The following is a 115,343-nucleotide window of genomic DNA, read 5'->3' on the forward strand; positions in this document are numbered from 1 at the left end:
CCGCCGAGCTGCGCGCCGTCGCACCGGTGGCGCCGGCCGGACGGCGCTCCGGACCAGATGGGAAGCCCTCCGGCTCGACGGGGAAGCCGGCGGCAGGCGACACCGGCCGAGAGTGAGACCGCCGTCATCACCACGGCCGGCGCCACCGCCGAGTCCCCGCCGCCGGGGCCGGCCGGCGGGAGACGGCGGCGCCGAGGGCGAACCGGCTGAACCCGAGGACCGTGATGACGGCGCCGGTGGCCTCGCGTACCTCGGCCATCGCCGGGGCGGCGGCGTTGCCCATGACGCCCTGCCGGCCACGCTGCCGGTCAGGGGCGGACGAGCACCTTGAGGCTCTCCCGGGCGGCCATCCGGCGGTAGCCGTCGGGGACCCCGGCCAGATCGGTGGTGACATCGAAGACCCGGCCGGGGTCGACCGCGCCGGAGAGGACGTCGGGCAGCAGGTCGGCGATGTAGGCGCGGGTGGGGGCGGCGCCTCCGGTCAGGCGGACGTTACGGAAGAACAGACTGCCGACGCCGACGGGGGCGTCCTCGTACTGCGGGACGCCGACCCGGCTGATCGTGCCCCCGCTACGGACGACACCGACGGCCTGGTCGTAGGCGGGGCGGGTGCCGACGGCTTCGATGACGACCGCGGTCCCGTGTCCGGCGGTGAGTTCGCGGACCGCCGTGATCCCCTCGTCGCCACGTGCCGCGACCACGTCGGTGGCCCCGAACTCGCGGCCGATTTCGGTGCGGGCCCGGTGGCGTCCCATCAGCACGATCCGCTCGGCTCCGAGCCGTTTGGCGGCCAGCACGGCCAGCAGCCCGACGGCGCCGTCGCCGATCACCGTGACGGTCGAGCCGGCGGTGACGCCGCCGCGGACGGCGGCGTGGTGGCCGGTGCCGAACACGTCGGAGAGGGTGAGCAGCCCGGGGATCAACGCGGAGTCGGCGGCGACGGGCAGCCTGACCAGGGTGCCGTCGGCGTACGGCACACGGACGGCCTCCGCCTGCGCCCCGTCGGCGTCGCCGTAGCCCCAGATGCCGCCGTGGGCGCAGGAAGTGGTCAGGCCCTCGCGGCAGTAGTCGCAGGTGCCGTCGCTGAACACCCACGGGGCCACGACCAGGTCGCCCTTGCGAACGCTGGTCACGTCGGCGCCGATCTCCTCGACCACACCGATGAACTCGTGGCCCATCCGGGCGGGAGCGCCACCGGCCGGTCCGGTGGCGAACGGCCACAGGTCGGAGCCGCAGATGCAGGCGGCGGTGATCCGGACCACGGCATCGGCGGGGTGCACGAGCCGCGGATCGGGAACGTCCTCGACTCGGACGTCGCCGGCGCCGTACAGCAGGGTTGCATGCATTTCGGTTCTGCTCCTCGAAAATGGGATCCGGTGGCACCCATGCAAGACCCGCCCCGGCGGCCGTTCCAGGCTCGGCTCATCGGGGGTAGAAACGCCACCCCCCTTGCCGGGCGGTCGCCGACGTACCGTGGGCGGCGTGAACAACCGCGTCGCCGTCCGTGAGTTCCTGATCAGCCGCCGAGCCCGCATCACCCCGGCCCAGGCCGGGCTGCCCGGTGGCACCCGGCGCCGGGTGCCGGGGCTGCGGCGCGAAGAGGTCGCGGTTCTCGCCGGGGTCAGCACCGAGTGGTATACGCGGCTCGAGAAGGGCCACATCCGTGACGTGTCGTATGACGTCCTGGAGGCCGTGGCACGGGCGCTGCGCCTCGATGACGAAGAGCGGATCTACCTGTTCGACATGGCCCGGGCCGCCCGGGCCGAGACGCCAGGCAGCTCCATGCGGGACTGCCGGGCCGAGGCTGCCGCGGTGGCGGAGCTGCCGGCGAGCGTGCAGTGGCTGCTGGACAGCATGACGCTCTCCGCCGCCTGGGTGACCAGCAGGCACCTGGACGTGCTGGCGGTCAACCCACTCGGCCGCGCGCTGTACTCGCCACTGCTCGAGAGCCCGCACAGTTTCGGGCCGGGCGCCGCAGGTGTGCACCCCAACATGGCCCGCTACCACTTCCTCTCCCCCGGGGCGCGGGACTTCCACGGCAAGTGGGAGGCGACGGCCGATGTTCTGGTCGGTCTGCTGCGCACCGAGGTCGGCCGGGCCCACTGCGATCAGGCGCTGCACGATCTCGTCGCAGAGTTGTCCGAGGCCAGCGGGGAGTTCCGCGCTCGCTGGCAGGCTCACCACATCGTGATCAACTACCGTGGGCCGAAGGTGTTCCGGCATCCGTTCGCCGGGCCGTTGACACTGGCCTACCACGCGATGCATCTGCCGATCTCGGTGCAGGAGGGGCAGATGATGAACGTGTGCACCGCCGAGCCCGGGTCCGCCGATGAGGAACGTCTGCGGCTGCTGGCCAGTTGGGTGGCGCCGTCGTCCGCCGGTCAACTGCGGTAAGACGTTCACGCCGGGGGTGGCGTCGTGTCGGGCGCCGTCGCGGAGCACGACTCCGGCGGTGCAGCCGATATCAGCGATCACCGAGATCGTGTCACGGCCGACACCGAGCGGCCCTCTCACGGTTTGACTCCAGGACGAGGCCGACACCGAGCGGCCCTCTCACGGTTTGACTCCAGGACGAGGCCGACACCGAGCGGCCCTCTCACGGTTTGACTCCAGGACGAGGCCGACACCGAGCGGCCCTCTCACGGTTTGACTCCAGGGCGAGGCCGGCATCGGGCGGCCCGCCCCCGGGTCGCGGCCGACGCCGAGGGCCGTAACGGCTGGCCCGGCACCTCCTCGCCCCGGCCGACCCGGCGCTTCGTCGCCCTCCTGGCCAACCTCAGAAGGCTCTTGATCGTCAGGGATGCGAAGAACCCTGCGAACGGAGCGTAATGAGATCACGGGCGTACCTGTGGATAATCCTTGCCGCAGTCGTGACCGCGGCGACGACCCTCGCCGTGTTCGGCACCGTTCCCCGGCCGCTGTTCCGGGAGGCCCCGTCCCCACCGGCCGCGGCCGCATCCAAGCCGGCGTCCGTGCCGCAGCCCCGGGCCAGGGCCGCCACCCCGGATCGCATCACCTACCCGGCCGAGGGGCAGGGAACCTGGGTCGAGGCGGCACGGCAGAAGGACGCCCCGGCCGGAAGCGAGGGCCTGGTCATGCGGTATCGCGTCGCTGTCGAACGTGGCATCGAAGGGGTGACCGCGGACACCTTCGCCGAGAAGGTGACCACCACACTGGAGGATCCGCGAAGCTGGACGGCCGGCGAACAGTACCGTTTCCGCAGGGTCGGGCCGGGCCAGAGCGCCGATTTCGTCGTTCGCCTCGCCACCCCCGGGACCAGGGACGCGCTCTGCGACGGCGCCGACGGATACACGTCCTGCCGCAACGGCGCCAACGTCGTGATCAATGTGGCCCGGTGGGTCAAAGGCGTTCCACGGTACGGTGCGCCGCTGACGGTCTACCAGCAGTACGTGATCAACCACGAGGTCGGTCATCGGCTCGGCGAGTCGCATCAACGGTGCCCGCGCCGTGGCGGGCCGGCGCCGGTGATGCAGCAGCAGACCCTCGGTCTGCACGGGTGCACGGCGAACCCGTGGCCGTACCCGGACGGCAAACTGCACCAGGGACCGCTCGGCTCGTACAACGACCCGACCCCACCACGCGACCGAGGCCGGCGGTGACCCACCCGATCGCCACGCCGACTCTCCCGCTGGGGCCGCTCGACTCCCCTACCCCGCCATTTCGGCCTCGCTGCGCAGGATGCAGAACTCATTGCCCTCCGGATCGCCGAGGACGACCCAGCCGGTGCCGTCCGGCTTGCGGAGGTCGGAGATCTCCGTGGCACCGAGCGAGATCAACCGGGCGAGCTCGCTGTCGCGGGTGCCGTCAGCCGGCCGCAGGTCGAAGTGAATACGGTTCTTGACCTGCTTGGTGTCCGGAACCTCGATGAACAGCACCCGGTGATGGCCGTCCCGCGAGGAGATCAGGCACTCCTCGTGGCCGGGCTCGTTCGGGTCGTCGGGATCCTCGGTGTAGTCGAGAACAGTCTGCCACCACCGGGACAGGGCGAACGCGTTGGCGCAGTCGACGGTGGTGTGAGAGATGTAGGCGGTCACCTCCGGATCATTCCAGTATCGGCCGCTCCGGATGCCGGTAGGCCCGGTCACGGATATCGTCGGCGTTGGCCTTGATTGAGGTGATGCTCGTGAGCGGACTGCTCGCACAACAGTGGACCTCCGTGGACGGTTTCGTCGCCGGTGTCAACGGCGAAGCTGACGTGCTGGCCGCGGTCTCCGACTTCACCGGCTCGGAGACTCACAACGCCGCGCTGCTCGCCGACATCGACGAGGTGCTGCTGGGCCGGCGAACCTATGAGGCGTTCGCCGAATTCTGGCCGACCGCTGTCGACGAGCCGATGGCCGAACTGGTGAACGCCTGCCCAAGACGGTCTGCTCGACAACGCTGACAGCGGCGACGTGGGGTGAGCACGCGCCGGCACGGGTGGTGCCCGATCCGGTCGATCACGTCCGGGCGCAGCGGGCCGCCGGCGCCCGGATCATCGTCTGGGGCAGCGTCAGCGTGATGCGTGCCCTGCTCGCCGCCGGCGAAGTGGACGAGCTGGAACTGTTCGTCGCGCCGATCGCGCTCGGTGCCGGCACTCCCCTGCTGGCACCGGGCGCGGCTCCACTGCCGCTGCGGCTCACCTCCTCGGAGTCGTGGGCGGGTGGCGTGGTCCGGCTCCGCTACGCGATCGGCTGACCCGCCCCCACGAAACAACGTCGAGTGGCACGATCCGGCCCCGCCACCCCGTCAGCTGAACCGAGACCACCCGGCGCGGCACGATCCGGCTCCGCTACGCGATCGGCTGACCCGCCCCCACGAAACAACGTCGAGTGGCACGTTCCGGCCCTGCCACCCCGTCAGCTGAACCGAGACCACCCGGCGCGGCATCATCCGACCCCGCCACCCCGTCGACTGAACCGAGACCCACCCAGCGCGGCACGATCCGCCCCCGCCACCCCGTCGACTGAACCGGGCGCACGCGACGGTGCTGGATGGTGGGGAGCGGCGCTCACCCATAGCCGCAAGGGACGTTTGTTGGGGTTTCAACGCTGGCATCAGCGGTGGTCATTCGGCGACCGCCACGATGATCTTGCCAGCGACCCAGCCGCGGTCGAGACGGTCCAGGGCGGCGGGGGCCTCGTCGAGCCGGTAGATGTCGTCGATGACCGGGCGGATCCGGCCGGTGGCGACCATGGCCGCCAGCTCGGAGAGATCCTGGGGGTTCGGGCGGACGGTGAGCGGGCGCACCTGGCTGCGGCCGGTGATCAGGGCTTTCACCATGCGGCGGGCCGGACCGAGCCATCGGCCGCCGGTGCCGACCGAGAGCAGCAGTGTGCCGCCGGGGTCGAGGACTCGCCGAAGTGCGGCCACCGGATAGTTGCCGGCCAGGTCGAGGATCACGTCGAACCGCTCCCCCGCCGAGCCCAGGTCGCGGCCCTCGGTCTTCTGATAGTCGATGATGTGCTCGGCGCCGAGCTTGCGGACCAGCGCGGCGTTGCGCTCGGCGCAGACTCCGGTGACGATCGCTCCTGTGGCGACGGCGAGTTGCACGGCGAAGGTGCCGATGCCGCCCGACGCGCCTGTGACGAGGAACCGCTGCCCGCCTGCGACACGGCGGACACCGGCCAGCGCGGTGCTGCCCGCGATCGGAAGCGCGGCGGCCTCGGCGAAGGTGACGCCGACCGGTTTTCGCGCGGCCAGGCCGGCCGGGACGACGGCATACTCCCCGATGGCGCTGGTGGCCTCGGCCAGCACCTCGTCGCCGGGCGTGAAGTCGCGGACGTCGTCGCCGACCGCTTCGACCCGCCCGGCGAGGGCCCGGCCGACGATGAATCCGGGCCGCGGTCTTCGGAGGCCGCCGGCCAGGGCGCGGATGGCGAACGGCTCGCCGCGCAGCAGGAACCGGTCGGCGGCATTGAGGCCCGCCGCCTGCACCCGGACCAGGAGCTCGTCACGACTTGGCACCGGCTGGGGCACCTCGCGCAGGGCGACTCCGCCCGGTGACCCATACCTGCTCTGCACCAGCGCTTTCATGATCTCCCGCCTCCCGCTTACGACGTAAGCTTACGCTGTAAGCAAGTTTGCGGTATGGTCGGGCCGTCCCGCAACTCACCGGAGAACCGAAAAGATGCCAACCTCACGAGCACCGCTCAGCACGCGGCGCGTGCTGCAGGCCGCCCTCTCGCTGGCCGATTCCGGCGGCACCGATGCGCTGACGATGCGCCACCTGGGTCGGCACCTCGGCGTGGAGGCCATGTCGCTCTACCGGCACGTCGCCAATAAGGACGCCGTCCTCGACGGGATTCTCGACATGGTCGTCAGCGAGATCGATCTGCCCGAGCGACCGGGCGACTGGAAAGCAGCGATGCGCCACCGTGGCGTGGCCGCGTTCCGCGTGTTCAGCCTCCACCCATGGGCTCCGCCGCTGCTGATGTCCCGCACCAACACGGGCCCGTCGATGCTGCGCTACATCGATTTCACCCTGGGAGCGCTTCGCGGCGCCGGATTCTCCTGGAGACTCGCCGACTACGCCTGGAACACCATGGACAGTTATGTGTACGGCTACACCCTGCGCCGCCTGGCCTTCCCGATAGCGCCCGCCGACTACGCGGAGACCGCCTCCGCCCACCAGCACCTGCTGGCCGGCGACCGCTACCCACACATGGCCGAGCTGACCCGGCAGGTCGCCGAGGGCCACCACCCCGGCGACCCCGACATCACGTTCGGCCTCGACCTGATCCTCGACGGCCTCGAACGCCTCAGAGACACCGAGCCGACCGACCTGACCCCACCGTGAAACCCGGCGGTCAGCGTTTGTTAGCTTATGCAGGCAGGTCCGGGTGGCGGAATGGCAGACGCGCTAGCTTGAGGTGCTAGTGCCCTTTATCGGGCGTGGGGGTTCAAGTCCCCCCTCGGACACGTTAGCCCCCACCAGAGTCATCCACTCAAGTGATGATTGTGGTGGGGGCTACCTGTTTTCGAGGTCAAGCGATTACATGACGACGGTCCCGACGTGATTGAGCAGATCTCCGGCCCGGCACCATGTTCCGGACCGCCAGCGGCACGGTGCCCGGGCGGCGATGCGGGAATTCCTTCGCGACGGCGATCTGGCCTTGTTCCACCAGGACGCCCGTCAGGGGTGGAGGTGCGGGACGGCCACTGCGCGGCCCCGGGTCAGGCCTCCCACCCGGCGACGGCGGCGCGGACCACGCCCTGTTCGGAGTCGGTCAGCAGTTCGGGCTCGGCGAGCAGGTGCGGGGCCGCTGCGGCGCGCTCGTGCTCCAGGCCGGGGCGGTCGAGCATGGTGAGGGCGGCGCGGCGGGCGGCCACTCGTACCACCGGGTTGGGGTGTTCGAAGTTTGCGGCGACCGCCGGATAGAAGGACGGGATCGCCTCGCGGACGGCGTCGGCGTCCGGCTCGTTGTCGAACTCCTCGAACTCGATGGCGCTGCCGGCAAGCACGTTCAGCCAGCTCAGCATGGCCGCCTTGCCCGCTTTGGTGCGCGGATCGGTCAGGACTGCGACGACGTACCGCGCCGCCGGCAGCGTGGCCGAGTAGAGGTTGCCCTGGTGGGTCAGGTTCCAGGTCAGGGTGTGCATGGCCGCGGCGAAGCCGGCCGTCTCCCCGTTGAGGAGCGGCTGCAACAGGCCGGGCAGGTCCTCCGCGGAACCGTAGGCGTCTTCCAGATCCCCCCAGGCGGTGGTGGCGAGGATGTCTTCCGGTGTGGTCACGGAGACGCATGCTAATCGTTTTGATCTTGAGTGCCACATCTTGCGCAAAGAATGACCGTCGGTGAGCGGGCGCACGCAGCCAGGCACCGATTGATCGCGCTGGTACGTTGCGGCACAGATATGACCACATCGGCATGTTGACGGCCGCAGATGCATCGATGAATGTGAATCGGTAGCGGTCGGTGCTCGGTGACACCGGCCATCCCACGACCGAGGTGCCGATGACCAGGTTCCCGTACTTCCGGCGATCACGGGCGCGCCGGCCGGCGGCCGCAGTGACGACCACGATGCTCCTGCTGATCTCTGCGGGGCTCATGACGCCCGGCAGCGCGACCGCGGCCGGGCCGGACACCGGCGAACCGGGCTACTGGGTGGTGGCCTCGCCCACCATCGCCGTGGGTGAGCTGGCCGACGACCTCAGCAAGCGTGGCTACGACGTCATGGAGGGACTGTCGCGAGACGGGGCGCCGATCCTGGCGACCGCGGCTCAAGCCCAGCGGCTACGGCGCGACGGCCTGAGCGTGCGGTACACCGGACCGCTCTACCAGCCGGTTCCGGTGTCGGTGCAGGCCGCGGCCGGCACCTACTACGGCGGCTATCACACCGCGGCCGCGCACGAGACCCACAACCAGCAGGTCGCGACGGCCCACCCGGAGCTGGCAGTCCTGAAGACCATCGGCCAGTCATGGCTGAAGACCCAGAACCGGGGCGGTCACGACATCCAGGCCCTGTGCATCACGAAGATCACCACCGGTGACTGCGCGTTGAACACCACCGGGTCGAAACCGAAGTTCACGCTGATGGCCCAGATGCACGCGCGCGAACTGGCCACCGGCGAGCTCGCGTACATGTGGATCGACTACCTGGTGGGCAACTACGGCAAGGTCGGTGCCGTGACGACGCTCATGGACACGACCGAGCTGTGGGTCATCCCGATCGCCAACCCGGACGGCGTCGACATCGTCTCGTCGAACGCGACGCGGCCCGTCTCCCAACGCAAGAACGCCCACGACAACGGGTGCTCCGGCACCGGGCTGGGAGTCGACCTCAACCGGAACTCGAGTTACCACTGGGACGTCAACCAGGGCACCAAGTGCACCGAGACCTATCCCGGCGCGAGTGCGGCCAGCGAGCCGGAGACGCGGGCGATTCAAAGCCTCCTGGCGAGCATCTACCGCGACACCAAGCCGGCCGCCGACTTCTCGGCGGCGACGACCGCCACCACCGGCACCTTCCTCACACTGCACAGTTACGCCGAGTTGAACATCTACCCCTACGGCTGGACGAACTCGCTCGCGCCGAACAACGCCGACCTCAAGACGATCGCCACGAACATGGCGAAGTCCAACAGGTACACGGTCGTGCACGGCGACGGCGGTCTGAACTACTTCGCGCCCGGTGCCACCGACGACTGGATCTACGGCACGCTGGGGGTGCCCGGATACACCATCGAGGTCGGCCCCAGCGGCTCCTCGTGCAGTGGGTTCTTCCCCGCGTACAGCTGCATGGCGTCTTTCTGGAGTCTCAACCTGCCCGCCTTCATGACCCTGGGGACAGCGGCTGCCAAGCCGTACCCGACCGGGAGCTGACACCGCCACCGGGCACCCGCGCGGGCACGGGTTTAGGGTGGCAGAAATGGCGGACAACAGACTTGGCCTGCGCGGGGACCGCGGTGCGGTGCTGGGCGCGATGATGCTCGCGACCGGGCTCATCGCGATCGACTCGACGATCATCGCGACCGCGGTGCCGTCGGTGGTTCGTGACATCGGCGGTTTCCACGAGTTTCCCTGGCTCTTCTCGATCTACCTGCTGGCCCAGGCCGTGTCGGTGCCGGTGTACGGGAAGCTCAACGACCTGTTCGGCCGCAAACCGGTGATCCTGTTCGGCATCGCGCTGTTCCTGCTCGGTTCGGTCTTCTGCGGCGCGGCGTGGAACATGTGGGTGCTCATCGCGTTCCGCGTCGTGCAGGGCCTGGGTGCCGGGGCGATCCAGCCGACCACCATCACGATCGTCGGTGATCTCTACTCGGTCGAGGAGCGCGCCCAGGTCCAGGGCTACATCGCGAGCGTCTGGGGCGTCTCCTCGGTCGTCGGCCCGACCCTGGGCGGCGTCTTCAGCGAGTACGTGAGCTGGCGCTGGATCTTCTTCGTGAACATCCCGCTGTGCCTGCTGGCCGCCTGGATGATCATGCGTAAGTTCCACGAGCAGCGCGACCGCGGGCGCCCGGTGATCGACTACAGGGGCTCGGTCCTGCTCACCGTCGGGCTGACGCTGCTCGTGCTCGGTGTCCTGGAAGGCGGCCAGGCCTGGAGCTGGTCCTCTCCGATCAGCGTCGCGATCCTCGGGCTCGGCGCGTCGATGCTTGTCGCGTTCGGTTTCGTGGAGCGCACCGCGGCCGAGCCGGTCCTGCCGCTCTGGATGTTCCGCCGCCGTCTGCTGGTGACGAGCGGGCAGCTCTCGGTGGGTATCGGCGCCATCCTGATGGCCCTCAGCTCGTATGTGCCGACCTTCGCACAGGGGGTGCTCGGCGCCGGGCCGCTCGTCGCCGGGCTGGCGCTCGCCGCGCTCACCCTGGGCTGGCCGGTGTCGGCAAGTCAGGCCGGCCGGATCTACCTGCGCTTCGGCTTCCGGGTGTGCGCGCTCGTCGGCACCGCGCTGGTGTTGCTCGGGTCCGCGCTGCTGCTCCTGCTCGGGCGGGACTCCAGCGTCCTCGCGGTGGCGGCCTTCTGCCTGATCATCGGCTTGGGCATGGGTCTCACGGCGTCGCCGACGCTGATCGCGGCGCAGTCCAGCGTCGGCTGGGCGGAACGCGGTGTGGTCACCGCGAACAACATCTTCCTGCGCTCCCTCGGCAGCGCTCTCGGCGTGGCGATCTTCGGGGCGGTCGCGAACGCGGTGCTCGGCTCGGGGGCGCCGACGGCGGCGGGGCTGACGACAGCCGTACATCGCATCTTCGTCGGCATCGTGATCGTGGCGGCCGTGATGGTGGCGCTGGCCGCGTTGCTGCCCGGTGGATCCCGCGTCGCGTCGGCTGACGACCGCCGGACGGCAGCGGCCTGACCGGGCGAAAGACGCCGTCACCCGGTGCGGACGGCGCCTTTCGGCCCAGGTCAGTGATTGACGCGGACCTTGCGGATCTCGGTACGCAGAGCCGGCGTCCCGTCGACCGGCGCCGGGTCGTCCGTGGTCGGTTCGATGCCCCCGGCCGCGACCTTGTCGAGCGTCGTCAAGCCGGGCGCGGTCACCTGCCCGAAGATCGAGTAGTTGGGGCGCAGCGCGGAATCGCCGTACACCAGGAAGAACTGGCTGCCGTTCGTGTCGGGGCCCGCGTTCGCCATCGCCAGCACCCCGCGGGCGTAGAGCCGGCGCACACCGGTCGGGTCGGTCGGCGCCGGTGGGAGGTCGGTGGGCAACTCGTCGCGGTAGCGGTATCCGGGGCCGCCCTCGCCGGTGCCGCTCGGGTCCCCGCACTGCAGGACCTTCAGGGTGGGGTACGCGGTGAGCCGGTGACAGACGGTCCGGTCGTAGAACCGGTGCCGCGCCAGGTGCAGGAAGCTCTGGACCGTGCACGGCGCGGCGGCCCGGTCGAGGACCAGGGGGATCTGCCCCAGGTTCGTGCGCAGCACCACGCGGACGGTGCCCCGATCGGGCGTTCGGCGTGGGTCGCCCGGCAACGGCACCGGTCGCGCGGCCGGCTCGTCGGGCGTGGGTGTGTACTGACATGGGCCGGTGGTCGGGCCCGGTTCGTGAGCCGAGGCGGGCGTCGCCACCGCGGCCAGGGCAATCGTGGTGGCGACGACGAGCGTCAGTGATCGCACATTACCTCCGTAGATCGACGTACGACAATCTATACGACTCGCTGACGCCTCAGCCGTCGTGGTCGAGGATGCGCAGGTCGGGTGGCACGAGGGTGGTGCTCTCCATCAGTTCGCGGATGAGGTTGTGGTTCAGCGTGTTCCCGATGGGCTCGCCGACCTCCTTCCGGGTCAGGCCGGCGACACCGTTGCCGCTCAGCCGGTTGCGCACCTCGGTGACGACGCGCTCGACCTTCTTGTGGTTCCAGTCGTCGTCCGGCCGGATCTCGTTGAGGTGTTCCGCGACCTGGCGCCAGGACAGCGGGATGGGGTGGCGTTCGTGCAGGAGGTACCGCTGGGCGAGCACGACGACCACGCGCTTCTCCACCGAGGTCAGATGCCACGTACGCGGAGGTCTGGTCGGCGCGTCGTGGTCGGCCGGTGGCCGGCTGCCGTCCCTGGGTTGCACGTGGACTTCGAGCAGGTGCAGTCGCTCGTGTGAGCCGCGGACGAACAGCGGGGTGTACCCCGTCGGCAACGGGATCGGCTCGTCCTGCCGGAACAACAGGCGCGAGCCGGGCAGCCGAAGCGGAAGGTGACCCAGCGTGCTGATCCACCAGCGGTCACCGCGACAGGTGAGCGCCCCGTGCGTCCTGCTGATGCGCAGGTCGTCCTCGCCGACGCACACGTGCACATCCGGCCGGCTCCGCCCGAAGAGGACGGTCCGCCCCTCCTTGGATCCGGCGGTCGTGCCACCGGTCGCCGCCAGCACGTGCAGTATGCCGGGCGCAACGGCGGCGGGGACTCCGAGGGCGAGGCTGTGGTGGTTCGCCGGGAGCGCGTTCGGCCGTTCCTGTCGCATGTCCGTCTCCTGGCACGTCGTGTGTGCAGCGTGTCCGTCAGCCTGCCCGGGATCCGCGGGAGGGTTCCCGCGTCACCGTGGCGGGAAGAAGGCGGTGGCGAGCCGGGTCGCGAGCAGGCACCGCTCCTCCGGCGACAGGTTCCTGCCGACGACAGTGGCTTCCAACACCTCGTCCTTGTCGAAGCCGTACGCGTCCACGTAGGTGAAGTTGTGCGCCTCGACCTCACACGTGTCGTCGCCGGGCGCGTCTCCGGGATAACCGATCACGGAATACCGCCCGTCGATCGTCATCCTCGTCGCGCCGGACGTGACCAACGGCTTGGCCCGGGTGAAGCGCAGCCGGTAGAGGATCCCGTCGGCGGGATCGGTCCAGGTGCACTTCCACCGCCCGAAGCCGACCTCCGGGTTCTCCCGGTCGATCCCGGGCCGGTCGGGGAACGACGGCGAGTCCTTGGCCCGGCAGGCGTCCGCCCTGCTGAAGGAGTCCGGCCGCAACGTCGGGTTGCCGGGTCGGCGCTCCGGAACCGGTCCTCTGGTGATCACCTCGTCGGCGCTCCGGACGGCGGCGTCGGTCATGGCGCACGCGTCGGCGCCGATCAGGTGTGCCCTGGTCACCTCGATCCGGATCTCGTAGCGTTCGGGCAACAGCATCCGGCGCGCGCAGGATCCCTCACCCGCCGGTTCGTCCACGAGCCGGTACCGCCCCCTGTCCTGCGCCCGCACGGGCGACTGCTCGCCGGGAGTACGGTCGATCAACGCCAGGAGGTTCGCCTCTTTCCGGTCCTTCTTGACGATCACGTTGCACTGGTTGAACCCGGAATCGTCGGAGACCAGGTTGGGATCGCCGAACGGTTCCAGAGCAGCGTCACGGATCAGCGAGCAGGGATCGGCGGTACGCTGATCGGCGCCCAGCACAGGCCCCGTGGGCACAGGCCCCGTCGGTGTCCCGGACTCGTCGATGAACACGATGCCGCTCGCCGCCGCCGCGACGGTGACCAGCACCCCGGCGGTCACGAGAAGCCTGCGGCGCCCCGCGAACCTCGGGTGTGGCTCGTGCCGGGCCGGCCGCACGCCGGCGATGTCCGCGAGGATCTCGTGTGCCTCGGCCGCGGTGGGACGCTGTCCGGCGTCGACCCGGAGCATGCGCTCCAGCACCGGCGTGAGCTCGCCGCTCCGGCGCGGCGAGGCGATGGCGCCGTTGGCGGCCCGCCGAAGGCGCAGCCGCATACCGTCGGTCGCCGACCCGACCGGCGACTCCCCCTCGACGACGGCGAACAGCGTGGATGCCAGCGAGAACACGTCGGACGCCGCCGTCGGCGCGGCGCCGTTGGCCACCTCCGGCGCCACGTACCCTGGTGACCCGGTGAGCAGACCCGGGCAGGTCACGGTCGTGTCACCCGCGGCGTCGCGGGAGATGCCGAAGTCGGCGAGCTTCACCTCGTCGTCGGAGATCATGAGGACGTTTCCGGGCTTGATGTCGCGATGCAGGATCCCCTTCGCGTGCACCGCCGCGAGCGCATCGGCGATCTGCGCGCCCAGCTTCGCCGCCTGCCGGGGTGCGACGACGTCCAACTCGGCCATGCTCCGTGCCGGCACGTACTCCATGACCAGCCAGCACTCACCGTTGTCGTCCAGCACGTCGTGGATCGTCACGACGTGCCGGTGGTTCAACTGGGCGAGCAGCTTCGCCTCGCGTTCCAGCTGCCGGAACCGCTGCGGGTCCCCGTCCCCCGACAGGGCTCGCTTCAGCGCGACCGGCCTGCCGAGGCGTTCGTCGACGGCCCGCCACACGACTCCGCCGCCGCCGGAGCCGATCTGTTCCTCCAGCCGGTACCTGTTGGCGACAAGTCGCTCCGTCTGCACGATTCGCTCTCCCCGCGTGGGCCTCATCACATCGTAACCAGTCGATATGATGTTCAGGCCTCCGCCAGGACGATCCCGCAGCACCGATCAGAAGCGATGGGTGGCGGCACGACGCTGTCGCCCACCCTCCGCCTCGGGCGCGAAGTCTCCGTCAGACCCGGTACGCAACACCCGCCTGCGCGGGTGCGCCGGCACGCGACGCACCCGCGACACCGGCTGTTCAGCAAAGCCTGCCCGTGTAGTAGGCGTTGCTCACCACGCTGTTCGGGCCGAGCCCGACCGTGCCGGGCCGGACACAGATGAGGGAGCCGGGGCCGCTCCTGGTCACGACTTTCACCTGCACGATCGTGTACACGCTGCCCGTGCAGTGGGTGTAGAACGCCCACCCCTGCGCGTTGACCCAGAAGCCGCACGCACTGATCTGCACGTCCGCCGGAGCGGCTGCCGACGCCGCGGCCGGAACGGCGGCTCCGCCGACGAGGCCGGCGACGACCGCCGCGCCGACGACGGCCTTCCTGAGACTGTTCCTGCCTGTCATGGAAATCCCTCCGATTCTGCTGACCGGCCACAACGGATCCGGTTCGTGACGACCGGAGGAATGTATGGCCGACCCGCCGGGAGGGTTCCCGGTACGACTTTCCGAGATCGCGCGAAGGCGGCTCACCCCGTCGGCGACGAGGCGGGGTCGGCCAGGTCGGCGGCGGCCTCGGCTTCGGGGCCGTCCTGGTACGGCCGGACGGCGTGGTCGCCTGGGCCGGCGGACCCGATCCGGATCCGGAGTCGCTGGAGGCGGCCGCCGCTCGCTGGTTCCGGTAGCACCCGTCGCGCTGCCGGTCACCTCGGCGGGGGCGTCGCCGGCGGCCCGGGGTCGGGTCGCCGGGTCAGCAGGCGCAGGAGCGCGGCCAGCAGCAGGGCCCCCACGACGTAGCGGGAGGTGTGCAGGGTGACGCGGTCCATCAGGTCTCCTCGCTCGCGGACAGGTAGGCGAGCCAGCCGCCGTGGGCGGTGATGTCCGGGGCGCCCGCGGCGGCGACGGGCTCGCAGAGGAAGCCGGTGACCGACGTGCCGCCGGCCAGCCGTACCGGGCCGAGGGTCATCGGCGCGGGCAGGGCGGCGAGGAAGCGGCCGAGCGCCGCCGGTGGCAGCTCCCAGAGCTCGCCGTCGACGGTGGCGCCGCCCTCGGCGACGCGGACCAGGCCCGGTTTGGGCGGCCGGGTGGGCAGCGCGTGCAGCCGGTATTCGGCCGCGGTCCGCGCCGGCCCGATCAGGCGGCCACCGGCCGAGGTGAGCTGGTGGTTGAGGGGCTGCCCGGTCAGGTGGGCGCCGACCACGAGCAGCCGCAGCCCGGAGGCGGCCGGGGCCGGCGCCGGTGTGGCGGTGAGCATCGCGGCGACCCCGGCGGCGACCGCGTCGGCGTGGCCGCGGGCGATCACCTGCACGCCGAGCGGGCCGGCGGGCACGGCCACGGCGGCCAGGCCGAACAGGTTGGCGAAGTTGGTGTACGTGCCGACGCGCGCGTTCACGCCGATCGGGTCGGCCTCGACCTCGGCGATCGTCGGATGGATCGGCGCGGTGGGCAGCAGCAGCGCGTCGGCGTCGCCCCACTCGGCCATCGCCTCGGCGCGCAGCCGGTCGAGGCGTTCGGTGTCGGTGACCAGCCGGTGTGCGGGGATGTCGCGGGCGGCGCCGATGATCGCGGCGACCGCCGGGTCGGCGCCGTCGGGGTGGTCGTCGAGGAAAGCGCCGACCGCGGCGTAGCGTTCGGCGACGAATCCGCCGTCGTAGAGCAGCTTCGCGGCGGTCAGGAACGGGTCGAGCCGGATCGGCCGCAGGATCGCTCCGGCGGTCTCCAGCGTCTTCGCGGCCTGCTCGAAGGCGTCGCGCCACTCGTCGGACATGCCGGTGAGCTGGTCCCGGCCGGGTACGGCGACGACCGGGTACGGGGGCGCGGCCAGCGGCGCGTCGGCCGGCCAGTCCGCGTCGCTCATGACCGTCATGGCTCGCTGGGCGGTGGCGAGGTCGCGGGCGAAGACGGTGACGCAGTCGAAGCTGCGGCAGGCCGGGACGACACCCGTGGTCGGCACCCGGCCCGGTGTCGGCTTGATCCCGACGATGCCCTGGAACGCGGCAGGCACCCGGCCGGAGCCTGCGGTGTCGGTGCCCAGCGCCAGGTCGGCGATGCCCAGGGCGACGGCCACCGCCGATCCGGAGCTGGAACCCCCGGCGACCAGGTCCGGGTCACCGGCGGCACGGACCACGCCGTACGGGCTGCGCGTGCCGACCAGACCGGTGGCGAACTGGTCCAGGTTGGTCTTGCCGAGCACCACCGCCCCCGCGTCGATCAACCGCTGCACTGCCGGAGCGTTACGGGACGGACGGTAGGCGTACCCCGGATGTCCCGCTGTCGTCGGCAGCCCGGCCACGTCGATGTTGTCCTTGACCGCCAGCAACGAGCCCGCCAGCGGCAGATGGGGGGCGACGGCCGCCGCGTCGGCCAGCACGTCGGCCTCGTCGCGCAACGTGATCCACGCTTCGGGGCGTTCGCCGCGGGCCAGACGGGCGTAGGCGGCACGGACACGGTCCTGCGGGGTCATGCGGTGGCCTTTCCGAGGACGAGCAGCGGGCTGCCGGGAGCGACCTGGCTGCCCGGGGTGACGAGGACGTCGGTGACCTGGGCGTCGCGGGGCGCGGTGAGCACGGTCTCGAGTTTCATGGCCTCCAGCGCCAGCAGGGGCTGACCGGCGGTGACCCGGTCGCCGGGGCGTACGTCGACACGCCACACGCCGGCGACGAACGGCGCCTCGACCAGGACGCCGCCGTCGGGCACGGTGACGGCGCCGGACACCGGTGGGGCGGGCGGCTCGGGCCGCGGGTCGAACTCACCGGCGGCCGCCCAGGCGTCGCGTTCCCGGCCGAAGGCGGCCGCCTGGGTGTCGCGGAACGCGGCGATGGAGCCGGCGTTCGCGGCGAGGAAGTCCTCGTGGTCGGCGAGGCGGAAGGCGCCGTCCTCGATGCGCAGCCGGTGCCGTCCGGCGGCGACGTCGGCGCGCAGGTCGAGCAACTCCTCGGCGCCGACCGGGTACCAGGAGATCCGGTCGAAGTGGCGCAGCAGCCACGGGTCGCCGGGCTCGCGCCGCCAGCGGCTCCACACCTGGACGGTACGGCCGACGAACTGGTAGCCGCCGGGTCCTTCCATGCCGTAGATGCAGAGGTAGGCGCCACCGATGCCGACCGCGTTCTCCGGTGTCCAGGTGCGTGCCGGGTTGTACTTGGTGGTGACCAGCCGGTGCCGTGGATCGAGCGGGGTGGCGACCGGCGCGCCCAGGTAGACGTCGCCGAGACCGAGGACCAGATAGCTGGCGTCGTAGACGGTGCGGTGCACGTCGTCGACGCTGTCCAGGCCGTTGACCCGGCGGATGAACTCGATGTTCCACGGGCACCAGGGGGCGTCGTCGCGGACCCCGGCGGTGTAGCGGGCGATCGCCTCGCGGGTGGCCGGGTCGTCCCAGGACAGCGGCAGGTGCACCACCCGGCTCGGCACCTGCAGGTCGCGGGTGGCGGGCAGCTGCTCGTCGATCTCCCGGACCAGGCCGAGCAGGCGGGGTACGGGCAGCCGGTCCGGGTCGACGTGGATCTGCAGGGAGCGGATGCCGGGAGTCAGGTCGAGCACGCCGTCCAGGTTCTCCGCGCGCAGCCGCTGCATCAGGGCGTGCCCGCGCATCCGCAGGCCCAGGTCGAGGGTCATCGGCCCGTACTCGACGAGCAGGTTGTCGTCGCCGCTGCGGCGGTAGGTGACGGCCGGGGCGCCGTCGGTGGGTTCACGGCGGCCCAGGACACCGTCGTCGCCGGTGAGCAGCGGGGTCACCGGGGCGAGCGGCCTGGCCCGCAGGTCGCGGGCGGTGTCGTCGGAGACGGGTACGAACCGGACGGTGTCGCCGGGGGTGAGCTGGCCGAGTTTCCAGCGCTCGGCGGTGACCACGGTGGCCGGGCAGACGAAGCCGCCGAGGCTGGGGCCGTCCGGTCCGAGCAGGATCGGGACGTCACCGGTGAAGTCGACGGCGCCGACCGCGTACGGGGTGTCGTGGATGTTCGACGGGTGCAGGCCGGCCTCGCCGCCGTCGGCGCGTGCCCAGCGGGGTTTCGGGCCGATCAGGCGTACGCCGGTGCGGGCCGAGTTGAAGTGCACCTCCCACGAGGCGGCGTAGAACTCCTCGATGTCGTCGCGGGTGAAGAACTCCGGGGCGGCGTGCGGGCCCTCGGTGACGGCGATGCGCCAGTCGCGGGCGATGACCGGCCGTTCGTGGGGCGGCACCGGCCCGCCGGCCGTCCCGGCGGCCGCCGCGCGGGGGCGCAGCACGTCGCCGAGGCGCAGCGCCCGCCCGCCGTGGCCGCCGAACTGCCCGAGGGTGAAGGTGGACGCGCTGCCCAGGTGGCGGGGCACGTCGAGGCCACCGGCGACCAGCAGGTAGACCCGCAGACCGCCGTCGGCGGCCCGGCCGATGTCGAGAACCGCGCCGGCCGGCACGTCGACCGGCTCCCACATCGGGGCCGGGGCGCCGTCGACGGTGACCGGCACGGTGGCGCCGGTGACGCAGACGGTCGTCGCGGCGGTGAACCGCAGCGCCGGTCCGTCGACGGTGCACTCCAGGCCGGGCGCGCCGGCCGGGTTGCCGAGCGCCCGGTTGCCGAGCCGGAACGACAGGTCGTCCATCGGCCCGGACGGCGGCACACCCACCTCCCACAGTCCGGTACGGCCGGGCCAGTCCTGGACGGCGGTCAGCGTGCCGGGGCGTTCGACGACGATGCGGGGCTCGTGGTCGTGCACACCGGCGAGGGTCGCTGTGGAGTGCCGTACGGCCAGGACGTCCGCGTCGACGGCGGCGGCCCGCAGCAGTCCGAGGTTGGTCTCGATGCCGTCGATCCGGGTCGCGTCGAGCGCCCGGCGCAGGGCCGCGAAGGCGGCGGGCCGGTCCGGGCCGGTGGCGACGACCTTGGCCAGCATCGGGTCGTAGGCGGTGGTGACCTCGGTGCCGGCCTCGACCCAGCCGTCGACGCGCACCCCGTCGGGGAAGGTGACCGCGGTGACCAGGCCCGCGCTGGGCCGGTGGCCCTGGGCCGGGTCCTCGGCGTAGACCCGGGCCTCGACGGCCGCCCCGGCCGGGCGGGGCGGGTCCAGGTCGAGGGCGCCCTGGGCGAGCCGGAGCATCCACTCGACCAGGTCGACGCCGTGGATGGCCTCGGTGACCGGGTGCTCGACCTGGAGCCGGGCGTTGACCTCGAGGAACGACGCCTGTTCGCGTGCGGCGTCGTAGACGAACTCGACGGTGCCGGCCGACCGGTAGCCGACCGACCGGCACAGCGCCACCGCCGAGGAGTGCAGTTCGGCGCGGACCGTGTCCGGCAGGCCCGGCGCGGGCGCTTCCTCGATGACCTTCTGGTTACGGCGCTGCAGGCTGCAGTCGCGGTCGCCGAGCGCCACCACCCGGCCCCGCCCGTCGCCGAAGATCTGCACCTCGATGTGCCGGGCGCGCTGCACGAACCGTTCCAGGAACACGCCGCCGCTGCCGAAGCTGGCGACCGCCATCCGCTCGACGGTGCCGTAGGCGGCGGCGAGTTCCTGCGGGGTGAAGCAGGCCCGCATGCCGATGCCGCCGCCACCGCCGGTGGCCTTGACCATCACCGGGTAGCCGATCCGCTGTGCCGCGGCGAGCGCCTCGTCGAGGCCGGACAGCAGGCCGGTGCCCTCGATCATCGGCACCCCGGCGGCCCGGGCCAGGTCGCGGGCCGTGTGTTTGGCGCCGAACGCGGTCAGCTGCGCCGGAGTCGGCCCGACGAACACGAGTCCGGCGTCCTCGACGGCGCCGGCGAATCCGGCGTCCTCGGAGAGGAACCCGTACCCGGGGTGCACGGCTCCGGCGCCGGTGGACAGCGCCGCGTCCAGGACCCGGTCCAGGCGCAGATAGCTGTCCCGGGCCGGGGCCGGGCCGAGGCGTACCGCCAGATCCGCCATCCGCACGTGCGGCGCGGACCGGTCCGGGTCGGAGAAGACCGCGACGGTCTTGAGGCCGATCCGGGCCGCGGTCCGGATGATGCGGCAGGCGATCTCACCGCGGTTGGCGACCAGCAGGGTGTCGAACACGCGTCACTCCCCCGTGATGATCATGCGAACCGGAGTCGGGTCGAACCCGTTGCACGGGTTGTTGATCTGCGGGCAGTTCGACACCAGGACCAGCACGTCGATCTCGGCGCGCAGGGCCACACGCAGGCCGGGCGCGGAGATGCCGTCGACGATGCCGAGGCTGCCGTCCGGGTCGACGGGCACGTTCATGTACCAGTTGATGTTGCTGACCAGGTCCCGTTTGCCGAGCCCCCACCGCGCGCCCTCGATCAGGAAGTTCTCCACACAGGCATGCTGGTGCTTGGTGTGGTGGCCGTATCGCAGCGTGTTGGACTCGCGGCTGCAGGCGCCGCCGACGGTGTCGTGCCGGCCCACCTCGTCGGCCACCACGGTCATCAGCGGCCGGGCCTCGCTGGAGCGCAGCACACTGCCGGTGGTCAGGAAGATCCCGCCCTGCGCGGCCAGCGTGTCCGGCGCCGAGTACCGCTCGGCGGTGTCGGCGGCGTTGTAGAGCAGGCAGTCGACGGCCTGGTTGCCGTGCAGGTCGACGATGGTCAGCGTCTGTCCCCGGCGGACGATCGCCGACCAGGGCGCCCGTGCCGCGACGGTCTCGTCGAGGACGATCGGGCCGGTCACCAGGGCCGGCGGGGTGCTCGTGGCGGCGGTCATCCGATCCCCCTGGCGGTCAGGTAGTCGGCGGTGTTGAGAAGGGCACGCTCGCCTTCCGGCGAGCGCGACCAGAGAGGGTCACCGGGTGCGGCCGGTGACGACTTCCAAGCCCGCAGTTGTACGGCGGAACTCGTGTACGCCGGGCGCGGATCCAGCGGGTGCGGGACGTTGACGAGCAGCACGATCAGCGGCATCTCGGCGCGCAGCTCGACACCGGCGCCGGCCCCGGCCGAACCGAGCCAGCGGAACCGGCCGTCGTCGTCCACGCGTACCCCTTGGAAGAACGAGATGCTCGGCGGCAGGTCGCGGCGGGTCAGGCCGTGTTTCGCCGCGGCCAGGGTGAACAGTTCCCGCCCGGCCGGGGTCGGGCCGTGCGGGCTGCCGTCGCCGTACCGGTCGGTGTTGGCCTTGCGGGTGGAGGTGCCGCAGAAGGCGTCGGACCGGCCGGGCGCCCCGGCGGTGACCGAGGCGAGCGCGCGGCCCTGGTCGGAGAGCAGCAGGTGGCCCTCACCGATGTAGGCCTGCCAGAGCACCTTCACCGTGTCGGCGACGTTGAGGCGTTCCCACGGTTCGTCGGCGTTGAACAGCAGCACCGAGACGCAGGCGTCGCCGTACAGGTCGGTCAGGCGCAGCGTGACGCCCCGGGCCAGCCGTCTGCTCGCGTAGCCGCCGCCGGGAACGGTCTCGGCCCAGATCAGGCCGTCGCCGAGCCGGTCGGCCGGAACCGTCGGCATGCACTCGACGACGGTGGTCCCCTGGGCGCGGGCGTGCTCGCGGGCGCCCGCGGTGGTGGCGGTGCTCATGCGGGCTCCCCCGGCGCGACGACCGGCAGGGTCAGGTGCAGGCTGCGGGTACGGGCCCGGTAGCGCGAGTACACCAGGGCGCCGGCCAGGATCGCGCCGCCGACGAACAGCAGCGAGAAGTAGTGCAGGTACCAGTGGGCGCCGGCCGGGTCGTACACCTCCTGGCGTGGCCAGCCGAGGTTGAGGATCATGCCGATGCCGTAGACCACGGCCAGGACGTTGACGGCGATCCCGAACCGGCCGAGGGTGAACAGCCGGCCGCCGCGCTCGGTGCTCACCCCCTCCTCGCCGCCCGGCCAGCCCTTCAGCCGGCGGGCCAGCAGCGGGACCGTCACCAGCGCGTAGGCGATGTAGAGCATGACGATGCAGACGCTGGTGATGGCCGTGAACAGGGCGGCCTGTCCGATGTTGACCAGCAGCACGGCGATCGCGCCGGCGCCGACGACGATCGCCGGGAGCACCGGTGTGCCGGTCCGGGCCGGAACCCTGGCCAGGGCCGCGGAGAACGGCAGGACACCGTCGCGGGCCATCGAGAAGATCATCCGGCTGCCGGCGGTCTGGATGGCGAGCGTGCAGACCGCCACCGCGATGGCCACGTCGACCAGCAGGATCCGCCCGCCCGTCTCGCCGAGCCGGCTGGTCAGCACGTACGGCAGGCCCTCGGTGGCGAGCCGGCCGTCGGTGAGGCTGGGCGCCGCCATCAGAGCCACCAGCAGCATCAGGCCGCCGCCGATGCCGGCCGCGGCCAGCGCCCGCAGGATGGTGCGGGGCGCGGTGTGCCGGGGATCACGGGTCTCCTCGCTGAGTTCGCCGGCGCTGTCGAAACCGACCACGACGTACGCCGCCATCAGCGCCGAGACCAGGAACGGGCCGACGTAGGCGAGCCCGGTGCCGGTGCCGCCGGTGTCGAACACGACGCCGGGGCCACGTTCGGCGTGGAAGAGCAGCAGGCCGATCACCGCGACCACGCCGATGATCTCCAGGGTGACGCCGGTGCTGTTGACGATGGCCATCAGGCGTACGCCGATGACGTTGATGATCGTGGTGATCGTGATCAGGATCGAGCCGAGGAGGACGGCGTTGGTGGCGCCGCTGGTCGAGGTCAGTGACGGGTCGCCGCCGACCAGCTGGAACCCGGACCAGATCTGTGGGAGCACCACCTGCAGGGCGATCGCGGCAGCGGCGACGGTGGCGATCTGCGCGATGATCATCACCCAGCCGGCGAACCAGCCGACCGTGGCGCCGGCCAGACGCCGGGACCACTGGTAGATGCAGCCGGAGAGCGGATAGCGGGCGGCGAGCTCGGCGAAGGTGAGGGCCACCATGAACTGGCCGGCGAAGACCAGGGGCCAGGTCCAGAAGAAGGCCGGGCCCCCGAAGGAGAAACCGAACGCGAACAGCTGGAAGACCGTGGTGAGGATGGACACGAAGGAGAAGCCCGCGGCGAACGACGCATAGCTGCCGATGCCGCGGCGCAGTTCCGGCTCGTAGCCGAATTCACGCAGGTCAGCGGCGTCGGCCTGGTCGGTGGCGGGCGCGGGCAGGGTGGGGGTGGTGGACAAGACCGCCTCCTCGGGGCCGGAATACCTGTCAGTTGACAGATTTACGGCCCCACCCTCGGCGGGGGTTTCTGCTCGGTAAATCCTGGGTTGCCGCACGTGTCGCCGGCGTTACACCGCCGACGGTCCGGAAGTGACATCACCACATGCGACGATGCAGGCGTGAGCGCCACGCCCCCCACCGCCGGCCGCCCCCGATCCGGAGCCCGGCGGATGCCCGACGCCACGGCCCGCGAGGAGATCCTCGACGCCGCGGCCGAACTGTTCGCCCAGCGTGGCTACGCCGCCACGTCGACCCGGCTGATCGCCGAGACGGTCGGGATCCGGCAGGCGTCGCTCTACTACCACTTCCCCAACAAGGAACAGATCCTCGCCGAGCTGCTCGAGGCCACCGTGCGGCCCTCGCTCACCTACGCCGAGGAGCTGTCGGCCAAGGACCTGCCGCCGGCCACCGCGCTGCGCGACCTGGTCGAGTACGACGTCGGCGTGCTGGTCGGCGCCCGCTGGAACATCGGCATCCTGTATGCCCTGCCGGAGATCGCCACCGAGCCCTTCGCCCGTTTCCGGCGCGAACGTGACCAGCTGCGCCTGGCCTACCGCGCGCTGGTCGAGGCGGCCGGCCCGGAGACCGCGGGCATCACCGGCGACCTGGTGTTCGGCCTGGTCGAGAGCGTCATCGGGATGCGCCGTGACCTTCCCGGCCTGCCGGCCCCCGAGCAGTTGCAGGAAGCGATCGGCGCCGCGGCGATCCGGCTGCTCGGTCCGGGGCCGGGGTGAGCGGTCGACCGGACGGCCGGTGAGGTGGGCGGGACGCAGGCGCGGCGGGGTGGCGTGGGCGTCAGCCGCCGGTCGGGTGGAACTCGCGGCTGGAGGTGTTCCCGGCGGGCTCGACCGGGACGCTCTGCAGGCCGGCGATGAGCGTGTCGATCAGGAATCGGTAGCTGCGGTCCACCTCGCGGGGCAGGCCGAACCCGCCCGCCGCCTCCACCGTCACGAATCCGTGCAGGCTGGAACGCAGCACGCGGGCGGCGTCGACGGCATGCGTGCCGCGCAGCTCGAAGCCGGCCAGGACGTCGTACATGATCTGCATGACCTCGTTGTTCAACCGCCGGTGCTCCTCGTCCTCGTCACCGGCTCCGGGCGCCCGGACCGCGGACGCGTAGCGGCCCGGATGGGCGACGGACCATCGGCGGTAGGCGTCGGCGAACGCGCGCACCGCATCGGGTCCGGCCCGGCCGACGGCCACCCGTGACACCGCGTCCCGGAAGTCGCGCATCGCCTGCAGCGTGATCCCGTGGCGCAGCGCCTCGAGGGAGTCGACGTGTTTGTAGAGCGACGGGGTGCGCACGCCGAGGCGGTCCGCCAGCAGGCCCATGGTCAGTCTCTCGAAGCCGATCTCGTCGGCGAGCGCGGCCCCGGCCTCGATCACCGCGGCCGGGGCCAGTCCGGCCCTAGGCACGAGCGTTCGCCTGCAGGAAGGTCAGCATCAGGGCCACCGTTTCGTCGGGGAACTGGGCGTGCGGGTAGTGACCGGCGCCGTCGATCATCTCAAGCCGCGCGGTCCCGGCGGGCATCGCGGCCACGATCGCCTCGCCTTCGGCCCGGGGGTCGACCCAGTCGGGGTCGAGCGTGCCCTCCACGATCAGGGCCGGGCAGCGCACGTTGCCGAGCTGGGCGCCGGCGTCGGCGGGCGAGACCTGGGTCATCTTCTGCAGGGCCTTCATCCGGCCCGGCTCGCGCAGCATCGTCTCGGTCGCGGCGAGGTCGGCGCTCCAGTCGGCGGGCTTGCGCCCCGGGTAGGCGAGGTCGAGGTAGCCCTTCCACGACGAGAGGCTGCCCATCATCGTGCCGGCCAGCTTGACCGCGCCCTGCCGATACCGGCTGTTGCCGAGGTCGCCGAAGCGGAACGACTGGGCGCGGGTGAACGGCGCCAGCTCGACGATGCCGCTGACCAGCTCGGGCGCCTGGGCGGCGGCGATGGTGACGGCGCCACCGGAGATCGAGTGCCCGACCAGGACGGCCGGACCGCCGAGGTGGCGCACGAGGGCGAGGATGTCGCCGGCGATGTCCGTACGCGAATAGGACGGCCACTGCGCACTGGACTCGCCCGCGCCGCGCAGGTCCATCGTGGCGACGCGGTAGCCGGCGCCGACGAGCCGGGGCGTGACGAACCGGTAGGCGCCGCGGCTGTTGCCGATGCCGGGGACGAGGACGACGAGCGGCCCGTCGCCGGTCACGTCGTAGGCGATCGTGCCGCCGTCGATGGTCAGGTGCTGCGTCATGGCGTGTTCTCCCCAGGCTGGCTTTCGCTGTTAGCCATAAAGCTAATGCAATTAGCCTGACATCGTCAAGGTCCGCCGTAGCACCGCGTGCGCTCACGCGTAGATCAGGTGCAGGGTCATGCCCGCGTCGGCGTGCGGCAGGTTGTGGCAGTGGTTGGCCCACATCCCCGGGTTGTCCGCCCGGAACGCGACCTCCCACACCTCCCCGGGCCGTACGTCGAAGGAGTCCAGCCACAACGGGCTGCCGGTCGCCGGCCGTCCGTCGCGGGACAGCACCAGCACGTGATGACCGTGCAGGTGCCACGGGTGCACCACCAGCGATCGGTTGACGATCCGCAGCTCGACGATCTCGCCCGGCCGTACGACCTGCGACGGGATGTCCGGGTCGGCGGCGCCGTTGACGGTGTGCGCGTAGCGCGGGAGCAGTCCGCGCAGGTCGACGCCGCGATCGAGCACCAGGGTGAACTCGCGGTCGTACCGGGACCACGGCAGCGGTTCCGCGGTGCCGTAGGTGAGCGGGTCCAGCACCGGCCATCCGCCGGTCGCCGCGGACACCGGGCCGCTCGACCAGGCCATCCGGCCGTCGACGTACAGCGCCACCGGAGTGCCGGGCGCGGCGAACGCGAGATCGTAGCGCCCGCCGGCCGGGATCAGCACGGCCGTCTCCGACAGCGGCGCCGGACCGCGCAGGTCGGAGCCGTCTATTGCGGCGACCCGGAAAGGGGCGCCCGCCAGGGCGTACCGATGGGTGGTGTCGTCGGTGTTGATCAGCCGCAGGCGGACCGGATCACCGGCGGCGACCGGTTGCACGACCGGCTCCGGCAGCGGAACGCCGGCCAGAGTGTGCACCGGCACGGTGACGTCGACACCGATCACGGGCTTCGGATGGATCACGAGGACGCCGTAGAGGCCCATCCGGACGCCCACGTCGGAGGCGGCATGCGTGTGGTACCAGTAGGTGCCCGCCCGGTCGGCACGGAAGCGGTAGACGAACTCCTGCCCCGGCAGCACCACGTCCTGGGTCACACCCGGCACGCCGTCCTGGCTGTTCGGCACGTCGTAGCCGTGCCAGTGCAGGGTGACGCCGCGCCCGATGTCCCGGTTGCGCAGCGTCACCTCCAGCACGTCCCCGGCAGTCGCCGTGAGCTGCGGCCCGGGCACCTGCCCGTTGAACGCCCAGGCGGCGACATCACGGTCGCCGGCCGGCACGACGGCCGTTCCGGCCGTCAGGGTGAAACGCTGGGTCGGTTCACCCACCGGGAGCACATCCCGATGTTGATGGGCATGGGGTACGCCGGGAACGGCGCCCGCCGTGGCGGCAGCCCCGGTTCCCGCCACCAACGCGGCCACCGCCACCACGACGGCCGTCCGGGGCACCGGCCCGGACCCGAGGAACCGCCACGTCACCGCGGTCGCCCCGGCCACACCCGCCACCGCGAGCAGCCCGGCGCCCGCCGACACCGGATACCCGTGCAGAACCGTGACGAGCAGACCGGCGGTGAGCGCATATCCGGCGAAGAGGAACGGAACCGGCGCCGGCCGCAGCAGCCGCGGCCCGGCGACGAGCACGGCCGCCAGCAGCAGCGGCCCGGCGATCACGACCTTCTCCGCCGCGAACCACCATCCGGCACGAGCCAGCAGGATCGTGGTGGCGGCACGGGCGAGGGTGGCGGCCAGCGCGGCGGCACCCACGGCCGTCGCGGCCCGGCGCCGTCCGGCGACCGCCGTGGCCCCGGCACCGAGCCACCCGGCGGCCGCGACGATCGCCGCGAGCAGGTCGAACGCGAGTACCGAGCCGGTGGTCACCGCTGCGCCACCTGGACGGTGGGCGCGGGCGCGGCAAGCTCCTGGGCGGCCCGCAGCACGCCGACCACGACGTGCACCACGATGATCGCGTTGACCGCGTGCAACCCGCCGACGACCAGGCCGGCCGTGGTGCTGGCCCCGGACGCGTCGGTGAAGGCGCGCGCCAGCATCGCGATCAGCGCCTGCAGGACGACCAGGCCGAGCGGCAGGACCGTCATCGCGAGGACCCGGCCCGGCGCCCGCGCCAGCACCGCGCAGACGATGGTGAGCAGGCACAGCCCCGGGATCACCGCCATCCCGGTGATGCTGTGCAGCGTGTACGAGCCGTCGCCGCCAGGTCTGGTGAACGCACCCACCGCGGCGAACACGAACTGCAGCGCGAAAACGGCCAGCAGCATGCCGGTGACGATCACGAAGGCTTTGCGCATGGTGGTCTCCTATCGGTGAGCCGGATCGAGTGACAGGGCCACGTGACCGGTGGCGGTGATCGCGCCGTACGCGACGAGCCGGACCAGATCGGCGTCCGCGGGGTGCGACAACCGCCACAGACCGACGTCGCCCGCGGTGATGGCGGCGGGCGCGAACGCCGCGAGCAGCGCGATCCGGGCACCGACCCGGTCGGTTCCGGGCAGGTCGCGGACCAGGTCGGCAGCCCACTCGGCCGGATCGGCCGGGTGCCGCCCGTCCTCCCAGCTCACCGTCGCGGTGACGGTCCGGCGTGCGATCTCGCTCAGCAGTTCACCGCCGCGCGCGGCGGTGTCGGTCAGAGCCGCGTACGCCACACCGACCGGGCTGTCCGCGGCCCACACCGGCGCGGGCCGGCTCCCGGCCTCGAGCAGCAGCAGGCCACGACCCGGTTCCCGCGGATCACGGACGGTTCGGGCGTACCGTCTGCCGCCGACGGACCGTACCGCCGGCAGACGTTGCAGGCCGCCGGGCAGCAGGTCCGGGGCGAGCAGTGCCGACACGATCCGGTTGATGAAGTGGAACACCAGCAGGGTGCCGGTGAGCTGTGGGCCGTACGGGCTGGTCCACCCGGTGGCACGCGGGTTGCGGCTCGCGGCGGCCCAGTGGGCGAGACCGGCGTAGGGCTGCGGCGGCGTGCCACCGTCGGCGACTACCGCGGCCACCTCGTGCTCCCCGAGCGCGTGCAGCAGCGTGGCGTGGGCGTCGACGCAGAACCGGCAGCGGTTGGCCCGCGACACCGCGGCCGCCACGATCTCGCGTTCCACCCGGCTCGTCCCGCCGGCGAGCAGGGACTCACGCATGAGGACCCAGGTGGCGGTCATGATGTCCGGGACGGCCGAGAGCGCCTGGAAGGCCGGCGCCGGCCCGATGAAGTCCTCCCGCATCTGCTGGTGGACCTCGGCGGTGCGGCCGGTCGCGGCGGTGACCGGCGCGGGTTTGACGAAGCGGTATGTCATGCGACCGATGCTTGTCCCGGCGGGCTCCGGAGACGTCCCGCCACTGCAGACTCTTCGCAGGGCCCCCGTACCGCGCCCGCGGTACGCCCGATCTACCGCGGGCGCGGGATGTCCGGCGAGGAGCGGCCGTCCTACAGTGCGCTCATGCGTGCCGATCTGCCTTTCGCCCTCGCCGGCGTCGCTCTCGGCGCCCTCCTGCTCGGCAACACGGCTCTGGCCTCGGACGCCGGCCCGGTGGGCGTACTCGACGTCACCCTGATCGTGGTCATGGCCGCGGCCGTCACGGTGTGCCGGCGTCATCCGGTGCCGGCGCTGGCGGTGGTGACCGCGGCCATGCTGATCCTGCATGTGCGGGTGCATGCCGGGGTGTCGGCGGCGTTCCCGGTGCTCGGCGTCACCTACCACGCCGCGTCGCGGGGGCATCGGGCGGCCGCCGGGCTGGCCAGCCTGATCTTTCTCAGCGGGTTCCTGGCCTTCGACATCTCCACCGCGCCGGCCGGCCTGGCCGGACAGCAGATGCTGGAACGCACCAGCCTCATGCTGGGCTGGTTCGTCGCCGCCAACGCGATGGCTCTCGTCACGCTGCAGCACCGGGCCTACCTGCGAGAGGTCGAGCATCGGGCGAGCGAAGCGGAACGCACCCGCGAGGAGATGGCGTTGCGCCGCGCCGGTGAGGAACGCCTGCGCATCGCCCGCGACCTGCACGACTCGCTGACCCACAGCATCTCGGTGATCAAGGTGCAGGCCGGGATCGCCGTGCACCTGGCCCGCAGGCAGGGTGAGCAGCCGCCGGCCGCGCTGCTGGCGATCCAGGAGGCCGGCGCCGCGGCGATGAGCGAGCTGCGGGCGACGCTCGCCGTGCTGCGCTCCCCCGACGACGCCGGGCACCCCGGGCTGGCCCAGGTGGAGGAGCTGGCCCAGCGCACCCGGGCGGCCGGGGTTCCGGTGCGGGTCACGGTCTCGGGGCCGCTCCCGGACCTGCCCGCCGCGGTCGATCAGGCCGGGTTCCGCGTGGTGCAGGAGGCGCTGACGAACATCGCCCGGCACGCCGGCCCGGCCGCCGCCGAGGTCTGTGTCGAGTGCTCCCCCACGCTGCTGACGGTGGCGGTGACCGACGACGGCCGGATCCCGGGGAACGAGCCGGTGACACCGGGAACGGGTCTGCGCGGCATGCGGGAACGGGTCACCGGGCTCGGCGGGACATTGCACGCGGCCCGCCGCGACGGGGGCGGATTCAGCGTACGGGCGACCTTCCCACTGGGCCCGGCGGCATGATCCGGATCCTGCTGGCCGACGACCAGGCACTGATGCGCGCCGGCTTCCGGGCGCTGCTCGATGCCGAGGACGATGTCGAGGTGGTCGGTGAGGCCACCGACGGCGCCGCCGCCGTTCAGCTGTCGCGGCAGCTGCGCCCGGACGTCGTCCTGATGGATGTGCAGATGCCGGGAGTCGACGGCATCGAGGCCACCCGGCGCATCGGCGCCGACCCGGACCTCGCCGCGGTCCGGGTGCTCATCCTCACCAACTACGAGCTGGACGCGTACGTCTTCGCCGCCCTGCACGCCGGCGCCAGCGGCTTCCTGCTCAAGGACGCCGACCCGGCCGACCTGCTGCAGGCGATCGCCGTGGTGGCCCGCGGCGACGCCCTTCTCGCCCCGACCGTGACCCGTACGCTGATCAGCGAGTTCGTGACCGCCGCACCACCGGGCGACCCGACGGCCGGACGCGACGTGCTGACCGCGCGGGAGCGGGAGATCGTCGAACTGGTGGCCCGCGGGCTCAGCAACGACGAAATCGCCGCACGCATGGTGATCAGTCCGCTGACCGCCAAGACACACGTCAACCGGGCGATGATGAAGCTGCACTGCCGTGATCGGGCCCAACTGGTCGTGTGGGCGTACGAATCAGGTCTGATCGCGCCACGCCGCCGCTGACCCCGGTGTCCGCACGGCGATCCGGCTCGCTTCCCGAAGCGCATGACGACTCCTCGGCATGTAGAGCCGCTACCGTCCTCGTCCCTCGTGCGAGGGACAGCGAAGTGTCCACTGCGTGGTGACGTTTTCTCTCATCGATCTCTCTAGCGTCGTCAGCATGAAAGATCACGCATGTCGGTCATGGTCGTGACGACGGTGGCGGGCGTCGCGGCGAGTGAACGGAGAACACCATGCACACGATGGTCATGACCGGCGCGACCCGGGGAATCGGACGCTTCACCGCTGCCACCCTGCTGCAGGACGACCCGGAGCTCCGGCTCGTCGTCCTCGCACGTGAGTCGACCAGCGCCGAGGCGGTGCGTCAGCTACGGGCCGACGACCGGGTCACGGTCGTGAACACCGAACTGGCGAGCATCGACAGCGTCGAGTCGGCCGGCCGAGCCGTGGGCGCTCTGCTCGACGCGGGAGAACTGCCGCCGCTGCGAGGGTTCGTCGGCAACGCGGGCGTCCAGTTCACCGATGCCCTGCACACCACACCGGACGGCCTCGAGACCACGTTCGCCGTGAACGTGCTCGCCAACCATCTGCTGCTACGGGCACTCGAATCCCGGCTCGTCAGCCCGGCCCGGATCGTGATCACGAACAGCGGCACACATTTCGGGGACCTGCGGCACACGTACGGACTGACCCCCGCGCCACGCTGGGCCGACCCGAGCGTCCTTGCCCGGCCGGGCGCCTTCCCGTCGCCGGCGACCGTCGCGGCGGGGTACACCGCGTACGCGACGAGCCGGCTCGCGGCGATGTACCTGGTGCACGAGTGGGCGAGGCGCCTGCCCGACGGCGTGAACATCGTCGCGCACAGCCCCGGCCTGGTTCCCGCCACCGGGCACGGCCGGCACGCCAAGCCCTTCGCACGCTTCCTCAACGACCGGGTCGTGCCGTTGCTCACGCTGACACCGGCCATCGACAACGCCGCGACGGCCGGGCGACGGCTCGCCGACACCGTCACCGGGCGTACGCCCGCACCGTCCGGCTCGTACGTCGACCGCAGCCGCGTGACGCCGTCGTCGAACGAGTCCTACGACGTCGAGCGCGAGCGCGCCCTGTGGGACCATCTCGAAGCCGTGCGCCTGCACAGGGTGATCGGTTGATCCGTGCGCCGGGCTTGTCGATGCCGGCCTCGGCGGCCTCGTCGGTCAGGGCCACGGCGCGGGCGTCGGTCAGCACGCTGATCAAGTGCCTTTCGTGCGACTCCGCGGCGGACCAGGAGGCCAGCGCGTCGTGGCGTGGCCGACGTGCTCGTGCGCCGGATGGTGCCCGCTCGTGGCGGCGAGCGGTCACTCGTACCTCTCCAGCCGGCGAGCCCCGGCGGCGACGATCGTCGCGAACTCGGCGTCGGTGACGAAGTTCGGTTCGTTGCGCGGGTGTTCGGTGGTGAAGGTCGCGATCAGGTCGCCGCGGGCCACCACGGCGGTCAGGTCGCGGGACCAGTTGAGGCCGCCCTCCGCCATGGTGACGCTCCAGGATTCGGCCATGGCGGCCGCGTCGGGCCCGGCGCCCGGCAGCGGCACGGCGGTGACGTGGTAGTCGACCTCCGACATGGCGTCGCTGTATTCCGGGCACATCGCCGGCTGCTCGGTGACATCCCGGACTGTCGCGTGGATCCACGTGTCACCGGGCTCGCCGACCGACATGGTGACGGCCCTCCCGTCGCGGACGAACGTCCGGCTCAGCGCATACCCCGAGAACGACTGGTCGACGGGGTCGAGGCGGCGGAACCCGCAGTAGTCGGAGTAGCCGTACCGCTGTTGCGCCACGACGGGGTCGTCGCCCTCGGCGACGGCGAATCCGGCCGGCATCTCCGCCGTGGTGAGCAGAGCCGCCTCCAGATGGCCGAGGTCAGGCGGGCCGGTCACGGTCATGACCACGGACACGAGCAGAGCCACGGCGAGGGTACTCGGCATTCCTTCGACGATAGGCCGCCCCCGGAGGCCCAGGGCTGATTCGGGAGAGGTTCCGCCGACCCGGCCGGGCGGGTTGCGCGAACCGGTGTTCCCGCCGAAAGCGCCGGTCCGATCGCCGGCAGCGCCGTAGCGTCACCAGAGTGCCCGAGTCCGGTCTGTCGCGAGCCGTCGTCCTGACGGCGCTGATGTCGGTGATGGCCGCGATGATCGCCGTCCCGGTGAGAGCGGCTCCGGCGGCGGGAGCCGCGATCTGGTCGGACGTGGCCGCCGGGAGTTACCACACCTGCGCGATCCGGGACGACCGGTCGGCCTGGTGCTGGGGGTCCAACGACGACGGCGAGCTCGGCGACGGCACGACAGTGGGGCGTACCCGTCCGGTCCGGGTCGACGGCGGCGGCGCCTGGGCGTCAGTGTCGCCCGGCTACGACCACACCTGCGGGATCCGTACGGACGGCACGTTGTGGTGCTGGGGCGGCAATTCGTCAGGCCAGCTGGGAACCGGGGCGGAAGGCAGCGGGCACACCACGCCGGCGAGGGTAGGCACGGGGACCACCTGGGTCTCGGTGCACGCCGGCGACACCCACACCTGCGCCATCCGAGCCGACGGCGGGCTGTGGTGCTGGGGCGGCAACGTCAACGGCCAGCTCGGCGACGGCACGATGCAGAACCGGCCCGCCCCGGTCCGGGTGGGCACCGGCGCCGATTGGACCGCCGTGACGGCGGGCGAGATCACGTGCGGTCTGCGTACGGGTGGCGCGCTCTGGTGCTGGGGCAAGGTCACGCAGAACGGCAATCGCCCGTCACCGGCCCGGGTCGGCGCCACGTCCTGGCGTTCGGTCAGCGGGTCGTTCTCCCACGTGTGTGCCGTGGACGCCGGTGGGGCGCTGTGGTGCTGGGGGAAGTACCCGGGCGGCTCCGTGGTCCCGGTGCCCTTCCGCATCGGCACGGCGGCGTCGTGGTCCACGGTGAGCGCCGGCGACGGCCATGACTGCGCGCTGACCGCCGGCGGCGCGATGTCGTGCTGGGGCGGCAACTACTACGGCGAGCTCGGCGACGGCACGCGATCCGACGCGAGCGGGCCGACCCCGGTCAACACCGATCTCACCTGGACGAAGATCGCCGCCGGACGCGACCACACCTGCGCTCTGACCACCACCGGCGGGCTGTGGTGCTGGGGATACAACAACGGCGGGCAACTCGGCGACGGTACGACCGGGGACGCTACGTACAGCCTCACCGCACTGCGCGTCGGCGGCGACACACCGTGGTCGTCGGTCGATGCGGGAGAAAAGCACACCTGCGCTCTGCGTACCGACGACACGCTGTGGTGCTGGGGCGACGACAGCGACGGGGCGCTCGGCGACGGTCCCGGCGTCACCCGCGCCGGTCCGGTACCGGTGGCCGGCGGTGGAACGTGGAGGACCTTCGACGCCGGCGGCTCCGACACGTGCGGCATCCGTTCGGACTCGACGCTGTGGTGCTGGGGAGAAAACCTCGGCGGCTCGCGGCGGGCCTTCACGCCGCACCGGATCGGCGATGCCGCCGGCTGGGCCGGAGTCAGCGTCGACGGCGGGCACGCGTGCGCGGTGCGTACCGATGCCACCCTCTGGTGCTGGGGGGTGTTCGTCGGCAGCATCGTCGACACGACCGACGCGGCATCGGACGAGCCCGTCAGAGCACGCACCGATCTGCGGGAGAGGTGGGCGGAGGTGGCCACCGGGAACGACCACGCCTGCGCCCTCAGCATCGAGCGGCGGCTGTGGTGCTGGGGTGGGAACGCCTACGGCCAGCTGGGCACCACGCGTCCGGACTCACCGGTTCGCCTGTCCGACGGCGCGACCACCGCCACGCCCGCGCTGATCCGGTCCGAGGCGAACACCACCTGCGCCATCGACACGGAGAAGGGACTCTGGTGCTGGGGCGAGAACGCCCACGGACGGCCCGCTGACGGCTCGCCGCCGACGGGCACCGGCACCACCGCCCGGATCGGCGACGCGAAGGACTGGCTCGCCGTGTCCGCCAACTACTACCACGTCTGCGGCGTACGGGCCGGTGGCAGCCTGTGGTGCTGGGGTGCCGGCGGCAACGGGCAACTCGGCGACGGCGGCCTGACCAACCGCACCGAACCGGCCGAGGTGACCGCCGGCGGCCCCTGGCTCTCCGTCTCGGCCGGCGCCGCGCACACCTGCGCCCTCCGCACCGATCACCGTCTGTGGTGCTGGGGCAACAGCGACCACCAGCAGCTCGGCCACCCCGTACCCGTCCGGCATCCGGTAGCGGTCCCCTCCACCTGACCGAGTGTTGCGGACGCCTCGCTGGTCAGTGAAGGACGGCCGGGGAGACCGTCGTGGCGGGGCGGGCCGAGGGCAGCCGGACGCGCTCCACGAACGGGGAGATCCTCGGCCGGCGCCGGGCGGCCACGTCCTCCACCCAGCCGAGCGCCAGCACCGCGACCGCCAGCAGGACCATCGCGATGCTGAAGTCGGTCAGGTACTCCAGACCCTGCGTCGGGATCTTCCACAGCTGCAGCGGGTCGAACAGGTACACCGCGATCGTGACGGCCACGTTGTGCCACAGGTAGATGGTCACCGCGCGGTTGTTCACCATGGAGACGAAACCGTCGAGCGGTCTGGCGCGCGCCAGCCAGCCCATCGGCGGCGACCAGCGCATCAGCACCAGGACGAACCCGATCGCGTAGATCGAGTACGCCACCGGAAAAGCGGTCAGGTCCATGTGGTCCTCGATCGGATGGTTCCAGGCCCAGGCCAGCGCACCGCCGACACACGTCGCGGCCAGGCCGACCACCACGGCCGGGTGCAGCTTGGCGAGGTCACCCTCACGATGGGCCATACCGAGGATCCAGCACGACGCGTACGCCAGCACGTTCTGCGCCACCCAGCCGGCCGTCTCGCCGAACACGGCCGGGCTCATCGTCAGCGCCACCAGACCGGCCAGCGGCAACAGCACGGTCGCCAGATGCGCCCGCCGATAAAGAGCGAGAAGCAACGGCGAGAGCAACACCAGCCAGAGGTACGTCACCAAATACCACAACACACCCGCGGCCGAATACCCGAACTCACTCGACGGCGGGTCGGCGATCGGCACGATCCACAGCAGCAGCCGTGGCCACGACGGGCGCTCCGGCCAGCCGTAGTGCAGCATCAGCGGAATCAGGATCAGGCCCATCGCCCACAGCGACGGCAGCAGCCGCCGCAGCCGGTTACGGACCGCGCCCACCGCGTCACGGTCCAGCGACTTCACCATCAGCGAGCCACCGAGCGCGAACATCACGCCCATCGACGGGAAGATCAGCTCCAGCCAGGCGAAGGGGAACGCGTGGAAGAGGACCACCCGGATGATCGCCAGCGCCCTGAGGCCGTCGAAATACCTGTCCCTGTTCGGCTGCACCCGTCCTCCACCCCTTCTGACCAGGGCAGATAACCCACCGCGGCGAACCACACCGTAGTAGCCGGGAGCCGCCGTGTCGTACGCCGAACGGCCGATGATCTTCGCTGATCACCCGAGACGGCTCGCGGCGACGGTGCGGTCGAGGCCTCCGGGGAACGACCCCGGACCGGCCGTAGCCGAAGTCGTCGAAGGCCGGGACCACCGCCCCGGAGGTGTTCGCCCGGCCCAGCGCGGCGTCGATGGCGGCGGCGCCGAAACCGACGATGCCGGCGGGCCCCGGCCGAGCGTCCGCCCGATCCACAGTGCGCCTCATGGGCGGGGCCAGAAATCGGGGGCGACGGTCTAGAGTGGACGCGTGCTGGGAGTCGTCGCGGCCGCGCTTGGCGGGCCTGAGGTGTTGCAGGTGACCGAGCTGCCCGAGCCCGAGGCCGGGCCCGGGCAGGTGGTGGTCCGGATCCGGGCGGTCTGTGTGCACCCGGCCGACGTCGCGGCCACGACCGGCGAGATCCCTCGGGGGCCGGTTCCGCCGCCGTTCTCGCCCGGGTGGGACATCGCCGGCGAGGTGGCCTCGGTCGGTCCCGGCACGGCGGAGTTCGGGGTGGGCGATCGTGTCGTCGGGATGATTCCGTGGTATCTGACGCGGGGCAACCCCGGTGGCTATGCCGAGTTCGTGGCCGCCGACACGGACTGGCTGGTCCGGCTGCCGGACGAGCTCGACTTCGTGTCCGCCTCCACGGTGCCCCTCAATGCCCAGACCGCACATCAGGGCCTGTCCCTGGTGTCGCTGGCCATGCTGCCGACCGGCAGCAGCATCCTGGTCACCGGCGCCGGTGGTGGTGTCGGCGGGTTCGCCGCCCAGCTCGCCCTTCAGAGCGGCTACCGGGTCGTCGCCCAGGCAAGCGACGGCGACGAGGAATGGGTGCGCGGTCTCGGCGTCCACGAGGTGGTCTCCCGATCCGTCGATCTGGCCACGGTGGGGCCGGTGGGCGCGGTGTTCGACGCGGTCCCCGTCGGCGAGGCGGCGGCCGCCGCCGTCGAGGACAGGGGGATCGTGGTCGCGACCCGGCCCACACCGGCCATCGTCCCGGCACGTGGCGTGCGCCAGGAGCTGCAGCTCATCCGGCACGACCGCGACCTGCTGGCCGACCTGGTCGGTCAGGTGGCGGCCGGGCGGCTGCTCACCCGGGTGGCCGTCACGATGCCGTTGGCCGAAGCGGCGGACGCACACCGGCGGGTGCTGGCCGGCGGGCTGCACGGAAAGCTCGTGCTGACCGTCCCCTGACGGGGACGCTGCCCATAGGCCCACGGCAGCCGCCCACCGCAGGCAGACGAAGTCGCTGCTGAAAACCCACGGGACCCGCGCACCGAAGGCCCACGAAGTGACTGCCCCAAAACCCACGCCAGCCGCCCGCCGGCGGGGTTTCTCACCGTGGGCTGACGGGTGCCGCTGACCGGAGGGCGGCGGCGACCGGGTCCGCCGCGCCGGTGTCCGTCAGGTCGCCGTGATCACGTCTGGGCCGGAGGACTTCCGGTCCAGGTACGGATCGGCATCGGCCCGGGCGGTGAGACAGCTCGTCGGGATCGTGTCGACCATCGTGCCGGGCCCGCTGTGGCCCCGGTAGCGGACCAGCGCCGCCCACTCGCAGGCGCCCTCGACCACTCCCGCCCGGCGGGCGCCGCTGCGGTGCACCCAGACCGGGTCGCCGGCCCGGAACGTGGCCGCGGATCCGGGGTCCGCCGGGCCGGGCGAGGGCGCGGATCCCGGGTTCGTCGAGCCGAGCGAGGGCGCGAGGACGCTGGCCGCCGAGCCGGGCGAGGGCGCGGATCCGGGGTCCACCGGGCCGGGCGAGGGCGCGGATCCCGGGTCCGCCGAGCCGAGCGAGGGCGCGGGGACGGTGGCCGCCGAGCCGGGCGGGCGCGCGGGGACGGTGGCCGGATCGTAGGTCTCGGTGTGGTCGCCGGTCTCGGTGGCCACGACCCAGGTTACGCCGGCCCGGCCGGTGGACTTGGCGTGCCGTTTGGCGCCGAACATGGCCTGATCGGCGCGGCGCAGCAGGTCGGGAAGGTCGCGGGAGCGCCCGGCCGGCACGACGCCGATCGAGGCGGTGACCGACAGGGTGTGGCCCAGCACGTGCATCGGGGACGCGATCACCGCGCTCAGCGAACCGGCCACCTTGTGCCACCACGTCTCCGGGACGTCTGCGCGCGGGGTGCGGGACAGGGCGGCGAACTCGTCGCCGCCGAACCGGGCCACCAGATGGTCGCCGAGGCAGTCGACGATGCGCCGGGCGACGACACGCAGGACCTCGTCACCGGCGTCGTGCCCGTAGGTGTCGTTGATCGGCTTGAAGCCGTTGAGGTCGAGGATCAGGACGGCCGACGAGCAGTCGTCGCTCAGCAGTTTCGGGGCGAGCGTGTGGAAGAGGCGGCGGTTGGCGAGGCCGGTGAGGTCGTCGTGGCCGGCCATCCATCGCAGCGAGGCGCGCTCCTGCTCGAGCTGCTGGACGTGCGCCGCGAGCTGGTCGATGCGGGCCTGCAGGCGGGCCGATTCGGGATCGGTGCGCGACGGAGTGTCTTCCGACGGTACGCCGCCCGTGTCGGCGGCGGCAGGATCGAGGATCCGCATCGGCCGTCCTCTCAAACTCTGCCGGGCCAGCGGGAGCTGTCGATTCGACGGCGATGAATCGCCGGGCGCCACAGGGGAATCATCGCAGCCGTCCCGGGCGCGTGCAAGATTTCACGTCGACGACTGTCACCGTGACGTGATGCGTCGAAGGCGGGTTTCGGCTACTCTTTGTGCGTGCTCTTTCGTGGTGAAAGAACGGCTCGGGGGCTTGAAATCCTGATTCTGCACGTCGGGCAGGCATTGGGGGTCACTTCCGGTCACTCTGAGAGTGGCAGGAACATTACCCACAGTGACGATCCCCGGAGGGGGGATACTGATGAGTAGCGAAACCGGCTGGATCATCTCCAGCAGGTCGACAGGCAACGGAGGCAGTTGCGTCGAGGCCCGCCGTCAGGACGGCCGTATCGAGGTGCGCAACAGCAAGGCACGCGAGGCCGGCACGGTGGTGTTCACCGTCGAGGAGTGGGACTCGTTCCTGTTCGGCGCCAAGCGTGGCGAGTTCGACCAGCTCCTGACCGACTGATCAGCCGGCTGCCGGGCGGCGGCACGCGGTGCGGGCGAGGCTCGTCAGCGGAACTCGCCGACCGGCACGGAATCCTTGGTGATGAGATCGAAGATCCGCCGATACTCGTCGACCTCGACCTGCTCCTCCAGATAGAGCGCGCCGACGTGGGACTCGAGGTAGACCACATCGGGATCGTCCGGATCGTCGAACTCCAGGATCCGGAAGGCGCCGGCCATCGCCGCATGCGCCCCGACCGAGAACGGCAGCACCCGGATGTCGACAGTCTCCTCACGGGACAGCCGTCGCAGATGCTCGATCTGGCCTTTCATCACCGTCTCGCCGCCGACCGGCCGGGTCAGCGCCCCCTCGCCGAGCACCGTCACGAGACGGATCGGTGGGTTGCGGGCGAAGAGCGTCCGCTGCCGCTGCATGCGGAGGTTGATGTGGCGCTCGGCGATCTCCACGTCGGCCGGCTGCTCGGCGCCGAAGACGGCCCGGGCGTACTCCGGCGTCTGCAGCTCGCCCGGAACGACCTCGCCGTCATACCCGAACATCCGGGACGCGGACGCCTCCAGCCCCACATACAGCTTGAACCACTCGGGGATCACCGGGCTGGCATCCCACCACTCCTGCTGTGAGGTGCCCAGCGCCAGGTCGGCAAGCGCGTCGGTGATGCTCTGGTCGGCGCCGTAGAGCCAGCAGAGCGCGCGCACGTTGGCCCCGGTCACCGGAACCTTGCCCGTCTCGATGCGGTGCAGCGTCGGCTCCGAGATGCCCAGCCGCGACTCGACCACATCCCGCCGGCTCATCCCCGACGCGATACGCAGCCGCGTCAATCGCCGCCCCAACGCCCGCCGCACGACCCGTTGGCCTGTGACCGGCACGAATAACCTCCGCCTTGCCAACCCCTGTGGACGGTGACGCCGACTACCGTACCCGCAACGCCGCGTTGCCAACAGCCAACCCGGCGTTGCACAACCGGCGTTTCTCCGGCGACGCGCCGGGGTCCGCGGTGATCCGACGCGGACACCGGGTCGCGATGGTTGACACGGCGCGGTGACGTCCTCCAGGCTGAGTCCACTAGTCAACTAGTGGATTGGCTGATTTCTTGATCTTCCGGATCGATCGGCGGACCGGGGTCTCCGTGCATGTCCAGCTGGTCCAGCAGGTCCGCCAGGCGATCCGGATGGGCCGGCTGACCTCCGGCGATCAGCTGCCGACGGCTCGCGAGGTCTCCGAGAGCACCGGAATCAATCCCAACACGGTGCTCAAGGCGTATCGCGAGCTGGAGACGGCCGGGCTGGTGGAGGCGCGGCAGGGGGCCGGCACGTTCGTCCGTCGCGGCCTGGCGCCACCGGCGGACGACGAGGCGTTGCGGCGCGAACTGGCGGACTGGGTCGCCCGCGCCCGGGAAGCGGGCCTGGATCTCGCGGACATGCAGGCCCTCGTCGCCGACGTGACGGCGGGAACGGCACCGACCAGGGAGGAGGCACGCCGTGCCGACTGACCGTACGGTCCCGGCACTGGACTTCGCCGGGGTCACCCACCGCTTCGGCCGGCTCACCGCGCTGGACGGCTGCTCGTTCACGGTGCCGATCGGTGCGGTCACCGCGCTGATCGGCCGGAACGGCGCGGGCAAGAGCACACTGCTGCGTGCCGCGAGCGGACTGCTCCGGCCGGAGGCCGGCGAGGTGCGGGTGTTCGGCGAGGCGGCCGGTGACGGTCCGCTGCCCAGGATCGGGTACGTGGCACAGCAGGCCCCGTTGTACCCGATGCTGACGGTGGCGCAGACGCTGACCCTGGGCGGCCGGCTCAATCCCCGCTGGGACACGGCGTACGCACGGAAGCTCGCGGACGACGCGGCGCTGCCCGGCGCCGCCCGGGTGGGCGCCCTGGCCCCGGGGCTCCGCACCCGGCTGGCGCTGGTGATGGCGCTGGCCAAGCGGCCCGATCTGCTGTTGCTGGACGAGCCGCTGGCCCCGCTCGACCCGGTCGCCCGCACCGAGGTCGCCGGGGCGCTGATGGCCGATGTCGCCGAGCGCGGCACGACGGTGGTGCTGTCGTCGCAGGTGGTGGCCGACGTCGACGGCGTGTGCGACCACGTGACGGTGCTCGCGGAGGGCCGGGTCCGCCTCGCCGGCGAGGTCGAGGCGGTGCTCGCTGATCACCTGGTCGCGGTGGGGGCCGGCAGCGGGCTCGGCGCGCTCGACGGCATGGAGATCATCGAGGTCCGTACCGCGGGCCGCGACGCCACCGCCCTGATCCGGACCACCGGCCCCACCCCGGCCGGCAACCTGGCCTGGCACCGGCCCTCGTTGGAGGAGCTGCTGCTCGGCTACCTGCGCGCGGCCGGCCCGGCGCCCCGACGAAAGGTTCCCGCCGCATGAACTGGCTCGCCCTGCGCCTGCTGCGCCCGTATCTGATCGTCGCCGCCGGGCTGAGCGTGGCGTCGACGGCGCTCGTCCTGATCGGCGCCCGCGTCATCGACCGGCAGCTGGACGTGCACGGCATCACCGTCGAGGAGTACGCGCCCGACCGTACCGGCCTGTGCGAGACGGCCGTCAGCTGCCTGCCGGCCGGGGTGGCGAACGATCTGGCGCAGGTCATCGCCCTGGTCGCCGCGTTCACCCCGCTGCTGATCGGGCTGATCCTCGGTGTGCCGCTGTTCGCCCGGGAGAGGGAGGAGGGCACCGACACCTTCGTGCTCACCCAGTCGGTGCCCCGGCGGCGCTGGCTGACCACGAAACTGCTCTGGGCCCAGGCCGCCGGCGCGCTCGGCACGGCCGCGGTGGCCGTCAGCTTCCGCCTGGCGGCCGCACGGTTCACGCTGGTCCTGGACGATCCCGGCTACGCGCTGCTGCGGGAGGCGCACAAGAACAGCATTCCGTTCATGGTGATGCAGGCGGTGTTCGTCACCACGCTGGCCGGCGTCGTCGGGCTGGCCGGCGGGCGCACGTTGCGTACCGTCGTGGTGTCCGTCCTGGCCTGGCCGGTGACGCTGGTCGTCGCGCAGATCGGCGGTCTGCTCCTGGCCATGCTCGCCCTGCTCCTGACCTCCTGGTCGGCGACGCTGTCCACGATGGCCGGGACGCTCGGCGAGGACGAGGCCGCCACCTTCGCGGCGCTCGCCCTCGCGGCGTACACGGTGGTCGCCCTGCTCATCGGCAGACGCGCCCTCGCCGCCCGCCGAGCCTGACCACCGAAAGGGGATTCAGGCGATCGGGGCCAAGCCGATGTCGACGACGGCCTCGCCGGCGTCGGTCACCTCCACCACGGCGCTCCAGCCCCGGTTGTAGTAGTCACCGGTGCTGCCGATGATGTCCGAGTCGGTGGTGTCGTCGCCGACGTCCGGCACGGTGAACTCGTACGGCGCGCCGCCCATCGGGTACGCGTTCGCCACGTAGCGGCCCGGCTTCAGCCGTACGGAGTAGGCGCCGCTCTCGTCAAGGTGGCCGCGGGGCACGTCCCAGTCCGGCTCGGTGCCCTCCAGCACGAACTCGATCTTGCCGATCCGGCCGTACGCGGTGGGCTCGTCCGCGTCCCGCCGGCCGTCGCGGTCGTTGTCCAGCCAGGCGCGGCCGCTCATCGTACCCTCGGCGTAGTAGATCGTGCCGCCGTCGGCGGCGTTGTTGCCGGTGCTCTCCTCCGGGCTGGACGTGTCGGCGGTGGCGGTGAAGGTCAGCGGCCCGTCCGGTGCGCCCGGCCCGGCGACGAGCGTGAGACTCAGCAGGTTGTACAGCTGGGACACGTCGTACGCGCTGTCGCGGGCGCACACGATCGCCGGCTCGGCGTCCGTCCCGGTGAGCGCGCAACTCCACCCGGGATATCCGGGGTCGAGCGACACCGCCCGCACGGCGGGCGGCAGCGGGACCCGCACCGTCACGTCGTGAGCCGGGCTCCCGCCGATGTTGTCCAGCTCGATCCGGACCTCGAACCGCTCGTTCGCCTTGACCCGCTGCGCGGGGACGACGGAGACACTGTTGACCGTGATGTCGGCGGGACGCGGCACGACATACCGGAAGGTGGTCGCACCGCTGTTGTTCCTCAGCGTGCGCTCGGGCGTGGCGGTGGACGCCGACCCGCGCATCGTGACCGTGTCCCCCACCGTCCCGGCCGGAAGCAGGACCGTCAGATTCAGGGCCTCGAACTCGCCGGGCCCGACAGTACGCCCGTTGGTGCAGGCCCACGCGGCGGCCGAGGTGTCGCAGGTCCAGCCGAACTGCTCGTTCTCCGCCGGATCCATCGTGCTGCCCGCCGGCGGGGTGAAGTGGAACGTCACCCGGGCCGCGGCTCGCGTGCCGACATTGGTGGCGACCGCCTGCACATACGCCCGTGCGCCCATGCCGCCCAGGTAGGACACCTCGGTGGACTCGGGACGCCACTCGAACTCCAGGTCCGCCCGGGCGGGGGCGGCCGCCGCGGGCGCCGCGAGGACCGCCACCGCCAGGCCGGGCAGAAACGCCGATAAGGTACGCGCGAATGTCGATGTGATGACCATGATCTCCCCCGTTGAGATGGCCCGCCGGAACACCGGCGATCACCGCATCGTAGGCCTTCGATGTGTCCCGTCGGGGCCGACTCCGCGGCGAGTGATCATGTGCGCGCAGTCCGCCGGCCCGTGCCGCACGGACGAGCCGTTCCGGTCCGGCGTCGTCGCCGAGCCACCTCCGTCAACGGCTGATCCGGGCGCCGGCGAACTGTGACCAGTCCGCCAGCAGTTCCGTCACCACCGCGGCCAGGGACGGCAGATGGGTGGCCGGATAGAAGTGGCCGCCCGGCATCGCCTGGCACACGAACGGGCCGGACGTGTACCGCGACCAGGCCCACGCGTCGTCCGGAGTGACCCGGGGGTCGTGCTCCCCGGCGAGCGCCGCGATCGGGGAACGCAGGATCACGCCGGACGCCGGCCAGGTCTCCAGGGCACGGTAGTCGTTGCGGATCACCGGTAGGGCGGACCGGACCAGCTCGGCCTGCACCGGATCGGTGGTGGGCGCGCCGTTGAGGATCTCCACCTCCGCCAGCAGGGCCGCATCCCCGAGCCGGTGCACACCGGCGCCGGCGGTACGGGACGGTGGCCGGGCCGCGGAGGCGATCAGGCCCAGCGGCGGCCGGCCGGCGCGTTCCAGCCGGGCCGCCAGCGCGAGGCCGACGGTGGCGCCCATGCTGTGGCCGAGCAGCGCCACCGGCCGGTGCGACCACGGCAACGCCTGGTCGATGTGGCTCGCCAGGGTTCCGAGGTCGTCGACGAGCGGTTCGGCCAGCCGGTCCTGGCGGCCCGGGTACTGCACCGCCAGCACCTCGACGCCCGGCGCCAGAGCCCGGGCCAGAGCGAAGAAGCTGGACGCCGAGCCGCCGGCGTGTGGCAGGCAGATCAGCACCGGGGCATCCGGCAAGGTAGGAGTGAACCGTCGTATCCATCGCTCGTTCGTCATGCCGCTCCCCCGTCGGCCGGCGCCGGGAACCATCCCCGGTCGATGAAGAACTCGACGTGCCGCCGGAAGAACTCGCGGGTCACCGGTGGGCACGAGATGCCGCTGCCGGCCAGTGCGGCGACCGTCTCCCGGTCGTCGACCGGCGGGTAGAAACGGTCCGGGGCGGCCGCCATCACGTCGAAGGCGTCGAGCAGCGGCAGCAGCGCGTTGGCCGGGTCGCCGGTGATGGCGGCCCGCCAGTCGCCGGTGGGCAGTTCGGCCAGCGGGTAGCCCGTACGCCGAAGCTCGTCGATCATCTCCTCGAGGGCGATGTCACCGTGCCCGGCGACGTGGAAGGTGCCGCCGGCGGTCTGCTCCCGGCGGGAGATGTGCAGGATGGCGGCGCTCGTGTAGTCCACCGGCATCAGCCGGAACCGGACCGGCACGGGCTCCGGGACGGCGCTGCTCTGCACCATGCCCTTGAGCGTCAGCCACACGTAGTCGCGGCTCTGGCAGGCGCCGGACCCGCTGTCGCCGGCGATCAGGTCGATCCGGTAGACCGAGACCGGCAGCCCCCGTCCGCGGGCGATGTCGATGATCTGCTCGGCGACCCATTTGCTCTGCGTGTATCCGGTGGGCAGCCGCTCGCCGGGCCCGGCCGGGTCGCCGACGCGCAGCCCGGCGCCCGCGGTGTCGCGGCCGACGTAGACGCCGAGGGTGGACACGTAGTGCACCGGCACGGTCCGGAAGCGGGCGGCCAGCCGCAGGATCTCGGCGGTGCCGCCGACGTTCGCGGCACGCACCGTCGCGTACGGCTGCACCCAGTTGACGGCCGCGCCCGCGTGGTAGACGGCGTCGACGGTGCGGGCCAGGGTGTCGTAGTCGTCGCCGGTCAGGCCGAGCCGTGGCGCGGCCAGGTCCCCGGGGACGACGATCAGCCGGTCCGGGTCGATCTGGCCGGTCAGGCCGTACCAGTCGAGGTTGTCCAGCAGCCGCTGCCGCGCCTCGTCCGGCCCCGCGCCGCGGATCAGGCAGTGCACCCGGGCCCGGGTCTGACGCATCAGGTCGCGCAGCAGGTAGGCGCCGAGGAACCCGGTCGCGCCGGTGAGCAGCACCTCCCGCGGATCGGCGGCGAACCGGTGCACCTCGTCGGCGGGCCGGATGTCGTCGTCGAGGGTGAGGTCGGCGGCGAAGTCGGGTCCGGCGGGCCGGTCGTACCCGTCGCCGCCGGGCCGCCCGTGCTCGTCACCGCCGAGCCGCCCGGCGAGGTGGCCGGCCGCGTCGAGCAGTGTCGGATGGTCGAAGACGAACGTGGGCGGCAGCCGCAGCCCGGCGAGCATGCCGAGCCGGTTGCGGAACTCGACGCCGGTCAGCGAGTCGAAGCCGAGGTCGGACAGCCGCTGGTCGACGGGTATCCCACCGGGGTCGGCATGGCCGAGGACGGCGGCCGCCTCCGCCCGGACCAGGTCGACCAGCCGGTCGCGGCGTTCCCCGGCGGGCAGCGCGGCGAGCTCCTCGATCAGCCCGGCCCGGGCGGCGTCGTTGCCGGCGGCCTCGCGCCGGATCAGCCGCAGCACCGTGTCGAGCATCGGCGGCACCTGGTCGGGCCGGGCGCGCAGGGCCTCCGGGTCCAGGGGCGCGACCACGACGCCGGGCTCGCCGCAAGCGAGCGCCGCGTCGAACAGGGCCGTCCCGGCGCCAGTCGCGATCGGTGGGTAGCCGGCGCGGGCGATCCGATCGATGTCGGCGGCGCTGAGCTCGCCGCCCGCGCCGCTGATCGCCCAGACGCCCCAGGCGATCGAGGTGGCCGGCAGGCCGAGCCCCCGGCGGTGGGTGGCGAGCGCGTCCAGGAACGTGTTCGCGGCGGCGTAGCTGGACTGGCCCGCGCCACCGATCACGCCGGCCAGCGAGGAGAACAACACGAACCCGGCGAGCGGCAGGTCGCGGGTCAGCTCGTGCAGGTGCCACGCGCCGTCGGCCTTGGGACGGAGCACGGCGTCCAGCCGGTCGGCGGTGGCGGAGGTGATCAGCCCGTCGTCGATGACACCGGCGGCGTGGACGATCCCGGTCAGCGGGTGCTGTGCCGGTATGTCGTCGAGCACCCGGCGCAGGGCGTCGCGGTCGCCGGTGTCGCAGGCCACGATCCGCACCCGGGCGCCGAGTCCGGCCAGCTCGGCGGCCAGCCGGTCGGCGCCGGGCGCGGCCGGCCCGCGGCGGCTGGTGAGCACCAGGTCGGCGACGCCGTGCGCGGCTACCAGGTGCTTGGCGAACAGGGCGCCCAGCGCGCCGGTGCCGCCGGTGACCAGCACCGTGCCGCCGGGGGCCCACGGTGGCACGGACGGGGTGGCGCCGATCCGCCGCAGACGCGGGATGAGGAGGACGCCGGAGCGGACGGCCGCCTGCGCGACACCGCTCGCGACGAGCCTCGACAGCATCGGGTACGGGTCGCCGTCACCGTCGATGTCGGCCAGGAGGAACCGCCCCGGGTTCTCCGACTGCGCCGCACGGATCTGCCCCCACACCGCGGCCGCTGCGGGATCGGTCACCGGGCCGCCGGCCGGGACCGCGCCACCGGTGGTGATCACCAGGGGAATACCGGTGAGCCGGTCGTCGGCCAGCCACGCCCGGACCAGGGTGAGGACCCGGCGGGTGTGCACGTGCGCCCGCCCGGCAGAGGCCGAGTCGGTGTGCGCGCCGCCGCAGTCGTACCGGACGGCGGTGGCCGCGGCGGCCCGGTCCAGGGCGGCACGCAGCCGATCCGGGTGGTCCGGGTCTGCGGCCACCAACACGGCCCAGTCGTGGTCCGGGTGGGGTCCGGTCACCTCGGCGGGCACCCACCGCACCGCGAGCATCGCGTCCGGCGCGGGCTCGCGGACCGGGTCGTCCGGCCCGCGTTCGACGGCGCCGAGGGTGGCGACGATCCGGCCGGCACGGTCGGCGAGGACCGCGCTGAACCCGTCGCCGGCCGGGGTGATCCGGGCGCGGACGGTGGTGGCGCCGGTGGCGTGGACCTGCCAGTCCCGCCAGGCCCGGACCGGCCCGTCACCCGGGGCCGTCGCCAGCAGCCTGTCGAGCAGGGCCGGGTGCAGCACGTACCGGCCGGCGTCCCCGGCCTGGCTCTCCGGGAGGGTGACCTCGGTGTACCGGTGTGGCGAGCCGCCGGCCGGGCCGGACTCGGACGGCCAGTTCGTGATCGGCTCCGGCGCCGCGGCGATGGCGACGCCGAGCGTGCCGTCGGCGTGCCGGGTCCACGGGCCGTCGCTGTGGGCGGGCCGGGCGTGGACGGTGACCGGGCGCAGGCCGCGGTCGCCGGGCGCGCCGACCCGCACCTGGACCTGCAGGCCGCCGCGGGCCGGCAGGGTCAGCGGGATGACGGTGCGCAGCTCGCGGACGGTCGTGCAGCCGGTCTCGTCACCGGCGCGGGACACCATCTCCAGCACTGTCGCCCCGGTGACAGCCGGGGTGCCGGGGATCGGCAACCGGGTGGTGAACACCGTCTCGTCGCCGCCGGCCAGCGACACGGCCGCGCCGAGCAGCGGGTGGGCGGTGTCGCGCAGGCCCAGCCCACCGGCGTCGCCCGAGCGGCCGGAACCGAGGTGCCAGTAGCGGGTGTGCTCGAACGCGTACGTCGGCAGTGGCGTCACCCGCGGGTTGAGCCCGGCGAACGGGTGCTCACGATCGGTGGCCACGCCGTGGGTGGCGACGTGGGCCACGGCGAGCTGAAAGGTCTGTACGGCATCGGTGTCGCGCCGTAGCGTGCCTCCGGCGAGCCCTTCGGCGCCGAGGTTGTCGCGGAGCGAGGCGAGCAGCACCGGGTGTGCGCTGACCTCGATGAACGTATCGTGCCCGGCGTCGGCGAGGGCGCGCACGGTGGCAGCGAACTCGACCGGCCGGCGCATGTTGGCGTACCAGTACGAGGCGTCCATCCCGGTGGTGTCCAGGCGTCCGCCGGTGACCGTCGAGTACAGCGGCACGGCCGCCGCGCGAGGCCGGACCTCGCGGAGGGCGTCGAGCATCTCCCGCTCCACGACGGCGACCTGCGGCGAGTGGGACGGGAAGTCGGCCGGGAACCGTTTGGTCCGGGCGCCGGCCGCGGCACACTCGGCGACGAGCTCGTCGAGGTCCGCCCGCTCACCGGCGACCAGCACCGACGCGGGGCCGTTCTCGACGGCCAGGGTGAGCCGGCCGTCGAAGCGGGCCAGGCGCCGCTCGACGTCGGCGCGGGGCAGGCCGATCGCGGCCATCCCGCCGAGCCCTTCGAGGCGGCGGGCGAGCCGGCTGCGGACAGCGATGACGCGGGCGCCGTCGGCGAGCGAGATCGCGCCGGCGACGACGGCCGCGGCGATCTCGCCCTGCGAGTGCCCGGTGACGGCGTCGGGCCGGACCCCGGCCGCCTCCCACATGGCGGCCAGGGCCACGTGAACGGCGAACAGGGCCGGCTGCACCACCTCGACACGGTCCAGGGACGGCGCGCCGGGAAGGCCGCGCAGCACGTCGTCCAGCGACCAGTCCAGGTGCGGTTCGAACGCCTTCACGCACTCGGCGATCCGGCCGGCGAACACGTCGGAGGAGGCCAGCAGCGCGGTCGCCATGCCCGGCCACTGGCTGCCCTGGCCGGGGAAGACGAACACGGTCCGGCCCCGGTCGGTGGCCGTGCCGGTGACCAGGTGCTCGGCGGTCGCGCCGGTGGCGAGGGCGTCCAGGCCGGCCAGTACGGCGTCCCGGTCGGTGGCCACCACGACCGCCCGGTGCGGGAACGCGGTACGGGTTGTGGCCAGCGAGTAGGCCAGGTCCCGCAGGACGCCGGGGCGGTCACCGGCCGGGAGGGAGCGTACGTGCGCCGCGAGCCGGGCGGCCTGGCCCCGCAACGCGGCCGGGGTCTTCGCCGACACCGCCCACGGCAGTGGCCCGGCGGCCACCGGCTCCTCGTCGGACGGCTCCTCGGCCGGGGCCTGTTCGAGCAGCAGGTGGGCGTTGGTGCCGCTGGCGCCGAACGCGGAGACCGCACCGCGGCGGGGCCGGTCGACGGCCGGCCACGGGCGGGTGGTGGTGAGCAGCTCGACGTCGCCGGCCGACCAGTCCACGAACGGTGACGGCTCGTCCAGGTGCAGCGTGCGCGGCAGCACCCCGTGCCGGAGGGCCTGCACCATCTTGACGATGCCACCGATCCCGGCGGCCGCCTGGGCGTGCCCCACGTTCGACTTGAGCGAGCCGACCAGCACCGGACGGCCCTCGGGACGGCCGGTGCCGTACGTGGCGAGCAGCGCACCGGCCTCGATCGGGTCGCCGAGCCGGGTTCCGGTGCCGTGCGCCTCGACCGCGTCCACGTCGGCGGTGGTCAGCCCGGCGTCGGCGAGCGCCTGCCGGATGACGCGTTCCTGCGCGAGCCCGTTCGGCGCGGTGAGCCCGTTGGACGCGCCGTCGGAGTTGACCGCGCTGCCACGGACCACGGCCAGCACCCGGTGACCGTTGCGGCGGGCGTCGGCCAGCCGTTCCAGCACGATGACGCCGGCGCCCTCGGACCAGCCGATCCCGTCGGCGGCGGCAGAGAACGGCTTGCACCGGCCGTCCGGGGCGAGACCCCTCTGCCGGGATCCGTCCAGGTAGCCGCCAGGGTGCGCGGCGACGTAGGCGGCGCCGGCCAGGGCCAGTGTCGACTCGCCGCGGCGCAGCGACTGCGCGGCCAGGTGGACGGCCACCAGCGCCGACGAGCATGCGGTGTCGATCGACACGGCCGGACCCTGCAGCCCCAGCGCGTACGAGATCCGCCCGGACGCCATGCTGCTGAGCTTGCTGGTCATCTGGTAGCCCTCGAACTCCGGCGGCGGGTCGAGGTCCAGGTAGCTCTGCTCGACCAGCCCGGCGAACACGCCCGTACGGGAGCCGGTGAGGGTCTCCGGGTCGATGCCGGCGTGCTCGAGGGCCTCCCACGCCGACTCCAGCAGGAGCCGCTGCTGCGGGTCCATGGCCAGCGCCTCACGCGGGGAGATGCCGAAGAAGCCGGCGTCGAACAGTCCCGCGGTGGCCACGAATCCGGCCTCGCGGATGTAGATGTGACCGGGCTTGGCCGGGTCGGGGTCGTAGAGCGCGTCCAGGTCCCAGCCACGGTCGGTCGGGAACGGGGTGATCTCGTCGCGTTCCTCCACCGCCACCCGCCACAGCTCGTCCGGGTTCTGCGCGCCCGGGAACCGGCAGGACATCCCGACGACGGCGACCGGGTCGCGCTGCGGGTCCTCCAGCTCGGCGATGCGGGCACGGGCCTGCTGCAGGTCGGCGGTGACCCACTTGAGGTAGTCGACCAGCTTCTCTTCGTTGGACATGTCCGGTCCCGTCTTGGCGTCAGCCGGCCCGGCGGCCGAGCTCGGTGTCGATCAGGTGGAAGATCTCGTCGGCGCTGGCGCCGGAGAGGTCGGCGACCGGGGCGGGACCGGTGCCGAGCCGATCCAGGACGGCGCGCAACCGTGCCCCGGCCGATGCCAGAGCGGGGTCGTCCGGCGCCCGGCCGGTGACGGCCGCTTCGAGCCGGTCGAGCAGGTCCGGGAGGTCCGGCAGGTCCGGCAGGCCGGTCTCCGGCACTCCGGCCGGGAGCAGGGTGAGCAGGTGCCGGGCCAGCGCGGCCGGGCTCGGGTGCTCGAAGACCACGGTGGCGGCCAGCTCCAGGCCGGTGACGGCGCGGAGCCGGTCCCGCAGCTGGACGGCGGTCATCGAGTCCATCCCGGTCTCCTGGAACGGCCGGTCGGCGGGGATCGCCGTGTCACCGGGATGGCCGAGCGCCTCGGCGCAGTGCCGCAGCACCAGGTCCCGCACGGCCCGTTCCCGGTCCGCGGGGTCCAGGCCGGCCAGCGTGGCGGCGAGGGCCGGCCCCGGCAGCGGTTGCGGGGCCTCGGGCAACGGCGACGTGGTACGGACGACGCCGGCGGCCAGCCAGTAGCCGCGGTCGTGGTCGAACGCGTAGCGCGGCAGGTCGATGCGGGTGGCGCCGCTCCCGGCGAAGTAGGCGGGCCAGTCCACGGCCACGCCCCGCGACCACACCGCGCCGGCCGCGTCGAGCAGTGTCGTCACCTCGTCGCGGCCACGCCGGGCCGTCGGCACCGCGCCGTCGACCAGCGTGGCGAGCACCGCGTCCGGTCCCACTTCGAGGAACGTGCCGATGCCCTGCTGCCGCAGCGTGCGCACGGCGTCGCAGAACCGGACCGTGGCCCGGATCTGCCGGGTCCAGTAGTCCGGATCGTTCCACTCGCCGTCCACCGCGGCGCCGGTCACCGTCGACACCGCCGGGATCGTCGCCTCGGCGTACCCGATCATCTCGGCCTGCTTGCGGAACTCCGGCTGCATCGGCTCCATCAGCGCCGAGTGGAAGGCGTGCGACACGGTGAGCCGCCGGGTACGCCGCCCGCGCGCCGCCCACCTCTCCATCACCGCCGCCACGGTCCGCTCGTCGCCGGAGATCACCACCGAGTCGTCGGCGTTGACCGCGGCGATGTCGGCCTCGTCGCCGATCTCCGCCTCGCTCGCCTGCACCGCCGCCATCGCCCCGCCCGCCGGCAGCGCCTGCATGAGACCGCCCCGGGCGGCCACCAGCACACACGCGTCGGGCAGCGACAGCACCCCGGCCACGTGCGCGGCGACCAGTTCGCCGATCGAGTGGCCGGCGAGCGCGTCCGGGCGTACCCCCCAGGTCTCCAGAAGGCGGAACAACGCGACCTCGAACGCGAACAGGGCGGGCTGGGTCAGCCCGGTGTCGTCGAGGCCGTCGCCGCTGTCGACGGCGGCACTCAGCGATGTCGGGAGCAGACGGTCGAAGATCTGGCAGATCTCGTCGTACGCGGCACGGAAGGCGGGGAACGCGGCCCCCAGCCCGGCGCCCATCCCGGCCCGCTGCGCGCCCTGCCCGGTGAAGAGGATCGCCAGTCCCCCGGTACCGGCGGTGACCGGCAGCGCGCTGTCGAGATCGGCGCCGGTGATCACCGCGCGGACCGGGAGCGCCGCACGCGTGGCGAGGGTGTAGCCGACGTCGGCCGGGTCGGTGTCCGGATGCCCGCTCAGGTACTCCCGCAACCGCAGCACCTGACGCCGCAGCCCCGCCTCGTCCCGAGCCGACAACACCCACGGCACCACAGGCAGAACCCGCTTCGATGTCTGCTCCGGTTCCGGGCCCTGCTCCAGAATGACGTGCGCATTGGTGCCACTGATCCCGAACGACGACACCGCCGCCCGCCGCGCCCGGCCCTCCACCGGCCACGGCCGCGCCCGCGACAACAACCGGACACCCGAGGCATCCCAATCCACCTGCGACGACGCAACCTCACCATGCAACGACCGCGGCATCAACCCGTACCGCATCGCCTGCACCATCTTGATCACACCACCCACACCCGCCGCAGCCTGGGCATGCCCGATGTTCGACTTCAACGACCCCAGCCACACCGGCCGGCCCGCCCGCCCATACGTGGCCTGCAACGCCCGCACCTCGATCGGATCACCCAGACGCGTACCCGTCCCATGACCCTCGACCACATCCACATCAGCCGCAGACAGACCGGCCACCGCCAGCGCCCGCCTGATCACCCGCTCCTGCGCCGGACCACTCGGCGCCGTCAACCCATTCGACGCACCGTCCTGATTCACCGCCGAACCCCGCACCACCGCCAACACCCGACGACCCGACGCCACCGCCTCCGACAACCGCTGCACCAACACCAACCCGACACCCTCGGACCAGCCCGTGCCCCGCGCATCATCGGCATACGAACGACACCGGCCATCCACCGCCAAACCACGCTGACGCGAGAACTCCACAAACGTGTTCGGCGACGACATCACCGTCACCCCACCCGCCACCGCCAGATCACACTCACCCCGCCGCAACGCCGCCACCGCCCAGTGCAACGCCACCAACGACGACGAACACGCCGTATCCACCGTCACCGCCGGACCCTCAAGACCGAACGTGTACGCCACCCGCCCCGACACGACGCTGCTCGCACTGCCTCCGGCGAGGTAGCCCTCCAGCTCCGGCGGCACCTCGCGGACCCGGGAGCCGTAGTCGCTGTACATGGCGCCGGTGAAGACACCGGTGTTCGAGCCGCGCAATGTCGCCGGATCGACGCCGGCGTCCTCGAACAGCTCCCACGTGGTCTCCAGCACGAGCCGCTGCTGCGGGTCGGTGGCCAGGGCCTCCTTCGGGGGCAGCCGGAAGAACTCGGCGTCGAACCGGTCGGCGTCGTACAGGAACCCGCCGTGCCGGGTGATCGACGTCCCGGGATGATCCGGATCCGGGTCGTACAGACCGGCCACGTCCCAGCCCCGGTTCACCGGGAACTCCCCGACCGCATCGACCTCCTCGGTCACCAACCGCCACAGGTCCTCCGGCGACCCCACCCCACCCGGGAAACGACACGCCATCCCCACGATCGCGATCGGCTCGTCGGTGGCCTCGACGACCGCCGGAACGACCGGGGCGGGCTCGTCGGCGCCGCCGAGGCGGGTGGTGAGGTACGCGGTGAGCCGCTCGGCCGTGGGATTGTCGAAGGCGAGAGTGGCGGGCAGGCGCAGGCCGGTCGCCTCGCCGAGCCGGTTGCGCAGCTCGACGGCGGTCAGCGAGTCGAGACCCAGCTCCTGCAGCGGGCGATCGGCGGGGATCGCTGTCGCGTCGGTGTGCCCGAGCACCGCGGCGAGGGTGGTACGGACCAGGTCGGCGACGACACGTTCCGGTGTTGCGGGAGCCGCCGCACCCGGCGTGGCGGGAGCCGCCGCTACCGATCTGGTGGGGGCCGCCGCCTGACGGCGGGGCGGGGCGAGATCCCGCAGCAGCGGCGGGATGCTCCCGGTGCCCGGCGTGGTCCGGTCCAGGCGGGTCGCCGCGTACACCGCCTCGCCGCCGGTCACCGCCCGGTCAAACAGGGCCGCTCCGGCCTCGACGGACAGCGGGCGCAGACCGAGCCGGGTCAGCCGGACGCGATCGGCGCCGGACAGGTGGTCGGTCAGTGTGCTGCCGGCGTCCCACAGGCCCCACGCCACCGACACGGCGGGCAGCCCGGCGGCACGCCGGTGGGCGGCGAGCGCGTCGAGGAAAGTGTTGCCGGCCGCGTAGTTGGCCTGGCCGGGTGTGCCGAGCAGGCCGGCGAGGGAGGAGTAGAGCACGAACGCCGACAGGTCCCCGGTGAGCTCGTGCAGATGCCAGGCGCCGTCGACCTTCGGGCGCAGCGTCCGGTCGAGGCGGTCCGGGTCGAGGGCGGTCAGCACGCCGTCGTCGGTGACGCCGGCGGTGTGCACGACGGCGCGAACCGGGTGGGCGGCGAGGACCGCCTCCAGAGCGGCGCGGTCGGTCACGTCGCAGGCGGCGAAGGAGACCTGTGCGCCCGCTGCGGCGAGCTCGTCGCGCAACTCGGCGCCCGCGGTGGTCTCGCCGCCGCGGCTGAGCAGCAGCAGGTCCCGAGTGCCGTGCTGATGCACCAGGTGGCGGGCCAGGGCGCGGGCGAGCGTCCCGGTGCCACCGGTGATCAGCACGGTGCCCTCGTCGAACCGCGGCGGGCCGCCCGCCGCGTGGTCCGGGGTGGCCAGCATGGTCCCCTCGTCGAGGCGCGGCGGGCCGCCCGCCGGGTTTTCCGGCGTGGTCAGGCGCGGCACCAGCAGCGCGCCGTCGCGGATCGCGAGCTGGGGTTCGCCGGTCGCGACGGCCGCGGCCAGCAGGTCGGGGGTGCCCGGGCCGTCGGCGTCGACGAGGGTGATCCGGTCCGGGTGCTCGCTCTGCGCCGAACGCAGCAGGCCCCAGACGGCGGCGTGCGCCAGGGAGGGCGTCTCGCCGGGGGCGGCGGCGACCGCGTGATGTGTCAGCACGACCAGGCGGGCGCCGGTGAGGCGTTCCTCGGCGAGCCAGTCCTGGACCAGGGTGAGCACGTGCGCGGTCACGCCGCGGACGGCGGTGGGCACGTCGGTGCCGGGCGGGGCGGCGGGCACCGGCGCGACCACGACGTCCGGCGGGCCGGCGGCCACTGTGGACAGGGTGGTCCGGTCGTCGAGGGTGATCCAACGGGCGTCCGGGCGCGGTTCGGCGGCGGTCACCGGCTGCCAGCGCAGGGACAGCAGGTCGGCGTCCGGGGCCGGGGCGCCGGAGATCGACAACGGGCGCAGGGCCACGGCGTCGGCGGCGGCGAGCGGGGCGCCCGCGCCGTCCGCGACGAGCAGGCCGTAGGTGTCCGCCCCCGCCGGGGTGAGCCGGACCCGCGCGACGGTCGTCGTGCCGGGCCGGAACCGTACGCCGGTGAAGCTGAACGGCATGCGGGCGGGCACGTCGCCGGCGACCCCGGGCAGCAGCGGATGCAGGGCGGCGTCGAGCAGCGCCGGGTGCAGGGCGAAGCCGGCGGCGTCGGTGAGGCTCACCTCGGCATACAGGTCGTCGCCGCGCTGCCACAGCCGCCGCAGGTTCCGCAGGCGCGGGCCGTACCGGTAGGACAGCTCGTGCAGCCGCTCGTAGACGTCGGTCAGGTCCAGCTCGGTCGCGTCCGCGGGCGGCCACGCGCGGAGATCCTCGAACGGCTCGGCAGCCGTGCCGGTGAGCCGTCCGGCCGCCACCGGATACCAGCTGCCGTCGGCACCGGCGTGGATCTCGACACGCTGCTCCGGGCCGCGGACCGCGACCTGCACGTCGACACCGGCGTCCGGCGGCACGACCAGCGGGGTGAGCAGGGTCAGCTCGGCGATGCCGGTGGCGCCGGTCTCGTCGGCGGCCCGGCGTGCCATCTCCAGCAGCGCGGTGCCCGGCACGATCACCCGCCCGTCGAGCACGTGGTCGGCGAGCCAGGGATGGGTGGCGATGTCGAGACGGCCGGTGAGCAGCAGATCGCCGGTGCCGGCCGGGCGGACGGCGGCCGTCAGCAGCGGATGCCCGGTCGTGGACTGGCCCAGCGCGGACGCGTCCGGGACGGCGGCCCGCGCAGTGAGCCAGTAGCGGCGGCGGGCGAACGCGTACCGCGGCAGGTCGGCCAGCGGGCCGGCGCCACCCGGGAAGTAGGCGGAGAAGTCGACCGGCACACCCCGCTTCCACAGGGCGGTCAGCGCGCCGACGACGGCCGGGACCTCGGGGCGGTCCGCGCGGCAGGCCGGGATCGCGTCGTCGACCAGGGCGGACAGCACCGCGGCCGGGCCGATCTCGACGAACGTGGTCGCGCCCAGCTCGCGCAGCCGCTGGACGGCGTCGGCGAACCGGACGGTGGCGCGCACCTGGCGCGACCAGTAGGCGGGCTGCTGCCACTCGTCACGGACCGGGGCGCCGGTGACGGTGGAGACCGCGGCCAGCGCGGGTACGGCGTACGTCAAGGTCTGCGCCCGGTCCTGCAACGCGCCCAGCATCGGATCCATCCGGGCCGAGTGGAAGGCGTGCGAGACGGTCAGCCGGCGGGTCCGCCGCCCCCGGCCACGCCACAACGCCTCGACCCGGGCGGCGGCCGGCTCGTCACCGGAGATCACCACCGCGTCGGCGGCGTTGACCGCGGCGACGTCCACCCCGTCCGGCAGCGTCGGGCGCAGCTCGTCCTCGCTCGCCTGGATCGCGACCATCACCCCGCCCGGCGGCAGGGCCTGCATGAGGGTGCCACGGGCGGCGACGAGCCGGGCCGCGTCGGGCAGCGTGAGCACCCCGGCGACGTGGGCGGCGGTCAGCTCGCCGATCGAGTGGCCGGCGACCAGGTCCGGGCGCAGCCCCCACGAGCTGAACAGGCGGAACAGGGCGACCTCGAAGGCGAACAGCGCGGGCTGGGTGAAACCGGTCTGCTCCAGGCCGTCGCCGGACTCGATCACCGGGCGCAGCGGCCGCGGCAGCCAGCGGTCCAGCTCGGCGCACGCCTCGTCGTAGGCGTCGCGGAACACCGGGAAGGCGGCCCGCAGCTCGGCGCCCATCCCGGCCCGCTGGGCGCCCTGCCCGGTGAACAGCACCGCGACCGGGCCGCCGGTCGCCGTCGCCGGTTCGGCCGCCGCGAGCGCGGCGCGCGCCTGCTCCCGGCCGGTCACGGTGATCACCGCGCGGACCGGCAGGGCGGGACGGGCCGCGAGGGTACGCCCGATCTCGGCGATCCCCGTCCCGGGGTGGGCGTCGACGAACCCGGCGAGCCGCTCGGCCTGTGCCCGCAGACCGTCCGTGTCGTGTGCCGACAGCAGCCAGGGCACCACCGGCGGGGCCGGCGGGACGGTGGCCGGCTGCGGCACGGTGTGTTCCAGGACGACGTGCGCGTTGGTGCCGCCGAAGCCGAACGACGAGACCGCCGCGCGGCGTACCCCGTCGGTCGCCGGCCAGTCCCGCGCCTCCCGGAGCAGCGCGACGCGGCCGCTGTCCCAGACGACGTGCGGGGTGGGCTCCTCGGCGTGCAACGTGCGCGGCATGACGCCGTGCCGCATGGCCTGCACCATCTTGATCACACCGCCCACACCGGCCGCCGCCTGCGCGTGCCCGATGTTGGACTTGAGCGAGCCGAGCCACACCGGGCGACCCGTACTGCCGTAGGTGGCCTGCAGCGCCTCCACCTCGATCGGGTCGCCGAGCCGGGTCCCGGTTCCGTGGCCCTCGATCACGTCGACGTCGGCGGGACCCAACCCGGCCGCGTCCAGGGCGCGGCGGATGACCCGCTCCTGCGCGGGGCCGTTCGGCGCGGTCAGCCCGTTGGACGCGCCGTCGGAGTTGACCGCGGTGCCGCGGACCACCGCCAGCACACGGCGGCCGTCGCGGATCGCGTCGGACAGCCGCTGCACCAGCAGCAGGCCGGCGCCCTCGGCCCAGCCGGTGCCGTCGGCCGCCGCCGAGTAGGACCGGCACCGCCCGTCGGCGGACAGCCCGCGCAGCCGGGAGAACTCGAGGAACGCGACCGGGGTGGACATCACCGTCACACCGCCGGCCAGGGCCAGGTCGCACTCGCCACGGCGCAGCGCCGAGGCGGCCAGGTGCAGGGCGACCAGCGACGACGAGCAGGCGGTGTCGACGGCGACGGCAGGGCCCTCCAGCCCGTACGTGTAGGCGAGCCGCCCGGCGGCGATGCTGCCGGCGCTGCCGCTGAACAGGTAGCCCTCGAACTCCTCCGGTGGCAGGCCCGGCCGGGCGCCGTAGTCGCTGTACATCGCCCCGGCGAAGACGCCGGTGGAGGTGCCGCGCTGCGATGCCGGGTCGATCCCGGCGTCCTCGAACGCCTCCCACGCGGTCTCCAGCAGCAGCCGCTGCTGCGGGTCGGTGGCGAGCGCCTCGCGCGGCGACATGCCGAAGAAGCCGGCGTCGAACAGGTCGGCGTCGTGCAGGAAGCCGCCCTCGCGGGTGATCGAGGTGCCGGCGTGGTCGGGGTCGGGGTGGTAGAGGCGCCGCAGGTCCCAGCCGCGGTTGCCGGGGAACTCGCCGACCGCGTCGACCCCGTCGGCGACCAGCTGCCACAGCTGCTCCGGGGTGTGCGCCCCGCCCGGGTAGCGGCAGGCCATGCCGACGATCGCGATCGGCTCGTGCTGGCTGTCCTGCACCTGCTGCAGGCGCTGCCGTACGTCCCGCGCGTCGGCGATCGCGCGGCGCAGATATTCGCGGAGCTTCTCTTCGTCAGCCATGGGGGCACCCTCTTTCCGGGTCGGCGATCACTCGGATTCGTCCAGGAGCGCGAACAGTTCCTCGTCGCTGGCGGCGGCCAGGTCGGCGCCGACCGGCCCGGAACCGGGGTGGACGATCTTCAGCAGGGTCTGGAGCCGCTCGATGAGGCCGGCGGTGTCCCCGGTCCCGTCGACGGCCGCGCGCAGGTCGTCCTCGATGCGGTCGAGGTCGGCCAGCAGCGCCCGCGCGGCGGCCTGCGGCTCGGGGGTGACCAGCCGGTCGAGGTAGGCGGCGAGAGCGCCGACGGTGGGATGGTCGAAGACCACCCCGGCCGGCAACGGGACACCGATCTCGGCGCCGATCCGGTTGCGCAGCTCGACCGCGGTCAGCGAGTCCAGGCCGAACTCCTGCAGGACCCGGTCGTCGTCCAGGGTCTGCGGGTCGGCGTAGCCGAGCACGGCGGCGACCTGCCCGCGGACCAGGCGCAACAACACGGGACGGCGTTCGGCGGCCGGGAGCGCGCCGAGCCGGGCCGTGGCCGGTTCGGCGAGCGGGGAAGGGTGTACGGCGGCAGCCGGCACGAGAGCGCGCAGCAGCGGCGGGACGACACCGGTGGCCCGCACGGCGGACAGGTCGAGGGCGGTCAGCGCGTACAGCGGCTCGGCGCCGGCGGTCGCCGTGTCGAACATCGCCATCGCCGCGTCGGTGTCGAGCGGGCGCAGGCCGAGCCGGGTCAGGCGCTGCCGGTCCGCGTCGCCGAGGTGCCCGCTCAGGTCGCTGGCCTGCGCCCACAGCCCCCAGGCGAGCGAGGTGCCGGGCAGTCCGGCGGCGTGGCGCGCGGCGGCCAGGCCGTCCAGGTAGGAGTTGCCGGCCGCGTAGGCCGCCTGTCCGGCGGTGCCGAGCAGCCCGGCGACCGAGGAGTAGAGGACGAACGCCGTCAGGTCGCGGTCGCGGGTCAGCTCGTGCAGGTTCCGGGCCGCGTCGATCTTGACGGTGAGGACCCGGGTGACCTGCTCGTCGGTCAGTCCGGTGAGCACGCCGTCGTCCACCACCCCGGCCGCGTGCACCACGGCCCGCACCGGATGCGCGTCGAGAACCGCCGCCAGGTCGGCCCGGTCGGTGACGTCGCACGCGGCGAACACGACCCGGGCGCCGGCGGCGGTGAGCTCATCGCGCAACTCCCCGGCGCCGGGTGCGTCCTCGCCGCGCCGGCTGAGCAGCACGAGGTCACGGGCGCCGTGCTGGTGCACCAGGTGCCGGGCCAGGACCTGTCCGAGGGTTCCGGTCGCGCCGGTGATCAGCACCGGTCCGGCCGTCCAGTCCGGAGCCGTGCCCGGGGCGCCCGGGGCGCGGGTCAGCCGGGGCGCCAGCAGCCGTCCCTCGCGGACGGCCAGCTGCGGCTCCGCAACGGGCAGGCCGGTCGGCGGCACCGGATCGTCATGGTCGACGTCGACGAGCACGAACCGGTCCGGGTGCTCGGTCTGGGCGGTACGGACCAGGCCCCACACCCCCGCGTGGGCGGGGCCGGCCGACCGGCGGGTCACCACGGCCAGCCGGCGGCCGGCGGTGCTCGCGTCGGCCAGCCACTCCCGCAGCCGCCGAAGCGTGGCCCGGACGGCCTCGCCCGGATCGGCGCCGGTGACCTCGTACACGTCGGCGGTGTCGAGCGGCCCTGCCACGGCCGGCACCCAGGAGACGGTCAGCAGCGGGTCGCGCAGCACCGCGCCGGACAGCGGCCGCAGGCTCAGCGTGCCGGCGCGCAGCACGGGCGCACCGGACTCGTCGTCGGCGGCCACGGCGACGGTGTCCGGGCCGGTACGGGTGAGGCGTACCCGCAGCCGGCCGGCCGCGCCCCGGTGCAGGCGCACGTCGTTCCAGCCGAACGGCACTACAGCCGGCCGATCGTCGTCCACCACCCCCGGGAGCAGCGGGTGCAGCCCGGCGTCGAGCAGCGCAGGGTGCAGCAGGAACCCGGTGTCGCCGTCGTGCTCGACCTCCGCGTACAGGTCGTCGCCGGCCGTCCACGCCCGGCGCAACCCCTGGAAGGCCGGCCCGTACGTGTAGCCGTGCCCGGCGAGCCGCTCGTAGACGCCGGTCAGGTCGGCCTCGACGGCGTCCGGCGGCCACACCAGCGGGTCCACGGCGGGCCCGGCGTCGTCCGGGACGAGTGTCGCGACCGCGTGCGGCGTCCACTCGTCCCGGTCAGCGGCGCGGGCGTGCACCTCGACGGCCCGGTTGCCACCCGCGTCCGGCGCGGCGACCAGGATCTGCAGCCGCAGGGCGCCGCCGTCCGGCACCACCAGCGGCACGGTGACGGTCAGGTCGGTGACCCGAGGGCAGCCGGTCTCCCGGCCCGCCCGCAGCAGCATCTCCAGCACCGCGGCGCCGGGCACCAGGACGGCGTCACCGACCCGGTGGTCGCCGATCCAGCCGCTCGCGGCCACGCGGCCGGTGAGCACCACGCCGCCCCGGCCGGCCAGCTCGGTGACGGTGTGCAGCAGCGGGTGGCCGAGCCCGCCGGCCCCGATGGCCTCGGCCGGCGCCGGCAGCCAGTAACGGTCGGCGCGGAAGCCGTACGTCGGCAGGCCGATCCGCCCCCCGCCGGGGAACGTCGTGGCCGGGTTCCAGTCCGCGCCGTCCAGACGCAGCCGGGCCAGGGCGACCGCGACGCTGTGCGGCTCGGAGCGGCCGGGCGGCAGCAGCGCGGCGCAGACGGCGTCCCGGCCGTCCGGCAGGCACTGCTCGGCCAGGGCGGCGAGTCCCCCGCCGGGGCCGATCTCCAGATACCTGCCGACTCCGAGGGCGTCGAGCCGGCGTACGCCGTCGAGGAACCGCACGGTCCCGCGGATGTGCCGGACCCAGTAGCCGGGGTCGCACAGCTCGTCCGGGTCGGCGACGTCACCGGTCAGGTCGGACACCAGCGGCAGGTGCGGCCGGTGGAAGGTCACCTGTTCCAGGGCGGCACGGAACTCGCCGAGCACGTCGTCCATGTGCGGCGAGTGGAACGCGTGGCTGACCGTCAACTGCCGGAACCGTACGTCCTCGGCGGCCCACATCGCGGTGAGGCGGCCGGCGGCGGACGCGTCGCCGGAGACGACGGTGGCCTGCGGGCCGTTGACAGCGGCGACCGCGAGCGCCTCCGTCAGCCCGAGACGGCGCAGGTCGTCGCGGACCCGCTCCTCGCCGGCCCGGACGGCGACCATCACCCCGCCCTCGCGTGCGGCCTCCATGAGCCGGCCGCGGGCGGCGACCACCGCGCACGCGCCGGGCAGATCCCAGAGCCCGGCGACGTGGGCGGCGCTCACCTCGCCGATCGAGTGGCCGAGCAGGTAGTCGGGGCGTACGCCGTGGTGCTCGGCCATCCGGTAGAGCGCGACCTCGACGGCGAAGAGCGCCGCCTGCGTGTACCCGGTCCGGTCCAGCAGCGCGGAGTCGGCCGAGCCGGGCTCGGCCCACAGGACCTGGCGCAACAGCCGGGGCAGGTACGGGTCGAGCACCTCGCAGATCTCGTCGAGGGCGTGGGCGAACGCGGGACTGCTGTCGTACAGCTCGCGGCCCATGCCCGGACGCTGGCTGCCCTGCCCGGTGAAGAGGAACGCCGTGCGGGCGCCGGTGTCGCGGACCGTACGGGCGGGCAGCACCGCCGGGTGCGGTGTCCCGGCGGCCAGCGCGTCGAGGGCGGCGAGGGGGTCGTCGCCGACGACGGCGGTCCGATGCTCCAGCAACGGCCGGGTGGCCAGGGTGTAGCCGACGTCGGCCGGGTCGGTGTCCGGATGCTCCTCGAGGTACTCCCGCAACCGCAGCACCTGACGCCGCAGCCCCGCCTCGTCCCGAGCCGACAGCACCCACGGCACCACAGGCAGCGCCCGCTTCGGGGTGGGCCCCGGCTCCGGTTCCGGGCCCTGCTCCAGAATGACGTGCGCATTGGTGCCACTGATCCCGAACGACGACACCGCCGCCCGCCGCACCCGGCCCTCCACCGGCCACGGCCGCGCCCGCGACAACAACCGGACACCCGAGGCATCCCAATCCACCTGCGACGACGCAACCTCACCATGCAACGACCGCGGCATCAACCCGTACCGCATCGCCTGCACCATCTTGATCACACCACCCACACCCGCCGCAGCCTGGGCATGCCCGATGTTCGACTTCAACGACCCCAACCACACCGGCCGGCCCGCCCGCCCATACGTGGCCTGCAACGCCCGCACCTCGATCGGATCACCCAACCGCGTACCCGTCCCATGACCCTCGACCACATCCACATCAGCCGCAGACAGACCGGCCACCGCCAGCGCCCGACCGATCACCCGCTCCTGCGCCGGACCACTCGGCGCCGTCAACCCATTCGACGCACCGTCCTGATTCACCGCCGAACCCCGCACCACCGCCAACACCCGACGACCCGACGCCACCGCCTCCGACAACCGCTGCACCAACACCAACCCGACACCCTCGGACCAGCCCGTGCCCCGCGCATCATCGGCATACGAACGACACCGGCCATCCACCGCCAAACCACGCTGACGCGAGAACTCCACAAACGTGTTCGGCGACGACATCACCGTCACCCCACCCGCCACCGCCAGATCACACTCACCCCGCCGCAACGCCGCCACCGCCCAGTGCAACGCCACCAACGACGACGAACACGCCGTATCCACCGTCACCGCCGGACCCTCAAGACCGAACGTGTACGCCACCCGCCCCGACACGACGCTGGACAGGTTGCCGGTGAGCAGGAAACCCTCCAGTTCGGGCGGGGCGCTGCGACGGCCGGCCGCGTAGTCGTCGTACATGGCGCCGGTGAACACGCCGGTGTTCGAACCGCGCAGCGTCGCCGGATCGACGCCGGCGTCCTCGAACAGCTCCCACGTGGTCTCCAGCAGCAGCCGCTGCTGCGGGTCGGTGGCGGCGGCCTCGCGCGGTGACATGCCGAAGAACTCGGCGTCGAACCGGTCGGCGTCGTACAGGAACCCGCCGTGCCGCGTGATCGACGTCCCGGGATGATCCGGATCCGGGTCGTACAGACCGGCCACGTCCCAGCCCCGGTTCACCGGGAACTCCCCGACCGCGTCCACCTCCTCGGTCACCAACCGCCACAGGTCCTCCGGCGACCCCACCCCACCCGGGAAACGACACGCCATCCCCACGATCGCGATCGGCTCGTCGGCCACCTCCGCGATCACCGACACCACCGGCGCGGGCTCATCGGCGCCGCCGAGCTGGGCGGTCAGGTAGGCGGCGAGCGCCTCCGGAGTGGGATGGTCGAAGACCACGGTGGCCGGCAGGCGCAGGCCGGTCGCCTCGCCGAGCCGGTTGCGCAGCTCCACCCCGCCCAGCGAGTCGAGACCCAGCTCACGGAAGGCCCGGCGGGCGTCGACACGGTCGGCGCTGCGATGTCCGAGAACCGTGGCGGTCGCCTCGCGGACCAGGTCCAGGGCCCCCTCGCGATGGTCGCGCACCGGGGCGGCGGCCGGCACGACCGGGCGCGGCCGGTACCGGGCCGGTGCGACGAGGGCCGCGTCGGCACCGACCGCGGCGTCGAACAGGGCCAGCCCGTCGGCGGCGCTGAGCGGCGCGAACCCGGCCCGCCGCCAGCGGGCCAGATCGGACTCGCCGAGGCCGGCGCCCATTCCGGCGGAGTCGTCCCACAGTCCCCAGGCGAGCGAGACCGCGGGCATCCCGGCGGCGCGGCGGTGAGCGGCCAGGGCGTCCAGGAACGTGTTCGCGGCCGCGTAGTTGGCCTGCCCGGGGGTGCCGACCAGGCCGGACACCGACGAGAACAGCGCGAACAGCGACGGCGGGTGGTCCCGGGTGAGCTCGTGCAGGTGCCAGGCCGCGTCGATCTTCGGGCGCAGCACGGTGGCGATCTGCTCGTCGGTCAGGGTGTCGACGGTCGCGTCGGCGAGCACGCCGGCGGTGTGCAGGACACCGGTCAACGGGTGCCCGGCCGGGATCTCGGCCAGGACGCGGGCGAGCTGGGCGCGGTCGGCCGCGTCGGCCGCGGCCACACGTACCCGGGCGCCGTCGGCGGTGAGATCGTCGACGAGGCCGGACACGCCGGGGGTGGCCGGGCCGCGGCGGCTCAGCAGCAGCAGATGGCGTACGCCGTACGCGCTCACCAGATGACGCGCGAACCGGGCGCCGAGCCCGGCCGTGCCGCCCACGATGAGCACCGTCCCCTCCGGATCCGGCCGCCAGGCCGTGGTGACCGGGGGCGCGGCCGGGACCAGCCGCGGCGCGTACAGCCGATCGCGGCGGACCGCAACCTGCGCCTCTCCGGTCGCCAGCGCCCGGCGCAGCCCGCTGTCGGCGTCGGCTGTCTCGTCCAGGTCGACCAGCACGACCCGGCCGGGGTGCTCGCTCTGCACCGAGCGCACCAGTCCCCACGCCGGGGCGGCGCCGAGACCGGGCACGTCCTCGCCGGGCAGCACCGGCACGGCGTTGCGGGTGACGACGGCGAGGATCTCGTCGCCGTCCCACCGGTCACGGATGAGCCGGACCAGGTCGAGGGCCGTGGCGTGCGCCTGTCCGGGCAGGTCACCGCCGCTGTCGACGGGAACGACGGTCACGGCCGGTGGGGTGATCGCGGGGCGCACCTCGGCCCAGTCGACGGTGTGCAGGCGGGCGTCGGTGGCGGTGACCGGGCGTACCGTGACCGATTGGACCGTCGCCACCGCGGACCCGTCGCCGGCGGTGAGCCTCAACCCGGCAGCGTCCGGGCCCGCCGGGAGGATCCGGACCCGGGCGCCGGTCGCGCCGGGCACGGCGACCTGCAGCCCGGCGATCACGAACGGCAGGTCGACGGTGTCCGTGTCAGCGGACCGGCCCGACAGGCGCTGCCAGATCAGGGCGTGCAGCGCCGAGTCGAGCAGCACCGGGTGCAGGCCGTATCCGGCGGCGGTGTCACGCACCCCGTCCGGCAGGCTTATCTCGGCGTGGACGCCGGAGCTGTCGTGCCACAGCGCGCGCAGCCCGCGGAAGTCCGGGCCGTAGTGGTAGCCGGCGTCGGCGAGCCGGGCGTAGACGTCGGCGACCGGCACCGCTGTCGCGCCCGGCGGCGGCCACGATCCGGCCGCGCCGGCGGGCTCCGGCGCCGGCGCGGTCAGCAGGCCGGTGGCGTGCCGGGTCCACTGTTCGTCACCGGTGTCCGGCGTGGCGTGCACGGTGAACGCACGGCCGCCGTCACCGGCTGGGGCGTCGACGGTGATCTGCACGCGCACCGGCACGTCCAGCCGCAGCGGCGCCTCCAGAGTCAGCTCCGCCATCCGCGGCGTGCCGCAGGCCAGCCCCGCGCTCAGCGCCAGCTCGGCGAAGGCAGCCGCGGGCAGCAGCGCGCCCGCTCCGACGACGTGGTCGGCGAGCCACGGCTGCTCGTCCACCGACAGCCGGCCGAGCAGGACCGTCTCGTCGCGCCCGGCGATGCCGGTGCGGGCGGTCAGCAGCGGATGCCCGGCCGGCGTCAGGCCGAGGGTGCGCACGTCGCCACCGCTCTCCGGCGCGGGCCAGAACCGTTCCCGCTGGAACGGATAGGTGGGCAGGTCGACGCCGGGACCGCGGGGCGCCAGGCGGCCGAGATCGACGGGTACGCCGTGCACGTACATCCGTGCCAGGGCCAGAGCCACCGACCGGGTGTCGGAGTGCCCGCGGCGCAGCACCGCGATCGCTGTCACGTCGTCCGGCCGGGTCCGCGCCGCCAGGGGTGCGAGCACCGCGTCCGGGCCGACCTCGACCATCAGCCCGGCGCCGGCGTCGGCCAGTGCGGCGACCGCGTCGGCGAAGCGGACCGTCTCACGGATCTGCCGGGTCCAGTACCCGGGCGTGGTGATCTCGTCCCCGGCCGGCCGGCCGCTCACCGTGGAGACCAGCGGCAACCGGGGCTCGTGGTAGGTGACCTGCTCGGCGACGGCCCGGAACTCGTCCAGCGCCTCGTCCATGTGTGCGGAGTGGAAGGCGTGGCTGACGGTCAGCATGCGGGTACGGCGGCCCCGCGCGGCCCAGCGCCCGGCGAGCGCGGTGACCGCGCCGGCGTCACCGGAGACGACCACGGCGTCGGGGGCGTTGATCGCGGCGAGGCTGACACCGGCGGTCAGATCCGGTTCGATCTCCGCCACGGTGGCCTGGACGGCCGCCATGACGCCACCCTCGCGTGCGGCCCGCATCGCCCGGCCCCGCGCGGCGACCAGGCGGGCGGCGTCCTGCAACGACCAGAGCCCGGCGAGGTACGCGGCGGCCAGTTCCCCGATCGAGTGCCCGGCGACCAGACCGGCCCGCAGCCCGTGGTGCTCCAGCAGCCGGGCCACCGCGACCTCGACCGCGAACAGGGCGGGCTGGGCCCAGTCGGTACGGTCGACCAGGTCCGCCCCGTCGTGCACCACCTCGCGCAGCGGCCGGTCCAGATACGGCGCGAACGCGTCGCACACCTCGTCGAAGGCGGCCGCGAAGACCGGATCGGACTCGTACAGCTCGCGGCTCATCCCCGGGTACTGCGCGCCCTGCCCGGTGCACAGCAGCGCTGCCGGCCCGGGTCCCTGCGCCTCGCCGGCCACGACGTCCGGGTGCGGGCTGCCGCCGGCGACCGCGGCCAGCCCGTCGAGCAGGTTTCCGGCGCCGAGGACGACGGCGCGGTGCTCGAAGGCGGCGCGCCCGGCAGCGAGCGTCCGGGCGATCGCGGCAGGCTCCTCCCCCGGCGCTGCGCTGACGCGTTCGTGCAGGCGGCGGGCATGCTCGGCCAGGGCGGCAGGGCTGCGCCCGGACACCGCGAAGACGAGGGGGTACGGCCCGGCCGGCTCGGCGGCGACCGGACGCGGATCGTCGTCGCCCTCCTCGATGACCACGTGCGCGTTGGTGCCGCTGATCCCGAACGACGACACGGCGGCCCGCCGCGGCCGGTCGCCGCGGGGCCACCGCTGCTCGTCGGTCAGCAGGCGGATCCCACCGGCCGTCCAGTCGACGTGGTCGGTGGGCCGGTCCACGTGCAGGGTTCGCGGCAGGCGCTCGTGCCGCAGGGCCTGCACCATCTTGATCACCCCGCCGACACCCGCGGCGGCCTGGGTGTGGCCGACGTTCGACTTGAGCGAGCCCAGCCACACCGGGTGACCGGCCTGCCCGTACGTCGCCTGCAGCGCCTCCGCCTCGATCGGGTCGCCGAGCCGGGTGCCGGTGCCGTGCGCCTCCACCGCGTCGACGCCGGTCACGTCCAGGCGGGCGTCGGCGAGCGCGTCGCGGATCACCCTCTCCTGGGCCGGGCCGCTGGGGGCGGTGAGGCCGTTGGAGGCGCCGTCGGAGTTGACCGCGCTGCCCCGGATCACCGCGAGGACCCGGTGGCCGCGGCGGCGCGCGTCGGAGAGCCGCTCGATCAGCAGCACACCGGCGCCCTCCGCCCACGAGGTGCCGTCGGCGGCCGCGGCGAACGACTTGCTGCGGCCGTCCGGAGCCAGCCCCCGCTGCCGGGAGAACTCGACGAACATCCCGGGGCCGGACATCACCGTGACGCCGCCCGCGAACGCGAGAGTGGACTCGCCGTCGCGTACCGACCGGACCGCCAGGTGCAGGGCCACCAGCGACGACGAGCAGGCGGTGTCGACGGTGACCGCCGGGCCGTGCAGACCCAGCTGGTAGGCGATGCGGCCGGACATCACACTCGCGGTGGTGCCGGTCAGCACGTGCCCGTCGACCTCGGTCCCGGCGGTGTGCATGCGCGGCCCGTAGTCGAGGTGCGTGCCGCCGACGTACACGCCGGTGCGGGTACCGCGCAGCGAGTGCGGGTCGATGCCGGCACGTTCGGCGGCCTCCCACGCGGTCTCCAGCAGCAGTCGCTGCTGGGGGTCCATGGCGAGCGCCTCACGCGGCGAGATGCCGAAGAAGCCGGCGTCGAACAGCGGCGCGTCGTAGAGGAACCCGCCCTGGTCGACGTAGCTGTGGCCGGACCGGTCCGGATCGGGGTCGTGCAGGCTCGCGTCCCAGCCGCGGTCGTCCGGGAACGCGCCGACCGCGTCGGCGCCGTCGGCGACCAGGCGCCACAGATCCTCGGGGGACGCGACACCACCCGGATACCGGCAGGCCATGCCGATGATGGCGACGGCGTCGTCATCATCGGTGGCGGGCCGGGGCGCCGCGGTGTCCGGCTGGTCGTCGCCGCTCCCGGCCAGGTGGGCGACCAGTTCGTCGATGGTGGGACGGTCGTAGATCAGCCCGGCGGACAGCGGGCGCCCGGTCGCGGCGGCCAGCGCGTCCCGCAGTTCCACGCCCATCAGCGAGTCGAAGCCGAGATCGCGGAAGGTGGCGGTGGTGTCGAGCCGCTGCCCGGGAGCGGCGCCGAGCACGGCCGCCGCGTGGTCGTGAACCAGGGCGGCCAGGTCGCGGCCGGCACGGGGCGGTGCGGTGGCCGCTGCCGGCGCGGCGTCCGTGCGGGGCCGTGCGGTGGCCGCCACCGGCGTGGTGCCGGCGGTGTCGAACCAGTGGCGGCGGCGCTGGAAGGCGTACGTCGGTAGGCCGGCGCGCGGTCCCGCACCGCAGACGGCCGCCCAGTCCACCGGCACCCCGCGCACGAACGCCTGGGCAAGCGCGGTGGTGAAGGTCCGCGGTTCGTCACGGCCGGCCCGCAACAGAGGCACGGCACCGGCCCCGGGCAGGGCCGCGGCGATCATCGCGCTGCACACCCCGTCGGGGCCCATCTCCAGATATGTGGTGACGTCCTCGGCCGCCAGGGTCCGGATCGCGTCGAGGAACCGAACCGGCCGGCGCACCTGCGAACTCCAGTAGCCGGGGTCGGTCGCCTCGTCGTCGCGCAGCGCCCGGCCGTGCACGGTGGAGATCACCGGGATCCGCGGCGGGCGCGGCGACAATCCGGACACGACGGAGTGGAACTCCGCCAGCATCGGGTCCATCAGCGCCGAGTGGAACGCGTGGCTGACCGTCAGCCGGCGGGTGCGGTGCCCGGCGGCCCGGAACACCTCGGCCAGGTCCGTGACGGCGGACTCGGCGCCGGACACGACCACCGCGGACGGGCCGTTGACGGCGGCGATGTCCACACCGGCGGTCAGCCGCTCGCGTACCACCGCCTCACTCGCCTCGACGGCGACCATCGCGCCGCCGCCCGGCAGCGCCTGCATGAGCCGGCCCCGGGCGGCGACCAGGGCCGCCGCGTCGGCCAGGGAGAACACCCCGGCGACGTGCGCGGCGGCGATCTCCCCGATGGAGTGCCCGGCCACGTGGTCGGCGCGCACCCCCCACGACTCGGCCAGGCGGTAGAGGGCGACCTCGACGGCGAAGAGTGCCGGCTGGGTGAACCCGGTGTCGTCCAGCCCGTCCCCGGAGTCGATGACCTCGGCCAGCGGCCGGGGCAGCAGCGGGTCCAGGTGAGCGGCGATCTCGTCGAACGCCTCGGCGAAACGCGGGTACGCCGCGTACAGCCGCCGGCCCATGCCGGCCCGCTGGCTGCCCTGGCCGGTGAAGACCGCCGCCACCGGTCCGGGTGTGGCGATACCGGTCACCAGGTTCGGCGCTGGGCGTCCGTCGGCCGCCGCGTCGAGCGCTGCAGGGTCGGCGTCGAGAATGACCGCGCGGTGCTCGAAGACGGTACGGGTCGAGGCAAGCGCCCGCGCGACGTCGGCGGGCCGGGCGTCGTCGTCGCCGCGCAGACGGTCACGTAGCCGGGCCGCCTGTGCGGGCAGCGCGCCGCTCCGAGCGGTGACCACCCAGGGCAGCACCGGCGGCACCGGGTCCTCCGGTCGCTGTGGCGACCCGGGGGCCTCGGTCAGCACGACATGGCAGTTGACGCCGCCCATGCCGAACGAGCTGACGCCGGCGATCAACTGTCGCTCCGGGTCGGGCCACGGACCGTGCCGCTGCTGGACGGCGAGGCCGAGGTCGGCGAACGGGATGGCCGGGTTCGGCTCGTTGAAGTTGCGGCTCGGCGGCAGCTGCCGGTGGGTGAGCGCGAGCAGCACCTTGAGCAGCCCGACGATGCCGGCGGCCGCCTCGAGGTGGCCGACGTTGGTCTTCGCCGAGCCGATCCGCAGCGCCTCCCCGGCCGGGCGGCCGGCGCCCAGGGCGACGCCGAGCGCCTCGGCCTCGATCGGGTCGCCGACCGGGGTGCCGGTGCCGTGCGCCTCGACGTACTGGACCTGGCGGGTGTCGACGCCGGCCCGGCGATACGCCTCGCGGAGCAGATCGGCCTGCGCGTCGGCACGGGGGACGGTCAGCGCGGGTGCCGCGCCGCCGTGGTTGACGGCGCTGCCACGGATGACGCCGTAGATGCGGTCGCCGTCGGCGCGGGCCTTCGCCAAGGGCTTGAGGACCACGAGCGCGGCGCCCTCACCGGGGGCGAAACCGTTGGCGCGAGCGTCGAAGGCATAGCTCTCGCCGTCCGGGGAGAGCGCGCCGAACCGCTGCTCGGTGAGGTGGTCACCGAGCAGCGCCAGGTTGACGCCGGCGGCGAGGGCGAGGTCGGCCTCACCGGTGCGCAGGCTCTCCCCGGCCAGGTGGACGGCGACCAGCGAGGAGGCCTGCGCGGTGTCCACGGTGACGCTGGGCCCGCGCAGGTCGAGGAAGTAGGAAACCCGGTTGGCGATGACGCCCCGGCTGAGGCCGGTCATCGAGTGCTGGGTGATGGCCTGTTCGCCGTGCCGGCGCACCAGATGGGCGTAGTCGTCGCGCAGGGCGCCCACGTACACCGCGGTGCGGCTGCCGGCCAGGGTCGCCGGGACGATCCCGGCGTCCTCGAGCCCCTCCCAGGCCAGCTCCAGCAGCAGGCGCTGCTGCGGGTCGACGGCGGCGGCCTCGCGCGGCGAGATGCCGAAGAACGCGGCGTCGAAGTCGCCGACGCCGTCGAGGCGGCCCGCCCGGGCGCCGTCGTCGCCGGTCCGCAACCCGCTGGCGCCGGCGGCGAGCAGCTCCCAGAACGCGCCGGGGTTCGAGGCGCCGGGCAGCCGGCAGGACATGCCGACGACTGCGATCTCGTTCATCATCCGCCTTCCGGGTGGATCTGTGGATCTCCCACCCTCCCGGCCGCTCCTCAGCAGGTGGTAACGAGGCGGTAACCCAAGGTGGATGAGCGGCCCGTTGCCCGGCGGTGGGGCCGGCGACACCGCACCCGGTTAGCGTCGGCCACCGACGACTTCGGACACCGCACAAGGGAGCACGCCATGACCGTCACCCACCAGCAGCTGGTCGACGCCGCGCGCGAGCACGGCGAGCGTTACGTCGAGGCGTTCAACTCGGGCGACGTCGACACGATCAACGCCATGTACACCGAGGACGCGATCTCCGTGTGGGAGCCGGGCAACCCGCAGACCGGGCAGGCGCGGCGCGACTCCCTCGCAGAATTCATCAGCCAGAAGCCGCGCATGACCGCCACGTTGCAGGAGTCGCACGTCACCGGCGACACCGCCCTGCTCGTTGTCAACTGGGCGATCGACGTGACCACCCCGGAAGGCGAGCAGCACCTGGAGGGCGTCGGCCTGGACGTGCTGCGCCTGGGCGCCGACGGCCAGTGGCTGTTCGCCGTCGACAACCCCTTCGGCCAGACCCCGACCGCCTGACCGCATCCACCCGGCCCGGCCGACCGGGCGCACGACAGCGAGGTCCGCCCCGGCATCGGGGCGGACCTCGCACGTGCGACCGGTCACTCCGCCGGCGTCGGGGCTGCTCCCGGACGGAACCCGCCGTCGAAGAAGATCAGTCCGTCGGCGCCGGAGCCGCGCAGGCTGCCGACCACCGCGCCGATGAAGATCGAGTGGTCGCCGGAGTCGTGCGAGTCGGCCAGCTCGCATTCGATCCACGCCAGCGCCCCGCCGAGCAGCGGCGCTCCAGTTCGCGCCCCGGGACGCCAGTCGAACGCCTCGAACTGCCGCGCGCCCAGTGGCCGGCTCTTGTCCGCGAAGTAGCGCGCGTGCCGCTCCTGGTCGGCGGCCATGATGGAGATCGCGAAGCGGCGCTCCGAATTGATCGACTTGTGCATGACCGCGCTGTGCGCCACGCAGCAGAGCACCTGCGCGGGTTCGAGCGACACCGAGCTGAAGGCGTTGGCGGTCATGCCGTGCGGGTGCTCGCCACCGACGGTGACGACGACGACGCCGGTGGCGAACATCGACATGACCTCGCGCATGGTCGCCGGCACGGGCAATTCCTGAAGGGACATCGCTGCTCCCGTCCGAGGGGACTCACGATCGACCGTAATCGTCCCGTGGCGGTCGGTATCCACCCCGAGGTCATCGTGTGGCAATCCCACGCCCCGGCCGCCACTTACCGGGCCGAGACCGCACACTGCCGGGCCGAAGGCGGGCCGCCGGTAACGTCCGGCCGCAGACGGCCTGTACCTGCTGACGCGGACGAGGAGTCCCGATGACCACCACCGAATCCCGCACCACCGAGCTGGCCGAGCCGCAGATGCTCGGCTTCCTCGCCCAGCTCGGCATCGACGTCGAGTTCACCCGGGCCGAGGGGGACACGTTGTTCTACCGCGACGCCGGCGGCCGGGAGGTGCCGGTGCTCGACTTCGCCGGCGGTTACGGCGCGCTGATCCTCGGCCACAACCATCCGGAGATCGTCGGCGCCGCCCACGAGTTCCTCTCCGCCGGGCGGCCGGTGCTGGCCCAGGCCTCACGGCAGAGTGACCCGGCTGCCGTCGTCGGTCTGCTCAACACGATTCTGCGCCGTGAGTTCGGGGACCCGGAGCCGTACTACGGCGTCTTCGCCAACAGCGGGGCCGAGGCGGTCGAGGTGGCCATGAAGCACGCCGAGTTCGCCCGGGTGCTACGCGTGCGGGAGCTGCTCACCGAGATCGAGACACACCTGACCGACGCCGTGGAGGCGGTCCGCTCGGGCGCCGCGCGAGTGCCGGAGCAGGTTCTACGCGACCTGGGCGTCGCGCCCGGCGACGGCCTCGACGCCGCCGCCGAGCGAGTTCGCGCCGCCGCGGCCGCCTGCGCCGCGCGGCCGCCGGTGTTCCTCACCTTCGCCGGTTCCTTCCACGGCAAGCTGGCCGGCTCGATCCAGCTGACCCACAACGCGGACTTCCGTGTCCCGTTCGCGGGGATGGCGGCCGGTGCCCGGTTCATCGCGTTCGAGGAACCCGGCGCGGTCGCCCGGGCGGTCGAGGCCGAGCGTGCCGAAGTGCCGGAGCTGCTGGTCGACGGGGACGAGATCCGGCTGGCACGACGTCCGTTCCCGGTTGTCGCCGCTTTCGTCCTGGAGGTGATCCAGGGTGAGGGCGGCATCCGGACGGTGTCGGCGCCGATCGCCGCCGAGGTGCGCGCGGCCGCCGACGCGGCCGGGTTCCCGGTCGTGGTCGACGAGATCCAGAGCGGGATGGGCCGCACCGGCGCGTTCTTCGCCGCCGCGCACCTCCAGCTGCGGCCGGACTACGTCGTGCTGGCCAAAGGGCTCGGTGGCGGACTGGCCAAGACCGCGCTCACCCTGATCCGCGAGAGCTTCTACCGCCCCGATTTCGAACTCCTGCACAGTTCGACGTTCGCCCGCGACGGGTTCTCCACCGCGTTGGCGCTGCGGGCGCTCAGAGTGCTGGAGGCGGACGGCGGCGCGGTGTACCGGCTGGCCGAGCGGGCCGGCGAGCGGCTGCGGGGCACGCTGGAGAAGGTCCGCGCCGACTTCCCGGACATCGTGGCCGAGGTGCGTGGCCGCGGCCTGATGCTCGGCGTCGAGTTCCACGAGCAGTCGGCGTCGCCGCTGCATCCGCTGCGTGAGGCGGACACCGCCGGGATCCTGGGCTACGTGTTCTCCGGCTACCTGTTCGGGGCGCACCGGATCCGTACCTTCCCGACCGCGAGCGCGGTCCGCACGTTGCGCCTGGAGCCGTCGGCCCATCTCGATGACGAGTCGATCGCCGAGCTGGACGGCGCGCTGCGCACCCTGTGCACGCTGTTGCGGGCCGGGGACCCGCGGCTGTTCGGCGTCGTGTGATCAGGCCGTCCCGGGCCGCCCCGTGCCGGCCCGGGACGGCGGGCCCGGCGCCCGGCTCAGCCGGTCACGCACGAGGTCGCCTTGGCACTCAGGTATCGCGGCGCCCGCATGGCAAGCAGCGAGCGCAGGTGCCGGCGTCGCTCGTCGGGCTGGGCGTCCGGGCTCGCCCCCAGCAGCTGACGCAGCCAGCCACTCACGCCGCGCGCCGCCTGCCCTTCCGCGGAGTCCAGCAGCCGATCCACCGCCGTGTCGGAGAGCGCGTCGAGGGTCAGCGTGGTGATGTGCCGCTTGCCCCCGCCCCAGCCGGGTCGCACGTCGAGCAGGCTCGGCTGGGCCGAGGCGACCACGAGCAGCGGCACGTCGGAGAAGTCTGCCAGGCCGTTGACCAGGGTGAGTACGTCGTCGCCGGCCCGGTGGAGGTCGTCGATCAGCAGCACCAGCGGCCGGTCCAGAGGCACATGCTCCAGGAACTGGCGCCATGCGCCGAGCTCGGTCTGCAGGTCGCCGAGGTGGTCGCGGCCGGCGTCCGGGTCGACGTAGGGCAGCAGGCACGCGGCGAGGGTTCGATTCCGGTCCGGGTCGGCGACGAGGTTGCGCAGGGCGCGTTCGAGCTTCGCCTTCCGTACGCCGGTGGAATCGTCCCCGTAGACCTCGCACAGCGCCAGGACCAGCTCGCGCTGGAGGGCGAAGACGTCGTCCTCGGCCCGATCGGCGACCTCGCCGGACACCGGGAACCGGGCCACGTGTGCGCGGCCACCGATGACGTGCCGCAACTCGGCCAGGAAACGGCTCTTGCCGGTGCCGGACTCACCGAGGATGGTCACCAGGTGCGGGGTGACCCGGTACCGCGCCCGCTCCAGCAGATCGCAGACCAGGGAGAGCTCGAACTCGCGCTCGACCAGCGGCATCCCGTCGTACGCCGCCTCGTCGAAGCGCAGCCCCCGCACCGCCCATTCACCCGGCTGGGCCAGGCGGTCGCTGCGGTAGACGTCGTCGACGTCGCACCGGGTCTCGTCGCAGATCCGGATCTCACTGTCGCCGGCACGGGCCAGCAGCGCGTGGCACCGGTCGAGGACCTGGCCGGTGGCCGAGGTGAGCGCTCCCCCGGCGGGCGACTCGTATCGCACCAGCGCCGACCCGGTGACCACGGCGGCGCGGAACCGCACCGGCGGGCGGGTCTGGTCACCGACGGGCTCGGTCAGGTGGTCGCGTACGGCCAACGCCGCGAAGACGGCGCGCTGGGCGCCGTCCTGGCCGTTCCCGGCCGGGAAGACGGCCATCGAGATCGGACCGATCGCCGCCGTGGCCTGTCCGCCGAGCTGCTCCACGTGGCGGCGGGCGTCGTCGGCGACGCCGGCGAGCAGCGCGTCCGCGTCGGGTTGCCCGGCCGCGCCGCTCTCCTCGTCCACCTGGGTGCTCACCAGCAGAACGCTCACCGGCCGACGGGCGCTGACGTCGACGGCGACCGGCCCGGCCTGCGGTGAGGTCTCCGGTATCCGCGGCGCGGGGATCCGGACCGGGACCGGTTCGACGGGCGGCGCGGCCAGCACCACCGGTTCGCCGGCCGCCGCGGCGTCCAGGTCGAGCGCCGGGTCCTGCGCCAGGATCGCGGTGTGCAGCACCTGCAGGTCCCGGCCGGGTTCCAGGCCGAGCTCCTCGACGAGCGTGGCGCGCACCCGCCGGTAGACGTTGAGCGCATCTGCCTGCCGTCCACTGCGGTAGAGCGCGAGCATCAGCTGCTGGCAGGAGCGCTCCCGGATGTTGACGCCACAGACCATGGTCTCCAGATCGGCGAGCACACTCTGGTGCTGGCCGCAGGCGAGGCGGGCCTCGAAGTAGTCCTCCAGGGCGTCCAGCCGTGAATTCTCCACCGCGGTCAGCTCGGGCCAGACGATGTCGGCCTCGGTGAGGTCGGCCAGCGCCGGGCCCCGCCACAGATCGAGCGCCTGGCGCAGCATCGTGGCCGCGGCGGCGGGCTCGCCCCAGGCGAGGCGCTCGCGGCCGGCGTCGACCTGCGTCTGGAACTGGACGAGATCCACGTCCTCCGGCGGGACCACCAGCTTGTAGCCGGGCGACTGGGTCACCAGCTCGACCGGACCCGCGTCCTCGGCCGACAGGACCCGGCGCAGACCCCACACCGCGTTCTGCAGGATCTTGCGGGCCGAGACCGGCGCGTCGTCGGCGGGCCAGAGCGCGTAGAGCAACTGACTGGTGGCGACCACCCGATTGGAACGCAACAGCAGGTATCCGAGAGCCGCGCGCTGCTTGGTCCCTCCCAGCGGCACCGCGCTGCCCTCGTGCACCACTTCCATCGGCCCAAGGACACCGAATCGCATGCTCTCCCCCGAAGAACGTTTTTACAAAGGGTGACCATCTATGTCTATATCGTTACCTCAAAGTCGCGCACCCTTCCGGTGAGTTGCACCACAAAAAACATTTTCCTGGCAGGCAGAATGCGCCCGTACAAAGAAGTTGAATTGCTGTAAGAGACACTTCAGGAATGTTACGGGCCGGTTTCTCGTCGGGATTTCCGGAACCGCGTCACCGATCGGCGCCCCACCGGCGCCGTCGCCGGTGCGCGCCGTGCCTCACGATCGAGACCGCCTCCTCCACCCACACCGAATCGGACTCTAGTGGGCCACCCGCCACAAAAGTAAGTACGGACTCCAAGGTAAGTACCCCACTCCGGCCTCCCCCCGAGCCCACCGGTGAGTAACCAGTCGAGCACCGAACGTCGCATCTGGACGGTTACCGCGGCATGACCGTCGCTCGTGGGGTTCGTGGAACGCTTCGGAAGCGGGCGCCCCGCCCACCGGTCACCGAACAGACAGGAGCACCGGCATGAGCACCATCCAGGATTCGATCATTCCCGACGACCCCCACCTGCAGAATGAACTGTTCGTGCGAATCTTCAATTCCGGCGACGGCGCCCTGTACGACTCGATGTACACGCCGGACGCAATCTCGAACATCTCCGGCACACCGCTGACCGGGGCCCAGCGCACACAGTTCTTCAAGGACTTCCTGGCGACCGGCCCGTCGATCGCGTCGAAGGTCACGCAGAGCTACACGACCAAGGACACGTCCCTGCTGATCGTCGACTACCACCTGGAGATCCCGCAGCCGGACGGCAGCACCGCGAGCGTCCACGGCACCTGTACCGACGTGCTGATCCGCAACTCCGAGGGCCAGTGGCGACTGGCTGTCGACCGCCCGGTCCCCGACGACGCGCACGCCTGAGCCCGCGACGTCCCGGTCCTCGCCCCCGCGCCGGGGACCGGTCCGGCCGGCTCGCTCCCGCGTCACCCTCGCACAAGGAGATCAGATGACGAGCGCCAGGCTCGACCCGCGTGCGGACGAGATCCGTACGCTCCCGGACGCCCTGCGGCTGCGTGGCGAGCGCCAGCCGGACGACGTGGCCTACGTGTTTCTGCGCGACGGTGAGGTGCCCGACGAGAGCCTCACCTACGGCGAGCTGGCCGAGGCGGCGCGACGACGCGCGGCCCGTCTGACCGCCCTCGGGGTGGCCGGGCGCACCGCCGTGCTGCTCTACCCCTCCGGCCTGGAGTTCGTACGCTCCCTGCTGGGCTGCATGACCGCCGGCACGATCGGCGCACCGGTGCAGGTGCCGCGTCGCCGTGACGGACTGGTCCGGATCCGGCGCATCGCCGAGGACGCCGGCGCCACCACGATCCTCACCACCGCCGCCGTCCGCGACGACCTGCAGCGCCGCTTCGGCGACGCCGACGAGCTGGCCGGGCTGGCGCTGCACGCCACCGACGAGCCGGACACCGCGGAACCCGCCGGGACCGAGCCCGCCACCATCCCGGGGCCGGACGACATCGCCCTGCTCCAGTACACCTCAGGTTCCACCGGCGACCCCAAGGGTGTCATGGTCACCCACCGCAACTTCCTGCACAACGCCCGCGAGACCGCCGAGCTGTGGCCGCTCGAACCGGACGCCACAGTGGTCAACTGGCTGCCGCTCTTCCACGACATGGGCATGCTCTTCGGAGTGGTGATGCCCCTGTGGGGCGGCATCCCGTCGTACCTGATGGCGCCGGACTCCTTCATCCGGCGACCGGCCCGCTGGCTGGAGGCGATCGCCCGCTTCGGCGGCACCCACGCCGCCGCCCCGAGCTTCGCCTACGAGCTGTGCGTGCGGGCCGCTGCCGAGGGCCACACCGGTGAGGTGGGCGACCTGTCCCGCTGGCGGGTCGCGGCCAACGGCGCCGAACCGGTGCGCCGCCAGGTGATCACCGACTTCCTGGCGGCGTTCGCCCCGCACGGCTTCGCGCCACGGGCCATGTGCCCCGGTTACGGACTGGCCGAGAACACCCTCAAGGTCACCGGCACCGACGAGCACCGGCCACCGCGGATGGCCTGGCTGGCCGCCGGCCCGCTCGGGGACGGCGTCGCCGAGTTCGCCCCCGGCCCCGGCCCGGACGTCCTGCCCGCGGTCGGCAGCGGCACCACCGTGCCGGGCACCACGGTACGCATCGTCGACCCGGCCACCCGCCGGGAGTGCTCGCCCGGGCACGTCGGCGAGATCTGGGTCGACAGTCCGTGCGTCGCCCGTGGCTACTGGAACCGGCCGGAGCTGTCCGAGGAGATCTTCCGCGCCCGGATCGACGGCTGCGGTGACGTCACCTACCTGCGCACCGGCGACCTGGGGTTCCTGCATGACGGCGACCTGTTCGTCACCGGGCGGCAGAAGGACGTCATCATCCGCAAGGGCCGCAACTTCTACCCGCAGGACATCGAGGAATCCGCCCAGCTCGCCGTCGACGGGCTGCATCCCAACTGCGCGGCGGCGTTCTCGGTCGACGACGGGAGCTCGGAGCGCCTGGTCGTGCTGGTCGAGATCGACGGCCGGGTCGCGCGGACGCCGGGCGTCGACGTCACCTACGACGCGGTGCGCACGGCGATCTGGGAGCGGCACCGGCTGGAGGCCGACGAGATCCTGCTGGTGCGCCGGGGCACGCTGTCGCGGACCTCCAGCGGCAAGGTGCAACGACGGGCCTGCCGCCGGCGCTACGAGACCGGCGCGCTGACCCCGCTGAGCGCGGAGGTCGCCCGATGAGCGTGCACCGCGGCTCGGCGATCCTCGGCGTCGGCGCGTACCGCCCCGCCCGGATCGTCGGCAACGACGAGGTCAGCGGCATGATCGATTCGTCCGACGAGTGGATCCGGCGGCGCTCGGGCATCGTCACCCGCCGCTTCGCGGGGCCGGAGGAGACCGTCGTGACGATGGCGGCCGAGGCCGTGCGCAAGGCCGCGGCCCAGGCCGGAACCGATCCTCGTGACCTCGACGTGGTCCTGCTGGCGACGATGTCGCTGCTGCGCCAGTCACCGCCCGGCGCACCTCAGGTGGCCGAGCTGATCGGCGCCCGCCCGGCTGCCGGGATGGACCTGAACGCGGCCTGTTCCGGCTTCAGCTACGCGCTCGCGGTCGCCGACGGCCTGGTGCGTGCCGGCGCCCGCCGGGTCGCGGTGATCGGCTCGGAACGGATGAGCGACCTGATCGACAGCACTGACCGCAGCACCGCCTTCCTGTTCGGCGACGGAGCCGGCGCGGTCGTGGTCGGGGCCGCCGACACCCCGGGCATCGGCCCGGTCGTCTGGGGCAGCGACGGCAGCCGCCACCACCTCATCGCGCACGACCACGCCTGGGGGGCCGGCGACACGCACCCCTACATGCGGATGGCCGGGCCCGAGGTGTTCCGCTGGGCGACCGAGGCGGTTCCGGACATCTCCCGGCGTGCCCTGGCCGCGGCCCGGACGGAACCGCACGAACTCGCCGCGTTCATCCCGCACCAGGCGAACCTGCGCATCGTCGAAGCCGCCGCCCGCTCGCTGGCGCTGCCCGCGCACACCGCGGTGGCCCGCGACGTCGTGCACTCCGGCAACACCTCGGCCGCTTCGATCCCGCTGGCCATGGAGGCGCTGCTGGCCCGGGGCGAGGCCGGCTCCGGGGGCCGGGCGCTCCTGGCCGGGTTCGGCGCCGGGCTCACCTACGCCGCTCAGGTGGTGACGCTGCCGTGAGCCTGACCACCGCGGAACAACTGGCGGAACTGCAGCGCCGGCGCGAGCAGGCCAGAGCGCCGTACGATCCGCGCGCCGTCCAGCGGCAACGCGACAAGGGCAAGCTGACCGCCCGGGAACGCATCGAGGCGCTGCTCGACCCGGACTCGTTCGTCGAGCTGGACGCCCTGGCCCGGCACCGCTGCCACAACTTCGGCATGGAGCGGGAGCGACCGTACGGCGACGGCGTCGTCACCGGCTACGGCACCGTCGACGGCCGGCCGGTGTGCGTCTTCGCCCAGGACTTCACCGTCTTCGGCGGCAGTCTCGGCGAGGTGTACGGCGAGAAGATCATCAAGGTGATGGACCTGGCTCTGCGTACCGGCACCCCGATCATCGGCATCAACGACTCCGGCGGCGCGCGCATCCAGGAGGGTGTGGTTTCCCTGGCCTACTACGCCGAGCTGGTCCGACGGCACGTCGAGGCGTCCGGCGTGATCCCCCAGATCTCCATCATGGTCGGCCCGTGCGCGGGCGGCGCCGTCTACGCCCCGGCGATCACCGACCTCGTGGTCATGGTCGACCGGATCGCGCACATGTTCGTCACCGGCCCCGAGGTGCTGCGCGCGGTCACCGGCCGCGACGTCGACCGCGAGGAGCTCGGTGGCGCGGCCAGCCACAACACCGTCTCCGGCAACGCCCACTATCTGGCCGCCGACGAGAAGGACGCCTTCGACTACGTCCGTACGGTGCTTGCGCATCTACCGTCGAACAACATGTCCGATCCACCGGTGCTGCCCGTCGCGCAGACCGCCCGCGACCCGGAACTCGACCGGGCACTGGACGAGATCGTCCCGGACGACCGGAACCGGCCGTACGACATGACCACGGTGATCGAGACGGTGCTCGACGACGGCGCCCTCCTCGAGGTCCAGCCGCTCTTCGCCGGCAACATGATCTGCGGCTTCGGCCGGATCGAGGGCCACAGCGTGGGCGTCGTCGCGAACCAGCCCCTGCGCCTGGCGGGCGCGCTGGACATCGACGCGGCCGAGAAGGCGGCCCGGTTCATCCGGCTCTGCGACGCGTTCCACCTGCCCGTGGTGACCTTCGTCGACGTACCGGGCTTCCTGCCCAGCCCGGAGCAGGAACGCGGCGGCATCATCCGGCGCGGCGCGAAACTCATCTACGCATACGCCGAGGCCACCGTGCCCATGGTCACCGTGGTCACCCGCAAGGCCTACGGCGGCGGCTACGGCGTGATGGGGTCCAAACACCTGGGCACCGACGTCACCCTCGCCTGGCCCACCGCCGAGATCGCGGTCATGGGTGGCGACGGCGCGATCAGTGTGCTGTACCGGCGCGCTCTCCAGGACGCCGCCGACCCGGCCGCCGAGCGTGCCCGGCTGCGGGAGGAGTACGAACGCACGTTGTGCAACCCGTACCTGGCGGCTGAGCGCGGCTATGTGGACGAGGTCATCCTGCCCAGCGAGACCCGCTCCCGCGTCGCCGGCGCGCTGCGGGCGCTGCGCGACAAACGGGTGACCCGTGCGCCGCGCAAGCACGGGAACATTCCACTGTGATCGCCACGCCGCCCGACCCCGACGAGGTCGCCGCCGCGCTCGCCGTCCTCTGCCTGCTGTCCGCCTCCGCGCCGCCCGTGCCACCGCCCGCCCGGCGGCGCCGGATCGGCACGTCACATCGGCCGGCCGTGGTGACCCGCGGTCCCGGAGCCTGGCGCCACAGCGCCTGGACCTGATCCGTACGGGGAGATGAAGATGTTCAAGGTTCTGATCGCCAACCGGGGCGAGATCGCCGTCCGGGTCGCCCGCGCCTGCCGGGACGCGGGGCTGGCCAGCGTCGCCGTCTACGCCGAACCGGACCGCGACGCCCCCCATGTGCAGCTCGCCGACGAGGCCTTCGCGATCGGCGGCCGGACACCGGCCGACAGCTACCTGGACGCCGGGCGGCTGCTCGCCGTGGCGGACGCGGCCGGCGCCGACGCGGTGCATCCCGGGTACGGCTTCCTCTCCGAGAACGCCGACTTCGCCCAGGCGGTCATCGACTCCGGGAGAACCTGGATCGGCCCACCGCCGGCGGCGATCCGGGCGCTCGGCGACAAGGTCCGGGCCCGTGCCATCGCCCGGCGGGTCGGAGCGCCCCTGGCGGCCGGCACCGACGGCCCGGTCACCGGGGCCGACGAGGTGGTCCGGTTCGCGCGCGAGCACGGGCTGCCGATCGCCATCAAGGCCGTGCACGGCGGTGGGGGCCGCGGCCTCAAGGTGGCCCGGGCCGAGAGCGAGATCCCGGACCTGTACGCCTCGGCAGTCCGTGAGGCGACAGCGGCGTTCGGCCGCGGCGAATGCTTCGTCGAGCGTTATCTGGAACGCCCCCGGCACGTCGAGACCCAGTGCCTGGCCGACTCGCACGGCTCGGTGGTGGTGGTCTCCACCCGCGACTGCACGCTGCAGCGCCGCCATCAGAAGCTGGTCGAGGAGGCGCCCGCGCCATTCTTGACCGCAGCACAGGACGCCGAGCTGCGCCGGGCCTCCAAGGCGATCCTCGCCGAGGCCGGTTATGTCGGCGCGGGCACCTGCGAGTTCCTGATCGCCGCCGACGGCACCATCGCCTTCCTCGAGGTCAACACCCGTCTGCAGGTCGAGCACCCGGTCACCGAGGAGGTCACCGGCATCGACCTGGTCCAGGAGATGTTCCGGCTCGCGGCCGGGGAGGCGCTCGGCTACGACGACCCACCGGTCCGCGGCCACGCCGTGGAGTTCCGGATCAACGCGGAGGACCCCGGCCGCGGCTTCCTGCCCGCGCCCGGCATCCTGACCAGGTTCGATCCGCCGGCCGGCCCCGGCGTGCGCGTCGACGCCGGCGTCCGCTCCGGCGCCGTGATCGGACCGGCCTGGGACTCCATGCTGGCCAAGCTGGTGGTGGTCGGCGCCACCCGGGAGCAGGCGCTGCGCCGCGCCCGGCGGGCCCTGCACGAGTTCACCGTCGACGGCACCCCGACCGTGCTGCCGTTCCACCGCTCGATCGTCGAGGACCCGGCCTTCACCGCCGAGCCGTTCGCGGTGCACACCGCCTGGATCGAGCAGGAGTTCGCCGGCCGCCTGCAGCCGCAGGCGGCCCCCGGCGACGCGAGCACCCCGGAGCCGCCGCGTCACACCGTGGTGGTCGAGGTCAACGGCCGCCGCATGGAGGTCTCCGTGCCTGCCGGGCTGACCACGTCCGCCCCGCCGCCGCCCTCGGTGGCGCGTGCCCGCCGCGCGCCGCGCGCCACCCCGTCCGGCGCCGGCCTGGTCAACCCCATGCAGGGCACCGTGGTCAAGGTGGCCGTCAGCGAGGGCGACCACGTCGAGCAGGGGCAGCTGATCGCGGTCCTGGAGGCGATGAAGATGGAGCAGCCGCTCACCGCTCACCGCGCCGGCGTCGTCAAGGACCTCCGGATCGCCGTCGACGACGCCGTCCCGGCCGGCACGGTGATCTGCGAGATCCGCGACTGACCGCCCTGTCCTTCCCCCGCCGCGCCCGGTCATCGACCAGGCGCGGCGTCGTGTCCGCGCCACGACATGACAGCGCCGCGACGATCCGGGGGATCGTCGCGGCGCGAGCCGGCGGGAGGGATCAGAGCAGCGCCGTCTGCGGGTCCTTGCCCAGCAGGAGCCGGCCGTACAGCTCCAGGTTGGTGTTGAGCACGATCCAGCCGTGCAGCGACAGTCCCTGGATGTCCCGGTGGAACCGCTGCAGCGGAACCGACCGCTTGATCACCGACGCGCCGCTGGCGCTGTACAGGATCTCCACGGCCTCCTTGCAGAGCTGGACGGCGTACGCGCTGTGCCCGCGGACCGCGCCACGCTCTTCCAGCGTCAGTTCCTCGTAGGCGTCGGCACGGGTCTGGAGCAGCTCGTACATCTGCTCGGAGAGCGCCTCGGCCGCTGCGATCCGGCTGGCCGCGGCACCGATCTGGATCTGGGTCACCGGGTGCTCCGCCTGATCGTCCCAGGCGGTGTAGCTGATGCCTCGCCCGGGCAGCCGTTCGAGGAACATCTCGAGGGCTCCCCGGGCGATGCCGACGAAGGTGGCGACCGCCTGCGAGAACAGGAAGCTGTACAGGCCGTATCCGCGGCCGGGCGGCGGAGGCGGCAGCTCGATCCCCGCCGCGATCGCGGCCTCCGCCTCGGCGGGGATCACGACGCGGTGCGCCGGGACGTGGACGTCCCGCGCGTGGGTGGTGCAACTGCCGGTCGCGGCCAGCGACGACGCGTTCCAGTCGTCGTCGACGGTGAACTGGTCGATCGGAACCAGCACCACCGCCTCGTCCACGCTGCCGTCCGGACGTTCGACGTTGGCGAGCATCATGTTCCAGTCGGCGCCGCGGCAGCCGGAGTTGAAGCCCCAGGTCCCGTTGAGGGTGTAACCGTCACCGGCCGGCACCAGCGTGCCGGTCGGGCTGAATCCGCCGGAGATGCGCACCGACGGATTCTTGAATACCTCGGACTGCAGCTCCTCGGGGAACAGGCTGACCATCCATGCGCTGGACACCCAGACCATCGACACCCAACTGCTGGACGGGCATCCCCGGGCGATCTCGGCGAGCACCGCGGACTGCTCCCGCAGGGAGAGGTCCAGCCCGCCGAAGGCGCGCGGGGTCGCCATCCGGAACACCCCGGCCGCCTCCAGCAGGTCCAGGTTGGCCACCGGCAGCCATCGCTGGTCCTCGGCCTGCTGGCCGTTCGCCCGCAGAGCGGGAACGATGTCCTTGACGGCGGACAGCAACGACGACGCCTCGCTGCCGATCTTCGTCATACAAGCTCCTCGGATCAAGGTCGCTGTCGTCCCGTGGCAGGAGACGGCGGCTCAGGTCAGCGGCATGGCGCTGATGACGAGGAAAGACTCGCAGGACGCTCTCCCTGGCCGGTAATCGATCGTTCACCCGTTCTCCGGAATGGGGACCGCCCGCTCCGGCAGGTATTCCCGGCCCCACGCGCCGAGCGGCTTCAGCGCGTCATTGAGGGCGATGCCGCGCGTGGTCAGCGCATATTCCACCCGCATCGTCGACCCGTCGAATGCGCGGCGGCTGACGATGCCGTCGGCCTCCAGCTCGCGCAGATGCTGGATCAGCACTTTCTCACTCACGCCGGGAATGAGCCTGCGCAGTTCACCGAAGCGTCTCGGCTCGCCGCTGAGAGCCCAGAGGATGACCACCTTCCACTTCCCGCTGATGATCTCGACCGCGGCATCGAGACCACAGTGGGTGGGCCTTACCCTGACGCTCATCGCACCACCTTACGTATCGAGGACCGTCACGCAACGCGTTCGTTCGACCGGGGCAGTGTAACGCTTGTCGGACTTCGCCCGGTGCCGCGCACCCCGGCGGAGGACACGCACCGGCCCCCGCAGCGCCCCGCCCGGCCCCCGCGGACCGATGGTTACCGCTCGATGAGTCATATGTGAACAACGGTGGCTACCCTATTCCGGCGCTCATTTCTCGACAATTTCCGGGAGCCCGGACGACCGCTCACCTTGCAGTAAGTACTTGATCGCCGACGACGTGCCCACCTAGCCTGGGATGGCGTTTTCGAGGACCGTGGCCGCGTCTGCCGGTTTCGAGACGAGCACGCTTTCTGCAGAATCGAGAGGATGGCCCTGGTGGCTGAGGAAAATCGCGTACCCGTTACCGTGATCGGCCTGGGAATGATGGGATCCGCCCTGGCCTCCGCATATCTCAAGGCCGGTCACCCCACCACCGTCTGGAACCGCTCGGCGGACAAGGCCGCCGCCCTCGCCGGGCAGGGTGCGATCCAGGCCGGTGACATCAAGGACGCCGTCGCGGCCAGCGACGTGCTCGTCGTCTGCGTGGTCGACTACACCGCGCTGCGCACGATCCTGGAGCCGGTGCAGAGCAGCCTCGCCGGCAAGGTGATCGTCAACCTGACCTCCGGCCTGCCGGCCGACGCCCGTACCACGGCGGAGTGGGCGAAATCGGTCGGCGCGCGCTACCTCGACGGCTACATCATGACCGTCCCGCCCGCTGTCGGCCTGCCCCAGACGCTGCTGTTCTACGGCGGCTCGCAGGAGGTCTTCACCGAGTTCGAGCCGACGCTCAAGGTGCTCGGCGGCAACAGCATCTTCCTGGGCGAGGACCCCGGTGTCGCCGCGCTGTACGACCTGTCGCTGCTCGGCATCCTATGGTCGTCGCTCTCCAGCGCCCTGCACGGTTTCGCCCTGCTCGCCAGTGAGGGGATCCCGGCCGCCGCGCTGGCGCCCTTCATCGAGAGCTGGATCACGCACGTGGTCCAGCCCAGCATCGCCGGCGCCGCGCAGCAGGTCGACGCCAAGCAGTATGCGACCTCCATCTCGACCGTCGGCCTGAACGCCACCGGCCTGGTGAAGATGGTCGAGGCCAGCGAGGGACAGGGCATCCGGCCCGACCTCATGGTGCCGATCCGCGACCTGCTGGCGGAACGCGCCGCGAGCGGGCACGGCGACGAGGCGCTGGCCAGCCTGATCGAGGTCATCAAGAAGGGCTGAACCACATCTCCCCCGGTGAGGCCCGGACCGCCGTGACGGCGGTCCGGGCCTTTCAGCTGTGCCGGAGGCCGGGCACTGCGACGAAGACCGATCGATGAGTACGCGCTTACACCGGCTTCCTAGGGTCCTCATCGTTGCCGAATCCATCGCCGGGGAAGGACCACCATGTACGACGAGAAGTGTCCGTATTCCATCGATCCTGCCGGACGTGACATCCACGGTGAGGCCGCGAAGTTGCGTGCCCGGGGGCCGGCCACCCAGGTCGAGCTCCCCGGTGGCGTGGTGGTGTGGACCGTGACCGACACCGCTCTGATCAAGCGCCTGCTCACCGATCCACGAGTCTCCCGCGACACCTACCAGCACTGGCCCGCGTGGGAGAACGGGGAGAGCGAGCTCGCCCGGACGTGGCCGCTCGCCATGTGGGTCGCCGACCGCAACATGATCACCGCGTACGGCGCCGAGCACAGTCGCCTGCGCCGTCTGGTCGCGAAGGCCTTCACCACCCGCCGTACCAACGCGCTGCAGCCCCGGATCGAGGCGATCGTCGCGAGTCTGCTCGACCAGATCGCCGACCTGGCCGCGGACGGGCCGGTCGATCTGCGGGCCACCTTCGCGTACGGCCTGCCGACCCAGGTCATCTCGGAGATGCTCGGGGTGCCCGACGACATCCGTGACGAGCTGCTCGGGATCATCGGCGCGTGGATGACCGGGGAGATGTCCGAGGAGGAGGCCGCCACCCTCGAGGAACGGGTCTACACCCTGCTGGCGCGTCTGGTCGGCCACAAACGCGACCACCCCGGCGACGACGTGATCAGCGCGCTGATCGCCGCCCGTGACGACGAGGACGGGCCGGGCCTCACCGAGCGGGAGCTGGTGGACACCGTCCTGCTCACCTTCACCGCCGGGCACGAGACCACCGCCAACCTGCTCGACCAGGCGATCTACGCCCTGCTGACCCACCCCGCCCAGCTGGCCATGGTGCGTGACGGCCGGGCCTCGTGGAGCGACGTCATCGAGGAGACGATCCGCTCGGAGGCGCCCTTCGCCAACCTGCCGATGCGCTACGCGGTGGAGGACATCGAGATCGACGACGAGATCACCATCGCCAAGGGCGAGCCCATCATGATCTCGTTCGCCGCGGCCGGGCGGGATCCCGCCGTGCACGGACCGGACGCGGACACCTTTGACATCACCCGGCCGACCCGGGGCGACCACATCGGTTTCGGTCACGGCGTGCACTACTGCATCGGTGCTCCGCTGGCCCGGCTGGAGGCCCGCATCGCCCTGCCCGCGCTCTTCGAGCGGTTCGACGCCATGGAGCTGGCCGTGCCGGCGGACCGGATCGTGCCGCTGACGTCGTTCGTCTCCAACGGCCACCAGGAACTGCCGGTCCTGCTCAGGTCCGGACGCACGGCGAGCTGAGCAGCACGGCCCCCGGAGCACGCTCGGCGCTCCGGGGGCCGGCCCGGTCAGGCGTCGCCGTAGGCGGTCCAGACGGTCTTGATCTCCAGGTAGGCGTCGAGGTTCGCGCGGCCCATCTCGCGGCCGATCCCCGAATGGCGTACGCCACCCCACGGCGCCGCCGGATCCCCCGACGCCCAGCAGTTGATGTAGAACATGCCGCACCGCAGGCGCTCGGCCAACTGGTGCGCCCGGCTGAGGCTGGTCGTCCACACGCCCGCGGCCAGCCCGTACGCGCTGTCGTTCGCCATCCGGACCGCGTCCTCGACATCGTCGAACGGCGTGACCACGAGCACCGGCCCGAAGATCTCCTCACGCACGATCCGCATGTCCGCTGTCACACCGGTGAAGATCATCGGCCGCACGTAGTAGCCATCCACCGGCTCGGCGGGCGGCACCTCGCCCACGGCCAGCCGGGCGCCGGCCGCCAGCCCGCCGACGACGTACTCGCGTACCCGGTGGTACTGCTCGGCGGAGACCAGCGGGCCGTACCCGGTCGAGCGATCCAGCGCCGGGCCGACGACCGCGTCGCGGGCGGCTGCCGCCAGGCCGTCGACGACCTTGTCGTGCAGACTCCGGTGCACGTACAGGCGGGAGCCCGCCACACAGCTCTGCCCGCTGTTGAAGAACACGCCGTCGAACGTTCCGGCGATCGCGGCCTCCAGGTCCGCGTCGTCCAGGATCAGGTTCGGGCTCTTGCCGCCGAGCTCCAGGGTCACCCGCTTGAGGTCGCCACCCGCTCGTGCGGCGATCTCCCGGCCGGCCCGGGTCGAGCCGGTGAATGCGATCTTGGCGACGTCCGGGTGGGCCACCAGCGCGGCTCCGGTCCGATCGTCGCCCGGCAGCACGTTGACCACACCGGGCGGGAAGCCCGCCTCGACGGTCAGTTCGGCGAGCCGCAGCGCGGTCAACGGCGTCTGCGCGGCCGGTTTGAGGACGACGGTGCAGCCGGCGGCGAGCGCGGGAGCGAGTTTCCAGGCGGCCATCATCAACGGGAAGTTCCACGGGATGATCTGGGCGCAGACGCCGGCCGGCTCGAGGCGGGTGTAGCACAGCGTGCCCGGGGTCATCACCGGGATGGTGGCGCCCTCCAGCTTGGAGGGCCATCCGCTGTAGTAGCGGAAGTGCTCGATCGTGGCCGGAACGTCCATGTACTCGTTGATCGTCACCGGCTTGCCGGCGTTGATCGCCTCCAGTTCGGCCAGCTCCGCCGCGTTCCGCTCGATGAGGTCGGCGAGCGAGGCCAGCAGGAGGCCGCGGGCCGCCGCGGGCATCCGCCCCCACTCGCCGGCGAGTGCGGCACGGGCCGCGCGGACAGCCGCGTCGACGTCCGCCTCACCGGCGTGGGCGACCTCGGTCAGCGCCGCGCCGGTCGACGGATCGATCAAGGGCAGCGACCGGCCCTCGGCGGCGGGAACGAACCGGCCGCCGATGAACAGCTGATGCGTACGTCCGAGGAAGGTCCGGGCCGGCTCGCCGAGCCGTGCGGTCGGGGACTCCATGGCAAAACGCTCCTTCTCTCTCCACGAGGACAGACGGCGCCGGCCGGCCACCGACCGTGTCGGTGACCGGCCGGCGGGTCACGAGGGCACTACCGGTCAGCCGACGAGGACCGGGTCGCCGGCCGAACTCATGGCGAGAACCTGCCGCGCGGCGGTCTTGCCCGACTCGACGGCGCCGTCGATGTAGCCGCTCCAGCCGCTGGCGATGTCACTTCCGGCGAAGGCCAGCCGCCCCACCGGCTGCTGGATCGTCCGGTACGGTCCGGTCAGCATGCCGGGCTGACGACACGACCACCCACCGAGCGAGTACCGGTCGGCGCCCCAGTTCTGCGCGGTGGTCGCGAGCACCTGGATCCCCGGTGAGAGCTGACTGAGCAGGCCCTGCATCTGTGCCACGCTGGTGCCGGTGACCTGTGGGTCCGTGCTGAAGCAGAAGATGATCCGGGTGCCGTCCGCCAGGGTGCTGTGCGGGACGGTGGTGGAGATCGGGAAACCCTCCGGCGGGTGCGCCACGAACGCGCCGGCGGCGCCGCCACGCACGTGCATGAAGATCTTCTTGCTGTTGGGCACCCCGATACCGGCCCGCGACACGGCGCCGAACTCGGCCGGCAGACCGGGCAGGAACTTGATCGTCTTCCACAGGTTGACCGGCACCGCCACGACCACGCGCGGCGCGACGTACACCGCTCCGGTGGTGGTGAGGACCGTGACCGTCTTGCCGGCCGTGGTCACCGCCGCGACCGGGCTGTTCAGCCTCACCTGCGCCTGCGAGTCGGCGAGGATCGCATTGAGCAGGGCCGCCGTCCCGCCCTGAACCCCGTAGGTGTTGATGCTGACGTAGCCCTCGTAGGTGCCGCCGGACAGCGCCCACGACTGGGCGAGCATGGTGTACGCCCCGCGGGCGCTGGTGCCGCCGGAGAGTCCCGCGGTGGTCCCGTTGATCCAGGCCTCGTCGGCAGGGGCGTAGGCGAGCTGATTGAGCCGGTCGCGCATGGAGAGCTGGTCGAAGGCCTGCAGACCGGTGCCGGAGAACGGGTCGAACGGGTTGGGGAACAGGGCCGCGGATCCGTCGAAGAACGGCGTGAACAGCTGTGCGAGCCGGGTGGACGCGGCGCCCGGCGACAGGATGGTGAAGCCGCTGCCGCTCGGCATGACGAACGAGTCGAGTCCGCCACCGCTGGTCGTGGCGATGCCGTAGCGCTGCGCCTCGGCCCAGACGTTCGGCTGCTTGGGGTCGATCGCCTCGCCGCCCAGCTCGATCGGCTCGCCGGCGAAGGTGGTGCTCCAGGTACGGCCACCGAGACGGCCCCGCGCCTCGAGAATGATCGACGACAGGCCGGCCTTCTTGAGCTCGCGAGCCGCCGTGACACCGGCGAACCCACCGCCGATGACGATGACGTCGGCCGTGTTGCGCGTCGCCGCGGCGCCTGCGCGGCCCGCTCCGGCGAGGGTGGCGGAAGCGCCGAGGAAGGCCGCCCCCGCGGCTTTCAGCAGAGTGCGGCGGCTGGTCGCCGGCGCGGCTGGGTTCGGATGATCGTGCACAGTGTTCTCCCCCGCAACAGGTCGTTCATCGCAGACCCGCCCGGCGCGTTCGCGTCGGGCGGGTCTGCGATGGGTGTGAAAAGATCGGGCCGTCCGCGATCGCGGCGACCGGCGGCCGGTCCGGCTTCGCGGCCGGCCGTGGACTCAGAGGTGGGTGGACTCAGAGGTAGAGCGTGTCCGGGTCGAGGCCGAGAAGCATCCGGCCTTGCAGCTCCAGGTTGGTGTTGGGCGTCATCATCCCGTGGCGCGACAGCCCCTCCATGTCGCGGTAGAACCGCTGGAAGGCCTGGTGGCGCGAGAGCGCCGACGCGCCGCTGACCTCGTGCAGGTCCTCGACCGCCTGCTTGAGCAGCTTCAGCGCGAAGCCACCCTGTCCCCGTACGGTCACGCTGTCCTCGACCGTCGGGTGCTCCCCGGCGTCGGCGCGGTCCTGCAGCCGGGCGACGAACCCACCGGCCAGCGCCTCCGCCGCCGCGATCGCCCCGGCCGCGCTCGCCACCTTCAACTGCACCAGCGGGTGCTCACGGGCATCCGTCCAGTTCGTGTAGGCGATGGGCTTGCCGGGCAGACGCTCGGTGAAGGTGTCGTAGGCGCCTTTCGCGACGCCCAGGTACACCGCGATCGACATGGCGGCCACGTAGGTGATCAGCCCGTAGTTGCGCCCGGCCACCCCGGCGTTGGCCCGGTCGCCGGTGGTGCCGGTGACCAGTGCCTCGGCGCCGGCGACGAACCTCGCCGGCACGAAGACGTTCTCCGCCGAGGTGGTGAAACTGCCGGTGCCCGCGGCGGCCGAGACGTGCCAGTCGTCGGCGATCGTGAACTCGCTCATCGGGACCAGCGCGTACAGCGGCTCCACCTCACCGTCGGGCAGTTCCCGCAGCCCGGCGACGAAATTCCAGTCGGCGCCCCGGCACCCGGTGTTGAAACCCCAGCTCCCGTTGAGGAGGAAGCCTCCGTCAGCCGGCGTGAACATCGCCGTCGGCGTCAGGCCGCCGGAGATCCGCACGCTGCCGCCGGCGTAGATCTCCTTCTGCACCTCGTCCGGATAGAGCGACGCGACCCACGCGCCCTCCATCCAGGCCGCCGCCACCCATCCGGTCGACGCACAGCCCTGCGAGATCACCGCGGCGACCGCGAACTGCTCCGCCAGCGACGACTCGAGCCCGCCGAACCGCTTCGGCACCCCGGTACGGAAGACACCAGCCTTCTCCAGCAGCGCGATGTTCTCGTCACCGATCCATCGATTGTCCTCGGCGGCCACGCCGTTCTCGCGCAGCACCGGAATGAGACCACGGACCGCTTCCAGCACGGCCGCCGACTCGGCGTCGAACTTCGTCATGTTTGTTCCCCGGCTTCCTGTGGATCGCCCCGGACGCAGTGAAGTTTGAGGACGCCCGGTCATCCGGCGGCAACCGCCGCATCGGGCAGGCGCGATTACCAGCCAATGACCAACGGATTCCCGCTGCCCGCACGCCTCGATTCACAACGTATCGATGTTCGTTAATCGAATGCTCATCGCCGCCTCTCACTGACCGATGTGGACAGCGCGGTATTGACACCGATGGCGCCCTCATACTTAGCTTTTCCTGCGATGACGGGTACGCCGCGAACCGGAGGAACACGCATGCGCGCACGTGCTCGGTATCGGACACCCGGACGCGCCACCCGCACCGCCGGAATTTGTGCGCTGACAGTGGCCCTGGCTGTTCTCGTCGTGGCCGGCGGCGCTCAGGCCGCTCCCCCGACGGCCGCGGCCGGGCAGATCACCGCGGCGGACGGGCCCGCCGTGGTGCTGCCGAGGATCGACTGCGCGGCCCTCGCCGGCCAGGATCTGTCGGGCACCCCCGACGCCCCGGCGGTCATCGGGTCCGCGACCGAGACGACCTCGCCGAGCGGCTGGCCGGCCTGCGAGGTCAAGGGCACCGTGGCGCCGCAGATCCAGTTCGACGTGCTCCTGCCGACCGAGACGTGGCGGCAACGGTATCTGCAGACCGGGTGCAGTGCGTTCTGCGGCAGTGTCGACTTCTTCGCCGACGCGGCGGACGGGTGCGTGCCGCTGGACCGCGGCGACTTCGCCGTGGCCACCAACAACCAGGGGCACGTCGGCGTCTCCGGCTTCGACGCCACCTTCGGCGCGGACCCGCAGCTGCGCGTCGACTTCGGTTACCGGGCCGACCACGTCGTCGCGCTCGTCGCCAAGCGGCTCATCACGCTCTACTACGGACAGGGTCCGCGCTGGTCCTATTTCGACGGCTGCTCGCAGGGCGGCCATGAGGGGCTGACCGAGGCGCAGCGTTACCCGCACGACTTCGACGGCATCATCGCGGGTGCCCCGGCGTCGCTGTTCACGTCGCTGATCGTGTGGTCGACGGGCTGGCACGCCACGGCGAACACCGACGCGCAGGGCCGGCCGATCCTGACCGCCGCCAAGCTTCCCGCGCTGCACGCCGCCGTCCTGCGCGAGTGCGACGCCCGTGACGGGCTGGCCGACGGCCAGATCGACGACCCGCGGGCCTGCCGGTTCGATCCGGGGAGGCTGCGCTGCCCGGCGGGCGCCGACACCCCGGACTGCCTCACCGACGCGCAGGTCGAGGCCGTGCGCAAGCTGTACGACGGGCCACGCGACGAACGCGGCCGGCTGATGTATCCGGGCGGTGAGCCGGTGGGCTCGGAGGCGAACTGGGCCCGCTGGGTCACCCCGACCACCGGCGGCGCCCCGGCCGTGGCGGAGGGCAACGCCACGAACGCGCTGAGGTACCTGGTCTTCCCGTCCGTCCGGCCGACGATGACCCTGCGCGACCTGCGCTACGACTCGGCGACGTTCCGCGAGGTCGACAAGCAGGCCGGCATCTACGACGCCGTCAACCCCGACCTCACCGCCTTCCGCGCGGCCGGCGGGAAGCTCCTGCTCTGGCACGGGTGGGCAGATCAAGCGATTTCGCCGTACGGGACGATCGCCTACTACCACGCCGTCACCCAGCGCATGGGCGGGACGGACGCGACCCGGCGGTTCGCGCGCCTGTTCCTGCTGCCTGGTGTCGGCCACTGCGGCGGCGGCGAGGGGCCGGACGCGTTCGACGCGCTGACCCCGGCCGTCGACTGGGTGGAGAAGGGTGTCGCGCCCGACCGGCTGGTCGCCACCAAGCGCCAGGACGACGACACCGTCGTACGGACCCGGCCGGTCCACCCCTATCCGGCCGTGGCCCGTTACGACGGGAGCGGCAGCACCGACGAAGCAGCGAACTTCGTACCGGCGCCGCCGCCCGTGCGCTATCGCGACGACATCGCCTGGCTCGGGTCGTTCCGCTCCGGGTACGAGCAGACCTGCGGCTGGCGCGACGGCCGCTGGGTCTGCGCCCCGGCGCCCAGGCCCCGTTAGAAGCAGTTCTCCAGGTGCGGGCGGACGGCCGCCGGGACGACGTCGTCGCAGTAGCCGGACGTGCCGCCGTTGACCGCCTGCCACGTGCCGCCGGTGTACTTGAAGACCACCTGGGCGTCGTCGGCCTCCTTCGGGTGGGTCCGGCCGAGCGCGTACCCCTGGTAGCAGGTGATGTCGGTCAGCGTCTCGGTCGGCGCGAGGTCGTCGGCGATCCTGCTGGAGCGCAGTGCCTTGAGCAGCGTCGCCTCCGACGGCGTGCACCCGTCGGAGGCCGGCTTCGCCGAGGAGGCCGCCTCGGTGGAGGGGGCCGGCTTCACCGGCGACGCAGCGGTGGCGCCGGCGGGCGCGGGGCTGCCGGTCGTCGCTCCCCGGTGGCGCCGGTGGAGGTCGGGGTGGTCGAGCACGGCATCGTGTGATGCGCCGGATGAGCATCATCCTGCTCACCCGCCGCATCCGGTGAATCACGAAATCATGCCGACGCCGGTACGGTTTCCCGGCGCGCCGGGCTACCGCAGGGCGCGGGTGAGCAGTGCCGTTCGCTGGGCCGGCGGCAGGGACTCCAGGCCGAACCCGAGGATCGTCCCGTATCTGGTGGTCAGGGCTGCGTGCGAATGGCGTACGGCCGCCGACTGCGCCCAGCCGGTCGTGGCGGCGGGGCTGCCCGGTGGCGGGCCGGTGGCGGTGAAGGGGTCGAGGCCGGTCTCGAAGCCGGTCGCGGCGCCCGGTGTCCCGCCGACCTCCAGCCGTGCGTCGTCGACGTAGACGCCCGTGCCGTACAGGGTGACCGCACTGACGTACGTGATGCTCAGCTCCACCGTGCCGCCCGCGTAGCGGGAGAGGTCCACCGCCGTCCGCTGCCAGCCGCCGCTCTCGCCGGTCTGCCCGGCCCACGTCCCGGTGGTCCCCTCCGGGGTGCAGTCGTCGCCCTCCGGGGTCGCGGTCAGGTAGTGCGTCAGGAACGGGTGCTCGGCGAGCAGGGTGGCGCATCCGGGTGGCGTGTCGGAGCTGGTGGCGCCGAGCAGGTCCGGCAGGGTGGTCCAGTCGTCGCGGCCGGGAGTGTGGGCCTCGACCGTCGTCGCGTAGTGGCCGAGGGCGTCCTTGGCCAGGGCGAACGTCAGTTTCGGCTGCTGGGCCGCGGTCACGGCGGTCAGGTCGACGGTACGGGTGAGGCGCGCGTACCGGTGGTCGGGCGTGCGGACGGCGGCCATGCCGGAGCCGGCGAACGGTTCGAGCCGGCCGGTGAGACCGGCGTACGTGCCGGCGGGCCGGGCCGCGAACTGCGGGTACCGGTCGGCCGGCAGCGTGTCGCTGAGGCTGTCGAACAGCGCCGACGTGGCCGGCGGGCCGGTGAACGTGCCGCTGACGCCGGCCAGCTCACCGGTGCCGCGGAAGGCGGTGGCGCCGGTGCCGGCGAACGAGTTCTCCACGCCCAGCCAGTACCGGACGAACCCCACGGCGTCACCGTCGGCCGCGGTGGGGCCGGCCTTGACCACGGTGCCGCCCTCGTTGGCGAAGTCCCGGACCGCCAGCGTCGTCGCGGACTCGGACACGGCGTCCCCCACCTCCCACACGACGTTCCGGTAGTGGCCGAGCACGCCGAGCGGATCCGGGGCGCCCTGCACGGCGACGTCCCACACGGTGGCCCCACGGTGGCCGGCCGCGGCGAGAGCGCCGACGTAGACCGACGCCCGGGAAGCCGGCGCGCCCTCGTCGGCGAGGACCAGGGTGCCGGTGGCGGGCGCGGCGGTCACCCGGAACGTGAAACGGTCGCTGGACTGGCCGGACGCGGTGAACCACACCTCGACCCGGTCGCCCGGCCGTGCGCCGGTGACCTGTCCGCGGTACTCGTCGTAGTAGAGGTTGTCGGTGCCGCCGTAGACACGGCCGCCGGTCCAGGCGGTGGTGCGGGCCGTCCGTACCCCGCCGCCGTTGATCCTGAAGGTGACCGTGGGTGTGCCCAGGCTCTTGCGGGACACCACCGACACCGTCTGCGGCCCGGTCCCGGCGGCCGAGGTGGTGAACCGGTGCGGGGTGAAGGCGGGCGCCGTCAGGTGCAGCACCGACGCGGGCCGCGCCGGATCGGCCGCGGACGCCGCCACCGACAGGGCGAACGGCAGGTTCCGCTGATACTCCGCCTCGATGAGCCGCTCGTCGTCGGGGAACTCGAACTCGCTGGGGCAGTCGTCCGGCGACCACGCGTCGGCCGGGTCGCTGTCGGCGGCCGTGTAACAGCTCGCCATCTCGTCGATGACCATCGGCACCCGGTTGACGTTGACGGCGTGCCCGGCCGAGTCGCCGTTGGACGCCCCGAACAGCGACAGCGGGGTCGCGGTGCTGCCCGGCACCGCCGACGCGGACCCGTCACCGGTCAGAGCCCGGTACATCACGTCGTCGGGCGCCCCGGTGGTGCTCTGCCAGCCGACGCCGTACATCAGCGTCTCCGCGGAGGAGTGGAAGTTGACCGACTGGCGCGGCTTGACCCGGCGCTGGAACGCGCTCAGCGCCACCGTCTCGGGCTCGGAGTCCGGGCCGGGACCGCGGTAGGTCTCGGCGGCCGGGTCGGGTGACGAGCCCTCGTCGTCCCAGCCCCAGCGGTAGCCGAAGTTGCGGTTCAGGTCGACGCCGTCGCCGGTCCCGAGGACGCCGTCACCGTTGTTGTCGCGCAGGTTCTTGCGCCACAGCCGCGCGCCCGGCTCGCCGCTGAACGTGTGCTCGTAGCCGTCCGGGTTGGCCACCGGCAGGAACCAGATCTCGGTGCCGTCGACCAGCGCGGTCGTCGCGGCGTCCGAACCGTGGCCGGTCACGAACCGGTGCATGAGCCGGCGCACCATCTCCACGGTGATCCACTCGCGGGCGTGCTGGGCGCCGAGATACACCGTGGCGGGGCGGGCGCCGTCCGGGGTCGTGGCTGCGGCGCGGGTCACCTTCAGCGCGAGGATGTCGCGCCCCTGCACGGTACGCCCGATCGACTCCACCTTCGCGATGTCCGGATGCTCGGCGGCGGCCCGGCGCATCTCGGCGGTGATGTCGCCGTACCGGCGGAACACGCCGTGCCCGGCCGGCGCGGCCGGTGGCCTTCGCTCGGTGAGCCGCACCCCGCCGGCCCGCACCCGCGCCGCCTGCGACGGCGTCAGCACCAGCTCCCGTGTCGTCTCGGCGGCGTCGACGCCGACATCGGCCAGGACCGGCGTCTGCCCCGGTGACACCACCGCCTGCCAGACCTTGAGGGTGTCGGCGGGCTGAGGGCGGGGTACGGCGGTCGCGCCTCCGCTGAGGGGCAGCAGGGCGGCTGCCGCCGCCGTGAGGATCCGTGGGATCTCGAGCATGGCCGTGACCATACGGACGAGTTGTAAGCGAATTATCAGGATTTCCGGGAACCACGGGATCTTGAGGAAGTTGAGGTACGGATCACTAAGCCGCACCGTCACGCCGACGATGGTCGGCACCATGGTGATATCGATAGTCGGCCGGCTGGTGATGCTGGGCGCCGCGGGCCTGGCCGCGGTGGCCCTGGTGACCGGTTTCGCGGTGCACAACTCGAACGGGCAGAGCTCCGCCAACGACGAGATCACGCGGATCAGCGGGGCCATGAGCAATCAGTGGAACGCCGACATGATGCACGACGCGCTGCGCGCCGACGTGATGTCGGCGATGTACGCCACCACACCGGCCCAGCGCGACGAGTTCGGCGTGGCCGAGGTGACCGAGCACGGGCGCACGATGCTGGAGAAGTTCGACGCGGCGGCCGCGCTGGCGCCGGAGTCGCTGCGCTCCGCGTTCGCGGCGGTCCGGCCCGACATCATCGCCTACGGCGAACTGGCCGCCGACACGGTGAAGCTGGCCGGCGCCGACCGTGCCGCCGCCGAGCGGTCGCTGGCCGACTTCCTGGCCGCGTTCTCCGCCCTGGAGGAGAGTCTCGGCGGCCTGGACGACGCGATGGTGACCGCGGTGACCGCGGCCGTCGTGGCCGGCAAGGCCTCCGGCGAGTCCAGCTCGACGGTCATCACCTGGGCCGCGGCCATCGCCACCCTGCTGACGCTGCTGGTGTGCGGCCAGACGATCCGGGTGATCCGGCAGCCGCTGCGGGCGATGGGTGAGACCCTGCGCGGCCTGGCGGGGCGCGACCTGACGGTACAGGCGCCCACCTTCAAGAAGGACGAGTTCGGGCAGATGTCCGAGGCCCTGAACGAGGCGGTCGCGTCGCTGCGCGAGACGGTGGCGGCGACCGCGGACCGGGCGGGCACGCTGAGCACCGCGAGCGGGGAGCTCCAGCAACTCGCCGGGGAACTGGACGGGTCGGCGGAGCGGACGTCCACACAGGCCCGTCACGCCGACACCTCGGCCGAGGAGGTCTCCGGCTCGGTGACCGACATCATGTCCGCGACCGAGGAGCTAGCCGCGTCGATCCGGGAGATCGCCCAGCAGACCCTCACGGCGGCGTCGACCACGAGCGAGGCCACCACGAGCGCCCACCGCACCGCGGAGGCCGTGGCCAGGCTGAGCGAGGCCAGCCGGGAGGTCGGCGACATCGTCAAGCTGATCACGAACATCGCCGAGCAGACCAACCTGCTGGCGCTCAACGCGACCATCGAGGCGGCCCGCGCCGGCGAGATGGGCAAGGGCTTCGCCGTGGTGGCGACCGAGGTCAAGGACCTGGCGCGAGAGACGGCCCAGGCGACCGGGGACATCACCGCGAAGATCCACGCGATCCAGGAGATGACCACGAGCACGGCACAGGCGATCGGCGTGATCACCGAGGTGATCGGCCGGATCGACGAGAGCCAGAGCACCATCGCCGCGGCGGTCGAGGAGCAGTCCGCGACCACCGACCTGCTCGCCCGCAACGTGGGCGCGATCCAGTCCGCGGCCTCTACCATCAGCGGCACGGTCTCGCACATCACCTCGTCGAGCGCCGCCACCGCCGAGGGCGCGAACACCACCCGGCGGTCGGCCACGCTGGTGAGCACCGCGGCCGAGGAGATCCGCGAGATGATCGACCAGTTCCGGTACTGAGCGGGCCCTCCTCGATGGACACAGTACGATCGGGCGTCCGCCGGATCCGACACGACCTCGAGGAACCCGCACGATGCCCGGTTCGGGAAGCACACGGACGATCCTCGTCGCGACGCTGATGCTGCTGGCCGGTTGCGCCTCCTCGGGTGCGGCCGGCAGCGCCGACCTCGCCGGCACGGTGACGGTCGACGGTTTCCGGAAGGTGGACGAGTACCGCAAGGCCGACACCACCACGTACTACTTCGTCGGGCCGGCCGGGACGGACCTGCGGACGGCGGTGTCCGCCCGTGACTGGGCACCGAAGCCCGCGCCCAGCGTCCCCGCCGAGAACCCCTATCTGTGGGTGCTGACGAGCTCCGCCGACATCGACGGTTACTCCTGCTCGGTGGTGGTCCGGCGGCTACTCCCGAAATTCTCCCGGCTGGCGACCGGGCTGAGCGCGGACGAGACGAGAGACCTGGCGGCCGGCAAGCTCGACTACGTCGACGTGAGCTCCGTCTGCACGAAGCTCCCCTGACTCTCGTGGACGGGGATCTCAGTCCCGGTGCCGCATCAGGCGGACGTCGGCGGGGGCGCCCGGGAGGCCGCCCGGTGTGGAGCGGTAATCGGGGACGCCGACGCAGGTGAAGATCATCGCGTCGAGCGGGGCGCCGACGAGTGCGGGGATCTCGCTGTCCAGGAAGGTCATGCCGGTGGCGCTCGCGCCCATCGCATACGCCAGCAGGTGCAGGCGGCCCTCGACCAGGCCGGCGGCCAGCTGGGCGGCACGGTACCCGCGGTCGGTCAGGCTCGCCACGTCGGCCGCGGTGATCACGACGAAGGCGGCGTCCCGGCTCAGGCCCTGGTCCAGGGTCACCCGGTACAGCTCCTCGCGCCGGCTGCCCGCGTGCACCGGGGTGTCGAGGTCGGGCCACCGGTAGACGCCCGGCGGCACCCCGTCGACGTCGTGGACCGCCACGAACTGGGGCAGGTCGATGCCGCGTACGGCCACCCGCAGGCCGGTGGTGAGAACCTCGCCCGGTACGCCGCGGGTCGGGTCCATCCGTCGTTGTGAGCCGCGGGTGAGCACGACCGTCTCGACCGGGCCGGCCGTGGTGCCCGGCGCGTCGACCGGCTCACCGGCGGGCCACGGGGCGCCCAGCACCTGACCGTCACCGGCCCGCTGCGCCGCCGTGACCAGCGGGAACTCCAGCGGATGCGGGTCGACCTCACCGCTTGCCGCGGCACCGGCCGGGGTCAGCGCGGGCTCCCGCGAGTCCAGGCCGACGACGGCGACGGGCCATTCGTGGACGCCGTCCGCACCGACCAGCTCGGTGACAACCCGGTCGGGGAAGGTGGTCCACAGCCGGGCCGGGATCCCCGCCGACCAGGCCAGCGCCAGCGTCTGGGCCAGCATGGTGCCCGCGTCCCAGTAGACGTGCCGGTAGCCGCGCTCGCGATAGCGCCAGCCGGTCCGCCACGGGACGCCGGTGACCACGATCGCCGCGCCACCGCCGGACGGCGCGGGCGCGACCCGGACCAGGGCGTGTCCGGCCGGGTCGTACCAGTGCACGCCGGCCGGGAGCCCCCGGTGCCCGTCCGGGACGAGCACGTACAGCTCGAGCGGGAAACGGCCACCGGCCGAACCGGCCGCGCGGAACAGGTGGGTGATCCCGTTGGGGCGCGTGGAGGTACGCACGACGCCCGCCGACAGGTGCAGCAGCCGGGCCAGGTGCGGCAGGTCGACATCCGCGGCCGCGACCCGGGCGGCGCCGGCCAGCACGTCGACGGTCGACGCCCCGGTGGACGGCAGGTCACGGGGCAGTTCGACGCGCGGCAGATCGTCGCCGTAACGCTTGTGGAACAGCGGGAAACGGTCGAAGTCGTTCGGTTTCAGGTCGAGGACCAGGCGTGGATCGGAGATGACGTCGTCCCACTCGCGTCCCGGCTCGTAGGAGGTCAGCCTGTGCAGGATCTGCGTCACGGTCTCCACCGCCCCCACAGTAGGCCCATCACGGCCGCGCGGCGGCGATCGGGGTCGGACGGCTCCGAGGGACGCGTTACGGGCGGACCAGTCCGCTCCGGTACGCCATCATCACCAGCTGGGCGCGGTCGCGGGCGCCCAGCTTCGTCATCGCCCGGTTGACGTGGGTCTTGACGGTCAACGGCGACACGTACAGCCGGCCGGCGACCTCGTCGTTGGACAGGCCCTGCGCCACCAGCGTGAGGATCTCCCGTTCCCGGCCGGTGAGCTGCTCCAGCGCCACCGGGGCGGGCCGGGCCGGCGCCGGCTGGTCGAGGAACTGGGTGATCAGGGCCTGGGTGGCGTTCGGCGACAGCAGTGCCTCGCCGCGCGCCACGGTCCGGATGCCGTCCAGCAGGTCGGCGGGTTCGACCCCCTTGCTGAGGAAGCCGCTCGCCCCGGCCCGCAGCGCCCGGAGCACGTTCTCGTCGATCTCGAACGTGGTCAGGACCAGCACACGTACCCCGGTCAGCTCCTCGTCCGTGGTGATCAACCGGGTCGCCTCGATGCCGTCCAGCTCCGGCATGCGGATGTCCATCAGGACCACGTCGGCGCGGGTCGCCCGCGCCAGGGCGACCGCTTCGGCGCCGGTGGTGGCCGTGCCGACCACCGTCAGGTCGTCGGCCGAGTCGATCAGCACCCGGAACCCGGCGAGGATCAGTTTCTGGTCGTCGGCCAGCAGCACCCGGATCGTCACGCCGGGTCGCCCGGAACGGGGAGCAGCGCATGCACCACGAAGCGGCCGTCAGCGAATCCGGCGGAGAGCCGGCCGCCCAGCGCCACCGCCCGTTCCCGCATGCCGGCCAGGCCGTATCCGTCACCGGACGGCCCGCCGGTGGCCCGGTTGCCGACGGTGATCTCGAGCGTGTCGGCCGTGAATCGCAGGCGCAGCGCGGCACGGCCGTCCGGCGCATACTTGTGCGCGTTGGTCAGCGACTCCTGGACGATGCGGTACGCCGCCAGGTCCACCGCCGCCGGCAGCGCCCTCGCCCGGCCGTCCCGCACGTGCTCCACCCGTAGTCCCGCCCCGGCCAGCTGATCGATCAGCTCGGGCAGGTGCTCCAGTCCGCGGACCGGCTCCTCGGCCGTACCGTCCGGAAGCCGCGGGTCCCGCAGCACGCCGAGCACTGTGGACAGCTCGGTGAGCACGGTCCGGCTCGCCCGCCGCACGTGTGCCAGCGACTCCTCGGCCTGGTCCGGCCGGCTGCGCAGCACGTGCGCGGCGACACCGGCCTGCACATTGATCATCGCTATATTGTGCGCGACCACATCATGCAGCTCGCGGGCGATCCGCAGACGCTCCTCGATCACCCGCCGCCGGCTCTCCTGCTCCCTGTCGAGTTCGGTCCGGCGGTCTCGCTCCCGCACCTCGGCGAGATACGCCCGGCGGGTGCGGATCACGTCGCCGACGGCCACGACCAGCCCGGCCGAGGCGACGATCGCCACCGCCTCGGGGCCGGCGGTGGAACCGGCGGCGAGAGCGACGGCGCCTCCGGCCACCAGCCCGGACGGCCAGGCGACCGCCCGCCGGCACCGGGTCGCCACCGTGTACAAGCAGAGCAGGCAGGCGAGCGCGGCGGCCGGCAGCGACCGCGGCACGGCCGTGGTGAGAAGCGTCAGCACCACCGACGCCCCGAACACCGGCAGCGGCCGACGCCTGCGGAACGTGACCAGCGCCAGCGCGCACACCGCCACGGCGGCCTCCCGCCAGTCCTGGCGGGGCTGCGGGTGACCCCCACCGGCATCGGCCACGGCGACGACGAACGGCGCCCCGAACAGCACGACCCCCACGGCGGCGTCCAGCAGCTGCGGACGCCAGCTGTCCCAGCGGGAGAGATGCATGCGAGGACTGTACGGCCGGCGGGCCCGGCATCCGCCTCGTCCTGCCGTGGTATTTCGGCGGCGCTCCGCATACGTCAACCGTGGTAGGGCGACGGCCCGCGCCGGAACGACGCCGACTACCGCCTCGCCCGGCCAGCCTGGTCGGCATGATCGACGTCAAGGATCTGACCAAACGCTACGGCGCCCTGACCGCGGTGGACGGCTTGTCGTTCCGCGTACGCCCGGGGGTGGTGACCGGGTTCCTCGGCCCCAACGGCGCCGGGAAGTCGACGACCCTGCGGATGATCGTGGGCCTGGACCGGCCCACCGCGGGCACGGCGACGATCGACGGACGGCCCTACGCCCGGCTCGCCGCCCCGCTGCGGCAGGTGGGCACACTGCTCGACGCCACAGCCGTTCACCCCGGGCGTACGGCCCACCACCACCTGTCGGCGCTGGCGGCCACGGCCGGCGTCGGGCGGTCACGCGTCGACGAGGTGATCGGCCTGGCCGGGCTGGACTCGTCGGCGCACCGGCGGGCCGGCGGCTTCTCCCTCGGCATGGGACAGCGGCTCGGCATCGCCGCCGCCCTGCTCGCCGACCCGCCGGTGCTGATCCTGGACGAGCCGGTGAACGGGCTGGATCCGGACGGCATCCGGTGGATCCGGGATCTGATGCGCGGCCTCGCCGCCGAGGGCCGCACGGTGTTCGTCTCCTCGCACCTGATGAGCGAGATGGCGCTGACCGCCGGGCACCTGATCGTCGTCGGTCACGGCCGGCTCCTCGCCGACGAGCCGCTCGCCGACTTCATCACCCGGGCGGAGCTCGACACGGTGCTGGTCCGTACGTCGGAGCCGGACCGGCTGCACCGGATGCTCGCCGGTCCGGAGGTGACCGTCACCGCCGTGGACCGGGGGGTCTTCGAGGTGGCCGGGCTGGACGCCCAGCAGATCGGCGATCGTGCCGCGGCCGCCGGGGTCACCCTGCACGAGCTGTCGACTCGCCGGGCCAGCCTGGAGGACGCCTTCATGCGCCTGACCCGGGACGCCCACGACCACCGGGAGAACGCGTGATGTCCGAGGTCACCTTCGTCCGGGTGCTGCGCTTCGAGTGGATCAAATTCCGGTCGCTGCGCTCGTCCTGGCTCACCCTGGCCGTCGCCGTCGCCGTCTTCATCGGCCTGGGACTGTTCACCACCTGGTTCGTCTTCGTCTCCGGCGCCGACAGTGCGGCGGCTCTCGACGCGGTCACCGCCGCCCTCTCCGGCAGCGCCCTGTCCGTGCTGATCGTCGGCGTGCTCGGGGTGCTGGTGATGACCGGCGAGTACAGCACCGGGACGATCCGCTCCTCGCTCACCGCCGTACCGCGCCGCATGCCGTTGCTCGCCGCCAAGGCGGTCGTGTTCGCCACCGTGGTCTACACGCTGATGCTGGCCGCCACGGTGGTCACCGTCGTGGCGGGGCAGCGGGTCATCGGCGCCGCCGGCGTTTCGCTCGCCGATGCGGGGACGATCCGGGCGATCCTCGGCAGTACCGCCTACGTGACCGGCGCGGGGTTGCTCGGCCTGTTCCTCGGGGGCGTGCTGCGGTCGACGGCGGGCTCGCTCACCGCCTTCTTCGTGGTGACGTTCCTGATGACCCTGGTCAGCCGGCTGATCCTGTCGCAGGGCTGGCGGGAGAGCGCCGGCCGGTTCCTGCCCTCGGCGGCGGGTGAGGCCATGGGCGCCACGATGCAGCTCCCGGATGCCCTCACCCCCGGGCAGGGCGGCCTGGTCTTCGCCGGATACGTCCTGCTCGCCGGAGGCGCGGCCGCCTGGCGGATGACCCGCTCGGACGCCACCTGAGGCCGGCGCGGGCTCACCCCCGCGGGTCGTCGCCGAAGCCGTGGGCGGCCTCGCGCAGATGGGTGAGGAACCGGGTGACCGCGGGCGGGACGGCCCGGCCGGCGACGGTGGCGGCGAAGACGCGGCGGACCGACTCGTCGTCGGCGTGCAGGCGCAGCAGCGCGATGTCGGCCGGTGTGCCGCGCATCGCCAGGGCGGGCACGAGCGCGACGCCGAGCCCGGCCGCGACACAGCCGAGCTTGCCGGTCCACTCGGCCGCGACGATGTCGATCCGTGGCTGGAAACCGCTGGGCAGGCTGGCGCGCAGCAGCGTGTCCTCGGCGTTCGCCGAACCGACGACGAACGCGTCCTCGGCCAGCTCGGCGAGCCGCACGACCCGCCGCCGGGCCAGCCGGTGCCCCCGGGACACCGCCACGAGCAGCCGTTCGTCGAGCAGGTGATGCAGGTCGACGTGGCCGCCGCCGATCGGCCCGGCCGGCGACGAGCTGACCACCACCACGTCGGCGGCGCCCGCGGTGAGACGGTCCAGCAGTCCGGGCGTCAACCCCTCGATCAAGGACAGGGCGACATGGGGGTACGCGGAGCGGAACGACGCCAGAGCGCGGGGAACGAGCGCCGCCACGGCGGTGGGGAAGGCGCCGACGCGTAACCGGCCGGCGTCGAGGCGGTGCAGGTCGTCGAGGCTCTGCTGGGCGGTGGCCAGCCGGTCCAGGATCGCCTCCGCATGCGGCAACAGGACGCGGCCCTGCTCGGTGAGCGCCACGCCACGGGGCAGGCGGTCGAAGACCCGGACCCCCAGATCGGTCTCCAGGGCCGCGATCTGTCGCGACACCGCCGACTGGGTGAACCGCAGCTGCCGGGCGGCGGCGGTGATCGAGCCGCTGCGCGCGACGGTCCGGAACACCTGCAGCAGTTGGGTCTCCACCACGACATGCTATCCACGCATGGCATCCATGCCGGACACTCGTTGGTCGCATGGCCCGGTGGCTTCTACGGTGGTGCCCGTGACGAGGATCGCGGTCCTGGGGACCGGACACATGGGATCGGCAATCGTGCGGCGGCTGGTGGCGACGGGTCATCGGGTCACGGTGTGGAACCGCACTGCGGAGAAGGCGACACCGCTGGCCGGACTGGACATCGGCATCGCCGCGACACCCGCCGCGGCCGTCGCCGGGGCCGAGCTGGTGATCACGATGCTGACCGACGCGGCGGCGGTCGAGGCCGCGCTCCTCGGCCCCGGCGACACCGCCGCGGTGGCGGCTCTCCGGCCGGGCACGGTGGTGGTGCAGATGTCGACGATCGGGCCGGACGAGATGCGTACGCTCGCCGCCCGGATGCCCCCGGGCGTGCCGGTCCTCGACGCTCCGGTCGGCGGCAGCGTCGGCGCGGCCGGGACCGGCACGCTCGCGATCTTCGCCGGCGGCTCCCCCGACGTGCTCGGCCTGGCCGAGCCGCTGCTGCGCGACCTGGGCGCCGTACACCACTGTGGCCCGATCGGCGCCGGGTCGGCCCTGAAGCTCGTGGTCAACGCGGCGATGATCACCTCGATCGGCGCGTTGCACGACACCCTCGCCGTCGCCGGCGCGGTCGGCGTCGACCCGGCGATCGCCCTCCAGGCGCTCGCGGCCGGCCCCCTGGACAGGGCGGTCCAGCGGGCGACGGCGACCGGCGCGTCGTTCGCCATCGCGCTGGCCGCCAAGGACCTCCGGCTCGCCCTGCGCGACGTGCCGGCGGCCCCCGTGACGGCCGCCGCCCTGGACCTGCTGCACGCCGCCGCCGACCCGGCCGCGGACATCGCCACCCTGATCGACCTGGAGACCCGTTGAACCTGACCCTGGACAATCCGCCGACGGTCGCCGCGCCATTCGGTGACCGGTTCGCCCACGTCGCCCGCCTCGAACTCGACGGTGGCGCGCTGCTCCTGCTCGCCGGGCAGGTGGCCGTCGACGACACCGGCGCGGTCGTCGCGCCCGGCGACGCCGGCGCACAGGCCGAGCGCGTCTTCGAGATCATCGGTGGGATCCTGGCCGCCCACGGAGCGGGCCTCGCCGACGTCATGCACGTCCGGACGTTCATGACCAGCCTGGACGATCTACCGGCGTACGGCGCGGTACGCCGCAGGCTGTTCCCGGCCGCCACCCCACCGGCCAGCACGACGGTGGAGGTCAGCCGGCTGTTCCTGCCCGGCGCGGTGCTGGAGGTGGAGGTCACCGCGGCGGTCGGGCGCCGCTGAGGGTCGATGGCGCCGGCCGCCGTCGGGTATCCCTGAAGGCGTGTCGAACGATCGCGTCGCCGGGGCCGTCCGGCGGCTCTGGCCGGCCGGTGGCGCCGGGGCTGTCCGGCGGCTCTGGCCGGCCGGTGGCGCCGGGGCTGTCCGGCGGCTCTGGCTGGCCAGCGCCTTCTCCGCCGGTTCGACGTGGACGATGCAGATCGCGCTGTTCGTCGCGGTGCTGCGCGAGCACGGCGTCGCCACCCTGGCCGTCGTCGAGCTGGCCGGCACGGTGCCCGCGCTGGTGGTCATGCCGCTGGCCGGAGCGCTGGCGGACCGGTTCGACCCGCGCCGCCTGGCGATCACGTCGATGGCAGTGCAGGCGGTCTGTGTCGCGGGCCTCGCGGCACTGCTCGATGGCGGGGCGCTGTGGGCGGTCACCGCGCTCTACGCCGCACAGGGCGTGGGCGACACGGTGTGGGCGCCGGCCCGTCAACTGTGGCTGCACCGGTGGGTCGAGCCGGCCGGGGTGGCGCGTGCCAACGCGGCTCTCGGCTCGATCAGCGGCCTGACCATCATCGCCGGCGCGACTCTCGGTGGGGTGCTGTCGGCCTGGGGTCCGGCGTACGCGATGGGGGTGGCGACGCTGCTGAAGATCGCCGCGGTGGCGCCGTTGCTGCTGCTCCCCCGGCTTCCGGCGACGCACGCCGACCCCGGCTCACCGGCCGTACCCGGCGCACCGGCCGCCCCCGGCTTACCGACCGACCCCGGCTTACCGGCCGTGCCCGGCGTACCGACCGGCCCCGCCACACCGGCCGACCCCGGTTTACCGGCCGACCCCGCCGCACCGGCTGACCCCGGCCGTGCGGGGTTCCGGCGTCAGCTCGTCGACGGGCTGGGCGCCGTCCGCGACAACCGGCTGGCCGCCTCCGTGGTGTGGATCGGGATCGCCTGGGGATGCATCGGCGGCGCCTACTCCGTCCTGCTCGCTGGGCACGCCCTGACCGATCTGCGGCTGAGCAGCGCCACGCTCGGGGTCCTCTACGCCGTGGACGGCGCCGCGGTGATCGCCGGCACCGTCGTCGCGGCCCGCCTGGCGGCCCGGCGTCACCTGCCCGCCTACGCCGGCGCCTACCTCCTGCAGGGTGCCGCCTGGGCGTTGTTCTTCGTCGCCGGCGACGTCGTGCTCGCGACCGCCGCGCTGGCCGTCATGCGCCTGAGCAGCGGTGTGATCATCGCGCTGGACACCACCATCCTGCTGGCCACCGTGCCGGCGCGGCTGCGCGGACGGGTGACCGGCCTGCACATCACCACCTACTCCGCGACGGCACGTGCGTCCCTCGCGCTGTACGGCGTGCTGCTGACCGTCGCCGACGCCCGGCTGCTGGGCGTCGTCTCCGGTGTGGTGTCGATGGCGATCGGGCTGGTGTGGTGGTGGACGCAGCGGCGGGACAGCCCGCGTGCCTACCTGTCCGCGCTGTCGTGACGTCTGTCGTACTCCTCCCGGGTGATCGCGAACACGTCGACCGTCGAGCCGTTGCCCGGCACGGTGGTCCGCCGGTCGAAGGTCAGGCCGATCTTCTCCATCACCCGGGCCGAGCGCACATTGTCCACGTGGCGGATGCTGACCAGCCGGCCCAGCCCCTGATCGACGAGTCCGAAGCGCAGAGCCGCCCGTGCGCCCTCGGTCGCCAGGCCCGCGCCCCAGAACGAGCGCCCCAGCCGCCAGCCGATCTCCACGGCCGGCAGGACCTCGGGCAGGAAGAGCGGCACCGCCAGCCCCACCCAGCCGGTCAGCTCGCCGGTCGCCAGCAGCTCGGCCGCGAACAGCCCGTGGCCGTGCTCCGCCCAGTGCTGCCGCATCCGGTCCACATGGGCGGCGGTCTCCTCGCGGCTCAGCACGGAACCGTCCCGGATGTACCGCATCACCTCGGGATCGGCATACATCGGCGCCAGGGCGTCGACGTCGTCATCGCGCCACTGTCGCAACAGGAGCCGCTCGGTACGGAGTTCGATCATGGCCTGATTGTCGCCGACCACCCGTCCGCCGGCCTCGTCGCCGGTCTCGGCGGCTCGGCGGATGGCACTTACCTCCAGGTAGGTACGGACATATGAGTCCCTACTTGTGGCCCGACATTCCCTGCGGAAGCCTGGCATCACACCGGGTCATCCATCGACGATGGCGCGCGCGTCGGCGCGGGCCGGCTGGAGAAGACGTCATTGAGCAGCTACGCGGGCAAGAAGGCCGTGATCACCGGCGGCACGATCGGCATCGGGCTGGCCACCGCGAAGGCACTGGTCGACGGTGGTGGCGAGGTCCTTGTCACCGGTCGTGACGAGAAGAACCTCGCCGCAGCGCAGCAGGAACTCGGCGACAACGCGCGGGTGGTGCGCTCGGACACCGCCGTGCTCGCCGACATCGAGCGGCTCGGCGCGACCGTGGAGAAGGAGTTCGGCCGGATCGACCTGCTCTTCGTGAACGCGGGCTTCGCCCGGCCCGGCCCGTTCGGGCACGTCACCGAGGAGCTGTTCGACAACACCTTCAACGTCAACGCCAAGGGCGCGTTCTTCACCGCCCAGCGCCTCGCGCCGCTGGTCGAGGACGGTGGCTCGATCATCTTCACCACCTCGATCGCCAACGACTCCGGTAACCCCGGCATGGGTCCGTACGCCGGATCGAAGGCCGCCGTCCGCGCCTTCACCAAGGTCATCGCCGCCGAGCTGCTGCCCCGCGACATCCGGGTCAACAGCATCAGCCCCGGCTTCATCGACACCCCGACCGGGGGCATCACCGGCGCCTCCCCCGAGATGCTGGCCGCGTTCGAGAAGGTCGGCGACACCATCACCCCGATGCGCCGGCACGGTTCGGCCGAGGAGGTCGCGCGCGCCGTGCTCTTCCTCGCCTTCGACGCCACCTTCACCACCGGTGCGGAGCTCAACGTCGACGGCGGCCTCGGCCAGCGGCTCAACCGTCAGCAGTGAGAACTGCCGGAACGAGGAGCCGGCGGCCGGCGCATGAGGCGACCCGCGCGAGTGACTGCCTTTTTAGGAACCTTTACTTATAGACTGTTGTCGATCTGCGGATCACCCCGTCCCCCGCGTGGAGAGGCACACCGCATGAACGACAACAGGCGTCTGGGCTCCGCCCTCGGCATCGCCGTCGCGTTGGTCATCACCGGCACTCCCGCCACCGCCGCCGCGCCACCGGCTTCCCCGCAGCCGGCCGCGCAGCGGTTCGAGTTCCCCGCCGAGGCGCGCCGGCAGATCCCGCTGACGCAGGCCGCCTCGGCGATCCGCCGCACCGTCGAGCAGGGCACGAACACCGGTTACGCCGGTCTCGAACTCCAGGACGACCGGGTCGTCCTCTGGTGGAAGGGCACGGTTCCCGCCGGGGTGCGCCAGGCCGTCGGCGCCGCCCGGCGGACCGCCCCCGTCCAGATCGCCACCGCCGCCCACTCACTGCGCGAGCTGCGTGCGGCCGGCGCCCGGCTGCGTACCTCCCTGGCCGGGAAACCGCGCATCAAGTACGCCGTGGACGGCAGCCGCGTGATCGTCGACACCGCCGGGGGCGCCGGCCTGACCGCGGCGCGGATCCCCGAGGTGGGGGTGCCGGTCGAGGTCGTCGACCAGGGTGCACGGGTCCTGACCAGCCGCCGGGACGACTGGCCGGAGTGGAAGGGGGGCGCCGACCAGATCAACGGAAACTCCCGCTGCACCACCGGTTTCCCGGTCCGCAACTCCTCCGCCGACTTCATCCTGACCGCCGGGCACTGCGGCAGCAACGGCGACCAGATCCGCGACGGTGTGGGTGAGTTCATCGGCACGTTCACCGGCGACCGCGACGATCACGACATCGCGCTGGTGCACACCCCCAGCGGGGCCGACAACCTGATGTACGTGGGCGGCCTGGACAGCAATCTGGTCACCACGGTCGAGGGCTGGGACTGGGTGTTCCCCGGCGAGTACCTGTGCCAGTCCGGCGGCTCCTCGGCCCGGGACACCGGTGGCCCGGTCTGCGGCCTGCGGGTCGAGAAGTTCAACACCGACTCGGGCGACGCCGTGGAGGCCCGGCAGGTCGACGGCCGTCCGGCGGTGCGCGGCGGGGACAGCGGCGGGCCGGTCTTCGGGCCCTCGGCCAGCGGCAACGTCATCGCCAAGGGCATCAACAACTACACGTACGTCGGCAACAACACGATCCTGGGCTTCCAGGACTTCGGCACCGCCACCCGCGACTACGGCATCTGGATCGCCGACTGACCGAGCGCGAGCGGGGATGCCGTCCCGGCCCTGGAGCGGGGCCGGGACGGCGGGCCTCAACTGCGCAGGCTCCACTTCTGGGAGGCGCCGCCCGAGCAGGACCACAGGACCACGCGGGTGCCGTTCGCGGTGCCGCCGCCGGTGGTGTCCAGGCAGAGACCGGACTGGACGCCGACGATCGTGCCGTCGGACCGGACGTCCCACTGCTGGTTGGCCTGGCCGCTGCAGTCGTAGATGATGACCGCGGTGCCGTTGGTGGTGCCCCTGCCGGAGGCGTCGAGGCACTTGTTGCCGTAGACGGTCAGCTGCTTCGACGACGTGGCGGTCCACCGCTGGTTGCTGTTGCCGTGACAGTCGTAGATCTGGGTGGCGGCCGCGTTGGTGGTCGCGGCGCCGACGACGTCGACGCACCGGCCCGACCCGGTCCCGGCGATCATCACGCCGGCCGGCGCGGGAGGGCTGCTGCTGCCGGGCGTGCCGGTGTCGAGGCCGAGGAACGAGATGGCGTACGCGAGCTGTCCCCCCTGCGGCAGGTCGTGTCCCACGCCGGCGATGCTCACCCCCTCGATCGTCGCCTGGGTGCCGGTCGTGCCGTACCGGGTCCTGGTCCACGACGACTGCGGGCGGTCGGTGAACGCGGGGGTCGTGGAGAGGCCGTGCAGGTTGGTCCACTGCTTGATCTCCTCGCCGTAGTTCGGATAGGCGAGGGTGGTGTCCCGGTCACCGTGCCACAGCTGGATCCGCGGGTACCGGCCGGTGTATCCGGGGTACATCGCGCGGGCGGTGTCGCCCCACTGCTGCGCGGTCCTGATCAGGTTGCCGCCCGAGCACTGGCTGTTCCACAGCGAGCCGTTCGTGGTGGCGAAGCAGCCGGCCGGCACCCCGGAGAACGCCGACGCCGCGCTGAACACGTCGGGGTACTGGGCGGCCAGCACGTTGGTCATCATGGCGCCGGACGAGAATCCGCTGACCACGATGCGTGCCGGGTCCACGTTGTACCGCGACCGGGCCCAGTTGACCATCGACATGATGCCGGTGGAGTCGCTGCCGCCGTCGCGGCGCAGCGCGGCCGGGCTGGACACGTCGAAACACTTCTCGCTGCGGGTCGCCTCGGGCAGCACGACCACGTAGCCGTACCGGTCGGCGGCGGTGATGTAGTCCCGCCCGTTCCCGCCGGCGATCGCGGCGGCCGTGCCGGTGCAGTAGTGCACCAGCACCAGCAGGGCGGGCCGGGACGCCAGCCGGTCCGGGACGTACGTGTACATCCGGAGGTTCGTCGGGTTGGTGCCGAACCCGGTGACCTGGGTCAGCGCCGCGGCCGCGGCCGGGCGTGGCAGCAGGAACAGGGACAGCGCGATGATCGGCCCCATCGCGACCACCAGCGCGACCCGAAGCATTCGTCTCATGGGGATTTCCTTTCACGGGGGAACGAGAAGTTAACGCTCACACCCGGGAAAGGTCAAATGCCCCGGTCAATGTTCTGAACACCCTCCGAACAGGGGAAACGCATTCTCATAACCGTTTTTTCGGCGCTCTTCGAGGGCCTTTTCGCACGTCTCGAAGAAACAGCCCCGATCATGCGGACAGCCAGCGTTCGATGCAGGTGAGCAGGTCCTCGGCGTCGACCGGCTTGGTGACGTAGTCGCTGGCGCCCGACGAGATGCTCTTCTCCCGGTCGCCGTGCATCGCCTTGGCGGTGACCGCGATGATCGGCAGGTCGGCGTATTTCGGCATGGCCCGAATGGCCGCGGTGGCGGCGTAGCCGTCCATCTCCGGCATCATCACGTCCATCAGGATCAGGTCGATGTCGTCGTGCCGGGCCAGCACCTCGATGCCCTTGCGGCCGTTCTCGGCGTAGACGACCTCCATGCCGTGCAGTTCGAGGATGTTGGTCAGCGCGAAGACGTTGCGGGCGTCGTCGTCGACCACCAGGACCTTGCGCCCGGCCAGGTTCTGGGCGACGGCCGAGACCTCGGCGATCGTGTCGACCGGCATCGGCGGCGGCAGCACCCGCCGCCCGGCCTCCGTCGACAGGTGCAGGGTGATCCGCTCGCGCAGGTCGTCGAGGCTGGACAGCGACTCCAGCGGGCGGGTCTGGGCGAAGGCCTGCAGCAGCGTGTCGTTGCCCAGGGGCGCGTTCTGCGTACGGAACACCAGCACCGCGACGTCACGCAGGTCCGCCTCGTCGTGCAGCGCCTTCAGGAAGTTCGGCCCGTTGTCGGCGGGCATCGCCAGGTCCAGGACCACGGCGTGGAACCGCTGCGACCGCAGCTCGGCGACGGCCGCGGCCGGGTCGACGGCGGTCACCACATCGGTCGGCCCGTGCGTCTCGGCCACGGTGGCCGCGGCGCCCCGCGCGATCAGGGTCAGCAGACCCTCCGGGTGGCTCTCGACGACCAGCAGCCGGCGCGGCGCGGCCGGTGCGGCCGGGGTGGGGGCGATCAGCTCCGGATCGGCGGGCGCCGGCAGGGGCTGCGTCACCAGGTCGATCACCCGCTGGACCGGCA

At 72.8% G+C, this 115,343-nt stretch carries 82 protein-coding genes, 1 tRNA gene and 2 pseudogenes (2 of these 85 cut by a window edge); 40 read left to right on the forward strand and 45 right to left on the reverse strand.

The genetic code is table 11. The features are described 5' to 3' along the window. A protein-coding gene (locus tag BM290_RS12670; protein WP_239143477.1) for a lysophospholipid acyltransferase family protein crosses the window boundary here: on the forward strand, positions 1 to 116 show its 3' portion. It extends 583 nt beyond the left edge of the window; only the last 116 of its 699 coding nucleotides appear in the window; the start codon falls outside the window, past its left edge; its stop codon occupies positions 114 to 116. Between the two features lie 11 nt (positions 117 to 127). Here BM290_RS12670 and BM290_RS48270 read toward each other — a convergent pair whose 3' ends face one another. Beyond that, entirely contained in the window at positions 128 to 283 is a 156-nt protein-coding gene (locus BM290_RS48270; RefSeq protein ID WP_177319682.1) for a hypothetical protein, read from the reverse strand. A 25-nt stretch (positions 284 to 308) separates the two neighbouring features. Beyond that, positions 309 to 1,346 carry an alcohol dehydrogenase catalytic domain-containing protein gene (locus BM290_RS12675; RefSeq protein WP_093613346.1) on the reverse strand — a complete coding sequence of 346 codons (1,038 nt, stop codon included), beginning with the start codon at positions 1,344 to 1,346 and terminating at the stop codon, positions 309 to 311. Positions 1,347 to 1,482: 136 nt separating this feature from the next. Here BM290_RS12675 and BM290_RS12680 point away from each other — a divergent pair, with 136 nt between their 5' ends. Together BM290_RS12680 and BM290_RS12685 are read left to right on the forward strand one after the other, a co-directional pair. Next, positions 1,483 to 2,394: a helix-turn-helix domain-containing protein gene (locus BM290_RS12680; protein WP_177319683.1), complete on the forward strand. Its 912-nt coding sequence runs from the start codon at positions 1,483 to 1,485 to the stop codon at positions 2,392 to 2,394. A 476-nt stretch (positions 2,395 to 2,870) separates the two neighbouring features. Continuing rightward, positions 2,871 to 3,620, forward strand: a complete 750-nt coding sequence (locus BM290_RS12685) for a DUF3152 domain-containing protein (RefSeq protein ID WP_239143476.1) — start codon at positions 2,871 to 2,873, stop codon at positions 3,618 to 3,620. A 48-nt stretch (positions 3,621 to 3,668) separates the two neighbouring features. On the opposite strand, the gene BM290_RS12690 is transcribed toward BM290_RS12685, so the two are convergent. Further along, positions 3,669 to 4,055, reverse strand: coding sequence for a VOC family protein (locus tag BM290_RS12690; protein ID WP_093613737.1), 387 nt, complete (start codon positions 4,053 to 4,055; stop codon positions 3,669 to 3,671). Between the two features lie 89 nt (positions 4,056 to 4,144). On the opposite strand from BM290_RS12690, the gene BM290_RS12695 reads away from it, so the two are divergent. Then, complete coding sequence (locus BM290_RS12695) at positions 4,145 to 4,405, forward strand: dihydrofolate reductase family protein (protein ID WP_143133726.1); 261 nt, start codon at positions 4,145 to 4,147, stop codon at positions 4,403 to 4,405. Positions 4,406 to 4,443: 38 nt separating this feature from the next. Beyond that, a complete protein-coding gene (locus tag BM290_RS12700) occupies positions 4,444 to 4,698 on the forward strand; it encodes a dihydrofolate reductase family protein (protein WP_239143475.1) in 255 nt (84 codons plus the stop codon). Positions 4,699 to 5,067: 369 nt separating this feature from the next. Here the strand turns inward: BM290_RS12700 and BM290_RS12705 are convergent, their stop codons facing one another. Continuing rightward, positions 5,068 to 6,036 carry an NAD(P)-dependent alcohol dehydrogenase gene (locus BM290_RS12705; protein WP_093613356.1) on the reverse strand — a complete coding sequence of 323 codons (969 nt, stop codon included), beginning with the start codon at positions 6,034 to 6,036 and terminating at the stop codon, positions 5,068 to 5,070. A gap of 94 nt (positions 6,037 to 6,130) precedes the next feature. Here BM290_RS12705 and BM290_RS12710 point away from each other — a divergent pair, with 94 nt between their 5' ends. Further along, positions 6,131 to 6,799 (forward strand): TetR/AcrR family transcriptional regulator, encoded by a 669-nt coding sequence (locus BM290_RS12710; RefSeq protein WP_093613358.1) that lies wholly within the window; start codon positions 6,131 to 6,133, stop codon positions 6,797 to 6,799. Positions 6,800 to 6,836: 37 nt separating this feature from the next. Further along, a tRNA-Leu gene (locus BM290_RS12715) sits at positions 6,837 to 6,921 on the forward strand. 255 nt (positions 6,922 to 7,176) lie between these two features. Here BM290_RS12715 and BM290_RS12720 read toward each other — a convergent pair. Continuing rightward, on the reverse strand, positions 7,177 to 7,734 hold the full coding sequence (locus tag BM290_RS12720) for a hypothetical protein (RefSeq protein ID WP_093613360.1): 558 nt from the start codon (positions 7,732 to 7,734) through the stop codon (positions 7,177 to 7,179). Between the two features lie 221 nt (positions 7,735 to 7,955). Here BM290_RS12720 and BM290_RS12725 point away from each other — a divergent pair, with 221 nt between their 5' ends. Then, positions 7,956 to 9,323 (forward strand): M14 family zinc carboxypeptidase, encoded by a 1,368-nt coding sequence (locus tag BM290_RS12725; protein ID WP_203779257.1) that lies wholly within the window; start codon positions 7,956 to 7,958, stop codon positions 9,321 to 9,323. Positions 9,324 to 9,369: 46 nt separating this feature from the next. After that, positions 9,370 to 10,794: an MFS transporter gene (locus BM290_RS12730; protein ID WP_093613362.1), complete on the forward strand. Its 1,425-nt coding sequence runs from the start codon at positions 9,370 to 9,372 to the stop codon at positions 10,792 to 10,794. 50 nt (positions 10,795 to 10,844) lie between these two features. Here BM290_RS12730 and BM290_RS12735 read toward each other — a convergent pair whose 3' ends face one another. The 4 genes from BM290_RS12735 to BM290_RS12750 all read right to left on the reverse strand — a co-directional run bounded on the left by BM290_RS12735 (position 10,845) and on the right by BM290_RS12750 (position 14,791). After that, positions 10,845 to 11,552: a peptidylprolyl isomerase gene (locus BM290_RS12735; RefSeq protein ID WP_093613364.1), complete on the reverse strand. Its 708-nt coding sequence runs from the start codon at positions 11,550 to 11,552 to the stop codon at positions 10,845 to 10,847. A gap of 49 nt (positions 11,553 to 11,601) precedes the next feature. Then, positions 11,602 to 12,390, reverse strand: a complete 789-nt coding sequence (locus tag BM290_RS12740; RefSeq protein ID WP_093613366.1) for an FHA domain-containing protein — start codon at positions 12,388 to 12,390, stop codon at positions 11,602 to 11,604. 72 nt (positions 12,391 to 12,462) lie between these two features. Beyond that, positions 12,463 to 14,253, reverse strand: coding sequence for a serine/threonine-protein kinase (locus BM290_RS12745; RefSeq protein ID WP_177319684.1), 1,791 nt, complete (start codon positions 14,251 to 14,253; stop codon positions 12,463 to 12,465). Positions 14,254 to 14,473: 220 nt separating this feature from the next. Further along, positions 14,474 to 14,791, reverse strand: a complete 318-nt coding sequence (locus tag BM290_RS12750; protein WP_093613370.1) for a DUF6355 family natural product biosynthesis protein — start codon at positions 14,789 to 14,791, stop codon at positions 14,474 to 14,476. 185 nt (positions 14,792 to 14,976) lie between these two features. Here BM290_RS12750 and BM290_RS51055 point away from each other — a divergent pair, with 185 nt between their 5' ends. Then, positions 14,977 to 15,069 carry an aromatic-ring hydroxylase C-terminal domain-containing protein gene (locus tag BM290_RS51055; RefSeq protein WP_373871045.1) on the forward strand — a complete coding sequence of 31 codons (93 nt, stop codon included), beginning with the start codon at positions 14,977 to 14,979 and terminating at the stop codon, positions 15,067 to 15,069. Between the two features lie 18 nt (positions 15,070 to 15,087). On the opposite strand, the gene BM290_RS50625 is transcribed toward BM290_RS51055, so the two are convergent. Genes BM290_RS50625 through BM290_RS12775 form a run of 6 tightly spaced genes read right to left on the reverse strand, consistent with a single transcriptional unit; the run spans position 15,088 to position 23,405 of the window. Further along, positions 15,088 to 15,210 carry a hypothetical protein gene (locus BM290_RS50625; RefSeq protein ID WP_275413233.1) on the reverse strand — a complete coding sequence of 41 codons (123 nt, stop codon included), beginning with the start codon at positions 15,208 to 15,210 and terminating at the stop codon, positions 15,088 to 15,090. Continuing rightward, the gene (gene atzF / locus BM290_RS12755; protein WP_093613372.1) at positions 15,210 to 16,847 is read right to left on the reverse strand and encodes an allophanate hydrolase; all 1,638 of its coding nucleotides are present in this window, start codon (positions 16,845 to 16,847) and stop codon (positions 15,210 to 15,212) included. Before atzF ends, BM290_RS50625 begins: the two co-directional genes overlap by 1 nt. Continuing rightward, positions 16,844 to 20,392, reverse strand: coding sequence for an urea carboxylase (uca, locus tag BM290_RS12760; RefSeq protein WP_093613374.1), 3,549 nt, complete (start codon positions 20,390 to 20,392; stop codon positions 16,844 to 16,846). The genes atzF and uca overlap by 4 nt, the downstream gene beginning before the upstream one ends. A 3-nt stretch (positions 20,393 to 20,395) precedes the next feature. Further along, on the reverse strand, positions 20,396 to 21,040 hold the full coding sequence (locus tag BM290_RS12765; RefSeq protein ID WP_093613376.1) for an urea amidolyase associated protein UAAP2: 645 nt from the start codon (positions 21,038 to 21,040) through the stop codon (positions 20,396 to 20,398). Beyond that, positions 21,037 to 21,843 (reverse strand): urea amidolyase associated protein UAAP1, encoded by an 807-nt coding sequence (locus BM290_RS12770; RefSeq protein WP_093613378.1) that lies wholly within the window; start codon positions 21,841 to 21,843, stop codon positions 21,037 to 21,039. The genes BM290_RS12765 and BM290_RS12770 overlap by 4 nt, the downstream gene beginning before the upstream one ends. Further along, a complete protein-coding gene (locus tag BM290_RS12775) occupies positions 21,840 to 23,405 on the reverse strand; it encodes an amino acid permease (RefSeq protein WP_093613380.1) in 1,566 nt (521 codons plus the stop codon). Before BM290_RS12775 ends, BM290_RS12770 begins: the two co-directional genes overlap by 4 nt. Before the next feature lie 159 nt (positions 23,406 to 23,564). On the opposite strand from BM290_RS12775, the gene BM290_RS12780 reads away from it, so the two are divergent. Then, positions 23,565 to 24,179: a TetR/AcrR family transcriptional regulator gene (locus tag BM290_RS12780; RefSeq protein ID WP_143133728.1), complete on the forward strand. Its 615-nt coding sequence runs from the start codon at positions 23,565 to 23,567 to the stop codon at positions 24,177 to 24,179. 61 nt (positions 24,180 to 24,240) lie between these two features. Here the strand turns inward: BM290_RS12780 and BM290_RS12785 are convergent, their stop codons facing one another. The 5 genes from BM290_RS12785 to BM290_RS12805 form a co-directional block, all read right to left on the reverse strand. Beyond that, positions 24,241 to 24,861, reverse strand: a complete 621-nt coding sequence (locus BM290_RS12785; protein ID WP_177319685.1) for a TetR/AcrR family transcriptional regulator — start codon at positions 24,859 to 24,861, stop codon at positions 24,241 to 24,243. Next, complete coding sequence (locus BM290_RS12790; protein WP_093613386.1) at positions 24,854 to 25,684, reverse strand: alpha/beta fold hydrolase; 831 nt, start codon at positions 25,682 to 25,684, stop codon at positions 24,854 to 24,856. Before BM290_RS12790 ends, BM290_RS12785 begins: the two co-directional genes overlap by 8 nt. 93 nt (positions 25,685 to 25,777) lie before the next feature. Beyond that, entirely contained in the window at positions 25,778 to 27,490 is a 1,713-nt protein-coding gene (locus BM290_RS12795) for a multicopper oxidase family protein (RefSeq protein WP_093613388.1), read from the reverse strand. Next, a complete protein-coding gene (locus BM290_RS12800; RefSeq protein ID WP_093613390.1) occupies positions 27,487 to 27,918 on the reverse strand; it encodes a DUF6220 domain-containing protein in 432 nt (143 codons plus the stop codon). Before BM290_RS12800 ends, BM290_RS12795 begins: the two co-directional genes overlap by 4 nt. A gap of 9 nt (positions 27,919 to 27,927) precedes the next feature. After that, positions 27,928 to 28,914: a carboxymuconolactone decarboxylase family protein gene (locus BM290_RS12805; RefSeq protein ID WP_093613392.1), complete on the reverse strand. Its 987-nt coding sequence runs from the start codon at positions 28,912 to 28,914 to the stop codon at positions 27,928 to 27,930. A gap of 144 nt (positions 28,915 to 29,058) precedes the next feature. Between BM290_RS12805 and BM290_RS12810 the strand changes: the two genes are divergently transcribed. The 3 genes from BM290_RS12810 (at position 29,059) to BM290_RS12820 (ending at position 31,999) form a co-directional block, all read left to right on the forward strand. Then, entirely contained in the window at positions 29,059 to 30,189 is a 1,131-nt protein-coding gene (locus BM290_RS12810) for a sensor histidine kinase (protein ID WP_239143474.1), read from the forward strand. After that, entirely contained in the window at positions 30,186 to 30,848 is a 663-nt protein-coding gene (locus tag BM290_RS12815) for a response regulator (protein WP_093613396.1), read from the forward strand. Before BM290_RS12810 ends, BM290_RS12815 begins: the two co-directional genes overlap by 4 nt. A 230-nt stretch (positions 30,849 to 31,078) precedes the next feature. Beyond that, positions 31,079 to 31,999: an SDR family NAD(P)-dependent oxidoreductase gene (locus tag BM290_RS12820; RefSeq protein ID WP_093613398.1), complete on the forward strand. Its 921-nt coding sequence runs from the start codon at positions 31,079 to 31,081 to the stop codon at positions 31,997 to 31,999. A gap of 186 nt (positions 32,000 to 32,185) precedes the next feature. On the opposite strand, the gene BM290_RS12825 is transcribed toward BM290_RS12820, so the two are convergent. After that, complete coding sequence (locus tag BM290_RS12825) at positions 32,186 to 32,812, reverse strand: hypothetical protein (RefSeq protein WP_093613400.1); 627 nt, start codon at positions 32,810 to 32,812, stop codon at positions 32,186 to 32,188. Positions 32,813 to 32,952: 140 nt separating this feature from the next. On the opposite strand from BM290_RS12825, the gene BM290_RS12830 reads away from it, so the two are divergent. After that, positions 32,953 to 35,106 carry an RCC1 domain-containing protein gene (locus BM290_RS12830; protein WP_093613402.1) on the forward strand — a complete coding sequence of 718 codons (2,154 nt, stop codon included), beginning with the start codon at positions 32,953 to 32,955 and terminating at the stop codon, positions 35,104 to 35,106. A gap of 25 nt (positions 35,107 to 35,131) precedes the next feature. Here BM290_RS12830 and BM290_RS12835 read toward each other — a convergent pair whose 3' ends face one another. Continuing rightward, complete coding sequence (locus BM290_RS12835) at positions 35,132 to 36,220, reverse strand: acyltransferase family protein (protein WP_177319686.1); 1,089 nt, start codon at positions 36,218 to 36,220, stop codon at positions 35,132 to 35,134. A gap of 355 nt (positions 36,221 to 36,575) precedes the next feature. On the opposite strand from BM290_RS12835, the gene BM290_RS12840 reads away from it, so the two are divergent. Further along, positions 36,576 to 37,502, forward strand: a complete 927-nt coding sequence (locus BM290_RS12840; protein ID WP_093613406.1) for an NADP-dependent oxidoreductase — start codon at positions 36,576 to 36,578, stop codon at positions 37,500 to 37,502. Positions 37,503 to 37,712: 210 nt separating this feature from the next. Here the strand turns inward: BM290_RS12840 and BM290_RS12845 are convergent, their stop codons facing one another. Continuing rightward, positions 37,713 to 38,846, reverse strand: coding sequence for a GGDEF domain-containing protein (locus tag BM290_RS12845; protein ID WP_093613408.1), 1,134 nt, complete (start codon positions 38,844 to 38,846; stop codon positions 37,713 to 37,715). Between the two features lie 316 nt (positions 38,847 to 39,162). On the opposite strand from BM290_RS12845, the gene BM290_RS12850 reads away from it, so the two are divergent. Continuing rightward, on the forward strand, positions 39,163 to 39,369 hold the full coding sequence (locus BM290_RS12850; protein WP_093613410.1) for a DUF397 domain-containing protein: 207 nt from the start codon (positions 39,163 to 39,165) through the stop codon (positions 39,367 to 39,369). A 44-nt stretch (positions 39,370 to 39,413) separates the two neighbouring features. On the opposite strand, the gene BM290_RS12855 is transcribed toward BM290_RS12850, so the two are convergent. Beyond that, positions 39,414 to 40,235 (reverse strand): helix-turn-helix domain-containing protein, encoded by an 822-nt coding sequence (locus tag BM290_RS12855; RefSeq protein ID WP_342352054.1) that lies wholly within the window; start codon positions 40,233 to 40,235, stop codon positions 39,414 to 39,416. A 212-nt stretch (positions 40,236 to 40,447) separates the two neighbouring features. On the opposite strand from BM290_RS12855, the gene BM290_RS12860 reads away from it, so the two are divergent. The 3 genes from BM290_RS12860 to BM290_RS12870 are packed head-to-tail and all read left to right on the forward strand — an operon-like array spanning position 40,448 to position 42,547. Then, positions 40,448 to 40,858: a GntR family transcriptional regulator gene (locus BM290_RS12860; RefSeq protein WP_093613414.1), complete on the forward strand. Its 411-nt coding sequence runs from the start codon at positions 40,448 to 40,450 to the stop codon at positions 40,856 to 40,858. Continuing rightward, on the forward strand, positions 40,848 to 41,738 hold the full coding sequence (locus BM290_RS12865; RefSeq protein ID WP_093613416.1) for an ATP-binding cassette domain-containing protein: 891 nt from the start codon (positions 40,848 to 40,850) through the stop codon (positions 41,736 to 41,738). The genes BM290_RS12860 and BM290_RS12865 overlap by 11 nt, the downstream gene beginning before the upstream one ends. After that, the gene (locus tag BM290_RS12870; protein ID WP_093613418.1) at positions 41,735 to 42,547 is read left to right on the forward strand and encodes a hypothetical protein; all 813 of its coding nucleotides are present in this window, start codon (positions 41,735 to 41,737) and stop codon (positions 42,545 to 42,547) included. The genes BM290_RS12865 and BM290_RS12870 overlap by 4 nt, the downstream gene beginning before the upstream one ends. Before the next feature lie 15 nt (positions 42,548 to 42,562). Here the strand turns inward: BM290_RS12870 and BM290_RS12875 are convergent, their stop codons facing one another. The 5 genes and pseudogenes from BM290_RS12875 to BM290_RS12895 all read right to left on the reverse strand — a co-directional run bounded on the left by BM290_RS12875 (position 42,563) and on the right by BM290_RS12895 (position 72,290). Next, the gene (locus BM290_RS12875; protein ID WP_143133729.1) at positions 42,563 to 43,849 is read right to left on the reverse strand and encodes a hypothetical protein; all 1,287 of its coding nucleotides are present in this window, start codon (positions 43,847 to 43,849) and stop codon (positions 42,563 to 42,565) included. A 172-nt stretch (positions 43,850 to 44,021) separates the two neighbouring features. After that, positions 44,022 to 44,744, reverse strand: coding sequence for a thioesterase II family protein (locus tag BM290_RS12880; protein ID WP_203779256.1), 723 nt, complete (start codon positions 44,742 to 44,744; stop codon positions 44,022 to 44,024). Between the two features lie 35 nt (positions 44,745 to 44,779). Then, a pseudogene (locus tag BM290_RS12885) lies at positions 44,780 to 51,082 on the reverse strand (thioester reductase domain-containing protein); the annotation flags it as partial. Positions 51,083 to 51,359: 277 nt separating this feature from the next. Continuing rightward, positions 51,360 to 59,336: pseudogene (locus BM290_RS12890) on the reverse strand (SDR family NAD(P)-dependent oxidoreductase); the annotation flags it as partial. Between the two features lie 27 nt (positions 59,337 to 59,363). Further along, positions 59,364 to 72,290, reverse strand: a complete 12,927-nt coding sequence (locus BM290_RS12895; RefSeq protein WP_093613743.1) for a type I polyketide synthase — start codon at positions 72,288 to 72,290, stop codon at positions 59,364 to 59,366. Positions 72,291 to 72,470: 180 nt separating this feature from the next. Between BM290_RS12895 and BM290_RS12900 the strand changes: the two genes are divergently transcribed. Further along, a complete protein-coding gene (locus BM290_RS12900; RefSeq protein ID WP_093613426.1) occupies positions 72,471 to 72,866 on the forward strand; it encodes a YybH family protein in 396 nt (131 codons plus the stop codon). 83 nt (positions 72,867 to 72,949) lie between these two features. Here BM290_RS12900 and BM290_RS12905 read toward each other — a convergent pair whose 3' ends face one another. Further along, positions 72,950 to 73,465, reverse strand: a complete 516-nt coding sequence (locus BM290_RS12905; RefSeq protein ID WP_093613428.1) for a flavin reductase family protein — start codon at positions 73,463 to 73,465, stop codon at positions 72,950 to 72,952. Positions 73,466 to 73,668: 203 nt separating this feature from the next. Here BM290_RS12905 and BM290_RS12910 point away from each other — a divergent pair, with 203 nt between their 5' ends. Further along, the gene (locus BM290_RS12910; RefSeq protein ID WP_203779829.1) at positions 73,669 to 75,246 is read left to right on the forward strand and encodes an aspartate aminotransferase family protein; all 1,578 of its coding nucleotides are present in this window, start codon (positions 73,669 to 73,671) and stop codon (positions 75,244 to 75,246) included. A gap of 56 nt (positions 75,247 to 75,302) precedes the next feature. On the opposite strand, the gene BM290_RS12915 is transcribed toward BM290_RS12910, so the two are convergent. After that, entirely contained in the window at positions 75,303 to 77,558 is a 2,256-nt protein-coding gene (locus BM290_RS12915) for an ATP-binding protein (protein ID WP_177319688.1), read from the reverse strand. Positions 77,559 to 78,087: 529 nt separating this feature from the next. Between BM290_RS12915 and BM290_RS12920 the strand changes: the two genes are divergently transcribed. From BM290_RS12920 to BM290_RS12945, 6 genes are all read left to right on the forward strand, one after another. Continuing rightward, a complete protein-coding gene (locus BM290_RS12920) occupies positions 78,088 to 78,486 on the forward strand; it encodes a YybH family protein (protein WP_093613432.1) in 399 nt (132 codons plus the stop codon). Positions 78,487 to 78,571: 85 nt separating this feature from the next. Continuing rightward, positions 78,572 to 80,329, forward strand: coding sequence for a fatty acyl-AMP ligase (locus tag BM290_RS12925; RefSeq protein WP_093613434.1), 1,758 nt, complete (start codon positions 78,572 to 78,574; stop codon positions 80,327 to 80,329). Continuing rightward, a complete protein-coding gene (locus tag BM290_RS12930; protein ID WP_093613436.1) occupies positions 80,326 to 81,291 on the forward strand; it encodes a beta-ketoacyl-ACP synthase 3 in 966 nt (321 codons plus the stop codon). The genes BM290_RS12925 and BM290_RS12930 overlap by 4 nt, the downstream gene beginning before the upstream one ends. Further along, positions 81,288 to 82,850: an acyl-CoA carboxylase subunit beta gene (locus tag BM290_RS12935; RefSeq protein WP_093613438.1), complete on the forward strand. Its 1,563-nt coding sequence runs from the start codon at positions 81,288 to 81,290 to the stop codon at positions 82,848 to 82,850. The genes BM290_RS12930 and BM290_RS12935 overlap by 4 nt, the downstream gene beginning before the upstream one ends. After that, positions 82,847 to 83,026, forward strand: coding sequence for an acyl-CoA carboxylase epsilon subunit (locus BM290_RS12940; protein ID WP_093613440.1), 180 nt, complete (start codon positions 82,847 to 82,849; stop codon positions 83,024 to 83,026). The genes BM290_RS12935 and BM290_RS12940 overlap by 4 nt, the downstream gene beginning before the upstream one ends. 19 nt (positions 83,027 to 83,045) lie before the next feature. Continuing rightward, complete coding sequence (locus BM290_RS12945; RefSeq protein ID WP_093613747.1) at positions 83,046 to 84,779, forward strand: acetyl/propionyl/methylcrotonyl-CoA carboxylase subunit alpha; 1,734 nt, start codon at positions 83,046 to 83,048, stop codon at positions 84,777 to 84,779. 121 nt (positions 84,780 to 84,900) lie between these two features. On the opposite strand, the gene BM290_RS12950 is transcribed toward BM290_RS12945, so the two are convergent. Beyond that, positions 84,901 to 86,082, reverse strand: a complete 1,182-nt coding sequence (locus BM290_RS12950) for an acyl-CoA dehydrogenase family protein (protein WP_093613442.1) — start codon at positions 86,080 to 86,082, stop codon at positions 84,901 to 84,903. A 123-nt stretch (positions 86,083 to 86,205) separates the two neighbouring features. Continuing rightward, positions 86,206 to 86,553 (reverse strand): winged helix-turn-helix transcriptional regulator, encoded by a 348-nt coding sequence (locus BM290_RS12955; protein ID WP_093613444.1) that lies wholly within the window; start codon positions 86,551 to 86,553, stop codon positions 86,206 to 86,208. Positions 86,554 to 86,916: 363 nt separating this feature from the next. On the opposite strand from BM290_RS12955, the gene BM290_RS12960 reads away from it, so the two are divergent. Beyond that, positions 86,917 to 87,807, forward strand: a complete 891-nt coding sequence (locus BM290_RS12960) for an NAD(P)-dependent oxidoreductase (RefSeq protein ID WP_093613446.1) — start codon at positions 86,917 to 86,919, stop codon at positions 87,805 to 87,807. Positions 87,808 to 87,972: 165 nt separating this feature from the next. Further along, a complete protein-coding gene (locus BM290_RS12965) occupies positions 87,973 to 89,229 on the forward strand; it encodes a cytochrome P450 family protein (RefSeq protein WP_093613448.1) in 1,257 nt (418 codons plus the stop codon). Positions 89,230 to 89,276: 47 nt separating this feature from the next. Here the strand turns inward: BM290_RS12965 and BM290_RS12970 are convergent, their stop codons facing one another. The 3 genes from BM290_RS12970 to BM290_RS12980 all read right to left on the reverse strand — a co-directional run bounded on the left by BM290_RS12970 (position 89,277) and on the right by BM290_RS12980 (position 93,651). Further along, a complete protein-coding gene (locus BM290_RS12970) occupies positions 89,277 to 90,770 on the reverse strand; it encodes an aldehyde dehydrogenase family protein (RefSeq protein WP_093613450.1) in 1,494 nt (497 codons plus the stop codon). A 96-nt stretch (positions 90,771 to 90,866) separates the two neighbouring features. Continuing rightward, positions 90,867 to 92,312, reverse strand: a complete 1,446-nt coding sequence (locus BM290_RS12975) for a flavin monoamine oxidase family protein (protein ID WP_093613452.1) — start codon at positions 92,310 to 92,312, stop codon at positions 90,867 to 90,869. Between the two features lie 160 nt (positions 92,313 to 92,472). Then, the gene (locus BM290_RS12980) at positions 92,473 to 93,651 is read right to left on the reverse strand and encodes an acyl-CoA dehydrogenase family protein (protein ID WP_093613454.1); all 1,179 of its coding nucleotides are present in this window, start codon (positions 93,649 to 93,651) and stop codon (positions 92,473 to 92,475) included. A gap of 285 nt (positions 93,652 to 93,936) precedes the next feature. Between BM290_RS12980 and BM290_RS12985 the strand changes: the two genes are divergently transcribed. After that, the gene (locus tag BM290_RS12985; RefSeq protein WP_177319689.1) at positions 93,937 to 95,691 is read left to right on the forward strand and encodes a tannase/feruloyl esterase family alpha/beta hydrolase; all 1,755 of its coding nucleotides are present in this window, start codon (positions 93,937 to 93,939) and stop codon (positions 95,689 to 95,691) included. Here the strand turns inward: BM290_RS12985 and BM290_RS12990 are convergent. Next, positions 95,688 to 96,095: a hypothetical protein gene (locus BM290_RS12990; protein ID WP_093613458.1), complete on the reverse strand. Its 408-nt coding sequence runs from the start codon at positions 96,093 to 96,095 to the stop codon at positions 95,688 to 95,690. The two genes, BM290_RS12985 and BM290_RS12990, sit on opposite strands and share 4 nt — an antisense overlap. A gap of 102 nt (positions 96,096 to 96,197) precedes the next feature. Continuing rightward, positions 96,198 to 99,017: a M14 family metallopeptidase gene (locus BM290_RS12995; RefSeq protein WP_093613749.1), complete on the reverse strand. Its 2,820-nt coding sequence runs from the start codon at positions 99,015 to 99,017 to the stop codon at positions 96,198 to 96,200. 121 nt (positions 99,018 to 99,138) lie between these two features. On the opposite strand from BM290_RS12995, the gene BM290_RS13000 reads away from it, so the two are divergent. Together BM290_RS13000 and BM290_RS13005 are read left to right on the forward strand one after the other, a co-directional pair. Beyond that, positions 99,139 to 100,704 carry a methyl-accepting chemotaxis protein gene (locus BM290_RS13000; RefSeq protein ID WP_239144058.1) on the forward strand — a complete coding sequence of 522 codons (1,566 nt, stop codon included), beginning with the start codon at positions 99,139 to 99,141 and terminating at the stop codon, positions 100,702 to 100,704. A gap of 73 nt (positions 100,705 to 100,777) precedes the next feature. Continuing rightward, positions 100,778 to 101,221 carry a hypothetical protein gene (locus BM290_RS13005; protein ID WP_093613462.1) on the forward strand — a complete coding sequence of 148 codons (444 nt, stop codon included), beginning with the start codon at positions 100,778 to 100,780 and terminating at the stop codon, positions 101,219 to 101,221. Between the two features lie 18 nt (positions 101,222 to 101,239). Here the strand turns inward: BM290_RS13005 and BM290_RS13010 are convergent, their stop codons facing one another. The 3 genes from BM290_RS13010 to BM290_RS13020 all read right to left on the reverse strand — a co-directional run bounded on the left by BM290_RS13010 (position 101,240) and on the right by BM290_RS13020 (position 104,548). Further along, positions 101,240 to 102,676 carry a nitroreductase family protein gene (locus BM290_RS13010; RefSeq protein WP_239144057.1) on the reverse strand — a complete coding sequence of 479 codons (1,437 nt, stop codon included), beginning with the start codon at positions 102,674 to 102,676 and terminating at the stop codon, positions 101,240 to 101,242. Between the two features lie 67 nt (positions 102,677 to 102,743). Then, complete coding sequence (locus BM290_RS13015) at positions 102,744 to 103,403, reverse strand: response regulator (protein WP_093613464.1); 660 nt, start codon at positions 103,401 to 103,403, stop codon at positions 102,744 to 102,746. Next, positions 103,400 to 104,548: a sensor histidine kinase gene (locus tag BM290_RS13020; protein ID WP_093613466.1), complete on the reverse strand. Its 1,149-nt coding sequence runs from the start codon at positions 104,546 to 104,548 to the stop codon at positions 103,400 to 103,402. The genes BM290_RS13015 and BM290_RS13020 overlap by 4 nt, the downstream gene beginning before the upstream one ends. Positions 104,549 to 104,694: 146 nt before the next feature. Here BM290_RS13020 and BM290_RS13025 point away from each other — a divergent pair, with 146 nt between their 5' ends. Together BM290_RS13025 and BM290_RS13030 are read left to right on the forward strand one after the other, a co-directional pair. Then, the gene (locus tag BM290_RS13025) at positions 104,695 to 105,600 is read left to right on the forward strand and encodes an ABC transporter ATP-binding protein (RefSeq protein ID WP_093613468.1); all 906 of its coding nucleotides are present in this window, start codon (positions 104,695 to 104,697) and stop codon (positions 105,598 to 105,600) included. Next, entirely contained in the window at positions 105,600 to 106,370 is a 771-nt protein-coding gene (locus tag BM290_RS13030; RefSeq protein ID WP_093613470.1) for an ABC transporter permease, read from the forward strand. Before BM290_RS13025 ends, BM290_RS13030 begins: the two co-directional genes overlap by 1 nt. 13 nt (positions 106,371 to 106,383) lie before the next feature. Here the strand turns inward: BM290_RS13030 and BM290_RS13035 are convergent, their stop codons facing one another. Further along, positions 106,384 to 107,295: a LysR family transcriptional regulator gene (locus BM290_RS13035; RefSeq protein ID WP_093613472.1), complete on the reverse strand. Its 912-nt coding sequence runs from the start codon at positions 107,293 to 107,295 to the stop codon at positions 106,384 to 106,386. 79 nt (positions 107,296 to 107,374) lie between these two features. Here BM290_RS13035 and BM290_RS13040 point away from each other — a divergent pair, with 79 nt between their 5' ends. The 3 genes from BM290_RS13040 to BM290_RS13050 are packed head-to-tail and all read left to right on the forward strand — an operon-like array spanning position 107,375 to position 110,065. Continuing rightward, a complete protein-coding gene (locus tag BM290_RS13040) occupies positions 107,375 to 108,196 on the forward strand; it encodes an NAD(P)-dependent oxidoreductase (protein WP_177319690.1) in 822 nt (273 codons plus the stop codon). After that, positions 108,193 to 108,603, forward strand: coding sequence for a RidA family protein (locus BM290_RS13045; protein ID WP_093613476.1), 411 nt, complete (start codon positions 108,193 to 108,195; stop codon positions 108,601 to 108,603). Before BM290_RS13040 ends, BM290_RS13045 begins: the two co-directional genes overlap by 4 nt. A 40-nt stretch (positions 108,604 to 108,643) precedes the next feature. Continuing rightward, entirely contained in the window at positions 108,644 to 110,065 is a 1,422-nt protein-coding gene (locus BM290_RS13050; RefSeq protein WP_093613478.1) for an MFS transporter, read from the forward strand. Here BM290_RS13050 and BM290_RS13055 read toward each other — a convergent pair. Beyond that, positions 110,044 to 110,598 (reverse strand): GNAT family N-acetyltransferase, encoded by a 555-nt coding sequence (locus tag BM290_RS13055; RefSeq protein WP_093613753.1) that lies wholly within the window; start codon positions 110,596 to 110,598, stop codon positions 110,044 to 110,046. The genes BM290_RS13050 and BM290_RS13055 overlap by 22 nt on opposite strands. A 201-nt stretch (positions 110,599 to 110,799) precedes the next feature. Between BM290_RS13055 and BM290_RS13060 the strand changes: the two genes are divergently transcribed. Both BM290_RS13060 and BM290_RS13065 read left to right on the forward strand, forming a co-directional pair. Next, positions 110,800 to 111,561 (forward strand): SDR family NAD(P)-dependent oxidoreductase, encoded by a 762-nt coding sequence (locus BM290_RS13060; RefSeq protein WP_093613480.1) that lies wholly within the window; start codon positions 110,800 to 110,802, stop codon positions 111,559 to 111,561. A gap of 135 nt (positions 111,562 to 111,696) precedes the next feature. Beyond that, positions 111,697 to 112,836, forward strand: a complete 1,140-nt coding sequence (locus BM290_RS13065; protein WP_093613482.1) for a chymotrypsin family serine protease — start codon at positions 111,697 to 111,699, stop codon at positions 112,834 to 112,836. A 56-nt stretch (positions 112,837 to 112,892) separates the two neighbouring features. Here the strand turns inward: BM290_RS13065 and BM290_RS13070 are convergent, their stop codons facing one another. Beyond that, positions 112,893 to 114,233, reverse strand: coding sequence for an extracellular catalytic domain type 1 short-chain-length polyhydroxyalkanoate depolymerase (locus BM290_RS13070; RefSeq protein ID WP_444978729.1), 1,341 nt, complete (start codon positions 114,231 to 114,233; stop codon positions 112,893 to 112,895). Positions 114,234 to 114,411: 178 nt separating this feature from the next. Further along, positions 114,412 to 115,343 carry the 3' end of a HAMP domain-containing protein gene (locus BM290_RS13075; RefSeq protein WP_203779825.1) on the reverse strand. Its footprint extends 3,556 nt past the window's final position, so 932 of the gene's 4,488 nt are visible here — the last part of the coding sequence; its start codon lies off the right edge, out of view — the gene reads right to left on this strand; it ends in the stop codon at positions 114,412 to 114,414.

This window comes from Actinoplanes philippinensis, assembly GCF_900113015.1.
Lineage (GTDB): Bacteria > Actinomycetota > Actinomycetes > Mycobacteriales > Micromonosporaceae > Actinoplanes > Actinoplanes philippinensis.

Bases quoted from the DNA above. Each gene is read 5' to 3' on its own strand.
- BM290_RS13030 (WP_093613470.1), top strand. From the start codon at position 105,600: ATGTCCGAGGTCACCTTCGTCCGGGTGCTGCGCTTCGAGTGGATCAAA.
- BM290_RS12815 (WP_093613396.1), top strand. From the start codon at position 30,186: ATGATCCGGATCCTGCTGGCCGACGACCAGGCACTGATGCGCGCCGGC.
- BM290_RS12980 (WP_093613454.1), bottom strand. From the start codon at position 93,651: ATGACGAAGTTCGACGCCGAGTCGGCGGCCGTGCTGGAAGCGGTCCGT.
- BM290_RS12820 (WP_093613398.1), top strand. From the start codon at position 31,079: ATGCACACGATGGTCATGACCGGCGCGACCCGGGGAATCGGACGCTTC.
- BM290_RS12875 (WP_143133729.1), bottom strand. From the start codon at position 43,849: ATGGTCATCACATCGACATTCGCGCGTACCTTATCGGCGTTTCTGCCC.
- BM290_RS12800 (WP_093613390.1), bottom strand. From the start codon at position 27,918: ATGCGCAAAGCCTTCGTGATCGTCACCGGCATGCTGCTGGCCGTTTTC.
- BM290_RS12970 (WP_093613450.1), bottom strand. From the start codon at position 90,770: ATGGAGTCCCCGACCGCACGGCTCGGCGAGCCGGCCCGGACCTTCCTC.
- BM290_RS13055 (WP_093613753.1), bottom strand. From the start codon at position 110,598: ATGATCGAACTCCGTACCGAGCGGCTCCTGTTGCGACAGTGGCGCGAT.
- BM290_RS12905 (WP_093613428.1), bottom strand. From the start codon at position 73,465: ATGTCCCTTCAGGAATTGCCCGTGCCGGCGACCATGCGCGAGGTCATG.
- BM290_RS13000 (WP_239144058.1), top strand. From the start codon at position 99,139: ATGGTGATATCGATAGTCGGCCGGCTGGTGATGCTGGGCGCCGCGGGC.
- BM290_RS12675 (WP_093613346.1), bottom strand. From the start codon at position 1,346: ATGCATGCAACCCTGCTGTACGGCGCCGGCGACGTCCGAGTCGAGGAC.
- BM290_RS12910 (WP_203779829.1), top strand. From the start codon at position 73,669: ATGACCACCACCGAATCCCGCACCACCGAGCTGGCCGAGCCGCAGATG.
- BM290_RS12825 (WP_093613400.1), bottom strand. From the start codon at position 32,812: ATGCCGAGTACCCTCGCCGTGGCTCTGCTCGTGTCCGTGGTCATGACC.
- BM290_RS12740 (WP_093613366.1), bottom strand. From the start codon at position 12,390: ATGCGACAGGAACGGCCGAACGCGCTCCCGGCGAACCACCACAGCCTC.
- BM290_RS12950 (WP_093613442.1), bottom strand. From the start codon at position 86,082: ATGACGAAGATCGGCAGCGAGGCGTCGTCGTTGCTGTCCGCCGTCAAG.
- BM290_RS12965 (WP_093613448.1), top strand. From the start codon at position 87,973: ATGTACGACGAGAAGTGTCCGTATTCCATCGATCCTGCCGGACGTGAC.
- BM290_RS13070 (WP_444978729.1), bottom strand. From the start codon at position 114,233: ATGCTTCGGGTCGCGCTGGTGGTCGCGATGGGGCCGATCATCGCGCTG.
- BM290_RS12985 (WP_177319689.1), top strand. From the start codon at position 93,937: ATGCGCGCACGTGCTCGGTATCGGACACCCGGACGCGCCACCCGCACC.
- BM290_RS12805 (WP_093613392.1), bottom strand. From the start codon at position 28,914: ATGACATACCGCTTCGTCAAACCCGCGCCGGTCACCGCCGCGACCGGC.
- BM290_RS12750 (WP_093613370.1), bottom strand. From the start codon at position 14,791: ATGACAGGCAGGAACAGTCTCAGGAAGGCCGTCGTCGGCGCGGCGGTC.
- BM290_RS12895 (WP_093613743.1), bottom strand. From the start codon at position 72,290: ATGAACGAGATCGCAGTCGTCGGCATGTCCTGCCGGCTGCCCGGCGCC.
- BM290_RS12705 (WP_093613356.1), bottom strand. From the start codon at position 6,036: ATGAAAGCGCTGGTGCAGAGCAGGTATGGGTCACCGGGCGGAGTCGCC.
- BM290_RS12960 (WP_093613446.1), top strand. From the start codon at position 86,917: ATGGCCCTGGTGGCTGAGGAAAATCGCGTACCCGTTACCGTGATCGGC.
- BM290_RS12870 (WP_093613418.1), top strand. From the start codon at position 41,735: ATGAACTGGCTCGCCCTGCGCCTGCTGCGCCCGTATCTGATCGTCGCC.
- BM290_RS12725 (WP_203779257.1), top strand. From the start codon at position 7,956: ATGACCAGGTTCCCGTACTTCCGGCGATCACGGGCGCGCCGGCCGGCG.
- BM290_RS12995 (WP_093613749.1), bottom strand. From the start codon at position 99,017: ATGCTCGAGATCCCACGGATCCTCACGGCGGCGGCAGCCGCCCTGCTG.
- BM290_RS12770 (WP_093613378.1), bottom strand. From the start codon at position 21,843: ATGAGCACCGCCACCACCGCGGGCGCCCGCGAGCACGCCCGCGCCCAG.
- BM290_RS12790 (WP_093613386.1), bottom strand. From the start codon at position 25,684: ATGACGCAGCACCTGACCATCGACGGCGGCACGATCGCCTACGACGTG.
- BM290_RS12930 (WP_093613436.1), top strand. From the start codon at position 80,326: ATGAGCGTGCACCGCGGCTCGGCGATCCTCGGCGTCGGCGCGTACCGC.
- atzF (WP_093613372.1), bottom strand. From the start codon at position 16,847: ATGACCCCGCAGGACCGTGTCCGTGCCGCCTACGCCCGTCTGGCCCGC.
- BM290_RS12900 (WP_093613426.1), top strand. From the start codon at position 72,471: ATGACCGTCACCCACCAGCAGCTGGTCGACGCCGCGCGCGAGCACGGC.
- BM290_RS12810 (WP_239143474.1), top strand. From the start codon at position 29,059: ATGCGTGCCGATCTGCCTTTCGCCCTCGCCGGCGTCGCTCTCGGCGCC.
- BM290_RS13065 (WP_093613482.1), top strand. From the start codon at position 111,697: ATGAACGACAACAGGCGTCTGGGCTCCGCCCTCGGCATCGCCGTCGCG.
- BM290_RS12955 (WP_093613444.1), bottom strand. From the start codon at position 86,553: ATGAGCGTCAGGGTAAGGCCCACCCACTGTGGTCTCGATGCCGCGGTC.
- BM290_RS13025 (WP_093613468.1), top strand. From the start codon at position 104,695: ATGATCGACGTCAAGGATCTGACCAAACGCTACGGCGCCCTGACCGCG.
- BM290_RS12710 (WP_093613358.1), top strand. From the start codon at position 6,131: ATGCCAACCTCACGAGCACCGCTCAGCACGCGGCGCGTGCTGCAGGCC.
- BM290_RS50625 (WP_275413233.1), bottom strand. From the start codon at position 15,210: ATGGACCGCGTCACCCTGCACACCTCCCGCTACGTCGTGGGGGCCCTG.
- BM290_RS12845 (WP_093613408.1), bottom strand. From the start codon at position 38,846: ATGCGGATCCTCGATCCTGCCGCCGCCGACACGGGCGGCGTACCGTCG.
- BM290_RS12920 (WP_093613432.1), top strand. From the start codon at position 78,088: ATGAGCACCATCCAGGATTCGATCATTCCCGACGACCCCCACCTGCAG.
- BM290_RS13005 (WP_093613462.1), top strand. From the start codon at position 100,778: ATGCCCGGTTCGGGAAGCACACGGACGATCCTCGTCGCGACGCTGATG.
- BM290_RS48270 (WP_177319682.1), bottom strand. From the start codon at position 283: ATGGGCAACGCCGCCGCCCCGGCGATGGCCGAGGTACGCGAGGCCACC.
- BM290_RS12850 (WP_093613410.1), top strand. From the start codon at position 39,163: ATGAGTAGCGAAACCGGCTGGATCATCTCCAGCAGGTCGACAGGCAAC.
- BM290_RS12945 (WP_093613747.1), top strand. From the start codon at position 83,046: ATGTTCAAGGTTCTGATCGCCAACCGGGGCGAGATCGCCGTCCGGGTC.
- BM290_RS12925 (WP_093613434.1), top strand. From the start codon at position 78,572: ATGACGAGCGCCAGGCTCGACCCGCGTGCGGACGAGATCCGTACGCTC.
- BM290_RS12730 (WP_093613362.1), top strand. From the start codon at position 9,370: ATGGCGGACAACAGACTTGGCCTGCGCGGGGACCGCGGTGCGGTGCTG.
- BM290_RS13020 (WP_093613466.1), bottom strand. From the start codon at position 104,548: ATGCATCTCTCCCGCTGGGACAGCTGGCGTCCGCAGCTGCTGGACGCC.
- BM290_RS12915 (WP_177319688.1), bottom strand. From the start codon at position 77,558: ATGGAAGTGGTGCACGAGGGCAGCGCGGTGCCGCTGGGAGGGACCAAG.
- BM290_RS12765 (WP_093613376.1), bottom strand. From the start codon at position 21,040: ATGACCGCCGCCACGAGCACCCCGCCGGCCCTGGTGACCGGCCCGATC.